The sequence below is a fragment of the Serratia sp. CMO1 genome (genome assembly GCF_015689115.1).
GTDB lineage: Bacteria > Pseudomonadota > Gammaproteobacteria > Enterobacterales > Enterobacteriaceae > Serratia > Serratia marcescens.
On sequence record NZ_CP065032.1, the window covers coordinates 3179642 to 3294984 of the forward strand.

General features: G+C 60.0%; 106 protein-coding genes, 2 tRNA genes and 1 other RNA gene (2 of these 109 running past the window's edge). 56 read left to right on the forward strand and 53 right to left on the reverse strand.

Going from position 1 to position 115343, the window contains the following annotated elements; all coding sequences use genetic code 11:
• The 5 genes from IT763_RS15180 to IT763_RS15200 form a co-directional block, all read right to left on the reverse strand.
• Window positions 1-964, reverse strand: partial view of an MFS transporter gene (locus tag IT763_RS15180; protein ID WP_016927051.1) — the 5' portion only. 647 nt of this gene lie to the left of the window's left edge; only the first 964 of its 1611 coding nucleotides appear in the window; the start codon lies at window positions 962-964; the stop codon falls past the left edge of the window.
• Window positions 957-1382 (reverse strand): DoxX family protein, encoded by a 426-nt coding sequence (locus IT763_RS15185; RefSeq protein WP_016927050.1) that lies wholly within the window; start codon window positions 1380-1382, stop codon window positions 957-959. Before IT763_RS15185 ends, IT763_RS15180 begins: the two co-directional genes overlap by 8 nt.
• A gap of 9 nt (window positions 1383-1391) precedes the next feature.
• Window positions 1392-2222 (reverse strand): alpha/beta fold hydrolase, encoded by an 831-nt coding sequence (locus IT763_RS15190; protein ID WP_016927049.1) that lies wholly within the window; start codon window positions 2220-2222, stop codon window positions 1392-1394.
• A gap of 142 nt (window positions 2223-2364) precedes the next feature.
• Entirely contained in the window at window positions 2365-3759 is a 1395-nt protein-coding gene (locus IT763_RS15195; RefSeq protein WP_028128351.1) for an MFS transporter, read from the reverse strand.
• Between the two features lie 174 nt (window positions 3760-3933).
• Complete coding sequence (locus IT763_RS15200; protein WP_028128352.1) at window positions 3934-5124, reverse strand: sugar transporter; 1191 nt, start codon at window positions 5122-5124, stop codon at window positions 3934-3936.
• A gap of 260 nt (window positions 5125-5384) precedes the next feature.
• Here IT763_RS15200 and IT763_RS15205 point away from each other — a divergent pair, with 260 nt between their 5' ends.
• Window positions 5385-6071: an aspartyl/asparaginyl beta-hydroxylase domain-containing protein gene (locus IT763_RS15205; RefSeq protein WP_028127723.1), complete on the forward strand. Its 687-nt coding sequence runs from the start codon at window positions 5385-5387 to the stop codon at window positions 6069-6071.
• 17 nt (window positions 6072-6088) lie between these two features.
• Here the strand turns inward: IT763_RS15205 and IT763_RS15210 are convergent, their stop codons facing one another.
• The gene (locus IT763_RS15210; protein ID WP_016927045.1) at window positions 6089-7036 is read right to left on the reverse strand and encodes an aromatic alcohol reductase; all 948 of its coding nucleotides are present in this window, start codon (window positions 7034-7036) and stop codon (window positions 6089-6091) included.
• Between the two features lie 86 nt (window positions 7037-7122).
• Between IT763_RS15210 and IT763_RS15215 the strand changes: the two genes are divergently transcribed.
• Entirely contained in the window at window positions 7123-7545 is a 423-nt protein-coding gene (locus tag IT763_RS15215; RefSeq protein WP_016927044.1) for a helix-turn-helix domain-containing protein, read from the forward strand.
• 30 nt (window positions 7546-7575) lie between these two features.
• Here the strand turns inward: IT763_RS15215 and IT763_RS15220 are convergent, their stop codons facing one another.
• The 5 genes from IT763_RS15220 to IT763_RS15240 all read right to left on the reverse strand — a co-directional run bounded on the left by IT763_RS15220 (window position 7576) and on the right by IT763_RS15240 (window position 12614).
• Window positions 7576-8292, reverse strand: coding sequence for an ABC transporter ATP-binding protein (locus IT763_RS15220; RefSeq protein ID WP_151254639.1), 717 nt, complete (start codon window positions 8290-8292; stop codon window positions 7576-7578).
• Window positions 8289-9164, reverse strand: coding sequence for an ABC transporter ATP-binding protein (locus IT763_RS15225; protein WP_016927043.1), 876 nt, complete (start codon window positions 9162-9164; stop codon window positions 8289-8291). Before IT763_RS15225 ends, IT763_RS15220 begins: the two co-directional genes overlap by 4 nt.
• Complete coding sequence (gene livM, locus IT763_RS15230) at window positions 9161-10447, reverse strand: high-affinity branched-chain amino acid ABC transporter permease LivM (RefSeq protein WP_079449934.1); 1287 nt, start codon at window positions 10445-10447, stop codon at window positions 9161-9163. Before livM ends, IT763_RS15225 begins: the two co-directional genes overlap by 4 nt.
• Window positions 10448-10457: 10 nt before the next feature.
• Window positions 10458-11372 (reverse strand): branched-chain amino acid ABC transporter permease, encoded by a 915-nt coding sequence (locus IT763_RS15235; RefSeq protein WP_016927041.1) that lies wholly within the window; start codon window positions 11370-11372, stop codon window positions 10458-10460.
• A 123-nt stretch (window positions 11373-11495) separates the two neighbouring features.
• Window positions 11496-12614: a branched-chain amino acid ABC transporter substrate-binding protein gene (locus tag IT763_RS15240; RefSeq protein ID WP_016927040.1), complete on the reverse strand. Its 1119-nt coding sequence runs from the start codon at window positions 12612-12614 to the stop codon at window positions 11496-11498.
• 455 nt (window positions 12615-13069) lie between these two features.
• Here IT763_RS15240 and IT763_RS15245 point away from each other — a divergent pair.
• A tRNA-Asn gene (locus IT763_RS15245) sits at window positions 13070-13145 on the forward strand.
• A gap of 73 nt (window positions 13146-13218) precedes the next feature.
• Here the strand turns inward: IT763_RS15245 and IT763_RS15250 are convergent.
• The 3 genes from IT763_RS15250 to IT763_RS15260 all read right to left on the reverse strand — a co-directional run bounded on the left by IT763_RS15250 (window position 13219) and on the right by IT763_RS15260 (window position 15513).
• Window positions 13219-14427 (reverse strand): aldose 1-epimerase family protein, encoded by a 1209-nt coding sequence (locus IT763_RS15250; RefSeq protein ID WP_079449935.1) that lies wholly within the window; start codon window positions 14425-14427, stop codon window positions 13219-13221.
• Window positions 14428-14852: 425 nt separating this feature from the next.
• On the reverse strand, window positions 14853-15155 hold the full coding sequence (locus IT763_RS15255; protein ID WP_016927038.1) for an XRE family transcriptional regulator: 303 nt from the start codon (window positions 15153-15155) through the stop codon (window positions 14853-14855).
• Window positions 15156-15159: 4 nt separating this feature from the next.
• Window positions 15160-15513 (reverse strand): type II toxin-antitoxin system RelE/ParE family toxin, encoded by a 354-nt coding sequence (locus IT763_RS15260; RefSeq protein ID WP_206194810.1) that lies wholly within the window; start codon window positions 15511-15513, stop codon window positions 15160-15162.
• 438 nt (window positions 15514-15951) lie between these two features.
• Between IT763_RS15260 and IT763_RS15265 the strand changes: the two genes are divergently transcribed.
• Entirely contained in the window at window positions 15952-17247 is a 1296-nt protein-coding gene (locus IT763_RS15265) for an MFS transporter (RefSeq protein WP_206194811.1), read from the forward strand.
• Between the two features lie 27 nt (window positions 17248-17274).
• Complete coding sequence (locus tag IT763_RS15270; protein ID WP_048796852.1) at window positions 17275-18081, forward strand: substrate-binding domain-containing protein; 807 nt, start codon at window positions 17275-17277, stop codon at window positions 18079-18081.
• On the opposite strand, the gene IT763_RS15275 is transcribed toward IT763_RS15270, so the two are convergent.
• The 3 genes from IT763_RS15275 to IT763_RS15285 all read right to left on the reverse strand — a co-directional run bounded on the left by IT763_RS15275 (window position 18056) and on the right by IT763_RS15285 (window position 20768).
• Window positions 18056-18955, reverse strand: a complete 900-nt coding sequence (locus tag IT763_RS15275; RefSeq protein WP_206194812.1) for a LysR family transcriptional regulator — start codon at window positions 18953-18955, stop codon at window positions 18056-18058. The two genes, IT763_RS15270 and IT763_RS15275, sit on opposite strands and share 26 nt — an antisense overlap.
• 104 nt (window positions 18956-19059) lie before the next feature.
• Complete coding sequence (locus tag IT763_RS15280; RefSeq protein ID WP_004935528.1) at window positions 19060-19425, reverse strand: diacylglycerol kinase; 366 nt, start codon at window positions 19423-19425, stop codon at window positions 19060-19062.
• A gap of 218 nt (window positions 19426-19643) precedes the next feature.
• Window positions 19644-20768, reverse strand: a complete 1125-nt coding sequence (locus IT763_RS15285; protein ID WP_016927031.1) for a hypothetical protein — start codon at window positions 20766-20768, stop codon at window positions 19644-19646.
• A gap of 738 nt (window positions 20769-21506) precedes the next feature.
• Between IT763_RS15285 and IT763_RS15290 the strand changes: the two genes are divergently transcribed.
• From IT763_RS15290 to IT763_RS15305, 4 genes are read left to right on the forward strand one after another with little or no spacing between them, the layout of a single operon-like run.
• Entirely contained in the window at window positions 21507-23246 is a 1740-nt protein-coding gene (locus IT763_RS15290) for a fatty acyl-AMP ligase (protein WP_164053049.1), read from the forward strand.
• Window positions 23243-24157, forward strand: a complete 915-nt coding sequence (locus tag IT763_RS15295; protein WP_206194813.1) for an NAD(P)-dependent oxidoreductase — start codon at window positions 23243-23245, stop codon at window positions 24155-24157. Before IT763_RS15290 ends, IT763_RS15295 begins: the two co-directional genes overlap by 4 nt.
• 31 nt (window positions 24158-24188) lie before the next feature.
• Complete coding sequence (locus IT763_RS15300; RefSeq protein ID WP_004935539.1) at window positions 24189-24449, forward strand: acyl carrier protein; 261 nt, start codon at window positions 24189-24191, stop codon at window positions 24447-24449.
• A complete protein-coding gene (locus IT763_RS15305) occupies window positions 24436-25608 on the forward strand; it encodes an aminotransferase class I/II-fold pyridoxal phosphate-dependent enzyme (protein WP_033639871.1) in 1173 nt (390 codons plus the stop codon). The genes IT763_RS15300 and IT763_RS15305 overlap by 14 nt, the downstream gene beginning before the upstream one ends.
• Window positions 25609-25678: 70 nt before the next feature.
• Here IT763_RS15305 and IT763_RS15310 read toward each other — a convergent pair whose 3' ends face one another.
• Entirely contained in the window at window positions 25679-26410 is a 732-nt protein-coding gene (locus IT763_RS15310) for an ATP-binding protein (RefSeq protein WP_015378484.1), read from the reverse strand.
• A 372-nt stretch (window positions 26411-26782) separates the two neighbouring features.
• Between IT763_RS15310 and IT763_RS15315 the strand changes: the two genes are divergently transcribed.
• From IT763_RS15315 to lptG, 7 genes are all read left to right on the forward strand, one after another.
• The gene (locus IT763_RS15315) at window positions 26783-27508 is read left to right on the forward strand and encodes a lipoprotein (protein WP_033632594.1); all 726 of its coding nucleotides are present in this window, start codon (window positions 26783-26785) and stop codon (window positions 27506-27508) included.
• Window positions 27509-27538: 30 nt separating this feature from the next.
• Window positions 27539-28333 carry a hypothetical protein gene (locus IT763_RS15320; RefSeq protein ID WP_049298861.1) on the forward strand — a complete coding sequence of 265 codons (795 nt, stop codon included), beginning with the start codon at window positions 27539-27541 and terminating at the stop codon, window positions 28331-28333.
• Window positions 28334-28405: 72 nt separating this feature from the next.
• Complete coding sequence (locus tag IT763_RS15325) at window positions 28406-29743, forward strand: lipopolysaccharide biosynthesis protein (protein ID WP_004935553.1); 1338 nt, start codon at window positions 28406-28408, stop codon at window positions 29741-29743.
• The gene (locus IT763_RS15330; protein WP_206194814.1) at window positions 29740-30612 is read left to right on the forward strand and encodes a hypothetical protein; all 873 of its coding nucleotides are present in this window, start codon (window positions 29740-29742) and stop codon (window positions 30610-30612) included. The genes IT763_RS15325 and IT763_RS15330 overlap by 4 nt, the downstream gene beginning before the upstream one ends.
• Window positions 30613-30632: 20 nt before the next feature.
• Complete coding sequence (locus tag IT763_RS15335; RefSeq protein ID WP_176063861.1) at window positions 30633-31199, forward strand: YtfJ family protein; 567 nt, start codon at window positions 30633-30635, stop codon at window positions 31197-31199.
• Window positions 31200-31227: 28 nt separating this feature from the next.
• Window positions 31228-32298, forward strand: coding sequence for an LPS export ABC transporter permease LptF (gene lptF, locus IT763_RS15340; protein ID WP_016927022.1), 1071 nt, complete (start codon window positions 31228-31230; stop codon window positions 32296-32298).
• Window positions 32295-33374 (forward strand): LPS export ABC transporter permease LptG, encoded by a 1080-nt coding sequence (gene lptG / locus IT763_RS15345; protein ID WP_079449942.1) that lies wholly within the window; start codon window positions 32295-32297, stop codon window positions 33372-33374. Before lptF ends, lptG begins: the two co-directional genes overlap by 4 nt.
• Before the next feature lie 62 nt (window positions 33375-33436).
• On the opposite strand, the gene IT763_RS15350 is transcribed toward lptG, so the two are convergent.
• Together IT763_RS15350 and IT763_RS15355 are read right to left on the reverse strand one after the other, a co-directional pair.
• Window positions 33437-33658 (reverse strand): DUF6434 domain-containing protein, encoded by a 222-nt coding sequence (locus IT763_RS15350; protein WP_164053055.1) that lies wholly within the window; start codon window positions 33656-33658, stop codon window positions 33437-33439.
• 210 nt (window positions 33659-33868) lie between these two features.
• Window positions 33869-35176, reverse strand: a complete 1308-nt coding sequence (locus IT763_RS15355) for a serine hydrolase (protein WP_176062913.1) — start codon at window positions 35174-35176, stop codon at window positions 33869-33871.
• A 107-nt stretch (window positions 35177-35283) separates the two neighbouring features.
• Here IT763_RS15355 and IT763_RS15360 point away from each other — a divergent pair, with 107 nt between their 5' ends.
• The 5 genes from IT763_RS15360 (at window position 35284) to IT763_RS15380 (ending at window position 40608) form a co-directional block, all read left to right on the forward strand.
• Window positions 35284-36168 carry a LysR family transcriptional regulator gene (locus IT763_RS15360; RefSeq protein ID WP_176062911.1) on the forward strand — a complete coding sequence of 295 codons (885 nt, stop codon included), beginning with the start codon at window positions 35284-35286 and terminating at the stop codon, window positions 36166-36168.
• 463 nt (window positions 36169-36631) lie between these two features.
• Window positions 36632-37000 (forward strand): hypothetical protein, encoded by a 369-nt coding sequence (locus IT763_RS15365; protein ID WP_176062909.1) that lies wholly within the window; start codon window positions 36632-36634, stop codon window positions 36998-37000.
• Window positions 36997-37719: a hypothetical protein gene (locus IT763_RS15370; protein WP_206194815.1), complete on the forward strand. Its 723-nt coding sequence runs from the start codon at window positions 36997-36999 to the stop codon at window positions 37717-37719. The genes IT763_RS15365 and IT763_RS15370 overlap by 4 nt, the downstream gene beginning before the upstream one ends.
• 235 nt (window positions 37720-37954) lie before the next feature.
• Entirely contained in the window at window positions 37955-38908 is a 954-nt protein-coding gene (locus IT763_RS15375) for a DUF4062 domain-containing protein (RefSeq protein WP_176062905.1), read from the forward strand.
• Between the two features lie 695 nt (window positions 38909-39603).
• The gene (locus IT763_RS15380; protein WP_004935582.1) at window positions 39604-40608 is read left to right on the forward strand and encodes a LacI family DNA-binding transcriptional regulator; all 1005 of its coding nucleotides are present in this window, start codon (window positions 39604-39606) and stop codon (window positions 40606-40608) included.
• A 6-nt stretch (window positions 40609-40614) separates the two neighbouring features.
• Here the strand turns inward: IT763_RS15380 and araD are convergent, their stop codons facing one another.
• The 8 genes from araD to IT763_RS15420 all read right to left on the reverse strand — a co-directional run bounded on the left by araD (window position 40615) and on the right by IT763_RS15420 (window position 49541).
• Complete coding sequence (gene araD / locus IT763_RS15385; protein ID WP_033632583.1) at window positions 40615-41307, reverse strand: L-ribulose-5-phosphate 4-epimerase; 693 nt, start codon at window positions 41305-41307, stop codon at window positions 40615-40617.
• Window positions 41301-42170 (reverse strand): L-ribulose-5-phosphate 3-epimerase, encoded by an 870-nt coding sequence (locus IT763_RS15390; RefSeq protein WP_176062904.1) that lies wholly within the window; start codon window positions 42168-42170, stop codon window positions 41301-41303. The genes araD and IT763_RS15390 overlap by 7 nt, the downstream gene beginning before the upstream one ends.
• Window positions 42157-43644 carry an FGGY-family carbohydrate kinase gene (locus IT763_RS15395; RefSeq protein ID WP_176062902.1) on the reverse strand — a complete coding sequence of 496 codons (1488 nt, stop codon included), beginning with the start codon at window positions 43642-43644 and terminating at the stop codon, window positions 42157-42159. Before IT763_RS15395 ends, IT763_RS15390 begins: the two co-directional genes overlap by 14 nt.
• 8 nt (window positions 43645-43652) lie before the next feature.
• Window positions 43653-44642: an ABC transporter permease gene (locus tag IT763_RS15400; protein ID WP_033632580.1), complete on the reverse strand. Its 990-nt coding sequence runs from the start codon at window positions 44640-44642 to the stop codon at window positions 43653-43655.
• The gene (locus tag IT763_RS15405) at window positions 44639-46129 is read right to left on the reverse strand and encodes a sugar ABC transporter ATP-binding protein (RefSeq protein ID WP_206194816.1); all 1491 of its coding nucleotides are present in this window, start codon (window positions 46127-46129) and stop codon (window positions 44639-44641) included. Before IT763_RS15405 ends, IT763_RS15400 begins: the two co-directional genes overlap by 4 nt.
• Before the next feature lie 53 nt (window positions 46130-46182).
• A complete protein-coding gene (locus IT763_RS15410) occupies window positions 46183-47100 on the reverse strand; it encodes an ABC transporter substrate-binding protein (protein ID WP_016927010.1) in 918 nt (305 codons plus the stop codon).
• Window positions 47101-47235: 135 nt separating this feature from the next.
• Window positions 47236-48303, reverse strand: coding sequence for an erythritol/L-threitol dehydrogenase (locus tag IT763_RS15415; protein WP_016927009.1), 1068 nt, complete (start codon window positions 48301-48303; stop codon window positions 47236-47238).
• A gap of 284 nt (window positions 48304-48587) precedes the next feature.
• On the reverse strand, window positions 48588-49541 hold the full coding sequence (locus IT763_RS15420; protein WP_075686129.1) for a LysR family transcriptional regulator: 954 nt from the start codon (window positions 49539-49541) through the stop codon (window positions 48588-48590).
• A gap of 140 nt (window positions 49542-49681) precedes the next feature.
• On the opposite strand from IT763_RS15420, the gene IT763_RS15425 reads away from it, so the two are divergent.
• Both IT763_RS15425 and IT763_RS15430 read left to right on the forward strand, forming a co-directional pair.
• A complete protein-coding gene (locus tag IT763_RS15425) occupies window positions 49682-50863 on the forward strand; it encodes a M20 aminoacylase family protein (protein ID WP_206194817.1) in 1182 nt (393 codons plus the stop codon).
• Window positions 50864-50885: 22 nt separating this feature from the next.
• On the forward strand, window positions 50886-51674 hold the full coding sequence (locus IT763_RS15430; RefSeq protein WP_021505905.1) for an ABC transporter substrate-binding protein: 789 nt from the start codon (window positions 50886-50888) through the stop codon (window positions 51672-51674).
• A gap of 158 nt (window positions 51675-51832) precedes the next feature.
• On the opposite strand, the gene tmaR is transcribed toward IT763_RS15430, so the two are convergent.
• The 3 genes from tmaR to IT763_RS15445 form a co-directional block, all read right to left on the reverse strand.
• Complete coding sequence (tmaR, locus tag IT763_RS15435) at window positions 51833-52150, reverse strand: PTS system regulator TmaR (protein ID WP_004935612.1); 318 nt, start codon at window positions 52148-52150, stop codon at window positions 51833-51835.
• Between the two features lie 160 nt (window positions 52151-52310).
• The gene (locus IT763_RS15440) at window positions 52311-53378 is read right to left on the reverse strand and encodes an FUSC family protein (RefSeq protein ID WP_016927008.1); all 1068 of its coding nucleotides are present in this window, start codon (window positions 53376-53378) and stop codon (window positions 52311-52313) included.
• 94 nt (window positions 53379-53472) lie between these two features.
• Complete coding sequence (locus IT763_RS15445) at window positions 53473-54240, reverse strand: N-acetylmuramoyl-L-alanine amidase (RefSeq protein WP_048796451.1); 768 nt, start codon at window positions 54238-54240, stop codon at window positions 53473-53475.
• A gap of 175 nt (window positions 54241-54415) precedes the next feature.
• Here IT763_RS15445 and IT763_RS15450 point away from each other — a divergent pair, with 175 nt between their 5' ends.
• A complete protein-coding gene (locus IT763_RS15450) occupies window positions 54416-55162 on the forward strand; it encodes a helix-turn-helix transcriptional regulator (RefSeq protein WP_019453597.1) in 747 nt (248 codons plus the stop codon).
• Between the two features lie 34 nt (window positions 55163-55196).
• Here the strand turns inward: IT763_RS15450 and IT763_RS15455 are convergent, their stop codons facing one another.
• On the reverse strand, window positions 55197-56306 hold the full coding sequence (locus tag IT763_RS15455) for an SDR family oxidoreductase (RefSeq protein ID WP_049298904.1): 1110 nt from the start codon (window positions 56304-56306) through the stop codon (window positions 55197-55199).
• A gap of 258 nt (window positions 56307-56564) precedes the next feature.
• Here IT763_RS15455 and IT763_RS15460 point away from each other — a divergent pair, with 258 nt between their 5' ends.
• From IT763_RS15460 to sbcB, 3 genes are all read left to right on the forward strand, one after another.
• Window positions 56565-56771, forward strand: coding sequence for a hypothetical protein (locus IT763_RS15460; RefSeq protein ID WP_151254226.1), 207 nt, complete (start codon window positions 56565-56567; stop codon window positions 56769-56771).
• A gap of 54 nt (window positions 56772-56825) precedes the next feature.
• Window positions 56826-57014: a DNA polymerase III subunit theta gene (locus IT763_RS15465; RefSeq protein ID WP_016927003.1), complete on the forward strand. Its 189-nt coding sequence runs from the start codon at window positions 56826-56828 to the stop codon at window positions 57012-57014.
• Window positions 57015-57104: 90 nt separating this feature from the next.
• On the forward strand, window positions 57105-58532 hold the full coding sequence (sbcB, locus tag IT763_RS15470; protein WP_016927002.1) for an exodeoxyribonuclease I: 1428 nt from the start codon (window positions 57105-57107) through the stop codon (window positions 58530-58532).
• A 72-nt stretch (window positions 58533-58604) separates the two neighbouring features.
• Here the strand turns inward: sbcB and IT763_RS15475 are convergent, their stop codons facing one another.
• Both IT763_RS15475 and IT763_RS15480 read right to left on the reverse strand, forming a co-directional pair.
• Window positions 58605-59972: an APC family permease gene (locus IT763_RS15475; protein WP_004935642.1), complete on the reverse strand. Its 1368-nt coding sequence runs from the start codon at window positions 59970-59972 to the stop codon at window positions 58605-58607.
• Window positions 59973-60507: 535 nt separating this feature from the next.
• Window positions 60508-61926, reverse strand: a complete 1419-nt coding sequence (locus IT763_RS15480) for a glutamine synthetase family protein (protein ID WP_028127730.1) — start codon at window positions 61924-61926, stop codon at window positions 60508-60510.
• 395 nt (window positions 61927-62321) lie between these two features.
• Between IT763_RS15480 and puuR the strand changes: the two genes are divergently transcribed.
• The 5 genes from puuR to IT763_RS15505 all read left to right on the forward strand — a co-directional run bounded on the left by puuR (window position 62322) and on the right by IT763_RS15505 (window position 68774).
• Window positions 62322-62879 carry an HTH-type transcriptional regulator PuuR gene (puuR, locus tag IT763_RS15485; RefSeq protein ID WP_016927000.1) on the forward strand — a complete coding sequence of 186 codons (558 nt, stop codon included), beginning with the start codon at window positions 62322-62324 and terminating at the stop codon, window positions 62877-62879.
• Window positions 62880-63034: 155 nt separating this feature from the next.
• A complete protein-coding gene (locus IT763_RS15490; RefSeq protein ID WP_206194818.1) occupies window positions 63035-64546 on the forward strand; it encodes a sugar ABC transporter ATP-binding protein in 1512 nt (503 codons plus the stop codon).
• Window positions 64543-65538: an ABC transporter permease gene (locus IT763_RS15495; RefSeq protein WP_164053361.1), complete on the forward strand. Its 996-nt coding sequence runs from the start codon at window positions 64543-64545 to the stop codon at window positions 65536-65538. Before IT763_RS15490 ends, IT763_RS15495 begins: the two co-directional genes overlap by 4 nt.
• 244 nt (window positions 65539-65782) lie before the next feature.
• Complete coding sequence (locus tag IT763_RS15500; RefSeq protein WP_143778322.1) at window positions 65783-67771, forward strand: ligand-gated channel protein; 1989 nt, start codon at window positions 65783-65785, stop codon at window positions 67769-67771.
• 55 nt (window positions 67772-67826) lie between these two features.
• Window positions 67827-68774, forward strand: a complete 948-nt coding sequence (locus IT763_RS15505) for a siderophore ABC transporter substrate-binding protein (RefSeq protein WP_049298891.1) — start codon at window positions 67827-67829, stop codon at window positions 68772-68774.
• A 33-nt stretch (window positions 68775-68807) separates the two neighbouring features.
• Here IT763_RS15505 and IT763_RS15510 read toward each other — a convergent pair whose 3' ends face one another.
• Together IT763_RS15510 and IT763_RS15515 are read right to left on the reverse strand one after the other, a co-directional pair.
• Window positions 68808-69596 carry an ABC transporter ATP-binding protein gene (locus tag IT763_RS15510; RefSeq protein WP_016926995.1) on the reverse strand — a complete coding sequence of 263 codons (789 nt, stop codon included), beginning with the start codon at window positions 69594-69596 and terminating at the stop codon, window positions 68808-68810.
• Complete coding sequence (locus IT763_RS15515; protein WP_004935667.1) at window positions 69593-70675, reverse strand: iron ABC transporter permease; 1083 nt, start codon at window positions 70673-70675, stop codon at window positions 69593-69595. Before IT763_RS15515 ends, IT763_RS15510 begins: the two co-directional genes overlap by 4 nt.
• 364 nt (window positions 70676-71039) lie before the next feature.
• Between IT763_RS15515 and IT763_RS15520 the strand changes: the two genes are divergently transcribed.
• On the forward strand, window positions 71040-72140 hold the full coding sequence (locus IT763_RS15520) for a diguanylate cyclase domain-containing protein (RefSeq protein ID WP_016926993.1): 1101 nt from the start codon (window positions 71040-71042) through the stop codon (window positions 72138-72140).
• Window positions 72141-72185: 45 nt separating this feature from the next.
• Here IT763_RS15520 and IT763_RS15525 read toward each other — a convergent pair whose 3' ends face one another.
• The 3 genes from IT763_RS15525 to IT763_RS15535 all read right to left on the reverse strand — a co-directional run bounded on the left by IT763_RS15525 (window position 72186) and on the right by IT763_RS15535 (window position 75063).
• Window positions 72186-73664 (reverse strand): amino acid permease, encoded by a 1479-nt coding sequence (locus IT763_RS15525; protein WP_028127733.1) that lies wholly within the window; start codon window positions 73662-73664, stop codon window positions 72186-72188.
• A 221-nt stretch (window positions 73665-73885) separates the two neighbouring features.
• Entirely contained in the window at window positions 73886-74758 is an 873-nt protein-coding gene (gene yieE, locus IT763_RS15530; RefSeq protein ID WP_206194819.1) for a DNA-binding transcriptional regulator YeiE, read from the reverse strand.
• Between the two features lie 107 nt (window positions 74759-74865).
• Window positions 74866-75063, reverse strand: coding sequence for a hypothetical protein (locus IT763_RS15535; RefSeq protein WP_016926990.1), 198 nt, complete (start codon window positions 75061-75063; stop codon window positions 74866-74868).
• A gap of 193 nt (window positions 75064-75256) precedes the next feature.
• Between IT763_RS15535 and IT763_RS15540 the strand changes: the two genes are divergently transcribed.
• Both IT763_RS15540 and nfo read left to right on the forward strand, forming a co-directional pair.
• Window positions 75257-76330: a YeiH family putative sulfate export transporter gene (locus IT763_RS15540; protein WP_097101661.1), complete on the forward strand. Its 1074-nt coding sequence runs from the start codon at window positions 75257-75259 to the stop codon at window positions 76328-76330.
• Window positions 76331-76428: 98 nt separating this feature from the next.
• A complete protein-coding gene (nfo, locus tag IT763_RS15545; protein ID WP_049205268.1) occupies window positions 76429-77268 on the forward strand; it encodes a deoxyribonuclease IV in 840 nt (279 codons plus the stop codon).
• Window positions 77269-77329: 61 nt separating this feature from the next.
• On the opposite strand, the gene fruA is transcribed toward nfo, so the two are convergent.
• The 3 genes from fruA to fruB are packed head-to-tail and all read right to left on the reverse strand — an operon-like array spanning window position 77330 to window position 81098.
• The gene (gene fruA / locus IT763_RS15550) at window positions 77330-79015 is read right to left on the reverse strand and encodes a PTS fructose transporter subunit IIBC (RefSeq protein ID WP_049298894.1); all 1686 of its coding nucleotides are present in this window, start codon (window positions 79013-79015) and stop codon (window positions 77330-77332) included.
• A gap of 11 nt (window positions 79016-79026) precedes the next feature.
• Complete coding sequence (gene fruK, locus IT763_RS15555; protein ID WP_015378523.1) at window positions 79027-79968, reverse strand: 1-phosphofructokinase; 942 nt, start codon at window positions 79966-79968, stop codon at window positions 79027-79029.
• On the reverse strand, window positions 79965-81098 hold the full coding sequence (gene fruB / locus IT763_RS15560; protein WP_033639846.1) for a fused PTS fructose transporter subunit IIA/HPr protein: 1134 nt from the start codon (window positions 81096-81098) through the stop codon (window positions 79965-79967). Before fruB ends, fruK begins: the two co-directional genes overlap by 4 nt.
• A 247-nt stretch (window positions 81099-81345) precedes the next feature.
• On the opposite strand from fruB, the gene IT763_RS15565 reads away from it, so the two are divergent.
• The 4 genes from IT763_RS15565 to IT763_RS15580 all read left to right on the forward strand — a co-directional run bounded on the left by IT763_RS15565 (window position 81346) and on the right by IT763_RS15580 (window position 86961).
• Window positions 81346-81768, forward strand: coding sequence for an NUDIX hydrolase (locus IT763_RS15565; RefSeq protein WP_016926985.1), 423 nt, complete (start codon window positions 81346-81348; stop codon window positions 81766-81768).
• A gap of 214 nt (window positions 81769-81982) precedes the next feature.
• On the forward strand, window positions 81983-83143 hold the full coding sequence (locus IT763_RS15570) for a NapC/NirT family cytochrome c (RefSeq protein WP_016926984.1): 1161 nt from the start codon (window positions 81983-81985) through the stop codon (window positions 83141-83143).
• Window positions 83144-83155: 12 nt separating this feature from the next.
• Entirely contained in the window at window positions 83156-85630 is a 2475-nt protein-coding gene (torA, locus tag IT763_RS15575) for a trimethylamine-N-oxide reductase TorA (RefSeq protein ID WP_016926983.1), read from the forward strand.
• Between the two features lie 155 nt (window positions 85631-85785).
• Window positions 85786-86961: a sugar efflux transporter gene (locus IT763_RS15580; protein ID WP_016926982.1), complete on the forward strand. Its 1176-nt coding sequence runs from the start codon at window positions 85786-85788 to the stop codon at window positions 86959-86961.
• Here IT763_RS15580 and IT763_RS15585 read toward each other — a convergent pair.
• The gene (locus IT763_RS15585; RefSeq protein WP_015378527.1) at window positions 86958-87212 is read right to left on the reverse strand and encodes a YkgJ family cysteine cluster protein; all 255 of its coding nucleotides are present in this window, start codon (window positions 87210-87212) and stop codon (window positions 86958-86960) included. The genes IT763_RS15580 and IT763_RS15585 overlap by 4 nt on opposite strands.
• A gap of 271 nt (window positions 87213-87483) precedes the next feature.
• Here IT763_RS15585 and mtr point away from each other — a divergent pair, with 271 nt between their 5' ends.
• Together mtr and yeiP are read left to right on the forward strand one after the other, a co-directional pair.
• Complete coding sequence (mtr, locus tag IT763_RS15590; RefSeq protein ID WP_047025330.1) at window positions 87484-88728, forward strand: tryptophan permease; 1245 nt, start codon at window positions 87484-87486, stop codon at window positions 88726-88728.
• Window positions 88729-88854: 126 nt separating this feature from the next.
• Window positions 88855-89427, forward strand: coding sequence for an elongation factor P-like protein YeiP (yeiP, locus tag IT763_RS15595; RefSeq protein WP_004935725.1), 573 nt, complete (start codon window positions 88855-88857; stop codon window positions 89425-89427).
• A 42-nt stretch (window positions 89428-89469) separates the two neighbouring features.
• Here the strand turns inward: yeiP and uxuA are convergent, their stop codons facing one another.
• A complete protein-coding gene (gene uxuA, locus IT763_RS15600) occupies window positions 89470-90660 on the reverse strand; it encodes a mannonate dehydratase (RefSeq protein ID WP_049300476.1) in 1191 nt (396 codons plus the stop codon).
• A 293-nt stretch (window positions 90661-90953) separates the two neighbouring features.
• On the opposite strand from uxuA, the gene IT763_RS15605 reads away from it, so the two are divergent.
• Window positions 90954-92426 (forward strand): mannitol dehydrogenase family protein, encoded by a 1473-nt coding sequence (locus IT763_RS15605; protein WP_206194820.1) that lies wholly within the window; start codon window positions 90954-90956, stop codon window positions 92424-92426.
• Between the two features lie 62 nt (window positions 92427-92488).
• On the opposite strand, the gene IT763_RS15610 is transcribed toward IT763_RS15605, so the two are convergent.
• Window positions 92489-92797 (reverse strand): type 1 fimbrial protein, encoded by a 309-nt coding sequence (locus IT763_RS15610; protein ID WP_141967690.1) that lies wholly within the window; start codon window positions 92795-92797, stop codon window positions 92489-92491.
• A gap of 318 nt (window positions 92798-93115) precedes the next feature.
• Between IT763_RS15610 and IT763_RS15615 the strand changes: the two genes are divergently transcribed.
• The 8 genes from IT763_RS15615 (at window position 93116) to yejF (ending at window position 103496) form a co-directional block, all read left to right on the forward strand.
• Window positions 93116-94090 (forward strand): GTP-binding protein, encoded by a 975-nt coding sequence (locus IT763_RS15615; protein ID WP_049300474.1) that lies wholly within the window; start codon window positions 93116-93118, stop codon window positions 94088-94090.
• Between the two features lie 77 nt (window positions 94091-94167).
• Window positions 94168-94878: a phosphatase PAP2 family protein gene (locus IT763_RS15620; protein WP_049300473.1), complete on the forward strand. Its 711-nt coding sequence runs from the start codon at window positions 94168-94170 to the stop codon at window positions 94876-94878.
• A 410-nt stretch (window positions 94879-95288) separates the two neighbouring features.
• Window positions 95289-95864 (forward strand): bifunctional murein DD-endopeptidase/murein LD-carboxypeptidase, encoded by a 576-nt coding sequence (gene mepS / locus IT763_RS15625; protein ID WP_025303553.1) that lies wholly within the window; start codon window positions 95289-95291, stop codon window positions 95862-95864.
• Window positions 95865-96277: 413 nt separating this feature from the next.
• Complete coding sequence (locus tag IT763_RS15630; protein ID WP_206194821.1) at window positions 96278-97870, forward strand: cyclic di-GMP phosphodiesterase; 1593 nt, start codon at window positions 96278-96280, stop codon at window positions 97868-97870.
• 82 nt (window positions 97871-97952) lie between these two features.
• Window positions 97953-99761: an extracellular solute-binding protein gene (locus tag IT763_RS15635; protein ID WP_016926974.1), complete on the forward strand. Its 1809-nt coding sequence runs from the start codon at window positions 97953-97955 to the stop codon at window positions 99759-99761.
• Between the two features lie 9 nt (window positions 99762-99770).
• Window positions 99771-100862 carry a microcin C ABC transporter permease YejB gene (locus tag IT763_RS15640; protein ID WP_164053371.1) on the forward strand — a complete coding sequence of 364 codons (1092 nt, stop codon included), beginning with the start codon at window positions 99771-99773 and terminating at the stop codon, window positions 100860-100862.
• Entirely contained in the window at window positions 100859-101884 is a 1026-nt protein-coding gene (locus IT763_RS15645) for an ABC transporter permease (protein WP_016926972.1), read from the forward strand. Before IT763_RS15640 ends, IT763_RS15645 begins: the two co-directional genes overlap by 4 nt.
• A gap of 1 nt (window position 101885) precedes the next feature.
• The gene (gene yejF / locus IT763_RS15650; protein WP_206194822.1) at window positions 101886-103496 is read left to right on the forward strand and encodes a microcin C ABC transporter ATP-binding protein YejF; all 1611 of its coding nucleotides are present in this window, start codon (window positions 101886-101888) and stop codon (window positions 103494-103496) included.
• 8 nt (window positions 103497-103504) lie between these two features.
• Here yejF and IT763_RS15655 read toward each other — a convergent pair whose 3' ends face one another.
• The 3 genes from IT763_RS15655 to rsuA form a co-directional block, all read right to left on the reverse strand.
• On the reverse strand, window positions 103505-103849 hold the full coding sequence (locus tag IT763_RS15655; protein WP_004935763.1) for a YejG family protein: 345 nt from the start codon (window positions 103847-103849) through the stop codon (window positions 103505-103507).
• 594 nt (window positions 103850-104443) lie between these two features.
• Window positions 104444-105640, reverse strand: a complete 1197-nt coding sequence (locus tag IT763_RS15660) for a Bcr/CflA family multidrug efflux MFS transporter (protein WP_206194823.1) — start codon at window positions 105638-105640, stop codon at window positions 104444-104446.
• Window positions 105641-105681: 41 nt separating this feature from the next.
• Window positions 105682-106395 carry a 16S rRNA pseudouridine(516) synthase RsuA gene (rsuA, locus tag IT763_RS15665; protein WP_016926969.1) on the reverse strand — a complete coding sequence of 238 codons (714 nt, stop codon included), beginning with the start codon at window positions 106393-106395 and terminating at the stop codon, window positions 105682-105684.
• 319 nt (window positions 106396-106714) lie between these two features.
• On the opposite strand from rsuA, the gene IT763_RS15670 reads away from it, so the two are divergent.
• Both IT763_RS15670 and rplY read left to right on the forward strand, forming a co-directional pair.
• Window positions 106715-108472 (forward strand): DEAD/DEAH box helicase, encoded by a 1758-nt coding sequence (locus IT763_RS15670; RefSeq protein ID WP_151254223.1) that lies wholly within the window; start codon window positions 106715-106717, stop codon window positions 108470-108472.
• Between the two features lie 162 nt (window positions 108473-108634).
• A complete protein-coding gene (gene rplY / locus IT763_RS15675; RefSeq protein ID WP_004935776.1) occupies window positions 108635-108919 on the forward strand; it encodes a 50S ribosomal protein L25 in 285 nt (94 codons plus the stop codon).
• A gap of 84 nt (window positions 108920-109003) precedes the next feature.
• On the opposite strand, the gene yejK is transcribed toward rplY, so the two are convergent.
• Window positions 109004-110011, reverse strand: coding sequence for a nucleoid-associated protein YejK (yejK, locus tag IT763_RS15680; protein WP_004935779.1), 1008 nt, complete (start codon window positions 110009-110011; stop codon window positions 109004-109006).
• A 211-nt stretch (window positions 110012-110222) separates the two neighbouring features.
• On the opposite strand from yejK, the gene IT763_RS15685 reads away from it, so the two are divergent.
• From IT763_RS15685 to IT763_RS15700, 4 genes are all read left to right on the forward strand, one after another.
• Window positions 110223-110450 carry a YejL family protein gene (locus tag IT763_RS15685; RefSeq protein WP_004935782.1) on the forward strand — a complete coding sequence of 76 codons (228 nt, stop codon included), beginning with the start codon at window positions 110223-110225 and terminating at the stop codon, window positions 110448-110450.
• A 9-nt stretch (window positions 110451-110459) separates the two neighbouring features.
• Window positions 110460-112241, forward strand: a complete 1782-nt coding sequence (gene yejM, locus IT763_RS15690) for an LPS biosynthesis-modulating metalloenzyme YejM (protein ID WP_016926966.1) — start codon at window positions 110460-110462, stop codon at window positions 112239-112241.
• Between the two features lie 78 nt (window positions 112242-112319).
• Window positions 112320-112396: transfer RNA gene (locus IT763_RS15695), tRNA-Pro, on the forward strand.
• A gap of 36 nt (window positions 112397-112432) precedes the next feature.
• Window positions 112433-112561: non-coding RNA, RtT sRNA (locus IT763_RS15700), on the forward strand.
• A gap of 139 nt (window positions 112562-112700) precedes the next feature.
• On the opposite strand, the gene maiA is transcribed toward IT763_RS15700, so the two are convergent.
• The 4 genes in view from maiA to IT763_RS15720 are tightly spaced (at most 20 nt apart) and all read right to left on the reverse strand, a layout consistent with a single transcriptional unit that may run on beyond the window.
• A complete protein-coding gene (gene maiA / locus IT763_RS15705; protein ID WP_197758949.1) occupies window positions 112701-113345 on the reverse strand; it encodes a maleylacetoacetate isomerase in 645 nt (214 codons plus the stop codon).
• A gap of 20 nt (window positions 113346-113365) precedes the next feature.
• On the reverse strand, window positions 113366-114067 hold the full coding sequence (locus IT763_RS15710) for a fumarylacetoacetate hydrolase family protein (protein ID WP_206194824.1): 702 nt from the start codon (window positions 114065-114067) through the stop codon (window positions 113366-113368).
• A 15-nt stretch (window positions 114068-114082) separates the two neighbouring features.
• The gene (gene gtdA, locus IT763_RS15715; RefSeq protein ID WP_206194825.1) at window positions 114083-115120 is read right to left on the reverse strand and encodes a gentisate 1,2-dioxygenase; all 1038 of its coding nucleotides are present in this window, start codon (window positions 115118-115120) and stop codon (window positions 114083-114085) included.
• A gap of 18 nt (window positions 115121-115138) precedes the next feature.
• A protein-coding gene (locus IT763_RS15720) for an aromatic acid/H+ symport family MFS transporter (RefSeq protein WP_033639827.1) crosses the window boundary here: on the reverse strand, window positions 115139-115343 show its 3' end. The gene runs 1145 nt beyond the window's last position; only the last 205 of its 1350 coding nucleotides appear in the window; the start codon falls outside the window, past its right edge; it ends in the stop codon at window positions 115139-115141.

A 115343-nucleotide genomic window follows, 5' to 3' on the forward strand; every position in this document is an offset into this window, starting at 1 on the left:
CTACCGCCAGCCACTGCGGCGGCGCCAGCGACAGGGCCGCCATCACCACGGCGGTGAGCACCGCCGCCAACAGCACCAGCCCATCGGCATTCAGCCGCTGGCGCAGGCGCGGCAGCACAATCGCCCCGAGGATCGCCCCGGCGCCTACCGCTCCCAGCAGAACGCCGTAGAAACCGGCGCTGCCGCCCAGCATGCGGCGCGCCACCAGCGGCAGCAGCGCCCAGACCGAGCTGGAGAAGGCGAAGAACACCGCCGCCCGCAGCAGCACCACGTGCAGCTCGCGGCTGGAACGGGCATAGCGCAGGCCGGCGCGGAAGGCGCCGAAAAAGTGCTCCGACAGGCCGCTGTCCTCGGCCTTCGGCCGCTTCCACCACAGCAGCGCCGCGATCACCAGCACATAGCTCATCACGTCCGCGCCGTAGGCCGCGCCGGCGCCGAAACTGGCCAGCAGCAGACCGCCGGCCGCCGGGCCGATGGAACGGGCGATGTTGATGCCCAGCGAGTTCAGCGCCACGGCGTTTTTCAGCTCGGCGCGCGGCACCAGCTCCGGCACGATCGCCTGCCAGGTCGGCCCCATCAGCGCCGCGCCGATGCCGCCGACGAACGTCAGCGCCAGCAAATATTCCACCGTCAGTGAACCGGTCTGCGACAGCACCAGCAGGCTGCCGCTCACGCAGGCCAGCAGAATTTGCACGAAGATCAGAAAGCGCCGCCGATCGAGAATGTCCGACAGCACCCCGGCCGGGATCGCCAGCAGGAACACCGGCAGCGTAGCGGCGGTTTGCATCAGCGCCACCGCCGAAGGGTTGCTCGACAGGTCAGTGATCAGCCACGAGCTGGCGACGTCGCGCATAAAGCTGCCGACGTTGCCGAGCACCGTGGCGCCCCACAGCACCGCAAATAATGGGATTTTCAGCGGCGCGAAGCCGCCCGCCGCCGCCTTGTTTTCCGTCTGTTCAGCCATCCGTTCGCTCCTTCAAATCGTTAAATGCCACCAGCAACAGCGCGCCGGCCAGCCCGAGGTGTTCAAAAAATCCGTTCATCATCTGGCCGCGCTCCGCCCCGTCGAACTGCCAGAACGGATTGGCCATCAGCGTCGCCATCAGGGTAAAACCGGCCAGCGCCAACGCGCCGAGCCAGCGATAAAAGCCGCTCAGGATCAGCGCCGACGCCGCCAGTTCGAGCAGCGTCACCAGCACGGCGAACAGCGCCGACGGCTGCAGGCCGAAGTGGCTCATCTCGGCGATCGCGCCTTCGACGTTCAGCGCTTTGACCAACCCGCCCTGAATATAGGCGGCGCAAATGGCGAGCAGCAGCAGCCAGCGCACCGCGGGCGCATGCAGCCGCTGTGCGCAGCGGGCGGCGATAGCAGTCAGGTTCATCGCGCCCCCTTAAAACGGCGAATTTTGGATGAAGGCCAGCAGATCGGCGTTGAAGCGATCGGGATCGACCTGCGCCAAACCGTGAGAACCGCCAGCGTAAACATTCAGCTCCGCCTGTTGCATAAGCTTAGCGGCTTTCAGCGCCGAGGCGCCGATCGGCACGATCTGATCGGCGTCGCCGTGCACCAGCAGCGTCGGCTTGTCGATCGCCAGCAGGTCGGCGGTGTAATCCACTTCGGAGAACGCGCGCACACACTCGTACTGCCCTTTCACGCCGCCCTGCATGCCCATCAGCCAGAAGTGGTCGATCAGCCCCGCATTGCTCTCCACCTCGTCGCAGTGGAGGCCATAGAACGGCACCGCCAAATCTTTGAAGAACTGCGAGCGGTTGCCCGCCACGCCGCTGCGAATGCCGTCGAAGGCCGCCATCGGCGTACCCTCTGGGTTGACCGGCGTTTGCAGCATCAGCGGCGGTACGGCGCCGACCAGCACCACCTTCGCCACCCGATCGCTGCCGTGACGGCCGATGTAGCGCGCCACTTCGCCGCCGCCGGTGGAATGGCCGACCAGGATCAGATCGCGCAGATCCAGCGTTTCGATCAGCAGGGCCAGATCGTCAGCGTATTGATTGATGTCGTTGCCGTGCCAGGTTTGATCGGAACGGCCGTGGCCGCGGCGATCGTGGGCGATCACGCGGAATCCGCTCTGGCCGAAAAACAGCAGCTGGTTGTCCCAGGCGTCGGCGGACAGCGGCCAACCGTGGGAGAACAGGATCGGCTGGCCGCGGCCCCAATCCTTATAGAAAATGCGTGCGCCATCGGGCGCGGTAAGGGTGCTCATGACGTGTTCCCCGCTCGGTATCGAATTGGATTTTGTACGGGTTAACAGTACGGCAGGCGTAAAGGCAGTGATAACGGAATAATTTTCGCATGATCGCGAGTTTTTTTGCTGAAGAAGCCGGCGTCGCCGCCGGCGCAAAACGTCAGATGTTTTCCAGATCGATACCGCGCGTTTTTGGGCCGAACAGCCCGATCACCAGCATCACGATCAGCATGCTGGCGACGATAAACGCGATCACCCCCAGCGAACCGCCGTACTGCAAGATAATGCCGATGATGATGCTGCTGAATACCGTCGACAGGCGGCTGAAGGAGTAGCAGAAACCGACGGCGCGGGCGCGGATATGGGTCGGGAAGATCTCGGATTGATACGAGTGGTAGCTGTAGGTCAGCCAGGCGTTGGACCAGGTGATGAAGAAACCGCACAGGATCAGCCACAGTGGATTGTTCTGCAGTGCGAACAGCGAGCCGAAGATCACCGTCACCAGGCAGGACAACACGATCTGCCACTTGTTCTCCATCTTGTCGGCGTAGAAGCTGCACAGCAGCGAGCCAAGCGGGTAGGCCAGCGTGATGAAGAAAGCGTACAGCAGGCTGTGGGTGACCGAAGCGCCCTTGCCCGACAGCAGCGCCGGCAACCAGTTGCCGAAGCCGAAGAAGCCGATGGCCTGAAAGAAATTCATCACTACCAGCATCAGCGTGCGATCGCGATATTGCGGCGCCCAGATGTCGCGAAAGCGGCCGCGCAGCGGCGCCCCCTCGGCATCGTCAACCGGGCGCGACGGGAAGTCTGCGGCCGCCACGCCGCAGCGCCGTTCCATGTCCCGCATCACCTGCCGGGCCTGCGCATAGCGCCGCTGTTGCACCAGCCAGCGCGGCGACTCCGGCAGCCCCTTGCGCACCAGCCAGATCACCAGCGAAGCCAGCGCGCCGGCGATCACCACATAGCGCCAGCCGCTCAGGCCCCAAATCGTCTGCGGCACCAGCCACCAGGACATCAGCGCCACCGCCGGCACCGACAGAAACTGCACGAAGAACGCGAAGGCGAAAGCCCGGGTACGCAGATGCGCGGGCACCCACTCCGTCAGGTAGGTATCGATGGTCACCAACTCGATGCCGAGCCCGACGCCCACCAGAAAACGCAGAAAGATCACCCATTCCGCCTGCTGTTGAAACGCCAACAGCAGCGAGAAGGCGCCATACCAGATCAGGGCGAACATAAAGGTGGCGCGCCGGCCGAAGCGATCGGCGTACGGGCTCAGCAGGCTGGCGCCGACGAACAGGCCGAGAAAGGTGGCGGAGGCGAAGGCCGCCTGATCCGACACGCCGAAGACGCCCTGCGCGCCGGTGTGGAAAATGCCGTCGGCGATAAGGCCGGTGCTGATATAGCCGGTCTGGAACAGATCGTAGAGTTCGAAAAAGCCGCCCAGCGACAGCAGAATGATAAAGCGCCACAGGCCGGCCGACGCGGGCAAGGCGTCGATTCTGGCCGCCAAATCCCGCGCATGGATCGGCGACGCCGCTACAGAGTCACTCACCGTTAACCTCGCATTAACATTTTTAATGACTTTCTATGCTAGCGAAGCGGCGTCGGAGTTAAATTTTTAATTAGCAGACTATGAAAAAAAGTTAAGCATAAAACGCTGCAGCAGCCTGTTTTATAGCAGGAAAATGCAGCGCGGGATGCCGCAGCGGCATCCCGAATCCGCAGGTTAACGGCTGTGGTGCTGCTGCAGCCGTTCGCTGCGGTAGACGCTCAACAGGCACCAGCCGAGGGCGATCAGCGCCAGCGGCGCGGCGACGAAGCCGATGTTGCCCATGCCCAGATGCAGACTCACCTGGTTGCCCAGCAGCGCGCCGCTGCCGATGCCGAAGTTGTACAGGCCGGAGAAAATCGCCATCGCCACGTCGGTAGCGTCCGGCGCCAGGCTCAGCACTTTGGCCTGCATCGACAGGCCGATCGCCATGATCGCCATCCCCCAGAAGATGCACAGCACCGTCAGGTGGCTTTCGCTGCCGGCCGCCGGCAACAGCAGCAGCAGGCTCAAGGCCAGCAGCGTGATGGCGCCGATGAAGAAGCTGGAAGGAAACCGCTCGCTGTAGCGGCTGAACAGCAAGCTGCCGACGATGCCGGCGGCGCCGAACAGCAGCAGCATCAGCGTGGTGAAGTTCTCCGACAGCCCGGCCACGGTCTGGATAAACGGCTCGATGTAGCTGTAGGCGGTGAAGTGCGCCGTCACCACAATGATGGTCAGCATGTACAGCGCCACCAGCGCCGGGCGTTTGAACAGCAGCGGCACGCTGGCCAGCGAACCGGAGTGCTCGCTTTTCAGCACCGGCAGCAGGCGCCACAGCAGCACCAGCGCCAGCGTGGCGCACACCGCGATGCCGATAAAGGTCATGCGCCAGCCGAGCAGTTGCCCGACCACCCGCCCGAGCGGCAACCCGAGCACCATCGCCAGCGCGGTGCCGCCCGCCAGCAGGCTCAGCGCCTGGGCTTTCTTGCCCGGCGGCGCCACGCGGATCGCCAGCGAGGCGGTGATCGACCAGAACACCGAGTGCGCCAGCGCCACGCCGGCGCGCGAGATAACCAGCGTGGTGAAATTCCAGGCCACGGCGGTCAGCACGTGGCTGGCGATAAACAGCATGAACACGCCGATCAACAGTTTGCGGCGCTCAATTTTGCTGGTCAGCAGCATGCACGCCAGCGAGGCGGCGGCGACGATCCAGGCGTAAATGGTGATGATCAGGCCGACCTGTTCGGTTTGCATCGAGAAGCTGGCGGCGATATCGCTCAGCAGACCGACCGGAATAAACTCGGTGGTGTTGAAAATAAAGGCCGAGACGGCGAGGATGACCACGCGCAACCAGGCGGTTGAGCGCGAAACGGGAGCGTGTTCCATGGTAAAAGAAATCCGGACAGGTGCGGGCAAGTCGCGATATTTTAACCAACCGGCCCGCTAAATGCGATACGCGTCACACTTTAATTGTGTGGTTTTTTTCGCCGCATTTCGACACATTCGCAGACACACGGTTGCACAAATGCTGTGCTAATCTATTGAAGCGTACCAATTTTTCCTGCCGTTTCTCCCCGGCCGTCCACGCGCCGCGCCGAAGAAGCGCGCAGTGTCCCTTTGGCGTTTCCTGAGGCGAGGTCATTATGATGTCCGCGATTTATGATTGGTCCGTACTTGCCCTGCGCAATGTTTACGATCGCCGCATCCAGGGCCAGCCGGTGCTCGACAGCGCGGCCCTCTTCCCCGACGCCGAACGCTTCACCGCCCAATGGCGGCAGATCCGCGAAGAGGCGCTGACGGTCGCCCACGATCTGCACAATATCCCGCGCTTTCACGAAATCATGAGCCAGCAGGCGTCCATCTCCGCCAACGACGCGCGCGACTGGCGCATGTTCATCATGAAGGCCTATGGCCAGCCCATCCCCCGCAACCTGGCGCGCTGTCCGACGCTGGCGGCGCTGATCGCCTCCTCGCCGGACGTGCTGTCCGCGTCGCTCTCCTTCCTGGCGCCCGGCAAACAGGTGCCGCCCCATCGCGGTCCGTTCCGCGGCATTCTGCGCGGCTATCTGGTGCTGGACATGCCCAAACGCGCCGACGGCGCGCCGGCGGCGGTGCTGAAGGTGGACGGCCGCGAATACCGGCTGCACGAGGGGGAGTTCATGCTCTGGGACGATACCTTCGAGCACGAGGTATGGAACGACAGCCCGCAGGTGCGCACCGTGCTGCTGCTGGACATTCGCCGCCGCGACATGCCCGGCGGGCTGCGGCTGCTCTCCAGCGCCATCATCGCGCTGGTGCGGCTGAACGTGCGCTGGATGCAGCGCCAGTTCTGACTGCGGCGCTCAGGCGATTAACCGTCCTGAGGGATCGGCCATTGCTGCGCCAGCCACTGTTCGGCGGTGGTGGTGGCTATGCCCTGGCGCGCATTGAAGGTTTTCGCCTTATCCCACGCCACGCCGTCGGGCCGGGCGAAAGCCAACCGGTATTTGGCGCCGACGTCACGCGGATGGTTCCGCACATCTTCCCGCAGCCGCTCTTTGTCCAACAGGATCCTGTTGACCTCCACGCCCCAGCGCGCCTGCATGACATCGGCAAGCTCGCGGTAGGTCAGCGTGTCGCCGGCGATATAGACCACCTGGTTGCGAAACGCGGGCCGATGGAAAAAAATCGCGGCCGTCAGCCGGCCAATGTCCTCGGGGGTGGTCAGCGTCACCGCGTAGCGCCAGTCGCCCAGCGCGCGCACCGTTTTGGTTGCCGCGTCCACCACGCCAAAGCCGGGGTCAAACAGGTAGCTGGTGAAAATGCCCGTGGAAACAATCACCCACTCCGTCGCACGCTGCGCACGCAGCAGGTGACGCACCTCGAGCTGTTCATCCCACACCTGTTGCCCGCTGCCTTTGCCGACAACATCGTAGTCCACGCCGAACTGCCACGGGAAGTAGCGCGCCACGCCCGCTTGCAAGACGGCCTGGGTGATCTTTATCTGCGTGCCCGCCCCGCCGACAAAGCCGCTGCAGTTGATCACCGCGTCGAAGGAACGGAATAGCGCACTCAGCGCCTCCACGCCGTTTTGCTGCAGATCGCCTTCCACCACGGCGATGCCGAGCCGCGCCAGCGCATCCCGCCGCGCCCGGAGCGGGCCGTTGACGGCGCGGGCGGCCTCCGGCCGGAGCAGCACGCTGATTTTTAAAGATGGATATAGCCGAGCCTGCCGGCTCATCGCACGCAATACCGGCAGCCCCAGTTCACCGGCGCCGAGTATGAGCACGGTATTGATGGATGGATTTGTGGATTTCATGCTTGCCTCCTGTCTTGACACTGCGTCATCCTGACAGCTGACAAAAACGGGTTCAATTAGGTACACGCGTGATACCGGAGAGGAATATGACGAGCGATCGGGAAGCGCTGCTGCAATTTTCGCAGGCGTTCTGTGAAGCATTGAGCAACGACGATGAAGGGCTGAAGCGCGAGATCCTCGCACATGCGGGCAACCGTTGGTCGCTGGGGGTATTGCATATCCTGGGCACCCACGGGCCGCTGCGCCACGGCGAAATAAGCCGCCAATTAGCGGGCGTGACGCAGAGAATGCTGACGCGGACACTGCGCCATCTCGAGCGGGATGGGTTGATATCGCGCTGCGATTATCAGGAAAAACTGCCCCGCGTGGTTTACACCATCACCGACGCGGGGGAAGAGATGCTGCTCAACATGCTGCCGCTCTGGTCGTGGATTATCGCCTCCGCCGACGCCTTCAGAGCGGCCCGCTCGCACTACGATGATCAAGAGCGAAACGCCATCGAGGGATGAACGCGGGCATCCCTGCCCGTGAGGCGGCGTTCAGCCGCCGCCCAGATAGGCCTTTCTCACCTCCGGATCGTTCAACAGCTCCTGGCCGCTGCCGGTGAGGCGGATCTGGCCGTTGACCATCACATAGCCGCGATCGGACAGTTTCAACGCGTGGTTGGCGTTCTGCTCCACCAGAAACAGCGTCATGCCGCTGCGGGTCAGCTCGCGTAGCACCCCGAAGATCTGCCGCACCACGATCGGCGCCAGCCCCAGGCTCGGCTCGTCCAACAGCAGCAGCTTCGGCCGGCTCATCAGCGCGCGGGCGATCGCCAGCATCTGCTGCTCGCCGCCGGACATGGTCATCGCCCGCTGGTTGCGCCGCTCCTTGAGGCGCGGAAACAGCTCGAACATGCGCGGCAAATCCTCCTCCAGGTAGCGATTGCCGACGGTGATGGTGCCCATCAACAGGTTCTCCTCCACGCTCATGTCCGGAAAGATGCGCCGCCCCTCCGGCGCCTGCGCGATGCCGCTGCTGGCAACAAAGTGCGTGGAGCGGCGGCTGATGTCCTCGCCGCCAAACAGGATCTGCCCGCCGGCGATGCGCGGCTGGCCGAAGATCGACATCAACAGCGTGGACTTGCCCGCGCCGTTGGCGCCGATCAGCGCCACCGTCTCCCCGGCCTTCACCTGCAGCGACACCTGGCGCAGCGCCTGGATCGGCCCGTAAAACACGTCCACTTCGCGAAATTCCAACATCGCTTCGCTCATCCCGCCAGCTCCTCTTCGTCCGCGCCCAGGTAGGCGGCGATCACCGCCTCGTTGTGCTGGATCTCTTGCGGCGTGCCGCGGGCGATCACATCGCCGTGATCGAGCACGATCACCCGATCGGAGATCTCCATTACCATGCCCATGTCATGCTCGATCAGCAGCACCGTGATGCCGTGATGCTGGCGCAGGAAGCGGATGATGCGGCTCAGCGCGGCCGTCTCCACCGGGTTCAGCCCGGCGGCCGGTTCGTCGAGGCAGATCATCTCCGGCGCGGTGCACATGGCGCGCGCGATCTCCAGCCGCCGCTGCTGGCCGTAGGACATCTCCCCCGCCAGCCGGTTGGCGCAGTCCGCCAGATCCACCACCTCCAACCAATAGAAGGCGTGATCGAGCGCGGCGCTTTCCGCCCGGCGGTAGCCCGGCGTATTCAGCACCCCGGCGATCAGGTTGCGGTTGCTCTGCATGTGCTGCGCCACCAGCAGGTTCTCCACCACCGACATTTCGCGGAACAGGCGGATATTCTGGAAGGTGCGCGCCAGCCCGGCGCGGTTGACCAGGTGGGTGCCGCCGAACATCTTGTAATAGAGGCGCGAACCGAGCCGCTTCGGGCGTATCCAGTCGCCGGCGCGGAACTTCTGCCCCAGCACCTGGATCACGTCGGTCGGCCGCTTGTGGGTATTGAGCAGGATCGCACCGCCGCTGGCGCGGTAAAAGCCGGTCAGGCAATTGAACACCGTGGTCTTGCCGGCGCCGTTGGGGCCGATCAGGGCGGTGATGGAACCGCGCTCCACCTCCAGATTGACGTCGTTCAGCGCCTTGATGCCGCCAAAGCGCATCATCAGGTGTTCCACCCGCAAAATGGCGTCGCTCATGGCGCTACCCCCTTGCGTTCGGCGAAGCTGGATCGGCTGATGCGCACCAGCCCGCGCGGCCGCCAGATCATCATCGCCACCATCAGCACGCCAAACAGCAGCACCCGGTATTCGGCGAAGCTGCGCAGCAGCTCCGGCGCCACCGTCAGCACGAAGGCCGCCAGCACCACGCCGAGGGTGGAGCCCATGCCGCCCAGCACCACGATCGCCAGGATCAGGGCCGACTCGAAGAAGGTGAACGACGTCGGGTTGACGAACCCCTGGTAAGTGGCGAAAAACACCCCCGCCAGCCCGGCGGTGGAGGCGCCGAGCATAAACGCCGACAGCTTCACCAGCACGTGATTCAGCCCCAAAGAACGGCAGGCGATCTCGTCCTCGCGCAGCGCCTCCCAGGCGCGGCCGATCGGCATGCGCGTCAGCCGGTGCTTGATGTACAGCACCAGCAGCACCACCAAAAACAGCATCGCGTAGATGAAGATGAACTTGAGGTTGGGATTGTAATCGATGCCGAGAAACTCGTGGATCGGCACCCCGCCGTCCTTGGCGCGCCGGCCGAACTCCAGACCGAACACCGTCGGCGCCGGCACCGAAATGCCGTTCGGCCCGCCGGTGAGCGACATCCAGTTGTTCAGCACCAGCCGGATGATCTCGCCGAACCCGAGCGTGACGATGGCGAGATAGTCGCCGTGCATACGCAGCACCGGAAAGCCCAGCAGCGCGCCGGCCAGCGCCGCCATCAGCGCCCCGAGCGGCAGCATCGCCCAAAAACCGAGCCCGAGATACTGGTAGCCCAATGCCAGCCCGTAGGCGCCGATGGCGTAAAACGCCACGTACCCCAGATCCAGCAGCCCCGCCAACCCGACCACGATATTCAGCCCCAGCCCGAGCAGCACATAGATCAGGCCGAGGATCGCCACCGTCAGCAGGTACTTGGTGGCGACGAACGGGAACAACAGCGCGATCGCCGCCATCAGCGGCAGGAACCAGCGCAGATTGGATTTATAGCCCAGCGGGCGCACGTAAACGCCGTCGTTGCCGCCGTCGAAGCGCGCCAGCACCTTGCGGCCCGGCGCGGTTTGCAGGAACAGGCTCAGCAGCAGCCGCCCGGCCATCACCGCGACGATGATCCACACCAGCCGGTGCGGCTCGACGTTGAAGCTGTAGCCGTTCAGCACGATGCCGACGATCGGCCCGAACACGATCAGGGCGATCAGCCCGGCCAAAACGGCATCCAGCAGGCTGCGTTTAACGTCCAGCCCGCCGTTGATTACGGATTGCGACATGGCGTTCTCCTTAAACCTTGGCGACCAGCGGCCGGCCGAGCAGGCCCTGCGGGCGGAAGATCAGGATCGCCACCAGCAACCCGAAGGAGAACACGTCCTTGTAATCCGAATTCACCATGCCGGCGAACTGCGCCTCCGCGACCCCGAGCAGCAGCCCGCCGAGCATCGCGCCCGGCAGCGAACCGATGCCGCCCAGCACCGCGGCGGTGAAGGCCTTGATGCCGATGATAAAGCCGACGTAAAAATCGAAGGTGCCGTAGTTCATGGTGATCAGCACCCCGGCCAGCCCGGCCATGGCGGCGCCGATCACGAACACCAGCGAGATCACCCGATCGGTATTGATGCCGAGAATCGAGGCCATTTTGCGATCCTGCTGGGTGGCGCGGCAGATGCGCCCCAGCCGGGTGCGCTGAATGATGTAGGTGAGGATCGCCATGCCGAGCAGCGACGCCACCAGAATGAACACCTTGGTGTAGGTGATCTGCACCACGCCGCCGTCGAACTCCAGGCGGAACACGCCGCTCAGCAGCGTCGGGATGCCCTGCTGGCGCGGCCCCTGGCTGATCTGCGCGTAGTTTTGCAGGATTAACGACATGCCGATGGCGGAGATCAGCGGCGCCAGGCGGGTGGAGTTGCGCAGCGGCCTGTAGGCGATGCGCTCGATCACCCAGCCGTACACCCCGGTGATGACGATGGTGAACACCAGCGTGCCGAGGATCAGCAGCGGGAACGAGTGTAGCCCGAAGAACGACAGCAGCGCCAGACCGATGGCGCACAGGTAGGCGGAGATCATGTACACCTCGCCGTGGGCGAAGTTGATCATGCCGATGATGCCGTAAACCATGGTGTAGCCGATGGCGATCAGGCCATACACCGCGCCGAGGGTCAGGCCGTTGATCAGCTGTTGCAGAAAGAATACATCCATAATGAGCAGTCTCGCCTGGTAAGGCCGCCAACGCAGTCCGACGCGGCCAAAGGTAGTCGCGGAACGGGCGCGCCAGGGCGGCGGCCCGTCGGTCATAGGGTCATAACTTCACGGTTCGGCCGTTTACAGCTGGTGATATTTGCCCTTGTCATCCCATTGATAGACCACGTAGTCCGAGACCTTCAGATCGCCCTTCTGATCCCAGGCTTTTTTGCCCATCACGGTGTCCACGTCGTGCGACTTCAGCCATTCGGCGGCCTTGGCGCTGTCTTTGCCGCCGGTGGCGTTGAAGGCGGCGGCGATCGCCTGGATCGAAGCGTAGGAGTAAAGGGTGTAGCCTTCCGGCTCAAAGCCGCTGGCGCGGAACTTGGCGATCACCGCCTTGCCTTCCGCGATCTGGCGCGGATCGTTGCCGAAGGTCATCAGCACGCCGTTGGTGTACTGCGGCCCGCCGGCGGCGGTCACCAGCTCTTCGGTCACCACGCAGTCGCCGGAGAAGAACTTGGCGGTCACGCCCTGCTCGCGCATCTGGCGCACCAGCGGCCCGGCTTCGGGATGGCAGCCGCCGAAGTAGACCACGTCAGGTTTGACCGAGGCGATCTTGGTCACCAGCGCGTTGAAGTCTTTCTCGCCGCGCGACAGCCCCTCATACAGCACCTCTTTAACCCCGCGCTTGTTCATCGCCGCCTTGGCGGCGTCCGCCAGCCCCTGGCCGTAGGTGTCTTTATCGTGGATCACCGCGATGCGTTTGGCCTTCAGGGTATCCAGCATGTAGTTGGTGGCGATGACGCCCTGCTGATCGTCGCGCCCGCACATGCGGAACATGGTCTTCATGCCGCGCTCGGTGATCTGCGGGTTGGTGGAGCCGGGGGTAATGGCGATGATGCCGGCCTCGTCATACACCTCGGAGGCGGGCATGGTGGATGAGGAACAGAAGTGGCCGACCACCGCCGAGACCTTGTCCTGATCCACCAGCCGGTTGGCGACCGCGACCGCCTGTTTCGGTTCGCAGGCGTCATCCCCCTGCACCAGTTTGATTTTTTCCCCTTTGATGCCGCCGGCGGCGTTGATGTCCGCCGCCGCCTGCGAAGCCCCGCGCCAATACTGATCGCCGTAAGTGGCGTTCGGCCCGGAGAACGGCCCGGCGACGCCGATGACGATATCGGCCTGCGCGGAAAACGCCGTACCTAAACAACCGATGAGCAAAGCAGCGAGCGGACTTTTTATCAATTTCGATGACATTGTTATCTTCCTCAGCACTGTTGTAGCGAAACGCCCTGGGGCGCGGATCAGTCACTTTATGTGTAGACGGGGAAAATAATTTTCTTGAGAGCGCAGTCGCATTCCCCAAAAATGGGTAAGCAAAAATCCAGCCATTGTGACGACGAATACATATTGTTTGCTTATTCATCCTACATATCAGTTGCGGCGCGGCGTGTGGCGGGGATAACAGGGGCTGAGCCGTACGGCCAAGATGGGAAGGTGCAGGATAGCGAGAGTGACCCTGCACCATCGCCGTGCAAAGGCGTGTGCAAGCGGCGTCAAAACGATTTGGGATGCAAAAATCAACGCATCGCGATGGAAAATGCCGAAAAACAGCGCAAGGTGCTCATTCCCTCAGCAAACGCGCTTTTTTTGCAGTTTAGCGCTTTGACAAACCCCAGGCGCCCCGCTATTATTCGCCCCGTTCACACGATTCCTCTGTAGTTCAGTCGGTAGAACGGCGGACTGTTAATCCGTATGTCACTGGTTCGAGTCCAGTCAGAGGAGCCATATTTAGAGAAGCCCGCTTAAGGAAACTTAAGCGGGCTTTTTGCTTTAACGCTAAATGCATCGACAGGCAGCGTTACTCTGTGGCTATCGGCGCGTCATTCTCATCAATTTTTACCTTGCCCTGAATATCCGCAATCTTCTGCGCCAGACCCGCCACCTGCGCTTTGCTGTGCAGCAAGGTATAGGTCAGATCAAACTGCGCACTGGCGCCAGGCTGCAACTGCTTAACGCGTTTTTGTTCGCGCTCGACAGTGACCGGGTAGGCATAGCTGGTGCCCGGCTCAATCCCCGTTACATACCCCTGTTTTAACGTATCGGTATTCTTCCACAGCGTCAGGACGGGCAACTGGCGGGTATCGAACTGAATCGCCACCCCTTTGTCGCCCGCGTTATTGACCAGCGCCGCCAGTGTCTGATGATTCGGATCCGATAATGGCTTAATGTTAAAGACCATTTCATCGAACCCTTTGGTTGGACCGGCATAGGTTCCCCAGGTCTTCAGCCCGGCTTTGGCATAGTCGTTAAACGGACTGATGCTGGCCATCGGCGCCAGGAAGCGAGCGCCATTTTCCAGAATCGGCGCGCCGAAATTGCTGTGATAAATAATCTGGTAGTCATGGGGATAATCCGCCCGGTTGGTTAACACATCATGCAGGCGGAAACTGTTGCTGCCGGGCACATAGCGCAATTCGGTCAGGGTTTGCAGATCGGCTTTTTTGAATGTGCTCTCTTTGATCAGGCCGCGAACACGAATTTCATATGGCGCCGTATCCGCGACCTCAACCTCAACCCGCGAGGCCGGCGTATTGCCCGCTTTGCCGTGCAACGTGTAAATTTGCCCTCCTTCGGTCACTGGATGACCGGTCCACTCATAGCCACAACGCACCATCATCTCATTGAAACCTTCCAGCCAGCCGAGCCCATTGCGGCTTTCCAGGTTGATAAAGGCGGGGTTGACCACCTCTTTGACCGGGGAATCCCATCCCATTTTCGCGCCAAATCCTTCTGCCCGCAGGAGGTTCATGCCGCGGGTGGGACTCAGCGTGATGGTCAGGCCATCCTCGCTGCGGATAATCACGACTTTGCTGCCTTCTTGCTTACCGCCGTGCAATACCTTCTGCTCAATGCTGAACGTTTTATCCTTAATCTTCAGCGCCTCGCTCGAAATCTTCCAGTTTCCTTTCTCCACGCCATCTTCAGCGCTGGTCAGCACCCAACTCTGCGCCGCCGCCTGTCCTGAAATCAGGGCCGAAAACACCGCCATCACCCATGTCTTTTTCATTTCCCTTCCCCTTTAGCTGAATCGATTTTTTATAAACAAGGGAAAATCTACTGTTAAGCAGGTTAAAGAAATGTGATGAGCTTCACCGGGTGAGTATTTGAAGAAATAGTGCGATAGAAATACGAATTTCATCCCAGTTCTAATGAAATATATTGAGTTCTTGCATGAGAAATGAGCTATTTATCAACATAATTTGTATCGTTTCAGCTAAAAGGCAAGGAGACGGCTCCGGGCAAGCAAGACATCGCGAAGGGAGTGCGGGTGGCTTGTTTAACGCTATCCGGCCCAAACGAAAGCGCTCAGACAGCCTGCCCGTCTTGCGCCTCGTTGCTTTTACGGCCGCCTGGTTGTTTCAAAGCATCCCAGGTGCGCAAAGCCCGCTCGGGGAAACCTGAGCGGGCTTTGTGCCTTTCTGCCGTTAGCGCTTACAGCACAAACTCGTAGTGAGAGCCGTCCGGCAGTTCAATGTCCAGGCGCAGTTTGCCGCCGGCCGCCTCAACATAGCGTTTAAGCGAAGACAGTTTCAGATCGCGGCCCGGTTTTTCCATCACGGCAACGGTCGGCTGCCTGATCCCCAGCGCCTGCGCCATTTCAACCTGCGTTTTCTGTACTTTTTCACGCAGCTCGGCAAGGTGAATGTTCAGCATGATGTCCGCCGCCAGCGCCTGCGCTTTGGCCACGACCTCGGGCTTTTCATCCGCAATAAGCTGTTCCAACGTTCTGCCCATCGCGTCACTCCTTCTCGTTTAATGTGTTCAGCCAGTTCGTGAATTCCCGATCGGCAACCTGGATCATCCCATCGTAAAAACGCCTTTCATTACCGGCTTTATTGCCCGCGCAAAGCACAATGCCAATACGGTACGGATCGAAAGCGAAGAATGCCCGCAACGGTTCGCCTCGGCACTGAATGCGCAACTCTTTCATATTGCTGTAACGTGAGCCTTTAACCGTATCGGCATAGGGTCTGGGCAACCCCGGCCCCTTTTCCCGCAGGACCATCAATGCGGCAAGTACGCCGGCCCGATCGGCATCGCTGAGTGATCTGAACCAATGATCAAATGCATCCGTTGTTTTAATTTCCCACACGGGACCTCCCTAAAATATAGATCAGTAACTATATAGATGTAAAGCTATATCAGAGAGGCGCTGGGATAGCATGCAAAGGCATGCGTGGATACTGCAAGGCTGAACGTACATCCACGCATTTTGCAAACGCAGTGCGAGGCATTCAGCTTTTTACGCGCGGTATCGAACAATCGTTCAGAGGCACGGAACGTTTCCCCGCCGCCCCTTTATGAACCCTGTCACAAAAAGCGCATAACGTTTTCGACGCTCTACGCAGCGGGCGGTGAGCGGCAAACTTGTTAACGCCACGTTACATCGGGTTAGGCAACATTGTTAACGCCGATTGATGCGCCAAACGCATCGCGCCATGCGTTTATTGCGCTTATTTACTTTATTTTCCTGAGCGAGTCTTCAGCAACAGGCGCGGCGTCAGGCGCCAATAACAAACTGGAGATAAAGATGCATTCCTCTACCTCACCCATGACTCCCCGGGCCAGAGCCGGCGCGATATTGCGCGTCACCTCCGGCAACTTTTTAGAGCAGTTCGATTTTTTCCTGTTCGGCTTTTACGCCACCTACATCGCACACACCTTTTTTCCGGCCAGCAGCGAGTTCGCCTCACTGATGATGACCTTTGCGGTGTTCGGCGCGGGCTTTTTGATGCGCCCGATCGGCGCCATCGTGCTGGGCGCTTACATCGATAAAGTCGGCCGCCGCAAAGGGCTGATCGTGACCCTGTCGATCATGGCCGCGGGCACCTTCCTGATTGTGCTGATCCCCTCTTACCACAGCATCGGGCTTTGGGCGCCGCTGCTGGTGCTGTGCGGGCGCCTGTTGCAAGGCTTCTCGGCGGGTGCGGAGCTGGGCGGCGTGTCCGTCTATCTGGCCGAAATCGCCACGCCGGGCCGTAAAGGCTTCTACACCAGTTGGCAGTCCGGCAGCCAGCAGGTGGCGATTATGGTGGCGGCGGCCATGGGCTTCGCGCTCAATGCGGCGTTGGAAGAAAGCGCCATTCGCGAATGGGGTTGGCGCATTCCTTTCCTGTTCGGCTGCCTGATCGTTCCCTTCATCTTCCTCCTGCGCCGCAAGCTGGAAGAAACGCAGGAGTTTACCGCCCGCCGTCACCACCTGGCGATGCGCGACGTGTTTAAAACCCTGCTGAAAAATTGGCCGGTGGTGATCGCCGGCATGCTGATGGTCGCCATGACCACCACCGCGTTTTATCTGATCACCGTCTATGCGCCGACCTTCGGCAAAAAGGTGCTGCTGCTCAGCGCTTCCGACAGCTTGCTGGTCACCCTGCTGGTGGCGATCTCCAACTTCATCTGGCTGCCCATCGGCGGCGCGCTGTCGGACCGCTTCGGCCGCAAACCGGTGCTGGTCGCCATGACGCTGCTGACGCTGGCCACCGCCTACCCGGCGCTGAGCCTGCTCGCCGCCGCCCCCAGCTTCGGCATGATGCTGGCCGTGCTGCTGTGGCTGTCCTTCATTTACGGCCTCTATAACGGCGCCATGATCCCGGCCCTGACGGAGATCATGCCAACGGAAGTGCGGGTGGCCGGGTTCTCGCTGGCCTACAGCCTGGCGACGGCGGTGTTCGGCGGCTTTACGCCGGTGGTCTCCACCGCGTTGATCGAATACACCGGCGATAAGGCTTCACCGGGCTATTGGATGAGCTTCGCCGCGCTGTGCGCCTTGCTGGCGACGCTGTATCTGTATCGCCGCATCGCCATGCCGCTGCAAACCGCACGCTAACCCGCAATCGCAACAGGGAATCATGTCATGCAGAAACTCACTCGTTCGATCCTCGCCGCGCTGGTGTGCGCCTCCTGCAGTACGGCGGCGCTGGCCAAAGACGTGACCGTGATGATCTCCGGCGGCTTCAAAGCCGCGCTGGAAAAACTGGCTCCGGAATATGAAGCCCAAAGCGGCGACAAAATCATTCTGGTGTCCGGCCCCTCGATGGGTAAAACGCCGCAGGCGATCCCCGCGCGGCTGGCGCGTGGAGAGCAAGCCGATGTGGTAATCATGGTGGGCGACGCGCTGGCCCAACTGGACAAAGGCGGCTGGATCCAGCCGGGTTCGCGCGTGGAGCTGGCCGACTCGCCGATCGGCATGGTAGTGAAACAGGGCGCGCCCAAACCGGCGATAAAAACGGATGCCGAGCTGCGCAATGTCTTGCTGCAAGCTGACTCTTTCGCCTATTCCGACAGCGCCAGCGGCCGCTACGTCAGCGGCCAACTGTTCAAAAAGCTCGGCATCGAGGAACAGGTGAAAGGAAAGGCGCATAAGGTTGAGCGCATCCCGGTGGCCTCTGAAGTGGCGCAAGGGAAATACGCGCTGGGCTTCCAGCAGGTCAGCGAATTGCTGCCCGTGGCGGGCGTCACCTTTATCGGCGAGCTGCCGGAAAACGTGCAGTACATCACCCGCTTCGCCGGCGCGGTGACCGCTAAGGCGGAGCACCGCCGCGAAGGCAAAGCGCTGCTGAACTTCCTCGCCTCCTCTCAGGCGCAGCCGACCATTCGCGCGACCGGCATGCGAACCGTGCCGGCGCAGCAGCCGGTCAGGCAGAGTGATACTGTTCAGTAATCAGCTTTTCCAGCTCGGCGGCGACAAAAGACTGCATGCGGCCGCCGCGTCTGATGAGACCCACGGTACGTTTCACCACCGGATCGACCAGCGGCACCGACGTCAACACCGAGTGCTCTGAAGCGGGCATCGACATGGCGGGCACGGCGGCAATGCCGATGCCCGCCTCAACCATGCCCAGCATGGTCGTCACATGGCGAGTTTCACACACGCTGGGGCGTTCCGGCACGAGGTGTTCCAGGCGCTGATCGAGCAGATTGCGATTGCCGGAGGTTTTATCCAGCGAGACGTAATCCTGCTGATAGAACTCTTGCCAGGTGAGGCTCTTTTTACCGGCGAGCGGATGGTCGCGCCGGCAGGCGGCCACGTAGACGTCCCCCACCAACGGCACAAATTCAAGATTAGGCTGCAGCCGCCCGGCGAAGCAGATGCCGAAATCGGCCTGGCCGCCGGTGACCGCCTCGATGACATTACCTGCGCTGCCGTCGATCAGCTTGACGCGCACGCGCGGATAGCGCAGCCGGAAACGGCGTATCACGTCGGGCATGAAATAGTAGGCCGCCGAGGGCACCGTGGCGACGGTAACCAGCCCCACCCGCTCCTGGCTGACCTTGTCGATATCGGCCAACACCGCTTCGACGTTCATCAGCAGCTGATCCGAACGCTCGGCAAAAGCCTGCCCGTACAGCGTCAAGGTCACGCGCCGGGTGGTGCGATCGAACAGTTTGCTGCCCAGCGCGTTTTCCAGCTTCTCAATCCTGCGGCTCAGCGCCGACTGCGACAGGCAGATGGACTCTGCGGCCAGCCGAAAATTGCCGTACTCCACCAGCGCGCGAAACGCATAGAGATCGTTGAGATCAAAATTCACGGGCATAACGACCAACTCTCCTTGCTGAAAATGGCAGAAGACGCAAAACAGCGATGATAACCGCTTATATCGCCACGTTCACCGACTGGGTGGTTGAACCACCAAAGCCCCTATCGCCCCAGCAGCACCATTCCCCATATAATGATAGTCATCACCACGGCTACCAGCTGCGCTGCGCCGCCCAAATCTTTGGCGCGTTTGGATAACGGATGCAATTCCAGCGAAATGCGATCGACCACGGTTTCAATCGCCGTATTAAGCAGCTCAACCACCAATAGCAGAAAACTGCAGGTGATTAATAACAGCCTTTCTATATTTGTAATATCTAAACCAAATGTAACAACCAGTAAGATAGCATTAATGACCAATAATTGGCGGAACGCATCTTCGGTAAGCACGGCGTCAATAAACCCGGCCCAGGAATTCCTAATGCTGTAGGTTAATCGGCTTATTCCTTTTTTCTTTTCCACAGGCATACAATCAGCTCTCGTCAAAACTGCGACAGTCACTCGCAAATAAATCACGCAGCGTGAATTTATCTTGAGTTTATTAATTAAAAACCTTAACCGTTCTCTTTCCGGAGACGATGCATTCGCTCACTCGCCGTCACCCTGCTCCTGAAACGGCACCGCCCAAAATGCCCTGGCGCGGTTATTATTCTGGGAGCGTAAAAAGAGGACGCGATATCAGCCGCTTAAAGCGTTTTCTCGTACAAGCGATAGCGCTTGTACGGCACCGCGCCGATGCGTTCTAAAATCGTCCGCATGCCGGTATTGGTTTCCAGGATCCACGACATTTCCAGCGCGTCGATATTGCGCTTCGCGAAAGGCTCGCGCAGCGCCTCAATCAGCAGCAGCGCAATAATGGGCCCGATGCGGCTGAATTGATATTCCTGGCGTACGCCCATCAACGGCACGCGCGCGGTGCGCACGCCGCTGACTTTCAGGCGCCATAATAGCTTCGCCCAGCCGAATGGCAATAAGCGCCCCTGCAGATCGGCAATCGCTTCGTTAATGTTCGGCAGACCGACGATAAAGGCGCAGGGCGCGCCATCCACCTCGGCGATATGGATCATATCGTCGGGCACCAGGAACTTCAGCTGATCCCCCATGGTGGCGAACTCGTGCTCGGTGAACGGGACAAACCCCCAGTTATGTTGCCATCCGGAGTTGAACACCTCGCGCAGCACCTGCATCTCCTCGCGAAAGCGCTTGCGATTGAGACGGCGGACGGTCACCTTTTTACGCACCTGATCCATCATCCGGGTTAATGACGGCGAAAAATGCAGGTCGGTTCTTTTCATCCAATAGGCCAGCAAATCAATCCCCTCGCTGTAGCCCTGCTGCGCTATCTGGGCCGCGTAGTAGGGTTTCGCGTGCGTCATCAGGGCGGAAGGCGGGGTATCGAACCCTTCGACCAACAGGCCGCTTTCCTGATTGATATTGAGGCTGAATGGCCCGGTGATTTTACGCGCGCCTTTCGACCTCAGCCACTCCTCCGCTACCGTGAATAAGGTGCTGAACACGGCGGGATCGTCAACGGCGTCAATCATGCCGAAGTGGCCGGTATCCTCGCCATGCAGCTCCCGGTGCAGAGAATCGATTTGCGCCGTGATGCGCCCAACGACTTTGCCCTGTTTTTTGGCCACCCATGCCTGCCATTCAATATGGTCGGTTCCGGGGTTTTTCTTTGACAAGTGCTCTTCGCGCTCTACATGCAGCGGCTCAATCCAGTTCGGATCATCGCGAAACAGTTGCGAGGGGAAAGCAATAAATTCTTTAAGTTCGCGTTTATCCAGAACTTTCTCAATACGGATCATAAATAGCCTTACGTTTTAATAAAATAATTAAATAAGCACGCGACAACGCCTTTAGCATTTTTTATGCTGTTGCCTTTTATTGAATTGTGTATTGCCTCCGGCTCACTGATAAGAAAAACCGAATATTCCCCCTCGGCGAATCAGCAACGTGTTGCCTGACATTCACCCTGTGATGTCCATAATTGATAAAAAAAGGAAACAGAAAGCGGCGCAGCCAGGCTACGCTAATAGTGCTCTTTTATTATTTCGTGCTGTTATGGTAAAAGAAACTCGCCGCTTTTAGTGTACCGACTTTAATCAGGAGGTGCGCCGCCATTTTTACCACTTAATGCTATTTTTAAGATTAGCCTTAAATGAATCGTTCACTTTTGAATTTCTTGCGGCATACTGTTTAGGAAGTGTTTAAGTTCCAAGATAGCCATGCATGAGGTCATAACCTATGAGCCGACAGTTATTTCCTGCCCGACAGATGCAGACTAAAGAACGGCGAAGTCCGGATATTACAATAGTCTCTCATATCTCGCCAGGGTGCCGCTCAAGGCTGATGACTCGGGCTACTTACGCTCTGCCCGGTTAATAACCGGCATGCCGCTCGAGCACGGCAATATACGCTGTTCGCGGAATGAAGATGGTTGAATAACAAACTTATTCAAAACCTATTCATAGTAAAACATCAATTACCTCGCCAAGAGTGATTTCTCTCTTTTGGTGATTTTTAATCTATGGCTAAGTTTGTCTATGTCTGAAACAAGTTCCGTTCATTCTCTTCCCATGCGCTATGCGGACTTCCCCACGTTAGTGGACGCGTTGGATTACGCGGCACTCGGTAATACGGGAATGAATTTTTACGACCGTCGCAATCAACTCGTGACCGTTCTCGACTATCGCACGCTGCAGCAAAAAGCGATCGCGGGCGCGCGGCGTTTATTGTCCCTGAAGCTCAAGAAAGGCGATCGCGTGGCGCTTATCGCCGAAACCAGCCCGGGCTTCGTCGAAGCCTTTTTCGCTTGCCAATATGCCGGCCTGGTGGCGGTGCCGTTGGCGATCCCGATGGGCGTTGGCCAGCGCGACTCCTACACCGCCAAACTGAAAGGGCTGATCGCCAGCTGCAACCCCGCGGCGATCATCAGCAGCGAAGAGTGGACACCGCTCATCGCGTCGGCCACGGAAAACACGTCGGCGATGCACATCCTCAGCGACGCGGACTTTAACGCCTTGCCAGAACCGGAGATTGCGTTGCCGGCGCCTTCGCCCGACGATATCGCCTATCTCCAATACACCTCGGGCAGCACCCGCTTTCCGCGCGGCGTGATCATTACCCAGCGGGCGGCCATGGCGAACCTGAACGCGATCAGTCGCGACGGGATCAAGTTGCGCGCCGGCGACCGCTGCGTTTCGTGGCTGCCCTTCTATCACGATATGGGCCTGGTCGGTTTCCTGCTTACGCCGGTGGCGACCCAGCTGTCCGTCGACTACCTGCGCACGCAAGATTTCGCCATGCGCCCGATGCAGTGGCTGAAACTGATCGCCAAGAATCGCGGCACGGTGTCCGTCGCCCCGCCGTTCGGCTACGATCTGTGTCTGCGCCGCAGCAACGCCAAAGAGCTGGCCGATCTGGATCTTTCCAGCTGGCGGGTTGCGGGCGTGGGCGCCGAGCCGATCCCGGCCGAGCTGCTCGCCCAGTTTGGCGAACACTTCAGCAGCATCAACTTCGACAGCAAAGCCTTCATGCCGTGCTACGGCCTGGCCGAGAACACCCTGGCGGTGAGTTTTTCCGACCCCTGCTCCGGCCCGCAAACCAACGCGGTCGACCGCGATATTTTGGAGTACGAGGGTAAAGCGGTCGCGCCGGGCAAGAAAACCCGCGCCGTCTCGACCTTCGTCAACTGCGGCCGTGCGCTGCCCGGCCATCGCATCGAGATCCGCAGCGAAACCGGGCAACCGCTGCCGGAGCGCCAGGTCGGCCATATCACGATATCCGGCCCCAGCCTGATGAACGGCTATTTCTGCGACGATGAATCCCAGCAGCAGATCCAGGTGACCGGCTGGATGGACACCGGCGATCTCGGCTATCTGCTGGACGGCTATCTGTACGTCACCGGCCGCAAGAAGGATTTGATCATCATTCGCGGCCGTAATATCTGGCCGCAGGATATTGAGTACGTCGCGGAATCCGAACCGGAAATCCGTTCCGGCGATGCGATTGCCTTCGTGACCGAAGAACACGACGAAGCGGCCAGGATCATTTTGCAGATCCAGTGCCGAGTCAGTTCGGAAGAGCGCCGTGAACAAATCGTGCATTCGCTGAGCGCGCGCATTCAAAGCGAGTTCGGCATCGCGGTGGACATCGAGCTGCTGCCGCCGCACAGCATTCCCCGCACGTCGTCGGGCAAACCCGCGCGCGCGGAGGCCAAGAAACGCTGGCTGAGCGCTTCGCTCTACCCGCAAATGCCGCAGCTGGCCGGTTTCGCGCAATGAGCGGCACCGTGGCAGTGACGGGCGCGACCGGCTTTATCGGCCGGCATATCGTCCAGGAACTGCTGGCGCAAGGGTTTAGCGTGCGCGCCCTGACGCGGCAAGCCGGAAAAGCCGCCGTAGACAACCTGCAGTGGATCCCCGGCGCGCTGGAAGATCGGCCCTCGCTCACCGAACTGGTGCGCGGCGCGGAGTGCGTCGTGCATTGTGCGGGCCAGGTGCGCGGGCATGCGGAAGCGGTGTTCACCCGCTGCAACGTCACCGGCAGCCTGAATTTGATGCAGGCGGCCAAACAGAACGGCCGCTGCAATCGCTTCTTGTTCATGTCGTCGCTGGCGGCCCGCCATCCGGCGCTGTCCTGGTACGCCCATTCAAAACAGGCCGCCGAGCAGCAACTCATCGCCGCCACGGGCGATATCGCGCTGGGGATTTTCCGCCCGACGGCGGTTTACGGGCCCGGCGATAAAGAGCTGAAACCGCTGTTCAACGGCCTGCTGCGCGGCGTGCTGCCCCGGCTGGGCGCGCCTGACGCCAGGCTCTCTTTTCTGCACGTGAGCGATTTGGCAAAGGCGGTCAGCCAATGGGTGCAAACCGAACCCGCGCAGCCGAATATTTACGAACTGTGCGACGGCGTAGCCGAAGGCTATAACTGGCTGCGCCTGCGGGACATCGGCGCCGCCGTGCGTCACGGGCCGGTGCGTCTGGTGGGCATTCCGCTGCCGCTGCTGAAAGCCCTGGCGGATATCAGCGTGGTGTGGAACCGCCTGGTAAAAAAAGAGCCGATGCTGACGCGCAGCAAAATACGCGAATTAACGCATCGCGACTGGTCCGCCAATAATCAGGCGCTGTCGCAACAGATTAATTGGTTTCCACAGGTGAGTTTGGAACGCGCGCTGCGTGAAGGGCTGTTTTAATTATTCCAAGTAGAGGTGTGTCAACGTTCTTATGCTAAATCGCGATGCTGTAATGGATTATATCCTGACGTGTTTGCAAGGTATCGTCGAAGGCGGAGTGGAAATAAAACCTGATAGCGATCTCGTCAATGATCTTGGCCTGGAATCCATCAGAGTCTTGGATCTGCTGATGATGCTGGAAGATGAATTAGATATCTCCATTCCTATCAATATATTGCTTGATGTCAGAACGCCTGAGCAACTGCTTGACGCGCTGCGCCCTTATCTGGAGAAACACCATGGGACTGTATGATAAGTTTGCGCGGCTCGCCAATGACCGTGAACAATTTCAAACGTCCGGTCTGAATCCGTTCGGCACCTGTATCGACGAAGTGTATTCCGCCACCCAGGGGCGCATCGGCGATCAAAAGATTGTCCTCGCCGGCACCAATAATTACCTTGGCCTGACGTTCGATGCGCAGGCGATCGCCGCCGGCCAGGCGGCTCTGGCCGCGCTCGGCACCGGCACCACCGGCTCGCGCATGGCGAACGGCAGTTACGGATCGCACCTGACGCTGGAACGGGAGCTGGCGGAATTCTTCGATCGCCCGAGCGCCATCGTGTTCTCCACCGGCTATACCGCCAACCTGGGTGTCATCAGCACGCTGGCGGGGCCGGGTGCCGTGGTGCTGATCGACGCGGACAGCCACGCGAGCATTTACGACGCCTGCGCCCTCGGCGGCGCGGAAATTATTCGCTTCCGCCACAATGACGCCGCCGATCTGGAGCGCCGCATGGTGCGCCTGGGCGAACGCGCCCGCGAGGCGATCATTATCGTGGAAGGCATCTACAGCATGCTGGGCGACGTCGCCCCGCTGGTGGAAATCGTCGACATCAAACGGCGATTGGGCGGGTATCTGCTGGTGGACGAAGCGCACTCCTTCGGCGTAATGGGCGAGCGCGGCCGCGGCCTGGCCGAAGCGCTGGGCGTCGAGCAAGATGTGGATATCATCCTGGGCACCTTCAGCAAAAGCCTGGCTTCGATAGGCGGTTTCGCCGTCGGCGGCAAGGGGATGGACGTGCTGCGCTACAGCAGCCGGCCGTATATTTTTACCGCTTCGCCGTCGCCGTCCAGCATCGCTTCGGTGCGCACGGCGCTGCAAAAAATCGCCCGCCATCCCGAGCTGCGGGAAAAACTGTGGAGCAATGCGCACCGTCTGTACCACGGCCTCGCCGAGCTGGGCTATACCCTGGGGCCGCGCATCAGCCCGGTGGTGCCGGTCATGATCGGTTCAAAGGAAGAAGGGTTGCGTTTCTGGCGCGAGCTGATCGCCCACGGCGTCTATGTGAACCTGGTGCTGCCACCGGCCGCGCCGGCGGGCGTGACCCTGCTGCGCTGCAGCGTCAATGCCGCGCACAGTGATGAAGAAATCGACGCCATCGTGCGCGCCTTTGCGGCGCTGAAAAAATAAAGCCTTTCCCTCTCGGCCGCGGCGGCGGTGCCGAAAATGGCCTCGCCGCCCTGCCGAACAGATGCGCGCCTCAGTGCGCAGCCGTTGATACCCCATCAGCCGAATAGCGATACCCCTGCGCCGCCATAAATTCCGCGATGGCTTTTTCCGCCGCCGAAAGCACCTCCTCGATCGGCCGATCGGCATCGAGATCCACGATGTCGGCGCCTTCGAACGTCAATAAAGGCGTGACGGCGATCTTCTTCTCCAGCGCCGCTTTGCGGTGATCGGGTTTGCGCGCACAGGCCACGTCCAGACTGACATTCAGCTTGAGCACCAGATCCGGTTTTTGCCCCGCCATCCATTGAAACGCCGCCCGTTCACGCGCCGCCAGCCAACGGACGAAACGGCTGCCTTCAACGTCGACGGGAAAAACCGTGCCATCGTAAGCGCCAGGGATCTGCGCCTGCGGAAAACGGTCGGTCAACACGATGAACCCTTGCCGGCGATACGCCAGCATGCGGCGAAAACGCAGCAGCCGCCGCCCCACGAAAGCGATGATCACCGCCGACGGCAACAGGCCAATCCGGGATTTTTTCGTTTTGACTTTTTTGGTATTGCTCTCGATAGCCTTGCCCACCGAGCGCCCGAGCAGCGGCAATTTCGCTGCCGCGCGCCCGACGTTGCCTGCCTGTTTGCCCAGATGCACCTGCACCGCCGGGCCATAATGTTTCACATACTCGATCAGATGTTCACAAACGGTGGACTTACCCGATCCGTCGCTGCCGATAACCGCAATCAGCGGCGGAAATTTTGCACTCATAATAAGACTCTCTTTCAATACACCAGAAACGGCGTGCCATATTTGAAGCGAACGTTCGCTTATCATTGCCGCGGCGGCTGCGTGAAAAAAAATTTGCCATACGCAGCGCCAAAAAGCACAAAATATTAAGCGAAAATTGAAAACCTCTGCTCTTTTTTCGCCGTGAGCCATGCCGAAAATTAACATAAAAAGCGAAACCGGCCCACGCACGAACAATTAGCACAAAATAACAAGAACAAACGCCATGAATATCAATTCAAATAACGAAGAAGAATGCCGATCTCATTATTTTATCGCAGCAAAGCACAATAAATATCTTGAACCCAAGGCGTATTGGAATACAATAGTTTTTTTCGCATTGGATCAATTATTGTGAGTCAGCAGATAAGACCTTCATCTGATCGCTCGCCCGTGCGCGTAATAGCGATAACCGGCTGTGACGGCTCGGGAAAATCCACATTAGCCGCCAGCCTGGTCAACGCGTTATCGGCACAAGAACCTGCCGAACTGCTGTATCTCGGCCAGTCTTCCGGGCGCATCGGCGAATGGATCAGTTCGCTGCCGATTATTGGCGCGCCCTTCGGGCGTTATTTGCTGAAGAAATCGGAACGCGTGCATGAGCGCCCTTCCACACCGCCGGATAATGCCACGGCGCTGGTGATATTTTTACTCTCCTATTGGCGCGTTTATAAATTCCGTCGCATGCTGAAGAAAAGCCGCAGCGGCGCATTACTGATCACCGATCGTTATCCGCAGGCCGAAGTGGCGGGGTTTCGTTTCGATGGCCCGCAGTTGGCGAAAACCGCCGGCGGCAATCGCTGGATCCGCTGGTTGAGAAAGCGCGAACAAAACCTGTACCAATGGATGGCGTCTTATCAGCCCTTATTATTAATTCGGCTGGATATTGACGAACAAACGGCCTATTCACGCAAACCCGATCACTCGCTGGCGGCGTTGCGTGAAAAGATCGCCGTCATCCCGCACCTGACGTTTAACGGCGCTAACATATTGGATTTAGACGGCCGCGAACCCGCCGACCGTATTTTCGACGCATCGCTGCGCGCCGTTAAAATATCGCTGAGGGCCGCCAATGCCTAGCCGACAAATAACCTTTTCGTACCGAAACAGATGAAAAAAAATAAACTCACCGCCGAACAGGATACCTCTCCCGCCTGCATCACCGGGCTGATTGCCGTGGTGGGCAGCGACGGCACGGGCAAGTCCACGCTGACCGCCGACCTGGTGAAAAACCTGCAGCAACATCGCCCCACGGAGCGGCGCTATTTGGGGCTGATCTCCGGCGAAGACGGCGACAAAATCAAAAAGTTGCCGTTCATCGGCGTGTGGCTGGAACGGCGCCTGGCGGCGAAATCCGACAAAACCCAGCGCATGAGCAACAGGCCGCCGGCGCTGTGGGCGGCGCTGATCATGTACGGTTTTTCGCTGTGGCGCGCATCCAACCTGCGCAAGGTGCGGCGGCTGGCGCAGAGCGGCGTTCTGGTGATAAGCGATCGCTACCCGCAGGCGGAAATCTCAGGCTTTTACTACGATGGGCCCGGCATCGGCGTGGAGCGCGCAAAAGGGTGGCTATTGAGCCGCCTGGCGGCGCGCGAACGCCGTTTATATCAACGCATGGCCGTCTATCGGCCGGCGCTGATCATTCGCCTTGATATCGACGTCGATACGGCCTTTTCCCGCAAGCCCGATCACAGTTACGAAGAGCTGAAAGACAAGATCGCCGCCATGGTGCGCCTGCAATACAACGGCTCGCGCATCATCGAGCTGGACGCCAGAGCCCCTTACGACGAGGTGCTGAGCAATGCGCTCAACGCCATTTCCGCCGTGGTGAACCCCGCGAAGCGCCCGCAGAGCGATCTCGGGCAACCCGGCGAGAACGCCGGTAAAGAAACTCAGGTTTATTAAACGAATACAGGGCAAGCGCATGACTGCGGAACACAAAATGCAGCAAAACAACGATAACGGCTGGTTTGGGCTATGAAACGGTGGTTTTCCGACGGCGCGTTTCGTTCCATTTTACGTAATGCCGCCTACCTGGGCTCCGGCAGCGTCGCCAGCGCGCTGCTCGGCCTGCTGGCGCTCTCCTGCGCCGGTAAAGGCATGTCGCCTGAAATGTTCGGCGTGCTGGTGGTGATCCAGGCCTATACCAAAGCGGTCAGCGATTTCATCAAATTCCAGACCTGGCAGTTTGTTGTGCAATTCGGCACTCCGGCGCTGGAGCATCAAAATACCGGGCGCTTCCGCGACGTCGTCGCCTTCTCCTTCGGCCTGGATATCGCCAGCGGCGTCATCGCCGTGCTGGGCGGCATGATCATGCTGCCATTCTTGTCTCACGCCCTGGGGCTGGACAGCGAAAGCTTCTGGCTCGCCATGCTGTACTGCACCCTGATCCCATCGATGACCTCGTCCACGCCGACCGGCGTGCTGCGCGCCTTCAACCGCTTCGATCTCATCGCCATCCAGCAGGCGATCAAGCCGTTCCTGCAGGCGGTGGGCAGCGTCATCTCCTATTATTTCGATCTGGGGTTCCCCGGCTTTATCGTCACCTGGTACGCCTCGAACCTGATCGGCGGCACGCTGTTTTGGTGGTTCACTGCGCGCGAACTGCGCCGCCGCGATATCCACGGCGCGCTGAGGCCGCGCCTGTTCAACGTCGCGCGCCGCATCGAGGGCGCCTGGAACTTCGTCTGGACCACCAACATCGCCCATACCATCTGGGCCGCGCGCAACTCCTGCACCACCGTGCTGGTGGGCGTGGTGCTCGGGCCGGCCGCCGCCGGGCTGTTCAAGATCGCCATGACCTTCTTCGATGCGACGGGCACCCCGGCCAAGCTGCTGGAGAAAAGCTTCTATCCCGAGATCATGCGCCTGGATCCGCGCACCAAGACCCCGTGGCTGCTCGGCCTGCGCTCCTCGCTGCTGGCCGGCGGCATCGGCCTGGCCGTCGCGGTGTTGATGTTGCTGGTGGGCAAGCCGCTTATTTCCGCGGTCTTCGGGCAGCAATACCTGGAAGCCTATGACCTGATTCAAATCATGCTGGGCGCGATCATCGTCTCCATGATGGGCTTCCCGCAGGAATCCTTACTGTTTATGGCGGGCAAGCAGCGCGCTTTCCTGATCGCGCAGGCGACGGCCTCGGCGGCCTACATTGCGCTGCTGGTGTCGATGGCGTATGCCTTCGGCGTGCAGGGCGCCGCCTTCGCTTATTTACTTGGGCAATGTTTAGACGTTCTGTTATCCCTGATACCGACGATCGGCGCCTACCGCAATCGCTTTATGTTGGGGCTGAATGTGCCCAAAGAGAGTAATCAATGACCGCTAGCAATAATTGGAAAAAGTTCTCCGCCGAAACCACCCAGGCGCTGTTTGTCGCGGTGGAAGAGGACGACCTGGTTGAGGCGAATATCAGCCTGCCGCAGCAGATCGATCTGGAATGCTCCCCCGAGAGCATTCGGGACAACTACGCGCTGTGCCTGCAGTTTTGGGAAGACGGCTTTTCCCGCCGCGAGCTGCTGCAATTGGTGAACGGTTTCCTGCAAGATCCGCAGTTGGCGGCGGCGACCCGCATGCGCTACAAATATATCCGCGCCCGCTATAAGCACCTGCGCTTCGCCCAGCAGCTGTACGGCGCCCCCCACCGCGCCAACCGCCTGTTCCACACCACCACCGTGGTGCTCGGCCATTTTCAGGACGCGTTTCGCAACGGCAACCAGAAGAACCTGACGCTGTACGGCAACCTGCTGCGGCTGCTGCTCAGCAAGCCTGTGTGGTCTTACGTGCGCTATGCGCTGCGCCACACCCGGCTGGAAAGTGCACAGGGCTTTATTCACACCTACCGCCAGGAGCAAATGCGCCAGCTGCAAACGCTGATCGCCGGCCCGGCGCTGACCGGGCATCAGTTCCATGACGTGCGCAAAATCGTCAGCCGCCAGGTCTCGTTCTACGACACGCTGAGATCGATCGATCCCGACAACCGCGAGGCCCGGCAGATCTCGCGCTTCCTGGCGGCGATTAACGGCCTGATGGGCGACCGGCATGACGTGATGGTGGCGGACAAGCTGGCCGGCGGCGATATCTATGATCGGCCGGCGATCCTGGATATCGACATCCGCCAGCGCCTGGAGCTGCTGCTGGCGCGTTTTCCGCTGTCGTTTTCCCAGCCGGCCATCGCGGCGGGCAGATAAGCGGGTTGCACGGAGCCATGATGACGTTACCTCGCTTGCTGACCCTTGCGCTGCTGCTGTCGCCGCTGACGGCATCTGCGCATAACTTCGTGCATGGCCGGCCGGTGGCGCCGATCGCCATCGCCGATCGCGGCGAGCTGCTGCTGCGCAACGGCGATTTCAGCTACCGGCCGTGGAACAGCGCAAAACTGGCGGGCAAGGTGCGGGTGATCCAGTACATCGCCGGGCGCACCTCCGCCAAAAAGAAGAATTCGCTGCTGATCAACGCCGTTAAGGACGCGAACCTGCCGGGCGATCGCTTCCAGCCGACCACCATCGTCAACACCGACGATGCGATTCCGGGCTCCGGCTTCTTCGTGCGCGGCAAGATCGAGAAAAACAAGCGGCATTATCCCTGGGCGCAATTCATCGTCGACAGCGACGGGCTGGGGCGCATGGCCTGGCGGCTGCCGGAGGAAAGCTCCACCATCGTAGTGCTGGACAAGGCCGGGCGCGTGCAGTGGGCGAAGGACGGCGCACTCACCCCGCAGGAAGTTGACCAGGTGATCGCCCTGCTGCGCGCGCTGATCGCGCAGGAGACGCCATGAAGCGCACGCCGCCGGGAACTGATAACGCATGTCTTTGATTGAACGCTATATCACGGTTGAGATCCGCCGTCTGGTGATGATGATCGCCGGGTTTCTGATCTTCATGTTCGCCAGCTACTCCGCCCAGCGCTACCTGACCGACGCCGCCAACGGCACGCTGGCGCTGCGGGTGGTGGCCGACGTGGTTTTCTATAAATCGCTGATCGCGCTGGAGATGATATTGCCCGTCGCGCTGTATGTCTCGGTAGCGGTCGCGCTGAGCCAGATGTACAGCGATGCGGAGATCACCGCCATGCTGGCCGCCGGCGCCAGCCCGCTGCGGCTGTACAAGGCGGTGCTGCTGCTCGCCGTGCCGCTGGCGATCGCGGTCACGCTGCTGTCGCTGTATGGCAGGCCCTGGGCGTACGCCAATATTTATCAGCTGCAGCAACAGTCGCAATCGGTGCTGGACGTGAGCCACCTGCAGGCCGACAAATTCAACGTCAGCGGCAACGGCCGCATGATCCTCGCCAATCACGTCGACAAAACGGCCAACCACCTGACGGACGCCCTGATTTATGTGCGCGGCGGCCATCACACCAACCTGTACCGCGCGCAGTCGGTGGAAGTGCTCGACGCCTCTCCCGCCAGCCCCGCCGTGCGGCTGAAAACCGGCACCGCCTATGTGCTGGATCGCCAGGGCGCCGACGACAACGGCCAGAATTACGACAACTTTGACATCGCGCTCAAACCGTTCGTGCCCAGCGCCGAGAGCCGGCACAAGTCGGCCTCGCCGGCGGAACTGGCGCGCTCCGCCGATCCAGGCGACGCCGCCGAACTGCAATGGCGCGAGAGCCGTGGGCTGACCACCGTGCTGATGGTGCTGCTGGCGATCCCCTTTAGCCGCATCAAGCCGCGGCAGGGGCGCTACGCCGCGCTGCTGCCCCTGACGGTGCTGTTTACCGTGATTTTCTATGGCGGCAACATTTGCCGCACGCTGGTGGCCAACGGCTCTCTGCCGACGATCCCCGGCGTTTGGCTGGTGCCGCTGGCGATGGCTGTCGGCATCGCCCTGCTGCTGGCGCGCGACTTATCCCTGCTGCGGAAACCCTCCCGATGACTATTTTTAGCCGTTACCTGATCCGCAACGTGTTCATCGGCTTCGCCGCCGCGGCCGGGCTGCTCATCCCGCTGTTCACCACCTTTACGCTGATCAACGAGCTGGAGGACGTCACTCCGGGCGGCTACCGCTGGCAGCAGGCGCTGCTAGTGACCGTGATGACGCTGCCGCGCAGCCTGGTCGATCTGGGGCCGTTTATCGCGCTGCTCGGCGGCATCGTCGGGCTGGGGCAGCTGTCTAAAAGCCTGGAGCTGACGGCGATCCGTTCCGCCGGGATGTCGATATTCCGCATCGCGCTGGTGATGCTCGCCGCCGGGCTGCTGATGAACCTCTCGCTCGGCGCCCTCGATGAATGGGCCGCCTCGCCGCTGCAACAACGCGCGCTGCAGATGAAAAACAACGCGCTGGCGCAGTCGAACAGTAACGACGTCACCGTTAACCCGCTGTGGGCGCGGCGCGGCAACGAGTTTGTGACGGTAAAAACCGTCGATGAGAACGACCAGCCCCACGGCATTGAGATCTTCCGTTATCAGGCCAACCGCGCGCTGGAGTCTTACATTTACGCCGACAGCGCCAGCACCGCCGCCGACGGCAACTGGCTGCTGCACAACGTGATGCAGAAAAGCTGGCAAGGCAGAAAGGAGACGATTGCGCGGCAAGACAGCCTGCTCTGGCGCTCGCTGTTCGCGGTGCCGAGCCTGAAAGAGCTGACCCTGCCGGCGGGCAGTTTCTCGCTCCAACAGCTGGATCGCTATATCGATTATCTGCAGGGCTCTGGGCAACCCAGCACCGAATACCGCCTGGCGCTGTGGAAAAAACTCGGCCAGCCTCTGCTGGTGCTGGCGATGATTTTGCTGGCCATCCCGTTTACCTTCACCGCCCCACGTGCGCCCGGCATGGGCAGCCGATTAGCGCTCGGCGTCATCATTGGGCTGCTGACCTACATCGCTTACCAAATCGTCCTCAATCTGGGGTTGCTGTTCGCCCTCAACGCGCCCTTCACCGCCCTCGCTCCGCCCCTGTTGCTCCTGGCGTTGGCGCTGGCGCTGGTTTATCGGTTTGATCGGCGGGGTTAGGAGTGAGAACCGTGGAATGATGGGAAGGGCTGCAGGTGATTTACTCGTCCGCAGGTTGCACCCTATCCGCTAAGGTTGAGGGAGTACCTGCGCCGCCACTCATCGACGACATCACCTAACGTCTTTGGCATGTCATTGCGTATCCATGCCATAAACTCACGATCGAAGCGAAAATCTTCTCCGCACGCCTCAACCATGAAACGACGAACGTTTTGCGTATTTTTGTAGCTTTTATCCACGATCGTGGCGCGTGTTAGCAATGCGCTATGCCAATCGATTTTCAATTTAACCACTCCTGTGAAGAGCCGTTCGATAAAGAGCTTCAACCTGGTCTGACAAGTCGCACTTTTGTCACGCCCATTTCGGCGCAAAGTGGATGTGGAGAAAAGCATAGTCCAGATCGCCATTTACGCGCTGTTATATGTACGAGCGCATTTTTGCCATCGCCTTCAAACAGGGGCGGAGTGGCAACCGCCCCTGTTCGTTCAGTGGGATTAACGCAGTTCCTTGGCTATCGCACTAAACATCAGCGATGCCTCCAGCGGTTGGGCGCTGAAGGAAGGCTCCGCCTGCGGCCAGGTGGACCACTGGACGATCACCAGATTCTCCGCCTGATTGACCATGATCATCTGGCCGAAGATCCCCAGCGCCCACAGAGAATGCTTGAGGGACGCCTGCGGAGTGGGTTCTACGTTAGCCGCATTCGCCGGCACTTCATTGTTCCACCACTGGTAGCCGTAGATGCCGTCAGGATGCGCCGCCGACACCGAGCCCGCCGCCCGCGTCCAGTTGGCCGACTGGGCTACCCAATCAGCCGGCAAGATCTGTTTGCCGTTCGGCAGCGTCCCGTTATGCAGAATGAACTCACCGAAACGCCCCCAGTCTTCCAGCGTGGCGTTAAAGCCGTGCGCACCCACGTCGTGCTGGCCTTTGGCGTAGGCATGCCACACGCCGTCGCTCGCCATGCCGTAGGGCTGCCAGATGCTTTGCTCAAGATAGGCCGCCAGCGGCATGCCGGTGGCGCGTTCCAGCACGTCGCCCAGCAGCCACGCGCCGCCGGAGGAGTAAGACCAGTTCTGCCCGGCCGGATGCGCACGCTGCAAACCGGCCACCAGCTTGCGCACGCAGGCATAGGCGCCGGGCCTGGCCTCACACTCGGTCAGCTGCGCGAAGTCCGATTTCGGGTTGGTGTAATCCTCATTCCACGCCACGCCGGAGGTGTGGGTGATCAGCTGCCTGAGGGTCACGCCGTCCCACGCGGTGCCTTTCAGATCGGGTTCGTATTGCGTGATGAGATCGTCGAGCGAGCGGATCTTGCCCTGTTTAATCGCCACACCCACCAGCGTGGCGACCACGGATTTGCCCACCGAGCGCGACGTCCACAGCGTGGCGTCGGTATTGCCCTGCCCCAGATATTTCCAGGCGATTTTGCCGTTCTTCAATACCAGCATGCCGCTGACATTCTGGCGCTGCAGGTAATCCTGCAGGTGGTAGGTTTTGCCATTCACCCGATAGCTGGCGTCGGTTAGCTGTTTAGCGGCAGCCGGCAGCGGCGCAGCGTTACCGTGGTGAAATACATCCCCGGCATAGTTACGGTAGTCGTTACGAAAACCGATCACCCGGTCGCTCTGGCTCCAGGTGAGCATCTTGTGCGTATCCGGCAATTGCGCATCGAAAGGCGCGGGACAGGCGCTGAGTTCGGTGCCCGCACAGGCGGCCAGGGCGGCGGGCGCCAACAGGCCGCTGCAGAGACTGATGACAACGCCCGCCAGCAGGCTGCGGTTAAACACTTTGCTTTTCATATTTTTTCTCGCTTAGCTCAGGAAGGCGTTCAGCTTAAAAAAACGCGGCCTATAATAAAAAACGCCTAATGGGGGAAAATCCCCCGCAAAATCGACGGGAGAACCGCGTGCCGAGCCTGATTTATTCCTTTGCCCAACTGGAAGCCTTCACCGCCGTGGCCGAGCACGGCAGCCTGGCGAAAGCCGCGCTCAAGCTGGGCAAAGACCGCACGACGCTGCGCGATTTGATTGATTTTCTCGAGGATGGCTTGGGCTATGCGCTGTTCCTGCGCGAGGGGCGCAGCCTGCACCTGACGCCGGAAGGCGAACAGCTGCAGCGCCAGGCGCACCTGCTGATGCGCCAGGTGAAAGCGTTTGAGGCGTTTGCCAAAGACGTGCCGAAGAGCGCGGCGCAGGAAATCTCGCTGGTCTACGATCCCTTTACGCCCCGCGCGCTACTGCAGGCGCTGATTGCCGCGATGGCCCAACGCAACACGCGCTTGAGCCTGATTAACGCCTCGCGCGAAGAAGCGGAAAGGTTGCTGGCAAACGGCCAGGCCGATCTGGGGATCTGCCAGGCGCGCCATCGCAGCGTGGGCGACGCCATGGAGTGGCGCGCCTTAGGGGCGATAGAGATGGACTTTTACGCCGCAAAAGCGCTTTTCCCCGGCGCGGAACAGCCGCTCTCGCTGCTGGAACTCTCCCTGACTCCGCAGGTAATTATGCACCCGGATTCTGACGAGCCCGTGGCGCGCCGCCTGCAAATTTCCGGGCACACTATCTTCACCAACGAGCTGGAGATGCTGCGCGCCCTGCTCGAACAGGGCTGCGGCTGGGGATTCCTGCCGACGCATATGCATGCCGAACGGTGGAAAAACGTCAACACGCTGCGCACCGAAGTGGGCAGCCAGGGGATCAGCCAAACCATGGTGACCATCTGGAAGCCGGGCAATGACCGGCGAACGCTGATTGATGAGACGTTGGGGCTGTTGCCGGGGTTATGGCGGGAGTAATCGGTTTGACTTTACGGGATTAATGGTTTTTATTACCAAATTTTCGGACAGCAACCTGCTAAACTGGGGTCACTTGGCCCTTTCGCTAGCAATTCTAAGAAAGTGGTTACTTTGAAAATGGCGCCGAGTAGGAATGATGATAGTTATTTTTTCCGTACAAGAAATCGGCATCCAGTCATTATATCCTGCAGACTTATCTTCATTTTTTTGTCTAAGATTGCTATGATAAAGCAATGGTGACCGGCCAATGTAAATATAAATTAAACACATCTTAAATGATTACATTTGCCAATTAATAGCTTTTTAATTATTTTGTTGGTTAGCCTTTGCGTTAAAGAAGCAACAATAGAGCTTTTCACCGCCGGCAAAGAAATAACCACACAGGCTTTCATCTAAAAATTATCATTCTTATATAAAGAGCGTAAAAAGGAATGTAACATTGTATATAACAAGGGTAAAATAAGTGAACATATTCATACTACCTGCATGCTTGGTATTACTAAGCGCCATGTTGCGTAGCTTTATCGTGAATAAAAACAGAACTCCCTCGATAATTAGTGAGATCCTTTTAGGGTTACCGGTTGATTTAACATTTGTGGCACTCTCAATCGCAATCTCTTCGGCTGCATTTAATCCGCATTGGCTAGAAAATCGTGCAACGTTAATCGTTGGCATACTATTAGTGGCAGTTTTTCAATTGGGAGCATTATATAGGCCTTGCAAGGAATATATAGATGAAGATAAGAACTGGCACTCTTTCGGCATGTGGTTTTTAAACACAGTTATTACTGTTTTTGTTTTTTCATTCTTGGTTTTTAAGGTGGTGACATGATGAAAGAAATGAATCCTTTTGAATTTATAGTTGCATTTTCACTATTAATGCTTATAGTTACAATTATGATGGCTTTCATGTTTCATACTATGCAAAAAAAAAGAGAGTCTCGCTACAATGAAGAGAAAAATAGAATTGAATTAGATCTTCTTCGTCATAATCTGGAGTCGCAAATATACTCTTTAAATAAAAGACTTAGTAAAACATCATCCAGATTTGAAGATGCCTATCACTTGCAACTATATGGGAATTCTGATATTGATGACTTTGATAAACGCAAAGTGGTTATTAATGGTTTTTTAAAAAATGCAGGAATAAAGGACACTGATTTAGTAGAAAAAAACCACGTATTTGTTCTTACGCCTTTTCATAGTGAGTTTGATGGGGTATATGACGTAATCAAATCTACATGTGAAAAAGCTGATATTAGATGTTTTCGAGGTGATGAACAAAATTTCAAAGGAGATATATTTCCTCATGTACTGAAAAATATCTTACAAGCCAAGGTAGTCATTGCTAACTTGGGGGGGAGAAATCCAAACGTACTTTACGAGTTAGGTTTATCACATGCATTGGATAAAACAACAATTTTGGTATCACAACTACTCGATGACTTACCTGTAGACATCAAGTCAAAAAGAATAGTAACTTACAAAGATCTTAATGAATTAGAAATTGCTCTACCTGTGGAACTATTAAAAGCCATGAAACAATCATAACTTTAACCATTAAACCTCATGAAAAACTAGTAAATTAGACTATGAAAAATCTCTTTATCATTCTTGAGCTAGTGAAAATCAAGGTTATTTAAACAATAAAAAATATATAAATCACAGCATTAATTTAATATGATAATACATGTAATATTTCAATATTTTCAGCTATAGATATTTGAAAGAAAATATATTCTTAGCTTAAATAAAGTAATTAAACAGAAAAATAGTGAGTTCTATCATGGCAAAACCGCGCATTTTCATTAGTTCAACTTTTTTTGACTTACGCTCTATGAGGGCAAGTCTTGAGCGTTTTGTAAAAGAAATAGGATATGACCCTGTTCTTTTTGAACGGGGCCATATCCCATGGGGAAAAGAAGAGTCTTTAGAAAACTATTGCTATAGGGAAATTCACACTTGTGATATATTAATTGCAGTAATAGGTGGCAAGTTCGGCTCGACATCGAAAAATAATGACTCATCAATTACTCAGAATGAAATAAATGAAGCCTTCGAGAAAGGTAAGCAGGTATATATTTTTGTCGACAAAGCAGTCTATTCTGAGTATTACACATATCAAAAAAACAAACATTTGGACGGATTTACACCAATATCAGTAGACAACATAAAAGTTTTCGATTTCCTTCAAACAATTTTCAATTTAAACGTTGGTAATCCTGTTGAACCTTTTGAGACGGTAGAAGATATAATTCGTTTTCTTAAAGAGCAATGGGCAGGCCTTTTTCAAAGGCTGCTTGCAACAAGAACCAGAGAGTTTGAAAGCGAATTAATCAGCGACCTCAAAACAAGTAGTGAAACATTAAGAAGCTTAGTCGATATGCTGGTTAAGGATAAAAACCCAAATCAAGTCAATGATATACTAATGCTTCACCACCCTGCATTTGATGCAATAAAAAAAGTTGCGTCTATAACATATAGAGTTGTTTTCTATAACCTTGAAGAGCTCACCCAACTTCTGAGTGCAAGAACATATGTTTTTGATGAGGATAACTCACCAGAAGGATACTATGATTTCGACAATCAGAAAATACAAAAATGCATTCGCGTAAATAAAGATATTTTTGACAATAAAGATAAGTTAAGAGTGATGACCCCTGCAGATTGGCGGAGTGAGTTTGTAAAAATTGTAAAAATAACCGGACCATCAGATGACGACGATGACATCCCATTCTGATGTCAATTTCCGTCCGGAGTCTGGAATTGTTTTTTCATCAAATGGATAACTTATAAGTCCGTCACTGTGCGGATTTATAAGTTGGCTAGAGTACAAACTTAGTTATTTAACAAAAAAAATGAACTATAAGTTCATTTTATCTGCTTTTCAAATTCACTACACCCAAAACAATTTAAATGTAAGAAAAACGCCACCATTTATTTTATATGAAAATAAATTTATTGGATTTTAGTTTGAGAAAGTAATTACTTTGTCATTCAGAAACCCAGCGCAGAATTATAACTTACAAGCCAATTATATTAATAATTAAAAGCTGATGCATAATAAAAAATGAGGCACGTAAAATATCCTCGCGGAAACAATTTGAAACATTAAATATAAATAACTGAAATCAAATAATCACCATTACGTTATCATAAAAATTAAAAACCATTTTAATTGCTTTAAAATTAATTCACTACCCATTTATTAAGTGTGAATACTCACGGCACTCTGCTACCTTATGTAAATTAGATTTACTTGACTATTATAACACTAATATAACCATTAAATAAAAACCAATCTAATATATTTGGTTTTTCCCAAAGACAAGCTTAACACCCATAAAAAAACACTCAGCCCAACTCCCCCCTAGCACCGCCCCCGCCCTTTCCCTACAATAAGGGATCTGTTGAGGCATAACGCAAGGAAAGACGGTGTCGAAAGCCAATCCCAATGCCACTATCGTGGATATCGCCCGCCGCGCCAGGGTGACCAATATCACCGTTTCCCGCGCCTTCAATAAGCCCGAGCTGGTCAAGCCGGAAACCCGCGAGCGCATTCACGCCATCGCCAAAGAGCTGAACTATGTGCCCAACGCGTTCGCACAGGGGCTGAAAAGCAGCAGCAGCCAGATTATCGGCATCGTCACCAGCAGCATGTACAACCCGTTCTATTCCGGCCTGATCAAGACCGTGTCGCGCATTGCGCGCCAGCAGGGCTACCAGATCATGCTGTTCGACACCGACGGCAGCGAAGAGGCGGAAATGCGCGCCATTCAGGCGCTGTTCGGCTACAAGGCGCGCGGTATCCTGCTGTCGGCGGTGCGCGACGACAAGCGCTACCGCCCCGCCTATCTCGAGCTGGCCGAGGTGTACGGCGTGCCGCTGATCCTGATCGACCGCGATCTCTACGATCAGCAGCTGAGCGGCGTGTTCCTCGATAACCGCGAGATCGGCGTGCTGGCCGGGCGCTATCTGGCGGAGCAGCCGGAGCAGAAGCTTTTGATTATCGGCGGCCCGGCGGATTCGGAGATTACCTTAACGCGCACCGCCGGCATCGTTGCGGCCTTGCAGGGCAGCGGGCGTGAGATTCATATCATCAACGGCGACTACGATTTTACCTCGCAAGAGAGCGAGGTGCGCGCCTATCTGGCGCAGCCGGAGAACCGCCCGGATTACATCATCGGCCTGAACGGCATCATCACGCTGGGCGCCATCGCCATCTGCCACGAGATGGGGCTTTATCAGCAGGTGAAGTTCTTCTCAATAGACGAGCCGCCGCGCGCCGGCGCTTACGGCCTGCACATTCCGGGGGTGTATCACGATACGCAGAAACTGGGGGAGATCGCCGCGGAGCTGTTGTTCAGCGCCATTAACAGCCCGCGCGGCGAGTTGCCGGTGCGCAGAGAATTCTTCACCGGCTCGCTGTTGAATCGCTGACGGGCGCTATTGCCCGTAGTAGGCGTGTTTGCCGTGCTTGCGCAGGAAATGTTTGTCCAGCAGCTCCGGCTGCATCGGGGCGATGGCCGGCGCCAGCTGGCGCGTCGCCATCGCCATGATCGCTACCTCTTCCAGCACCACCGCGTTGTGCACCGCATCCGCCGCGTCCTTGCCCCAGGCAAACGGGCCGTGGGAGTAAACCAGCACCCCCGGCACCTGCTGCGGATCGCGCCCCGCCTGATTGAAGGTCTCGATAATCACCTTGCCGGTTTCCCCCTCGTAATCCCCGGCGATCTCCGCCTCGCTCATCGGCCGGGTGCAGGGAATGTCGCCGTAAAAGTAGTCGGCGTGGGTGGTGCCCAGCGCCGGGATCGGCTGCCCGGCCTGCGCCCAGATGGTGGCGTTGCGGCTGTGGGTGTGCACCACGCCGCCGATATCGGCGAAGGCGCGGTACAGCGCCAGGTGGGTGGCGGTGTCGGATGAGGGCTTGCGGTGCCCTTCGCGCACCTTACCCTCCAGATCCACCACCACCAAATCCTCCAGCGTCATCGCCTCGTAGGCGATGCCCGAAGGCTTGATCACCACCAGCCCGCTTTGGCGATCGATCGCCGAGACGTTGCCCCAGGTAAAGGTCACCAGCCCGTATGCCGGCAGGCTGAGGTTGGCGGCCAGCACCTGCCGCTTGAGTTCGTTCAGCATGCGATGCCTCCCTCATTCATCTGTTGTTCGAGCCAGGCCTTGGCCTGGGCGATGCGTTGCTTATCCTGCCCGTCTTCGCGCGCCCACATCTCCAGCAGGTAGGGGCCGCGATAACCGAGCGCATTGAGCACGGAAAAGGCGTGGGCGAAATCCACGCAGCCCTCGCCGAACGGCACGTCGCGGAACTGCCCGGCGCTGCCCGGCCCCACCGCCACGGTGTCTTTGAGGTGCACGGCGGTGATGCTGCCGATGCCCAGCGCCAGCTCGGCGGCGACGTCGTTGCCCCAGGCGCTGAGGTTGCCAAGATCGGGATACACCGTGAACCACGGGCTGTTGACGTGGTGGGCGATGTCGCGCCATTTGCTGATGCTGTTGATGAACGGCGTGTCCATCACCTCCACCGACAGCATCACCTGCGCCCTGGCGGCCTGCGCCGCCGCCCACTGCATGCCCTCGATAAAGCGCTCGCGGCTGTGGCGATCGGCGGGTTCGTAATAGACGTCGTAGCCCGCCAGCTGGATGTTGCGGATGCCGAGATCCGTCGCCAGTTCCAGCGCCTTGCTCATCAGCACACGCGCCCGTTCGCGGGTGGCGGCGTCATGGCTGCCAAACGGATCGCGCCGGTGCGCCGACAGGCACAGGCTCGGCACCGTCACCCCGCTGTCGAGCCGCGCCTGGATAAACGCCAGCCGCTGGCGGCGATCCCAGTCCAGCCGCTGCTGGCGCGCCGGCTGTTCGTCTATCGACATCTCCACAAATTCAAAGCCCAGCTCGGCGGCGGTGGCCAGCCGCTGCGGCCAGCTCAGTTCGGCGGGCAGCGCCTTTTCATACAGCCCCAGACAGGCGGCGTTAGTCGTTTGCATCAGTCACCTCACTCAAAGCCTGGGCGACCGCCAGATAGCGCGCCTGCTGGGCGCGCAGGCGCCGGTGGGCGGCGGTCGCGGGATAATAACAGCGCAATTTGGGCGGCGCGGCGGCGATCGCTTCGGCGAACCCGGCATACTCCCCGGCGCCGACGGCGGCGCACAGGGCGGCGGCGCGGCAGCCGCTTTGGCGGGTTTCCACCACCTCAAGCGGCAGGTTGCCGGCGTCGGCGTACATCTGCATCCAGACCTCAGACTGCGTCGGCCCGCCGGTCATGCGCACCCGTACGATGCGCGGGTTCAGCTGCACCATGCGCTCCTGATGGATCAGGTGCGAAAACACGATGCCCTGGTAGATCGCCTGCACCACGTCCGCCATCTCGTGGTGAGCGCTCAGGCCGATCAGCCCGCCCGGCGTGTTGCCGCCGAGGTTGGAGCCGTACAGATAAGGCAGGAACAGCAGCCCGCTCGGCTGCTCGCGGCGCTCGGCCACCCAGGCGTTGAACTGGGCGTAGCGCTGCCGGTCGTCGGCGCAGAACTGGCGCAGAAACCAGGCCAAATTGCCGGCCGAGGTCGGGCTGCCTTCGTGCACGAAATAGCGGCCGTCGATGCAGTAGCGCCCCCAGGCGTAGGGGTAATCGGCGGGAATGATGCGCTCGGTCACGCAGGTGGCGATCGACCAGGTGCCCGCCACCGCGCTGAGCGTGCGATCGTCGGCCACGCCGGAGCTGAGCGCCGCGCCCACCACGTCGAACAGGCCGCCGTACACCGCGGTGCCCGCTCGCAGGCCGCACTGCGCCGCCGCCGCGGCCGTCACCCGCCCGGCCAGCTGCGCCGAGCCGATCACCGGCGCGGTCTTCTCCTGCGCCTCTTCGATGCCGAAGGCCGCCATCAGCGCCGGATCGTAAGCGCCGCTGCGCTGGTTAAACAGGTTGCTGCCGGAGATGTTGGTCACTTCGGCCGCCGCCTCGCCGGTGAGGCGAAAGCGCAGGTAGTCGTGCGCCATCAGGATGCGATCGACGGCGGCGTATTGCGCCGGCTGCCGCTGCTTCAGCCAGCGCAGCAGCAGCGCCGGGTGGCTGGGCCACAGCGGCTGCAGGCTGCGCGGGTAGCTCTGCGCATCCACGCCGGCGCGGCGCAGCTCAGCCGCCGTGGCCGCCGCGCGGTTGTCCGAGGAGAGGATGCCGTTACCGACCGGTTTGCCGTGGCGGTCGATGGCGTACAGCCCTTTGCCGTGCGCCGAGAAGCTGACGCCGCGCACCTGCCCGGCCTCCAGCCCCGCCGCGTGCAGCGTCTGGCGGATCGCCGCGCAAACGTCATCCCACAGCGCGTCCATATTGCGTTCGCTAAAGCCCGGCTGGGCGGCGATCGCCGCGCCGTCGCGCTCGGCGATCGCCAGCTCTTCGCCGCTTGCCCGGTACAGCCCGGCCTTGATCACCGTGCCGCCGACGTCTATGCCAAGAAAGACTGACATCGCGCCTCCTATTTGCGCCGCACGGAGCTGAGGTAGATGGCGGCCAGGATGATGCCGCCCTTCACCACGTTCTGGATATACGGCGATACGTTCATCAGATTGAGGCCGTTGTTGAGCACCCCGAGCATCATCGCCCCCACCAGCGTGCCGACGATGGCGCCGCGCCCGCCGGAGATCGCCGCCCCGCCCAGCACTACGGCGGCGATGGCGTCCAGCTCGAAGCCTTCGCCGGCGTTGGGCTGCCCGCTCATCAGGCGCGAGGTCAGCACCAGCCCGGCCAGCGCGGCGGTCAGGCCGCTGATCACGTACACCAGCATCTTGTAGCGCGGCACGCGGATGCCGCTCAGGCGCGCCGCCTCTTCATTGCCGCCCATCGCGTAGACGTAGCGGCCGAACGGCAGCTGGTTGAGCATCAGCCAGGCCAGCACATACACGCCGAGCATGATCAGGATCGGCACCTGGATGCCCAGCACCGTGCCGCGGCCGAAGAAGGAGAAGACGTCGGGCAGGCCGGAGATCGGGTAGCCGCCGGTATAAAGCAGCGCCAGGCCGCGGGCGATGCCCATCGAGGCCAGAGTGACGATGATCGGCGGCATGCGCAGGTAGGCGATGCAGGCGCCGTTGGCCAGGCCGAACAGCGCGCCGAGCGCCAACGCCGCTACCATCGCCAGTGGAATGGGCACCGCCGCCAGCATCAGCCCGGCGGCGACCGAACCGGCCAGCGCCATCACCGGCCCCACCGAGAGATCGATGCCGCCGGTCAGGATGGCGCAGGTCATGCCCACCGCGATGATGGCGTTGATCGACACCTGGCGCGCTACGTTGGTCAGGTTGTTGACGCTGAGGAAGCTGTCGTTCAGCAGACTCATCAGCACGAACAGGACAGCGAAGCCGATAAACGGCAGGACCGCCGGGTGATGCAGCAGTTTTTCCCAGCGCTTGCCGAGGCTGAGGCCGGCGGCGCGGCGCGCCACGGCGGGTTGTTCAATTCCGATCATAAGGCACTCCCGGTCGCATTAAGCATGATGTGGTTGGATTCGATGTCGTCGCCGGTCAGCTCGGCGACGATATGGCCGCCGCGAAACACCAGCACGCGGTCGCACACGCCGATGATCTCCGGCAGTTCGGAAGAAATCATGATGATGGAGATGCCCTGCTGGGTCAGTTGCTGCATCAGCTGGTAGATCTCGGCCTTGGCGCCCACGTCTATGCCGCGCGTCGGCTCGTCGAAGATCAGGATGTTGCAGTCATTGTTGAGCCAGCGGGCGATCACCACCTTCTGCTGGTTGCCGCCGCTCAGGGTGCTGACGGCGGTCTCGGCGTCCGGGGTTTTCACCCCCACGGCGCGGATCAGCCGCTGCACCACGTCGCGATCCTTACGGGCGCTGACGAAGATCTTGCCGCGCCGGTGGTGCCGGTTGAGGGTGATGTTCTGCGCCACCGAGAACGGCAGCACCAGGCCCTCGGTTTTGCGGCTCTCCGGCAGCAAGCCGATGCCCTGCGCCAGCGCCTGCGCCGGGGAGCGCAGCGCCGCCGGTTGGCCGCCGAGGCTGACGCGTTTGCGGTGGCAGCGGCTGGCGCCGATCAGCGCCGAGACGGTCTCGGTGCGCCCGGAGCCCACCAGCCCGGCGAAGCCGAGGATCTCGCCCTTGTGCAGGTGGAAGCGGTCGGTCGCGCCGTGCTTCTCGCGCTGGATCTCCGCCTCCAGCAGCACCGTCGCGGTATCGACCGGGTGCTGTTTCGCCGGGAAGGCGTTCTCGATTTTGCGCCCGACCATCAGCCGCACCAGTTCTTCCACGTTGGTGTCGCCGGTGGCCAGCGTTTCGATGTAGGCGCCGTCGCGCAGCACGGTGATGCGATCGCAGATGGTGAAGATCTCGTCCAGGTGGTGCGAGATAAACACCATGCCGACGCCCAGCAGCCGCAGATCGTTCATCACGCTGAACAGGTGCTCGGCCTCGCCCGGCGTCAGCGTGGCGGTCGGTTCATCCAGCACCAGCACCCGCGCCTCCAGCGACAGCGCCTTGGCGATCTCAACGAACTGCTGCTGCGCCACGCTCAACTGCTCCACCGGGCAATCGAGATCGATAGCCACCGTCAGCCGCTTGAAGATCGCCTCGGCCTTGCGCCGCATCGCCCGCCGATCCAGCAGGCCCCAGCGGTTCCTGATCTCCCGGTTGAGGAAGATGTTGTCGATGGCGCTCATATAGGGAATCAACGAGAATTCCTGAAAAATAATGCCGACCCCGGCCTCGATCGCCTGGCGATAGTTGTTAAAGCGGCGCTGCTCGCCGTCGATAAAAATATCGCCCTCGTCCGGCTGATAGATGCCGCACATGATTTTCACCAGCGTCGATTTGCCGGCGCCGTTTTCGCCCAGCAGGGCGTGCACCTCGCCGCGTTGAATGGCCAGATCGATGCCGTCCAGCGCCTTCACGCCGGGAAAGCTTTTCTTGATTCGCTTCAGTTCCAGTAAAGGTGTCACCGCATTGCCCTCCGCGCCGAATGCCCCGCCGCAGCGGGGCGAACCGGCCGCTGTTACCAGCTAAAGCCGGCCGCATTGCTGCGGTCGATCAGCTTCACTTTGACCGGCACGGTTTTCGGCACCGTGGCGCCCCAGTAGCGGGCCAGCGCAATGCCGAGCGCAATGCGCAGCTGGTCGCGCGGGAACTGCGCCGAAGTGGCGATAAACGGCGAGTTCGGCTTGAGGATCTCTTTGATGGCTTCCGGCTGGCCATCGACGCTCACCAGCTTGACCTTGGCGCCGTTGCTTTCGATCGCCGCCAGGGCGCCGAGCGCGCCGACGTCGTTGACGCTGAAGATGCCCGCCAGATCCGGCGCCGACTGCAGCATGTTTTCGGTCACGGTCAGCGCGGTGTCGCGCTCCTGCTTACCGTTTTGCTTGGTGACGATCTTGATGTCGGGGTATTTTTTCATCGCCGCTTCAAAGCCGCGCACGCGCTCCAGGATCGGCACCACCGGGATACCGTCGAGGATCGCCACCTTGCCTTTGCCGCCCAGCGCTTTCGCCAGGTACTCGCCCGCCTGGAAGCCGGCGTCGTAATTTTCCGAGCCGACGAATGAATCCAGCGGCCCTTCCGCCTGGGCGTCGATCGCCACCACCACCGCGCCGGCCTTATGGGCGGAGATCACCGCCGACTGCACCCCCACCGAATCGGTCGGGTTGATCAGCAGGATATCCACCTTCTTCTGCAGCATGTCTTCCACGTCGCCGATCTGTTTGGCAACGTCATGGCGCGCATCGGCCACGTACACCTTGGCGCCGATATCCGCCGCCGCCTGATCCAACGCCTGCTTCATGGTGACGAAGTAGTCGTTGTTCATTTCCTGGAACGACATACCGATCGTGATTTGCTTGGCCAGCGCCACCTGGCTGGCCGCCAACATTCCACCGGCGACGATAAAAGGCAGGGTCTTTTTGAATAATGAAAACATAGCCAATTCTCCTGTAGGGAAGCTTCTTGTTGTGGTTATCAGAGCAACAGCATGTCTTTACGTTTGGCCGACCGGCCGGCCCCCCATTGCGGATGGGCCGGCGGTCGTGACTGCAACAGCGGTACGGCGGGAAAATCAGGGAACCAGGATCACCTTGATGGAATCGGTCGAGTCCGCCAGGGCGAAGGCTTCGTCCCAGTCGTTCAATGAATAGCTGTGGGTGACCACGCCGTTTGAGGTCACCAGCCCGCGCTCGAACAGATCGATGGCGATTTCATAGCTGTAGGGCGCCAGGTGCGCGCCGCGAATGTCCAGCTCCTTGCGATCGCCGATGATGGACCAGTCGACGGTGGTTTCCTTGCCAAATACGCTGAACTCCACGAAGCGGCCCAGCTTGCGGATCATCTGCAGCCCCTGGGTGACGCCGATCGGCGCGCCGGTGGCCTCGATATACACGTCGCAGCCGTAGCCGCCGGTCAGCGATTTGACAATCTGGTCGGCGTCTTCCTTCAGCGGGTTGATCACCACGTCGGCGCCGAATTCCTTCGCCAGCGCCAGCCGCTCGTCGATGGCGTCGATCACGATCAGTTTCTTCGGCGTCTTCAGGCGCGCCACCTGCACCATGCACAGCCCGAGCGGCCCGGCGCCGGCCAGTACCACCACGTCGTCCAGCTGGATGTCGCCGCGCGCCACGGTGTGGATGGCGCAGGCCATCGGTTCGATCAGCACCGCGTCTTCATGGCTCAGGCTTTCCGGGATCTTGTGGACGATGGCGTTCTCGGAAAAGCGCATGTATTCCGCCATGCCGCCCTCCGCCACGTCTTTCTGGAAGCCGTAAATGTTATGCGTCTCACACATCCAGTAACTGCCGGATTTGCAGTAACGGCACTCCCAGCACGGCACGATCTGCTCGGCGATCACCCGCTCACCGATCCGGTATTTGCCTTCCGCGCCCTCGCCCAGCGCGGCGATGCGGCCGTAGAACTCATGTCCCGGCACCACCGGCGGTTTGACCCACGGGTTCTCCCCCCAAAACATCTGCGCGCCGTTCTTGCACTTGCAGTCGCCGGCGCAGATGCCGCAGCCTTCCACCTTGATCACCAGCTCGCGCGCTTTCGGCAGCGGCGTGGGCACCTGTTCGAAACGGTAGTCCTGCGGGCCGTGGCAAACGACCGCGCGCATTTTTTCCGGCAACTGGCTCATCTATCCCTCCAATATTCTCGTTAAACGCTTGAAAATTATAAATGTTGACGTTGTCATTTTTATCAAACAAAAAACAAACTGAGTTATAAAATTATAAATTTCAACAAATTAACCATTACACATCCCGATAACTAAAAATGACAACGTGAACATAGAGCGACATATAACCAAAGCTGCAAAAATAATTATTTGAGCAAAATCACAGTTCGTTAACATTGCGGCTAAAAATGCTACAAATGCGGATCGCGATCCCATTTACGGGATCGGCGATCCGGGCAGATCCGCTAAATCAGCAGGCGCACGCGATCGTAGATCTGGCGATCCTCCGGCCGCGACGATCGCACCTGCTGGCGCAGGGTGCGCACCAGCGTGTCGATAAACGCATGGGCGGCGGCGCTCAGAATGCTGTTGCGCCGGGTGACGATATTCAACTGCGCCGGTTGGCAGCTCTCCCGCAGCGCCAGCGGCTGCACGCGGGAGGCAAACTGCGGCAGCGCGGCGATCGGCCGCGGGCACCAGGTACACATCTCGGCGGACTCCACCAGCGCCTGCAGCATACCGAACGAATGCGCCTGGATAATGCGCTGGCGCGGCAGGCGCACGCCGTGGCGGTGGAACACCTCGTCGAGCAGCGCATCGAAACTTTCCTGGGTATAGCTCATCACCCAATCCTGCTCCAGCAGCTGATGCAGCGAGGTGCTGTGCGCCAGCGGGTGGCCGCGCCGCACCATGTACGCCGTTTCATACTCCAGCAGCGGCTCGCAGTGAAACTCCTGCGGCGCCGACGACGCCGGCAGCGGCGTGATGGCGAAATCCATCGTGCCCTCGCGCAGCTGCGACTGGGCGTTGGCCATCAGGCTTTCCGACAGTTCCAGCCGCACCGCCGGCACCTTGCTGCGAAACGCCATCACCGCCGGCGGCAGCACCGTCAGCATCAGCCAGGGAGTGATCGCCGCCTTGACCAGATCCGCCGCACTCCCGCGCAGCGCCGCCATTTCGCCCTGCGCCTGCTCCAACTGGTTCAGCACCAGCCGGGCGTGCGCCAGCAGGGTTTTGCCGTAGGGGGTAAAACCCAGACCGGTCGGCGTGCGGATCAGCAGCGGCAGCGCCTGTTCTTGCTCCAGTTCGCGCAGTGCGCGGGTCACCGCCGCCTGCGACAGCCCCAGATGCCGCGCCGCCGCGCGAATGCTGCCGCTGTCGGCGCTGGCCACCAGCGCCTGCAGTTGGTGCAGTTTCATGTCCACCTCCTGACAATCATAGGTTGTCAGCATAACCGAACGGCGGCTACCCGGCAAAAATGGAGTTTGCTAGTCTCGATGCCTATCCCCTCTGCCCCGTTCCCCGCCCACTGGCCGGGACCCTTTTGCCGGAGACCGTGATGATGCATTCACTGCTACTGCCTGAGATCGCCGCCGTTCATGATGAGATGGTCGCCCTTCGCCGCCATATTCACGCCCACCCGGAATTGGGATTCCAGGAGTTCGCCACTTCGGATCTGGTGGCGCGGCGGCTGGAGGAATGGGGTTACCGCGTCACGCGCGGCGTAGGACAAACCGGCGTTGTCGCCACACTGCAGCGCGGGTCGGGAAAATCGCTCGGCATCCGCGCCGACATGGACGCCCTGCCGATTGCCGAAACCACCGAACTGCCTTACGCCAGCACCCATTCCGGGGTGATGCATGCCTGCGGCCACGACGGGCACACCGCCATGCTGCTGGCGGCGGCGCGCTATCTGGCGCGGCAGCCGAACTTTTGCGACACGCTGCACCTGATCTTTCAGCCGGCGGAAGAAGGCGGCGGCGGCGCCAAAGTGATGATCGAAGACGGCCTGTTTGAGCGCTTCCCCTGCGACGCGGTGTTCGCCATGCACAACGTGCCCGGCTTACCCACCGGCCACCTGGGCTTCGCCGGCGGCCCCTTCATGTGCTCGGCCGATACGGTGCACATCACCCTGCACGGCCACGGCGGCCACGGCGCGGTGCCGCAGAGCACCGTCGATCCGGTGGTGGCCTGCGCAGCCATCGTTATGAGCCTGCAAACCATCGTGGCGCGCAATATCGATCCGCAGGAAACGGCGATCGTCACCGTGGGGGCGATGCAGGCCGGCCAGGCCGCCAACGTGATCCCGGCGACCGCCACCCTGACGCTCAGCGTGCGCGCGCTGACGGCGGCGGTGCGTGCGCGGCTGGAACAGCGCATCACCGAGCTGGTCACGGCGCAGGCCGCCAGCTTCGGCGCCCGCGCGGAGATCGACTATCAGCACGGCTACCCGGTGCTGGTGAACCACCCGGCAGAAACCGAACTGGCGCGCGCGGTGGCGCTGGAATGGGCCGGAGAGAGCCGGGTGATCCCCACGCTGCGGCCGTTCACCGCCAGCGAAGATTTTGCCTTTATGCTGGAGAAGTGCCCGGGCAGCTACATCTCTATCGGCAACGGCCCCGCCACGCCGGACAATTCTCTGCACAACCCCGGTTATGACTTCAACGACGACAGTCTGTCGTTGGGCGCCACTTACTGGGTCAAATTGGTCGAGCGCTTTTTGGCTCGCCCTGCGGTTTAATCGCCAACACAGAGGAAATGACATGAAAATCATCAAAGGGCTGTTGTTGCTGCTGCCGCTGGCCGCGAGTTTTCCCGCGCTGAGCGGTGAATTCAGCGGCAAAGTGATCAAGCTGGGCATCGATCCCACCTTTCCGCCGCTGGAGTATAAAAATCCGCAGGGCAAGCTGACCGGCTTCGGCGTCGATATCGCCCAGGCGCTGTGCGACCAGATGCAGGCCAAATGCGTGTGGGTGGAAAGCAGCTGGGACGGCATGATCCCCGGCCTGCAGGCGAAGAAGTTCGACGCCATCGCCTCGTCGATGACCATTACGCCGCAGCGCCGGCAGCAGATCGCTTTCTCCAGCAAAGTCTCCAACGCCCCGGCGCGGCTGGTGGCGCATAAAGGCAGCAATCTGCAGCCTACCGCCGCCTCGCTGAAGGGCAAATCGGTCGGCGTGCAGCAAGGTTCCAGCCAGGAGACCTACGCCAACGCGCTTTGGCGGCCGGCCGGCGTCAACGTGGTCGCCTACCAAAGCCAGCAGGAGGTGAACGAAGATCTGGCCAACGGCCGCCTGGATGCGTCGCTGCTGGCCAGCGTCAGCGCCAGCGAATTCTTCAAAACGCCCGGCGGCAAAGACTTTGCCTTTATCGGCGCCGAATTGAGCGACAGCAAATACTTCGGCGTCGGCGACGGCATCGGGGTGCGCAAAGAGGATACCGCGCTGCTTAACGCCTTCAACGCCGCGCTGCAGGCGATCCGCGCCAACGGCACTTACAAGAAAATCAACGACAAGTATTTCGATTTCGACATGTACGGCGCGGAGCAGTAACACGCGTTCCCCGGCGGTCACCTGCAGGTCCTGCAGGATGGGGAGGCGCCTTCGGCCGCCGGGGAACGCCCCAACGGAAACGGCAGTGTCGGCAAGAACGGAAAATCAGGCGGGACAAGGATGCGGGCCAGGCAGGACGCCCGGCCCGATAAAGCGGGTTACTTCACTTCACCCATCGCTTTCAGCTTTTTGGACAGCTCGCGGCGCTCTTTGGACAGATCGGCATTTTTGATGATGTAGTCATCAACGCGATCTTCGTAGTCGCTGCGCATGTTGGCGATGATGCCCTGAATGTCTTCAATGCTCATGCCGGGCTTGATGTACTCGCTCAGGTTGTCGAGCAGCAGCACGCGCTTCTGGTTATCACGAATTTTCTTTTCGTTGTCGACGATCTCGCGTTGCAGTTTGTTTTTGCGGCGGAACATACGCACAAACTCCAGCACGTCCTGGAAACTCGGCTTATTTGCATTATCCATCTTTATACCCTTGCTTTAGTAATACACAGATTCATTTGCTTACGGCCACATGGCACCAAGATACAGGTTTGTGGCGGTCCGGCACAACAGTGATTGCCTTATCTTACCCACTTTGCCCCGGCGGCCAAAACCCAAAGCGCCGCCTTCATGATCTGACCCCTTATTCACGCCCGGCGGCGGTGCAGACCTGGAGCAGATCCCCCAACTCTTCCAGCTGCTGCGCCAGCTCCATGCTGAGCCAGACATAGCCGTAAATCGGCGCTTCGCCGTGCTGACCGAGGCTGACCTCCTGCATCAGCGTTTTCAGCTCGCCGGCGATCTCCGCCAGCTGCCCCGCCGCCGCCTGCCGCTGCGCCTGTGGCCCTTCGCGCATCAGCAGCGCCAGCGATTCCAGCGAGCTCAGCGTCAGCAGTTGGGTGCTGCGCAGCGTGCGGGCGTTTAGCATGATGAAGTGCGTTTCGCGCGAAGCCCAGTAGGCGTCGGCCATCAGTTCCAGCGTGCACACCAGATTGCGGCTGAGGGTTTGCACCGCCTCGAACACCGCTTTGGGGATGCGGGTTTCCTTGCTGGCGGGCACGATCAGGCTGCGCAGCTTCACCACCTGATTCAACAGATCCTTGAGCTGCGGCTCCAGCCGCGGCCGCTCAATGACGTTCGGCGAAAAGTAGGCGCCGTAAATTCGGGCGGCGGTTTGCAGGCAGTCCGCCATTTGCATGCGCCACAGAATGTAGGCGCGCTGCGGGTAGATGCTGGTGAACAGCAGCGCCAGCAGCGAGCCGAAGATCACGTCGCCGCTGCGCCAAAGCGCGGTGTGCATGTCGCCGGCGCCCGCGCCGCACACCACCGCCAGCGTGATCCCCACCAGCAGCGCCATATACGGCCGTTTGCCGAGCGTCAGGTAACCGCAGACGAACATCACCACGCCGCACCAGACCAGCATCAGCGGCAGCGAATAGAGTTCCAGATACAGGGCGATCAGGCCGGACGCGGCGCCGAACACCGTGCCGGCAATGCGTTGCAGCGCCCGCTGCAGCACGTTGCCCCAAAACGAGATCGGCCCCATCACCACCACCAGGGTGATCAGCGGCCAGGTGCCTTCGGGCACCGCCAGCAGGCGGATCAGCAGAAAGGTCAGGATAAACGCCAGCCCGATGCGCACGCCGTGAACAACGCGATAGTGGCGATAGGTCAGCAGTTCAAGGGGAGAGATTTTTCGATCGAGGCGCACGATGCCTCCGATAAAGACCAGCCAGGCCGCTATTTTAGCGGAGGAAGCCCGGCGAGGAAAAGGCGAATGAGGCGTCCCCCATTCGCGGTCAGGCTCAGGCGGCGTACTTGTCGACCAGCGCGCGCAGAACGGCGGCGGTTTCGACATCCATCACGCCGTCATACTTCTGCGGACGGAAGTGCAGCTGGAACGCGCGCACCAGCTGGCGATAGCCTTCTGCGGTGTTCGCCGCCGAGGTGTCATAGCCGTATTGGGCGAACAGTTTCAGCAGATCGGCCTGCGCCGGCAGGCCCTGGCTGCAGTATTCCTGCTGGCGCTGCTGCTTGGTCGCTTCGTCATACCAGGCGCCGACGCCGGCCTGATACAGCTGCTGCCACGGGAACTGCGGGCCCGGATCGCTCTTGCGGCCCGGCGCGATGTCGGAGTGCGCCACCACGTTCACCGGCGAGATGTCCGGATAACGCTGCAGGATGTTCTGCGCCAGCTGGGTGACCGCCTCAATCTGCTGCGGATTGAACGGCGGGAAGGTGATGTTTTCACCGTCGCCGCTCGCCAGATTGACGATCTCGATGCCGATCGAGGTGTCGTTGATATTGCTGCGGGTGCCCCACTGGCTGGTGCCGGCATGCCAGGCGCGCTCGTTCTCGTCCACCAGGTTGAAGATGCGCACGCCGCTGAAGCCGGCCGCCTGATAGGTCGCCTCGGTCGGATCCGGCACCAGGTAGTGCGCGCTGACCGATTTTCCGGTCAACGACGTCACCGAGTCGGCGAAGTTTTGCGCCGTGTAGTGCAGCACCAGAAAACGCACGCGGTGGCCGAAGCTGGCGACCGATCGGTAGCTATTGTAATCAATCTTGTACATCGTAAAGTCCCTCTCTCGTTTGATTTCACTGAGCGGCTCCTCATCATGACAGGCCGCCCCGCACGGGTGAACCCTTGGCTCACCCTTTTGTTTTAGCTAATTGCTAAATTATGCGCAAGTGTTTTTTAGCAAAATCGTTATTTACCTTTTTGCTAAAGAGTGCGATCATTGCACGATGGAAACTAAAGAAATCAGGCGCAACAATCTGCGCGAATTGATGGCCCGCTACGCCCGGCAAGGCGTCAACCAGAATGAGTTCGCCACGCTGGTTGAGTCTTCCGCGCCGACGCTGAGCCAAATCATCGGGGAAAAATCCTCCCGCAATCTTGGCGACAATCTGGCCAGGCGGATCGAGGCCAGGCTGAATTTGCCCAAGGGCTGGTTCGACGTGTTTCACGAAAAGCAGCTGGTGCGCCCGTTTGACAACGTGGCGGCGGAGTCGGACTTCCAGCCCGCCCGTTTGAAACCGGTGGTATGGGAAGATACCGAACAAGACAAGGAAGAGTTTGTGGAGATCCCGCTGCTGGATATTGATTTTTCCGCCGGCGACGGCTGCTACGAAATCGTCGATCGCGAGGAGTTTTCGCTGATCTTCCGCCGTTACTATCTGCACAAGATGGGGGTGGCGGTCAACGCCGCGCGCATTATCCGCATCTCCGGCTCCAGCATGGAACCGCGCCTGCAGGACGGCGACGTGGTCGGCATCAACACCGACGACACGCGCATCCGCGAGGGCAAGACCTACGCCATCCGCCACGGCAATTTGCTGCGGGTGAAGGTGCTGATCGAGCAGCCGGACGGCGGCGTCATCATCCGCTCCCTCAACCGGGAAGAGTACCAGGACGAGCATCTCAGCTATCAGCAGCGCAAGGAGCAACTGGTGGTGCTCGGCCGCGTCTTCTGGTCGTCTTCGTCCTGGTAGCAGAGCAACCTCGGGCGCCCGTTGCGCCCGGCGGTTATTTGAAGTCCACCACCATCTGCTGCTGGATAGACAGCCCGCGCGTCGACTGCACGCAGCCGGCGATGTAGTCGGTGAAACGCGGCGGTTTCGGCATGCCCAGCTTGAGGATCTTCTCGTTGCTGAAACGCACGTTGAGCATGGCGAACGAGCCGTACAGGCGCATCGCTTTGAGCATCAGCCGCTCGTTGCACGGGCCGAAAATGTCTTTCAGCTGACGGCGCATTTTCACCAGCGCGTCATAGGTCACCTGCGCATACTCATCGCCCACTGGCGCTTTTTCCAGGGCCGCCGCCATGGCGTTGTCAATTTCAGCAAAGCTGACGCTGCTCTCCTCACCGGCGGAGATGTGATAAACGTCGTTCTCCAGCGTTTCGCTGTTCATCAGCATCACCAGCGCATCCGCGCAGTAATCCGCCGGGATCACGTCGATATTGTCCTGCAGCGAGCACATGAACTTGCGCAGCATCAGCGCCATGCCAAACACCCAGAAAATGCTGCTGGAAGGCTGGCAGCCCAGGCGGGTGTGCCCCACCACAATCGACGGACGAGCGATGGTCAACGGCATTTGCGGGCAACGCTGGCGCATCAGCTGTTCGATGGTGGATTTGGAACGGGTATATTCCACCAGGTGCTCGGCGTCCTCCTCAAACTCGCCGCTCTCCGCCACCAGCGAACCCGGCTCCGGCGAACAGGACATGGCGGTGCCAACGTGCAGGAAGCGTTTTAATCCCGGCACCTGCGCCATTCTTTCAGCAAAAGTCAGAGTGCCTTCTACGTTTACCTTCCAAATGAGCGGGTTATTACCAAATGAAGCAACGGCCGCGCAGTTAATAACGTGCGTGACATTGTTAATACGTGCGTCAGTTAAAAAGTCGGCCGGCTCGGAAAGATCGCCCAACAATATATTTTCCATCGTAATTTTAGACAGCAGATTCGCGTCGATATTAAACTTTTCCATATTCGCGCGAATACGGGCCAGCCCTTGCTGCGCATCATCGGCGCGCACCAGCAAAAGATAATTAATAGACTGATTTTCAATCAATAATTTTTCAAGAACTGCACCACCGAGAAAGCCGGTAGCGCCGGTCAACAGTAGCGTTTTCATCATTGTCACCCACATTGGCATTGAATGTGGGAGATTGTATCTGCGGATATTTAAACAAATATTAAATAGAATTACGGCGCCCAGACTCACTTTTCTTAATATTATCTTAAGGAATCTTTTGAAACATCCACCCTGGGTTTAGTAACAAAAGAACCGCGTAGATTCCATGATTAATCTCCGCCGTTTAAATACCATTGATGTAGTGCCTGATTTAATTTAACGGTCAATGTTATTTCTCTTTTCGTCCGTGGAGGACTTATGACCTATAACCAAAAAATCTGGTTGGGGGTTTTACTGCTGTGCACCCTGTTTTGGGGGGCGGTGATAAGCGGCGCCTGTTCGCTGTATAACCGGGCGGATCGCCTCAATGCGCACCAGGCGCAGAGCGAGTTCGCCGCGCGTCACAGTCTGACTTCCAGCTCACAGCAAAGCGCTCAGGCGTCCACCGCCCCTCGGAATGGGTAGGGACAAGACCCGCTAACGATCCTATTATACCCTAAGGTTAACAGGGAGATAACGATGGTTCGAAAGCTGGATAGCTTACCGCAGGCGCAACGCGAGAAAATAGAAACCGATTTGCTGGCCATCAGCGTGATCTACAACGAGCGCTACGGCATCGCCTCGACCCAGGCGGAAACAGAACGACAGATCCCCGACCACCTGCTCCCCTACTTTCATCAGCGGCTGGATTTCTATCGCCGTGCGTAATTGCGCGCATTTCGCTAACCGCCGCTTGGCATCGCTCCCCACGCCGTTACAATAGGGGCATATTGTATCCGCCACTGAAGAGACGCGATTTTGAGCAGCAAGGCAACGGCCACATTTTACATTCACGACTATGAGACCTTCGGCAAGAGCCCGTCGCTGGACCGCCCGGCGCAGTTCGCCGGCGTGCGCACCGATATGGATTTCAACATTATCGAAGAGCCGCTGGTCATCTACTGCGCCCCGGCCGACGACTACCTGCCGGAACCCGAGGCGGTGATGATCACCGGCATCACGCCGCAGGTGGCACGAGCCAAAGGCGTTAACGAGGCCGAGTTCACCCGCCAAATCCATCAGGCCTTCAGCGTGGCCGGCACCTGCATTCTCGGTTACAACAACATCCGTTTCGATGACGAAGTGAGCCGCAATATCTTCTATCGCAACTTCTACGATCCCTATGCCTACAGCTGGCAAAACGGCAACTCGCGTTGGGATCTGCTGGATGTGATGCGCGCCTGCTACGCTCTGCGTCCGGACGGCATCGTCTGGCCGGAAAACGAAGACGGTTTCCCCAGCTTCCGCCTCGAACACCTCACGCGCGCCAACGGCGTCGAACACACGCAGGCTCACGATGCGATGTCGGACGTTTACGCCACCATCGCGATGGCCAAGCTGGTCAAGCAGGCGCAGCCGCGGCTGTTCGATTTCCTGCTGCAGCACCGCAACAAGCACAAGCTGAACGCCCTGATCGACGTCGCCGACATGACGCCGCTGGTGCACGTCTCCGGCATGTTCGGCGCGGCGCGCGGCAACACCAGTTGGGTGTCGCCGTTGGCCTGGCACCCGGACAACAAGAACGCGGTGATCATGTGCGATCTGGCCGGCGACATGACGCCGCTGTTGACGCTGAGCGCCGAGCAACTGCGTGAACGGCTGTACACCCGCCGCGACGATCTGGCGCCGGATCAGGCGCCGGTGCCGATCAAGCTGGTGCACATCAACAAATGTCCGGTGCTGGCGCCGGCCAAAACCTTGCTGCCGGAGAACGCCGAGCGGCTGGGCATCGATCGTCAGGCGTGTCTGCAAAATCTGCAGCTGCTGAAACAGCATCCGGAAGTGCGCGAGAAAGTGGTCGCGCTGTTCGCCGAAGCCGAGCCGTTCAAAGGCGCCGACGACGTCGACGCCCGCTTGTACGACGGTTTCTTCAGCGACGCCGACAAGGCGGCGATGAGGATTATCCAGCAGACCAAGCCGCAGAACCTGCCGGCGCTGGATCTGGCCTTCAGCGACGGCCGCATGAAAGAGCTGCTGTTCCGCTTCCGCGCGCGCAACTACCCGAATACGCTGGACGACGCCGAGCAGCGCCGCTGGCTGCAACACCGTCAGGAAGCCTTGAGCGCGGAGCGCGTGCAGAGCTATCTGCTGCAGCTCGAATCGCTGTATAACCTGCACGAAGGCGACAAAGAGAAAACCGCCCTGCTGAAAGCGCTGTTCGATTACGGCAAAGAGTTGGTGGGATAAAAACCCGCAGCAAGCAGAAAAGGAAAAGGCCGCGAAAGCGGCCTTTTTTGTGGCTGAGGAGACGGCTCGCGCTTAGGCGGCGTCTTCGCTCGCTTGCGGCACCGGCAGACGGAAGCTGCGGGTGACGAAGGCCAGGTAGATCAGGCCGATGGCCGCCCAGACCAGGCCCAGCGTCATCGAGCTGGCTTCCAGGTTGATCCACAGCGCGCCGACGGTCAGTGCGCCCATCACCGGCAAGATCAGGTAGTTGAACGTGTCCTTCACGGTGCGGTTCATCTTGTCGCGAATATAGAACTGCGAGATCACCGACAGGTTGACGAAGGTGAAGGCCACCAGCGCACCGAAGTTGATCAGCGCAGTCGCGGTCACCAGGTCAAACGACACTGCGGACAGCGCGATGGCGCCAACCAGCAGCACGTTCAGCGCCGGGGTACGCCACTTCGGATGCACATAGCCGAAGAAGCGAGTCGGGAACACACCATCGCGGCCCATTACATACATCAGACGCGAAACGCCCGCGTGCGCCGCCATGCCTGACGCCAATACCGTCACGCAGGAGAACACCAGGATCACCGACTGGAAGAACTTGCCCGCCACGTACAGCATGATTTCAGGCTGCGACGCGTCAGGATCCTTGAAGCGCGAGATGTCCGGGAAATACAGCTGCACGAAGTAAGACACCACGATAAAGATGATGCCGCCGATCAGCGCCGTCAGGAAGATGGCTTTCGGGATCACTTTCTCTGCGTCTTTGGTTTCTTCGGACAGCGAGCTGATGCCGTCGAAGCCCAGGAACGAGAAGCACAGGATGGTCGCGCCGGTAATCATCGGCACCACGTGAGCGTTATCGGACCAGAACGGGCGGCTGCTGACCAGCGTACCGGCGCCTTCGCCGTGGTAAACGCCGTTGATCACCAGGCCCAGGAATACGATCATGATCGCCACCTGCACCACCACGATGATGGAGTTCAGGTTAGCCACCAGCTTGATGCCGCGCAGGTTGAAAATCGTCATCAACCCGACCAGCACCGCCACGAAGATCCAGGACGGGACGCCCGGGAAGATCGCTTCCAGGTAAATCTTGGCCAGCAAAATGTTGATCATCGGCATGAACAGGTAGTCCAGCAGCGATGACCAGCCCACCATAAAGCCGACGTGCGGACTGATGGCTTTCTGGGCGTAGGTGTAGGCGGAACCGGCGGAAGGGAACTTCTTCACCAGCTTGCCGTAGCTCAGGGCGGTAAACAGGATCGCCAGCAGAGCGAAGGCGTACGCGGTCGCGACGTGACCATCGGTCAGGCCGGATACGATGCCGAAGGTATCGAAGATGGTCATTGGCTGCAGATAAGCCAGACCCATCATCACTACCGGAACCAATGTCAGGGTTTTACGCAGCTGAGTGCGCTGAGCCGGAGCGGCGTTAAGGGTGTTATCGGACATTGTTCAGCCCCCCCTTACCTTGAGCCTTGCGGATGGCGGACACGCCAAGACTTAAGGTTGCGGGGAAACTTCGCAACGAGCGACTTAATTCTAAAAGAAGGGGATTGTAAGCTGGATAACGGGTCGAGGTAACCTCGGCTGCTCCATAGTCGCTGCGGCCACAGCGGAAACCGGCGGGCACCGGCGCTAAAGTGAAAAATTGCCCCATCTTTCTAATCCTCATGAGTCACGACCATAAAGTTTTGTTTGATCGTGCACGAAACTATTTATCTATCCGGATCGGTGTCCGGCCTCGCTTGGTGTATGAAACGCTACGTTGGTAAAACTAAATGCAAAAAAAATAACCGACGCTTTCAAAACGTCGGCTATCTGCATTTGAGATATTTTGCACCAGAATGCCTCCGGATGACAAGATCCGGAAGCCCTCAAATACAAATTCTTTTTTTCGATCGAACGGAAAACCAGCCCGGCAGGCGAATTAATCCGCTACCGGCAGGCCGGTCGCCCGCACATACTTCTTACTTTATACGCCCATTCAGGCATTTTTCAACATCCAGTCGATCTCGGTTTCCGTCACCCGCCGTTCAAACTGCAGCAATTCGTCCGTCTTGCAGGCGTGATAAACCTGGGTGAAACGCTCGCCCAGATAGTGGGTCAACGCGTGCTGATGTTCAAACTCGTACAGCGCATCGCTCTGGCGGATCGGCAGCGGCAGCCCCTCCTGCTCCAGCCCGTTGCCGGTCACCGGCTCAGGCAACGGCAGCGCGTTGTCCAACCCGTACAGCATGCCGGCCAGGATCGCCGCCATCACCAGATACGGATTGGCGTCGGCGCCGGCCACGCGGTACTCCACCCGATGATTCTCCGGTTCGCCGCAGGGGATGCGCAGCGCCACGGTGCGATTGTTGTGACCCCAGGCGGCCTGGATCGGCACATACATCCCCGGCTGGAAACGCCGATAGGCATTGACGTTCGGCGCCAGCAGCGCCATCGACGCCGGCATCAGGGTGATCATTCCGGCCAGCGCCTGTTTCAGCAACGGTGAATCCTCGCCTTCGCCGTCGGCGAACAGGTTGTTGCCCGCCCCGTCCTGCATGCTGACATGCACGTGCATGCCGCTGCCGGCGTAATCCTCATAGGGTTTGGCCATAAAGGTGGCGTGCATACCGTGGTTCTCGGCCACCAGCCGCACCAGCCGCTTCAGCGCCAGCGCGTGATCGCAGGCCAGCAAAATATCGTCGGTATGACGCAGGTTGACCTCGAACTGCCCCGGCGACGCCTCCGCCACCGCGCCGTCCGCCGGCAGCCCCTGCAGCTTCGCCAGCGCGTCGATATCGTTCAGCACCTCAGCGAAATGGTTCAGGTTATCGACGGAATACACCTGGCTTTGGGTGTTGCGCTCCTGGGTGCCGGGCGCACACGGCGGCTGCAAATCGCCTTCCGCGTCGCGCAGCCTATCAATGAGATAAAACTCCAGCTCTACCGCTGCCACCGGGAACAAGCCGCGCTGTCGCAGCGCCTGCCACACGCGGTTCAGCACATTACGGGGTTCAACGTCAAAGGGAGTGCCATCTTCATCCAGCATGGTCAGCAACACCTGGCCGATATGCTCCGGATCGGCGGCCGACGGCGTCAGCGAGCCGGGCACCGGCAGGCAAATGCGATCAGGCTCGCCGAGCTCCTGCCCAAGGCCGGTCTCCTCCACCACGTTGCCGAGGATGTCCATGGCGAACACCGACGCGGGAAAGTAGCTGCCTTTTTCCAGTTTTTTCAACCCTGAGACGGGTATGCGCTTGCCGCGGAAGGAACCATTGAGATCGGTGAGAAGGATATCGACATACTGCGTGGCGGGATGGCGTTCCAAATAATGAGCAACCTCATTTTGGAACGCGCTACTTCGCCTCTCTTCATGATGCTGTGCAAAATGTTCAACTGCTGCGCTATTGGTTTGCATACGTCACCCGCCATTATGCTCTTAAGGCGCGTTAGCGCCCGTCCGCCGTTCGATTCAACACATGATTGGATTTCTCGCCAGGTCGCGCCGCTGCCGGGCGCTCAAAATAACATCCACAATATGAAACATAGTATTAACAGAATGGGTTTGCAAATGTTACAATCCTGTTTGATTATTCATCACCGACTGCTAAATTGATAAAATATTGACCGAAAAGGCCTTGCAGCCATTTTTACGTCAACTATTTCGTCCAACGCACCGAGAGTGAATATGGGCAATATATTTTCCAAACCCACCCTAACTACCGATATCATGCAGCATCGTTATCGACCAGACAGGCACCCGATAGCGATCTTCATTTCTACCTGTCGCCCTTACCAGAAGGAAGTACCGCTATGAGCGAAGCCAGCTTGGCACCGGGCAAACGCCTGTCACAGATCCGTCAGCAATTGGGTTTGTCGCAGCGCCGGGTCGCCGAACTGTCCGGGTTAACCCACAGTGCGATCAGCACCATCGAACAGGACAAGGTCAGCCCGGCCATCAGCACGCTGCAAAAGCTGCTGAAGGTGTATGGCCTGTCGCTGTCTGAATTCTTTGCCGAACCGGAGGCCGTCGACGAACCGCGCGTGGTGATCGACGCCGAAGATCTGATTGAAATCGGCAGCCAGGGGGTGTCGATGAAGCTGGTACACAACGGCAGCCCGACGCGCAACCTGGCGATGATGCTGGAAACCTACCAGCCCGGCACCACCACCGGCGAAAAGATCAAGCATCAGGGCGAAGAGATCGGCACCCTGCTGGAGGGCGAGATCGTGCTGACCATCAACGGCCAGAGCTATTGCCTGACCGCCGGTCAGAGTTACGCCATCAACACCGGCATTCCGCACAGCTTCAGCAATACGTCGGCGCGCATTTGCCGCATCGTCAGCGCACACACCCCTACCACCTTCTGACCGCTTCTCGCACCGGCGCAGCCTGACGCGGGTTGCGCCCCTGCCTCTCCACGTTTTTCATCGCCGTTATGCCATTTTGTTGGTTGCCAACGGCGCAATCTGTGTTACAACAGAGCAAAACAGCCATCTAAACATCTAAACGGCCTTACTACCCTATGTCAACCGCAACGCCTTCACGCCTCGAGATGCGCAATATCTCGATCGCCTTCGCCGGCTTCAACGCGCTGCAGGACGTGGACTTCACGCTGCAGGGCGGATCAATCCATGCGCTGGTCGGCGCCAACGGCGCGGGTAAGTCGACGTTGATGGCGATCCTCTCCGGCGCCCACGATCATTATCGCGGCGAGATCCTGATCGACGGCCAGCCGGTGGCGATCCACTCCCCGCTGCAGGCGCGCCGTCACGGTATTCACGTGGTGCAGCAAGAGGTCGACGTCGCGCTGATCCCCACGCTGTCGGTAGCGGAAAACATCATGCTTGACTGGCTGAACGAGCCGGGCCACTGGCTGAACTGGGCGGAACTGCACCGCCGCGCCGCGCAGCTGCTGCAGCAATGGGCGCTGCCGCTCAACCCGCGCAGACGCCTGGCGGACTGCACGCTGGCGGAAAAACAGCAGGTGCTGCTGGCGCGCGCGCTGTCGCACCGCTGCCGTTTTCTGGTGCTCGACGAGCCGACCGCGCCGCTCGATCGCGCCGAGAGCGAGCGCCTGTTTAACGTGGTGCGCCGCCTGCAATCCGAAGGCATCGGCATCGTGTTTATTTCCCACCGCATCCATGAACTGAGCGACATTTGCGATCGGCTGACGGTGCTGCGCGACGGCCGGCGCGTCAGCGAAGACGCCATGCGCGGGCTGAGCGGCGAACAGGTCGTTGAGAAGATGCTCGGCCATCGGCTGGACGACATTTTCCCGCCGCCGCGCCCGCCGCACCCAGAGCGAACGCTGCTGCAGGTGGAGGGCTTGCGCGATCGCCATAAGCTGCGCGACGTTTCGCTGCGGTTGCATGAGGGCGAGATCCTCGGCATCGCCGGGCTGGCCGGGGCGGGCAAAACCGAACTGTGCAAGGCATTGTTCGGCGCCGGCGCCGTGCAGCTTGAGCGCGGCGAACTGCGCGGGCAGCCCTGGGCGCCACGCGCGCCGCACCTGTCGGTCGAACAAGGATTGGCGCTGGTGCCGGAAGAACGCCGCAAAGAAGGCATTTTCATCGACGAGGCGATCCCGATGAACCTGAGCGTCAGCGCCGACGACAGCTTCTCGCGCCGGAGCCTGTTCAACCGGCGGCAAGAACTGCGCTGGGCGCGCGAGATCATGCAGCGTCTGAACATTCGCGCCTCCGGCCCGCAACAGCGGCTGGCGCGCTTGTCAGGCGGCAATCAGCAAAAAGTGGCGATCGGCAAATGGCTGCGCGGCGACGCCGAGGTGCTGATCTTCGATGAGCCGACCAAGGGCGTGGACATCAAGGCCAAACAGGAGCTGTTCAGCCTGATCGACGGCCTGGCCCGCGCCGGCAAAGGCGTGATTTACGCCTCCGGCGAGTTCGCCGAGCTGATTGGCCTGTGCGATCGCATCTGCGTGCTGTGGGACGGCCGCATCGTGGCGGAGTTGAACGCCGCCGACATCGACGAAGAAACCTTATTACTCTATTCCACCGGAGGAACCCCTGCGTGAGTAAAGAATTTGCCTTGCGGCCGGCGCTGCCCTGGCGCCAACAGCTGTTCGATTTCCTCTACAAGTGGGGCATGCTGCTGACCGTGGCGGCGCTGATCGCCCTGTTTGGCCTGGCGTCGGACAATTTTCTCGATGCCAACAACATCATCAATATCCTGCGTTCGATCGCCATCGTGACAGTGATCGCCATCGGCGTCTCTATCTCGCTGTCGGTCGGCGGTTTCGATCTGTCAGTCGGCTCAACCGCCTCACTGGCCAACGCGCTGGTGATTTCGCTGTTCGTCTGGCACGGGTTCGGCACCACCGGCGCCATCGTGGTGACGCTGCTGCTGTGCACGCTGGTCGGCCTGTTCAACGCCCTGCTGATCGTGGTGTTCAGAATTCCCGATATGCTGGCGACGCTGGCCAGCCTGTTCGTGATCCAGGGCGTGGCGATGACCTACAGCTACGGCGGTTCCATCACCCAAAACATGGTGCTGCCGAATGGCGACATGGCGGAAGGCCTGATCCCGGAGGTGTTTTCCGCCCTCGGCCAGGTGCCGGTGATCGTGCTGATCATGCTGGCGGTCACCGTGGCGGTGCAGCTGTTCCTGTCGTTGACCAAGCACGGCCGCCGCATGTACGCCATCGGCGGCAACCCCGAGGCTGCGCGTCTGTCGGGCATCCGCACCGTGCGTTACAGGGTTGCCGCTTACGTCATTTCCTCCTGGCTGGCGGCGCTTGGCGGCATCTTACTGGCGTCACGTATTGGCTCTTCGCAGGTCAATGCCGGCGGCGGTTATCTGATGGACGCGGTGGCGGCGGCCTATATCGGCTTCTCGCTGGCCGGCGCCGGTAAACCCAATGCGCTCGGCACCCTGATCGGCGCGGTGATCCTCGGCGTGCTGCAAAACGGCCTGGTGATGCTGTCGGTGCCCTACTACGCCATGGACATTATCAAAGGCCTGGTGCTGGCGCTGGCGCTGGCCATCACCTACATCCAGAAACGCTGATCCTTCCCGGCGCACGCCCGCTGCGCCGCTTTTCCCTTTAATTCATCCGGTTACCCTTTTCCGTCAGCAGAACAAGCATACAAATGATATGAATTATCATTAGCGTTTACATTAAGAAAAAAATCCTTACAATACCCTCACGCAACGCTGACGAAGCGAAGTATTTCTCAGCGAACGATGAATAATTTCATTAGAAATTCAATTGGTTAATTACTTTCACTTCAATCCAGGAAAGGTTTACCTCATGGAAACGCCACGTTACAGCAAGCTCGCCGCTCTGGTGATCGCCTCACTCAGCGCCACCGCCGCACTGGCCGCGCCGCAGGACGACACCCAGGACACCATGGTCGTCACCGCCTCCGGCTTTCAGCAAAAAATTCAGGACTCTGCCGCTTCCATCTCGGTGATCCCGCGCCAGCAGATCGAAGATAAAGCCTATCGCGACGTGACCGATGCACTGAAAGACGTACCGGGCGTAGTGGTCACCGGCGGCGCCAGCAGCAGCGACATCAGCATTCGCGGCATGTCTTCCAAGTACACGCTGATCCTGGTGGACGGCAAGCGCGTCGACACCCGCGGCACCCGGCCGAACAGCGATAACGCCGGCATCGAACAGGGCTGGCTGCCGCCGATGGAAGCCATCGAACGTATCGAAGTGGTGCGCGGGCCGATGTCTTCGCTGTACGGTTCCGACGCCATGGGCGGCGTGATCAACGTCATCACCCGCAAAACCTCGCGCACCGAGTGGAAAGGCTCGCTGCACGGCGACGCCACCCTTCAGGAAAACCGCGATTCCGGCGATCTGTTCCAGACCAACGCCTACGCCTCCGGCCCGCTGGTTGAAGGCCTGCTCGGCCTGCGGGTCAACGGCCTGCTGTCGCGCCGCGCGGAAGATAAAATCACCAACGGTTACAACGAGCAGCGCATGCGCAGCGGCACCGCGGTGTTCACCCTGACCCCGGACGAGAAAAACGAATTCGACTTTGAAATCGGCCGCTCGCTGCAGGATCGCAACAGCACGCCGGGCAAATCGGTGGTAGCGGAACGCTGCAGCAAAGGCAAATGCACGCCGACATCGCGCAGCGAAAGCCTGTATACGCGCACCAACTACGCGCTGACCCACAACGGCTATTACGACTTCGGCAACTCCACCAGCTACGTTCAGCGGGAAGAGACCAACAACCCGGGCCGCAAAATGAAGATGTACAACACCATCTTCAACACCCAGAACCAGTTCGAGCTGGGTTCACACATGCTGAACCTCGGCGGTCAGTATCGCTATGAAAAACTGAGCGACAGCGGCAACCAGCTTGAATCGGCACAAGGTCTCAGCAAGCTGACGCGCTGGAGCTGGGCGCTGTTCGCCGAAGATGAGTGGGCATTGACCAACGACTTCAGTCTGACGACCGGCATCCGCATGGATCAGGACGAAAACTTCGGCAGCCACTGGACGCCGCGCATGTACGGGGTCTGGCACCTGACCGAACAGTGGACGCTGAAAGGCGGCGTTTCCGCCGGCTACAAATCGCCGGATCTGCGCCAATCCTCCGCCAACTGGGGCCAGGTCACCGGCGGCGGCGTGCGTAAAGGCATCATCGTCGGCAACCCGGATCTGCAGCCGGAGAAGAGCCTGAGCGAAGAGATCGGCCTGATGTGGGATAGCCTGAAAGGCGTCAACGCCGGGGTGACCGTCTTCAACACCGACTTCAAGAACAAGATCACCGAAGTGCGCCGCTGCGAAGACACGCCGGACTGTAAGATCGGCAATGACGTCTACGACTTTATCAGCGATCGCGTCAACGTCGACAAAGCCAATATGCGCGGCGTAGAAGCCACCTTCGGCTGGCAGATCAACAAAGACTGGAAGTGGAACACCAACTACACCTACACCGCTTCCGAGCAGAAGAGCGGCGAGTTCCAGGGCAAGGCGCTCAACCAGATGCCGAAGCACATGGTTAACACCGTGCTGGATTGGCGCGCCACGCAGGACCTCAGCCTGTGGTCGCGCGTTAATTTCCGCAGCAAAACGTCTGAGTATCTGAGCCGTACCTCGATGGCCAAGAGCACGCCGTCCTACACCTTCGTCGATGCGGGCCTGAGCTACCAGGCGGCGAAAAACCTGCAGCTGACCGGCGGGGTCTACAACATCCTCGACAAGACCGTGGATTACGATCACTACAACACCACGCTGGACGGCCGCCGTTACACCGTCGGCATGACCTACAACTTCTGATGCCCCCGGGCGCGCGCTGCGCGCCCTTTTCATTCCATCACCGTGAGGAAGCCCCATGAAATTACGCCGCTCCCCCCTGATGATCGCCCTGCTGACCGCGATGGCGCTGGCGGGTTGCCACAGCAAAACCGACGCGCCGGCGGCCCCGGCCACCGTCAACGTCCAGCACCTGAACGGCAGCACCGAGGTGAAGAAACACCCGCAGCGCATCGTGGTGCTGGATTACGCCTCGCTGGAAACGCTGCAGCTGCTGGGCGTCGAACCGCTGGCGCTGCCCGGCAACCGTAAGAATTTGCCGGATAGCCTGAAGCGCTATCAGGACGACAAATACCTCAATGCCGGCACCCTGTTCGAGCCGGATATGGCAGTGCTGCGCGCCGCCAAACCGGATCTGATCCTGATCGCCGGCCGGGCGTCCAAAGCCTATGACGAGCTGAACACGCTGGCGCCGACGCTGAATATGTCCGTCGATCAGCAGGATCAGTTGGGCAGCCTGAAACAGCGCACGCTACAGCTGGGTGAGCTGTTCGATAAGCAGCAACAGGCGCAGGCGGCGATCGATAAGCTGGATGCGCAGATCGCGGCGGTCAAACCGCAGGCCGCCCAGGCCGGACGCGGGCTGGTGGTGCTGTTCTCCGGCGGCAAGATCAGCGCTTACGCCCCCAAGAGCCGTTTCAGCTTCGTCTATGACGCCCTCGGCTTCGCGTCCGCGTTGCAGTCCGATGAAAAAGACGTGCGCGGCAACAAGCTGACGCCTGAGCAGGTGGCCAAACTGAATCCGGACTGGCTGTTCATCATCGACAGGGACGCCGCGACCGGGCGGCCGAACGCGGTGGCGCCGCAGAAAATCCTTACCACCACCGCGCTGAAGAAAACCGCGGCGGTGAAGAAAGGCCAGGTGGTTTACCTGCCGGCGGCCGAGGTTTATCTGTCCGGCGGCATCGTCACCGCTCAGCACGTCGTCGAACGCGTGAGCGAGGCGCTAACCCACGCTGCGCGATAAAAAAAGCCCGGCGATGCCGGGCTTTTTCCTGGATTAAATCGTCGGCTGGTTTACCAGGCCGTCTATCAGCACCTGCGGCGTGCCCTGCGAACAGCGCTCGATGCGCCCGCGCACGCCGTAGACCCGCGCCAGGCTCTGCGGCGTAATCACCTGATCCGGCGCGCCGTCGGCGATCAGATCGCCATCCTGCAGCATCAGCACGTGGTCGCCGTGACGCAGCGCGATGTTGATGTCATGCACCACCACCACCGTCACGATATTGCGCTTGCGGGTTTCACGGCGCACCAAATCCATCACGTGGAACTGGTAGTTGAGATCGAGCGCGCTCAGCGGCTCATCCAGCAGCAGCAGCGACGGCTGACGGATCAGCGACTGCGCCAACCCCACCAGCTGTTTCTGGCCGCCGGACAGCTGATCGAGGTAGCTCAGCGCCAGGTGGGCGATGCCCAGCTGTTCCAGCAAAGCCATCACTTCCGCTTCGCTGCCGGCGTTGCTGCGGCCGCCCGAGGCGCGCTGCGCCACGATGATCGACTCCAGCACGTGCAGATGCACCCCGGCGGGCAGCGACTGCGGCAGGTACACCACTTTCTCCGCCCGACGGGCGAACGGCATCTGCATCAGATCGCCGTCGTCCAGCCACAGCTTGCCCTGCGCCGGGTTCAGCCCGGCCAGCGAGCGCAGCAGCGTCGATTTGCCGCTGCCGTTCGGCCCCAGCAGCACGGTGATTTGCCCGCGCGGCAGCATCGGCACCGAGAGATCGTCGATCACCTGACGTTTCGGGTAGCCCGCCGAGAAGTGTTCTATGCGCAAGCCCTGGTTCATACGTTCCCCCGATGGCGCAGAATAATGCTCAGGAAGAACGGCACCCCGACCAGCGAGGTGACGATGCCCACCGGAATGATCACGCCGGGCACCAGATTTTTCGACGCCACCGAGGCCATCGACAGCACCAGCGCGCCAATCAGCGCGCTGGCCGGCAGGTAGAAACGGTGATCTTCGCCGAAGATCATGCGGGCGATGTGCGGCGCCACCAGGCCGATAAAGCCGATCGGCCCGACGAAAGCCACCGCCAGCGCCGAGAGCATGCTGATGCGCAGCAGCGTGGTCAGCCGCAGACGACGCACGTCGATGCCGAAGCTCACCGCCCGGTCTTCGCCCAGACGCAGCGCGGTCAGTTTCCACGAGCTCATCATCGACAGCGGCAGCAGCACGGCGAACACCCCGAACAGAATGCCCAGCTTGTCCCACGAGGCGCGCGCCAGGCTGCCCATGGTCCAGAACACCAGCCCCTGCAGCGTGTCCTCGCTGGCGATGAATTGCATCATCGAGACCAGCGCGTTGAAGGTAAACACCAGCGCGATGCCGAACAGCACTACGCCGGAGGTGGCGACCCGCGTCCAGCGCGTGATGCCGTCGAGCATCAGCGCGGCGAACAGCGCGAAGATAAAAGCGTTGGCGGAGATGAACCACTGATCGGGAATGCCCGGAATGCCGATGCCGAGCACGATCGCCAGCGCGGCGCCAAAGGCCGCGGCAGAAGACACCCCGAGGGTGAAGGGACTGGCCAGCGGGTTATTCAGGATGGTCTGCATTTCCGCCCCGGCCAGGCCGAGCGCAAAGCCCACCACCACCGCCATCAGCGCATAGGGCAAGCGGATGTCCCAGACGATCACCCGCGTGCCGGCATCGGCCGCGGCGGGGTCAAGCAGCGTTTGCCATAAGGAGGATAGCGACAGGCCGGACGGCCCCATGGTGAAATCCAGCAGCAGCGAGCCCAGGATCGCCAGTGCCAACACGCCCATCATCAACAGGCGATGGCGAAGAATATGCTGATAACGCCCCATCACGCCGGCGTTGGGTTGCCCCTTGGCGTCAGTCATGGGATCGGTGGATACGCTCATTCGTTAAGATACCTGTTACAACCATCATGACAGCGGCGCGAAGGCGTCCGCCGTAAACCGGAAAGCGCGCGGCGACCGCCTGCGCGCAGCCGCCCACAATAAAGCAAACGATAATACTTATCAATCATATCAATAGGTGAAAACAGCGTTGTCGAAATGTAATAATTTGTTTTTTCTCGCCATTTTTCAAACCACCACGCTTTCCCCCGCCAACGGCCAGTAGGTTAATTATTCTGAAAATTATTCCTGATCCGACCAGACTCTGACAAATAGCGGCAAAACCACATAGAATCCAAAACCACAGCACCGCGCGTGCAAAAAACTTTCAGGCCGCCGCAAGAGCGGCCTTATTGACGAGGCTGTAATGAGAAGTCCATCTCCGGCGGTAACGCCCAAACGCCCGGCGCTGCTGAACTGGCTGTTGCACAGCCCGCTGCACGCCGATGACGAACCGTTTCAACGCCAGCTGCGTCTCACGCTGACGCCCTCACCTCTCACCCCCTGGCTGAATGCCGTGGGGCCGGCCGCGCTGTTGGCGGGGTACGCCTGGCTGAACCAACCGCTGGTCGGTATCGGCCTGTTGCTGCTGTTGCTGCTGTTGACCGCCGGGCGCGCCAGGTTGGCGCAAAGGCGCCAACCCGCCTGGCCGAACGCCATGCTGGTGACAGTGTTGTTGTGGGCGCTGCTGGTTGGCGCCAGCGCCGCGCTGGCGATGCTGTCGGGCCGCTTCGTGCTGATCCTGTTCGCCGGCCTGACCATTACCGCCCTGGCCTGCTGGCTGATGCAGCGCCATGCCGCCGCGCCGCGCTTCGCGCTGCTTGAGGTGATCGCGCTGACGCTGCCCTACCTGCTGGCGGCGCCGCTGTCGCGCGTGCAAAATCTGTTTGTCCTGGCGGATCTCGCGCCGCTGTGGCTGGTGCTGGCCCATGGCATGATCGCGCGCTACCATCGCCAATTGGTGCAGCACGTCACGCTGGCCTGGGAGAAGCAGCAGGCATCGCACCGCGATCGCCTGACCGGCTTTCTCAACCGCGCGGGCGGCGAGGTGGTGATGCGCAGCATCTGCCGCCCCGCAGCGGCGCAGCCGATCTCCCACCTGTTCATTCTCGAATTCGGCCCGCTGGCGGCGCTCTACCAAAGTCACGGCGTCCAGATCGGCGACGACGTGCTGCGCACCGTCGGCGAGCGCCTCAAGACACTGATCCGCCCGAGCGACTACGTCTGCCGCTATACCGGCGGTCTGTTTCTGATTCTGGTGCACGATCTGCCCTACGGCGCGGAAAGCGAGTTTCTGGCGCGCATTGTGCCGCCGCTGGAGGCGCCCTACGATTTTGGCGCGTTCGGCGAGGTGAACATGCGGCTTAACGCCGGCATTTTGGCGCTGACGCAGAATTACGCGACGGTAGAGAGTTTGATGAGCTCGGCGCAGCAGGCGCTGGCGGAAGCCAAAGGCGGGAAAAAGTAAACCCAAACGCGGCGGGAACTCCCGCCGCGTGTCACTCACCGAAGATTACTTCACGTCCATCTTCGGGAATTCCATTTCGCTGTACTTCACGACACGGGTGCCTTGCGACAGCTTGTAACCGAACCAAATCAGCAGGAACAGCGGAATGCCGATGTAGGTCGCGGTCACGCCGTACCAGTCAATCTTGTCTTGCAGGAAAGCCTGGTAATTCTGGCCCAGGGTAATGATCAGGCACAGCACGAAGGCGAAGATCGGCCCCAGCGGGAAGAACCCGGAACGGTACGGTAAGTCGTTGAGATCGCGCCCCTGCAGCATGTAACCGCGACGGAAACGGTAGTGGCTGATGGCGATGCCCAACCAGGCGATGAAGCCGGTCATGCCCGAGGTATTCAGCAGCCACAGGTAAACCGACTGGTTGCCGAACATCGAGGTCAGGAAGCACAGCCCGGCCACCACGCAGGTCGCGTACAGCGCGTTGCGCGGCACGCCGCCTTTCGACAGCTTGGCGAAGATGCGCGGCGCTTTGCCTTCGGACGCCAGGGTGAACAGCATGCGGGTCGATGCGTACATGCCCGAGTTACCGGCGGACAACACCGCCGTCAGGATCACCGCGTTCATCACCGCCGCCGCCGACAGCAGGCCGGCATGCTGGAACACCAGGGTGAACGGGCTGACGCTGATGTCTTTCACATCATTGCGCAGCAGGCTCGGATCGGTATACGGAATGATCAGGCTGATGATCAGAATGGCGAAGATATAGAACAGCAGGATACGCCAAAACACCTGACGCACCGCGCGCGGGATGTTTTTACCCGGATTTTCCGATTCGCCGGCCGCGATGCCGATAAGTTCTGTGCCCTGGAACGAGAAGCCGACGATCATGGCCACGCCGATCATCGCCGAGAAGCCGCCGGCGAACGGCGCATCCCCAATGGTCCAGTTCTGCCAGCCGGCATGCTCGCCGCCTTTCAGAATGCCGACAATCATCAGCACGCCGACGGCGATGAAAATAATCACGGTGCTGACCTTGATCAGCGCGAACCAGTATTCCGCCTCGCCGAACCCTTTCACCGAAATGTAGTTCAGCAGGAACATCAGGCCGAGGAACAGCGCGCTCCAAACCCAGCCGGGAGTGTCCGGGAACCAGTAGCTCATCACCAATTGCGAAGCCACCAGGTCAACGGCGATGGTCACCGCCCAGTTGTACCAGTAGTTCCAGCCCAGTGCGAAGCCAAAGCCTTCTTCCACGTATTTGGCGCCGTAGGTGGAGAATGAACCGGAGACCGGCATAAAGGCCGCCAGTTCGCCCAGACTGGTCATCAGGAAGTACACCATCAAACCGATCAGAGCGTAAGACAGCAGCGCCCCGCCGGGGCCGGCCTGAGAAACCGTGGCGCCCGAGGCGACGAACAGGCCGGTGCCGATGGAGCCGCCGATGGCGATCATGGTCAAATGCCGGGCTTTCAGCTCGCGGCGCAATCCGGGAGCTTGCTGCCCCGATGTTTTTATATCCTGCTGAGCCATTCGTTCCCTATCTATCTGCTCTTCGAAAAATGAGGGCGGATTGTAACAAATACCCGCCGGTGAACTAGCAACATTGCACCGATATAAGATAGCTTCATAATTCAGAGGCAATTATTAGCCGCGGCCCTTATGGCCTTACTTACGCTCATTAATGTGAGCGCGCGCAGGTTTTTATGCTTTCTTTTGCCTGCGTGGCGATAGAAGACGTGACGCGCTGTCGATTACAACGCGCAATAGCTGAGAAAACGCTGCAAGGCGTTGGAAATGTGCTTTTGCCGATGGCGGATCAGGTACAGAGTGCGCCGCAGCGGCGGCAGCGGCACCGGCACCGGCAGTTCCACCAGCGAGCCGCTGGCCAACTGCTCCGCCACCACGCGCCGTGACAGGCAACTGATGCCGATACCGTGCCGCACCGCATGCTTGATCGCCTCCGAGTTGCCGAGCTCCATCACCAGCTGGAAGTGCGGCAGGTGCGCCAGCAGCAGATGATCCAGCACCTCGCGGGTGCCCGAACCGCGCTCGCGCAGGATCCAAGGCGCATTCGCCAGCGCCTCCAGCGTCGGCGGCTGGCGGGTCAAGGGATTGTCCGGCGCGGCGAACACCACCAGCTCATCCTCCAGCCACGGCTGCGTCACCAGCTCCGGCATATGGCAAGGCCCTTCGATCAGCCCCAGATCGACGCGGAAATCCGCCACCGCCACGATCACGTCCTGGCTGTTGCCAACGTTCAGCTCCAGCGGCGTGGCCGGAAAGTCCCGGCGGTAACGGGCGATCATCTCCGGCAGCATGTAGTTGCCGATGGTGCTGCTGGCGGCGATGCGCAACGCCCCCCCGTCATGGCGAAACAGCTGCTCGATCTCCCCCGCCTGCTCCAGCAGCGCCAGCGCCTTGGGATACAGCAACCGGCCGTGTTCGTTGATCACCAGCCGTTTGCCGACGCGATCGAACAGCTGCACGCCCAGTTGCCCCTCCAGATCCGCCAGCGCCGCGCTGACCGCCGACTGCGACAGCGCCAGCACCACCGAGGCCTGAGTGGTCGAACCGCTTTTCAGCACTTCGGTGAAGACTTCCAGTTGACGCAACGTGATATGCATAGCCGTCCCGGTATTGAAAAAGGGTTCTGCCAGAGAACCGCAAAATTAATGTCAACATGATGTGGGTAGCCCGGCCAGGCTACCCCGTTTGCGGCCAGTTCGGCGCGCTACTTGCCCAAGGCGACCAGCTGCGCCGCCGCGGCCAGCGCCGCCTCGCGCGGCGTGCCGGCTTCGTCCCGCTGTATCAATTGCAGCATCGCCACGAGATGGTCGCGGTCGATCGCCTTGTTTTCTTCAATCAACCGCCGCACCGCGCGCCCCACTTCCTGATCTACCTGCTCTCTGCGTTGATCGTCGGTATCCATCGCCTGCTCCTGTTCAGTTGGAAAGTTGACGGCGGCTTGCCGCTCCACCTCACCCTAGCCGCAATGCGACTTTATGCCAATGCCTGACGCAATACCACTTATTCAGATAGGTTATAAATATATAATCAATTTCTCTTTTATTCAGCCCAAACGTACTCTTAGCAGCAAGAAACAGACTGAAGGACTGACTTTTATGGCGACTGATACCACTCACACTTACCCCGAGCGACGCTTTCCGCTGTTCGGCCTGCCGCGGCTGGTGCCGGGGCTGGCGCTGACCGGCGCGCTCACCGCGCTGGCCGTCTGGGCCGGCGATATTCCCTGGGTGGCGGAGCTGGGGCTGGGGGCGTTGACGCTGGCGATCCTGATCGGCATTCTGGTGGGCAACACGCTGTACCCCCGCTGGCAAACCGTTTGTCACGGCGGCGTGCAGCTGGCCAAACAGCGCCTGCTGCGTTTGGGGATTATTCTTTACGGCTTCCGGCTGACCTTTCAGCAGATCGCCGACGTGGGCGCCAGCGGCATTATCATCGACGCGCTGACCCTGATCACCACCTTCCTGCTGGCCTGTTGGCTCGGCAAGAAAGTGTTCGGCATCGACAGCCAGACCGCGATACTGATCGGCGCCGGCAGCAGCATTTGCGGCGCGGCGGCGGTGATGGCCACCGAGCCGGTGCTGAAGGCCGACTCCAGCAAAGTGGCGGTGGCGGTTTCGACCGTGGTGGTGTTCGGCACCCTGGCTATCTTCGTCTATCCGTGGCTGTATCAGTTGAATGAACACTTCCAGTGGCTGCCGTTCAGCCAGGAAACCTTCGGCATCTACGCCGGCTCCACCATTCACGAAGTGGCTCAGGTGGTCGCCGCCGGGCACGCCATCGGGCCGGACGCCGAAAATGCGGCGGTGATCGCCAAGATGATCCGCGTGATGATGCTGGCGCCGTTCCTGCTGCTGCTGTCGGGCTACATCAGCCGCGGCAGCGCAGGCAAGGCGGAAAAATCCGCCATCACCATTCCGTGGTTCGCCGTGCTGTTTATCGCCGTCGCCGGGCTGAACTCCTTCAACCTGCTGCCGGCCACGCTGGTGCGCCATCTGATCACCGCCGACACCTGGATGCTGGCGATGGCGATGGCGGCGCTGGGGTTGACCACCCACATCAGCGCCGTGCGCCAGGCCGGGGTGAAACCGATTCTGTTGGCGACGCTGCTGTTCGTCTGGCTGCTGGTCGGCGGCGGCGCGATAAACCAACTGGTGCAACACCTGCTGTAATCGCCCTCGGCGGCCCGCTTCGGCGGGCCGCCGCTTTTCGCCATTCAATCCGCCCGCCATCAATGCCATAATGTCACCGATAACACAGGAGAATGAAGATGAAGTTTGTCGGTGCACATGTCAGCGCGTCAGGCGGCGTGGATCAGGCGGTTATCCGCGCGCACGAATTGGAGGCGACCGCGTTCGCCCTGTTCACCAAAAATCAGCGTCAATGGAAGGCCGCGCCGCTGGCCGCCGACGTTATCGATAAGTTCAAGAGCGCCTGCGCCCAGTACGGCTTCGGGCCGGGGCAGATCCTGCCGCACGACAGCTACCTGATCAACCTGGGCCACCCGGTGGCCGAGGCGTTGGAAAAATCGCGCGAGGCGTTTATCGACGAGCTGCAGCGCTGCGAACAGCTGGGGCTGACGCTGCTGAACTTCCACCCCGGCAGCCACCTGCTGCAAATCGATGAAGACAAGTGCCTGGCGCGCATCGCCGAATCGATCAATATCGCGCTGGATAAAACCGCCGGCGTGACGGCGGTGATCGAGAACACCGCCGGCCAGGGCAGCAACCTGGGCTTCAAATTCGAACACCTGGCGGCGATCATCGACGGCGTGGAAGACAAAAGCCGCGTCGGCGTCTGCATCGACACCTGCCACGCCTTCGCCGCCGGGTACGATCTGCGTACCGAAGAAGACTGCGAGCATACCTTCAAGCAGTTGGGCGACATCGTCGGCTTCAATTACCTGCGCGGCATGCACCTGAACGATGCCAAGAGCGAGTTCAACAGCCGCGTCGACCGCCACCACAGCCTGGGGGAAGGCAACATCGGCAAAACGGTGTTCAGCTACATCATGCGCGATCCGCGTTTCGACAATATCCCGCTGATTCTGGAAACGGTAAACCCGGACATCTGGGCGGAAGAGATCGCCTGGCTGAAAGCGCAGCAGTAACGCGGCGCCCAAACGACAAAACCGGAGCCTGGGCTCCGGTTTTTTTATGGCTGGATCGCCGTTACGCCACGCTGGCCGCCGGTACTTCAGCACGTTTCAGCAGGGCATAAGCCACCCCGGCCAACAGCGTGCCGGCGGCGATCGCTACCAGGTACAGCAGCACCGGCGAAATCGCGCCCGGGATCAGCAGCACGAACAGCCCGCCGTGCGGCGCCATCAGTTTGGCGCCGAACGCCATCGACAGCGCGCCGGTCAGCGCCCCGCCGGCGATGCAGCACGGCAGCACGCGCATCGGATCGCGGGCGGCGAACGGAATCGCCCCTTCGGTGATGAAGCACAGCCCCAGCACCAACGCCGCCTTGCCGCCTTCCTGTTCGGATTTCGGGAACTTGCGGCGCGCCAGCAGCGTCGCCAGACCCATCGCCAGCGGTGGCACCATGCCCGCCGCCATGATTGCCGCCATCGGCGCATACACCGAGGAACTGAGCAGCGCCACGCCGAATGCATAGGCCGCTTTGTTCACCGGGCCGCCCATGTCGGTGCACATCATGCCGCCGAGGATTGCCCCCAGCAGTACGGCGTTGGCGGTGCCCAGCGATTGCAGCCAATGGGTCAGGCCTTCCATGATTTTCGCCACCGGCGTGCCGACCACGTAAATCATGATGAGACCGGTGATCAGGCTGGCCACCAGCGGAATGATCAAGATAGGTTTCAGCGCTTCCATACTCTGCGGCAGACGCAGCTTGCTGCTGATCGCCTTGGCGACGTAACCCGCCAGGAAACCGGCGATGATGCCACCGAGGAACCCGGCGCCGGTGCTCACCGCCAGCATGCCGCCGATCAGGCCCGGCGTCAGGCCCGGACGATCCGCGATGGAAAAGGCGATGAAACCGGCCAATACCGGCACCATCAGCGCGAAGGCGGAGCCGCCGCCGATCTGCATCAGCGCCGCCGCCAACGTGCCTTTGACTTCAAACGCCTTGATGCCGAACACGAAAGACAGCGCGATACACAGGCCGCCGGCCACCACCATCGGCAGCATGTAGGACACGCCGGTCAGCAGGTGACGATACGGGCCGTTGCCCTCTTTCTTCTTCGCCGCCGGCGCCGCGCCGCCGCGCTGCTGCGGCTGGAACACTTCAGCTTCGGCCAGCGCCTTGTCCAGTTCCTGCGCGGTTTTCTTCAGCGCCAGACCGGTGGAAGTACGATACATCGGTTTACCGGCAAACTTGTCCAGATCCACCTCGATGTCCGCCGCGACGATCACCAGATCCGCCGCCGCCACTTCTTCCGGGGTGATGGCGTTACCGGCGCCCACGGAGCCGCGCGTTTCCACTTTCACCCACCAGCCGCGTTTCTTCGCTTCACTTTCAATGGCTTCGGCCGCCATAAAGGTGTGCGCCACGCCGGTTGGGCAAGCGGTGATCGCCACGATGCGTTTTTGCCCATCGGCTTTCACCGGCGGCGCCGCCTGCCGTGCCTGATAGGTTTCAGCTTCGGCCCTGGCGCGCGCCAGAAAAGCGTCCGGTTCACGCACCGCCTGTTCTACATCGCCCACATACACCAATTTGCCGTTCAGCCCGGCGTCAGCAGGGGCAGCCTGCCCCGCCACCGCCACCAGTTCGGCGTCCTGCAGCGACTCGACCAGCGTCAGGCCGGTTTTGGCCGCGGCGGCCTCCAGCATGCGTTTCGCCAGGTGGCCACGGGCCTGCCCCAGCGAACTGTCTACCATCAGCAGCGTTTTCATTCTGCCTCCTGCTATTGATTGAAAGGTTTCAGATCGACGCGCGCCATCATCGCGGCCAACTGGGGACGATCGGTCACGCCGACGTTGCTCTGGCTGACCGCCAGCGCCGCTACCGCCGTGGCCAGACGCAGAGTGTGTTCGCTGGATTCGCGCATCAGCAGGCCGTAAATCAGACCGCCTACCATCGAATCGCCGGCGCCCACGGTGCTGACCACCTCACAGGACGGCGGTTTGGCGATCCAGGCGCCGGATGCGTTAACCCACAGCGCGCCTTCCGCGCCAAGGGAGATAACCACGTGGGCGATGCCCTGCTCGCGCAGCGCATGCGCGGCCTCGACCACGTCCGCCAGCGTCGGCAGCGGGCGACCGGCCCAGATTTCCAGCTCGCGGCGGTTCGGTTTGACCAGCCACGGCGAGGCCTTCAGCCCGGCGACCAGCGCTTCGCGGCTGCTGTCGAAAATGATGCACGGGCACTTGGCGCGCAGCTGGGTCATCCAGTCGGTAAAGGCGTCGGGATCGACGCCGGCCGGCAGGCTGCCGCTCACCGCCACCATGTCAAATTGGCCCAGCCAGCTCAGCGAGTCGCTGACGAAGCGATCCCAGTCCTGCGGCGTCACTTCGAAGCCGGAGAAATTGAAATCGGTCACTTCGCCGTCTTTTTCCGTCAGCTTGACGTTGATGCGGGTGCGCCCCGGCACCACCTGAAAGCGGTTGGCGATCCCCAGATCGCTGAACAGCAGCTGGAAACCGTCCTGATTGTCTTTGCCCAGGAAGCCGCCGACGGTGACGTCGATGCCCAAATCCTTCAACACCTTGGCGACGTTGATGCCCTTACCGGCGGCGTGCAGGCCGGCGGTTTTTACCCGGTTGACTTCCCCGCGCTCGATCTGCGGGCAGAAACCCACCAGATCGTACGCCGGGTTCAGGGTGATCGTTGCTACTCTTCTGCTCATGCTGCGCCCTCGCCCAGTCCTTCATTAATCGCTTCGCCTATCGCCTTCAGCGCGGCTTCAGCATCTTCTCCATTGGCGGTAAAGCGCAGGTGATGCCCTTTCTTCACGCCCAGCGCCACCACCTTCATCAGACTGCGCCCGTTGGCCGGCTTGCCGCTGCCGTCCAGGTTGGTGACGGTGATGTCACTGTTGAAACTTTTGATCACGTTGACCAGCGCCGTGCCCGGCCGCGCGTGCAGACCATGCTCGTTGCGGATCACGAATTCGGCGCTCAGCACGCTGCTTTCCTCAGCCACTTCACTGGTCAGCAGCGCCAGCACCCCGGCGGCATCCGCCTTCAGCAAACGTTCAGCTTTACTGGCCAGCAGCAGATCGCTGAGGTAGTTGAGCACCGCCAGCGGCTGCGCGTCGGCGACCGACACCGTCAGCAGCAGCGCCACCGGCTCGCCGTCTTCCACAAAAGCCTGCGCCGGGCGGCTGACGGTGGCCGCGCTGGCCAGGTTGCCTTCGACGCTGTCGCTCAGCCAGATGCCCTGCCCCAGGTTCAGCGGCTTGCGGGTGATGACATCACTGACGAACTGCGCGTTGACCGCGCCGGCCTTTTGCAGCCGGCCGGCGTTCAGCGCCTGCAGCGTCATCAGGCTGTCGGCGGCGACGTCGAGCGCAATCAGCGAGACGTCGAACTGGAATTCGGCGCTCTGCTGTTCGCCCATCAGCAGGCTGCGCAGTTCCTCCGCAGAGGTGGTTTGCGCCAGCCGCTCCGCCACGCTGTCATCGCTCAGGACGTGAGTGAGCTGGCGCAGCAGCGCCAAATGCTCGTCGGAGCGGGCGGCGATGCCGATCGCCACATAGGCGGTCTGGCCTTCGCCCCACGCAATGCCCTGCGGGAACTGGAACACCTGCACGCCGGTTTTCAACACCAGATCGCGAGTATCGGTGGTGCCGTGCGGAATGGCGATGCCGTTACCCAGATAGGTGGACGTCTGCAGTTCGCGCTGCAGCATGCCGTCCACGTAACCGGCGCTGACGCAGCCGGCGTCGGTCAGGGCGGCGGCCACCAGGCGGATGGCCTCTTGCTTACCGTCGGCAACGGCGCCCAGATGAATGTCTTGCGGTGACAACTGGAACATGATTCTCCTCTCCTGCTGAATTGAATCGTTTCAGCTTTATTGAGAAAAAGGAGCGTTACCCGTTCGCCACAAGCGGCCGGACAACGCTGAAACGTTTCAAGGAGTGTGTGAGCTGCACAAGACGAAAGCAAGCTTTCTCCCTTTCGCCATTGCAGATTTTTGAGCTTACGCACACTTTCATCGGCTCATTGGTCAGCGCCGGAGCAAAATGACATACTGTGCTGAAACTTTGCTGACGGAGAAAAGCATGAACGTAGTGACGGGCGTCGGGGTGATCATCGTCAACCCTCAAGGCGAGATTTTGTTGGGTAAACGCTGCGGCTCCCACGCGCCCTTTTGGTCGATCCCCGGCGGGCATCTGGATGCCGGTGAAACCTTCGAGCAGTGCGCCCAGCGCGAAATCGCCGAAGAAACCGGGTTGCTTATCGATCCGCCGCGCTTCGTTGGCGTCAGCAACAATCTGCAAACCTGGCGCGCCGAAGGCAAACACACCGTGTCTATCTGCCTGCAGGTGGATCACCCCGGCGGCAACGCCGAGCTGAAAGAGCCCGAGAAATGCGCCGAATGGCGCTGGTGCGCGCCGGACGCCCTGCCGGAACCCCATTTCGAAGCCAGCCGCACGGCGATCCGCCTGTGGCTGAGCGGCCAGGCCTATCTGCCCACGGCCTGACCCATCGCGAGCGCGCGCTGCGCCGCCCACCGCTATATAAAATAGAATATAACGCTATTTTTTGCGATATATGCCATTTTTTTGACTACGGATAACCCTATAGGGTTAACCCTCTTCTATCATTACCCCTGCAATCGACGTGGCATTCTGACCTCCGGTCGGTGGCCTTTTGGCAAGATTTTATTTTAAATTCATAATTATAAGCGGGTTTACCATGAGCAAAAAACTGACTGGCTTTGAAAAAAAGCGCCGGTGGGGATGGCTATGGCTTTTGCTGCTGGGGATTATCCTCGGCGCGGCGCTGTTGGCCGGGACCGCCACCGTCTTCCATAAAACCAGCGATACCACCTTCTGCGTTTCCTGCCACACCATGCAACAGCCGCTGGCCGAATATCAGGGCAGCGTCCACTTCCAAAACACCAAGGGCATCCGCGCCGAGTGCGCCGACTGCCACGTGCCGCACCAGCCGATCGACTACCTGTGGACCAAGATCCGCGCGGTGAAAGACATTTACGGCGAGATGGTCGGCACCATCGATACGCCGGAAAAATACGAAGCGCACAAGCTGGCGATGGCGCAGTCGGTCTGGAAAACGCTGAAAGAGAACGACTCGGCCACCTGCCGTTCCTGCCACAGCTACGACGCCATGGACATCACCGCCCAGCGCCCTGAGGCGCGCCTGCAACACCCGGTGGCGATCAAACAGGGCGAAACCTGCATCGACTGCCACAAGGGCGTGGCCCACATCCTGCCGGACATGAGCGGCGAAACCCAGGCCGGCGCCGCCGAGCTGGCGAAGGCCGCGGCGTTGACCGCCCCGGGCGCCACCACCCTCTACACCATCGCCACCGAACCGTTCTTCCTCGGCGCGGACGACAGCCATAACGCCGGCAACCTGATGCCGTCCACCGAAGTGCAGGTGGTGAAACAGGAGGGCGACAAGGTGCTGGCCACCGTGAGCGGCTGGCAGCAAGACGGCGTCAGCGAAGTGTTTTACGCCGCGCAGGGCAAGCGCATCCTCAGCGTGCTGCTGGGTGAGGACGCGCGCCAACAGCTGAAGACCGCGTCGACTCAGACCGATGCGGAAACCGGCCTGGTCTGGCATCAGGTTTCTTTGCAGGTGTGGCTGCCGCGCAAGCAGCTGATCGACGATCAGCAAAAAATCTGGCGTTACGCCGCGGACATGATGTCGGCCAACTGCACCGGCTGCCACGGGCTGACCGCGCTCGATCGCTTCAACGCCAACCAATGGATCGGCGTCATCAAAGGCATGGCGCCGCGCACCTCGCTGACGCAGGAACAGCTGCGCGTGCTGACGCAATACGTACAAAAACACGCCAGCGACATGCCACCTGCCGCACCGGCCAAGCTTTAAGGGAGAAGCGCAATGAGCAACCAACAACCGTTAAAAATGAGCCGCCGCCGCTTCCTGACCGGCGCCGCCGCGCTGACCGCCGCCCCGCTGCTGGCGGGCTTATGGCCCAAAGCGGCACTGGCGCAGGCCATCAGCGAAGCGCTGCCGCAGTTCATCGTCTTGCGTCAGGCGCAAAAAGGCATCCTGACCGGCGCCCACTGGGGCGCGTTTGAGGCCATCGTGCAGGACGGCAAGATGGTCGGCGTGCAGCCGGTGCAGGACGATCCGTATCCCAATGAGCTGATCACCATGGCGCCTTATCAGGTGCACGCCGAGAACCGCATCAAATACCCGATGGTGCGCAAAAGCTGGCTGGAAGGCGGCCCCGGCAGCCGCACCGAGCTGCGCGGCCGCGATGAGTGGGTGCGCGTCAGCTGGGACAAAGCGACCGAGCTGGTGTGCAATGAGATCGTTCGCCTGCAGAAAGATCACGGCCCGCAGTCGATCTACGCCGGTTCCTACGGCTGGAAAAGCGTCGGCATGCTGCACAACAGCCGCACGCTGCTGCAGCGCCTGATGAACCTGACCGGTGGTTTCCTCGGCTACGCCGGCGACTACTCCACCGGCGCGGCGCAGGTGATCATGTCGCACGTGGTCGGTTCGATGGAGGTCTACGAACAGCAGACCGCCTGGCCGAACGTGATCGAGAACAGCGAGTTGGTGATCCTGTGGGGCTGCAACCCGATGGTCACGCTGAAGAACAGTTGGAACGTGCCGGATCACGTCGGCCAGACCGGCTTCGAAGCGCTGAAGAAGAAAGGCACCCGAGTGATCAGCATCGATCCAGTGCACAATGACAGCGCCAAGTTCGTCAATGCGCAGTGGATCGCCCCGCGCCCTTACACCGACGGCGCCATGCTGATCGGCATCGCCCACACGCTGCTGACCGAGAAGCTGCATAACCCGGACTTCCTGAAAACCTATACCGTCGGCTTCGACAAGTTCCAGGCCTACCTGCTGGGCGAGAACGACGGCGTGGCGAAAACCGCCGAATGGGCGGCCGACATCAGCGGCGTCGATGCCGACACGCTGCGCGCGTTGGCGCGCGAGATGGCGAAGAGCCGCACCATGATCATGGGCGGCTGGGGCATTCAGCGTCAGCACCACGGCGAACAGCAGCACTGGCTGTTGGTGACGGTGGCGGCGATGCTCGGCCAAATCGGCCTGCCGGGCGGCGGCTTCGGCTTCAGCTACCACTATTCGTCCGGCGGCAGCCCGACCGCCAAGGGCGGCATCATCGCCGGCATCTCCGCCGGCAATGCGCCGAAGAACTCGCCGGCGCCGATCCCGGTGGCGCGCATCGCCGAATGCCTGAGCAATCCGGGCAAAACCATCGACTTCAACGGCGCCAAGGTCACCTACCCCGAGGTGAAAATGGTGTATGTGGCGGGCGGCAACACCTTCCACCAGCATCAGGACACCAATAACCTGGTCAAAGCCTGGCAGCGGCCGGACACCATCGTGGTCAACGAGCCTTACTGGACCGCCACCGCCAAGCATGCCGATATCGTGCTGCCGGCCACCACCAGCTACGAGCGCAACGATCTGGAAATGGGCGGCGACTATTCGCAGCTCTACGTGTTCCCGATGCATCAATGCGTGCCGCCGCAGCACGAATCGCGCAGCGACTTCGACATCTTCTCGGCGATGGCGGCCAGGCTGGGCGTGCAGGAAGCCTTTACCGAAGGCAAGGACGAAACCCAGTGGCTGAAAGGCATGTACGACGACATGAAAAACCAGGCGCGCGCCGCGCGGGTGGCGCTGCCGCCGTTCGACATGTTCTGGCAATCCAACAACTACGTGCGTTTCCCGGTGCCGGAGGCCAATAAGCAGTGGGTGCGCTTTGCCGACTATCGCGACAACCCGCTGCTTAACCCGCTGGGCACGCCGTCGGGCAAGATCGAAATCTACTCCGACGCCATCGCCAAAATGCATTATGCGGATTGCCCCGGCATCCCGACCTGGATGCCGCCGCACGAGTGGTATCGCGGGCCGGAAGCGGCCAAGTATCCGCTGTCGCTCAATACCGCGCACCCGACCAATCGGCTGCATTCCCAGCTCGACAATACGCCGCTGCGCAAGAAATACGCGGTGGCGGATCGTGAGGCGATCCTGATCCACCCGCAGGACGCGCAGCCGCGCGGCATCACCGGCGGCGATCTGGTGCGGGCGTTTAACGATCGCGGCCAGATCCTGGTGGGGGCGGTGGTCAGCGAAGACGTGCGGCCCGGCGTGGTGCGCATCAGCGAAGGCGCCTGGTTCGATCCGGCCGATCCGGCGCAGCCCGGCTCGCTGTGCAAGAACGGCAACGTCAACTGCCTGACCTTCGACATCGGCTCTTCCAGCCTGGCGCAGGGCAACTGCGGGCAGATGGCGCAGCTGCAGATCGAGAAATATCAGGGGCCGGCGCTGAAAAATACCGCACACGCGGTGCCGCAAGGCGCCTGATTTACCGGCAAGCAAGGGGGCGCGGCGCGCCCCTGTTTTCCTCGTCGCCGCGCGACAGAGTCGCTGACTCTGCGCCGAGGGATAGCGGTTTGCGTTTCTTTTCAACGGGCGTATGATGCGCGCGACCTCCCTTTTTCGACGAATTATCAACCGCCATGCCGACTTCATCCGCAGTAACGCGACGCACGCCCGATCTCACTTCGCTGGCCTTTTTGGCGGTGGCCTTCCTGACCGGTATCGCCGGCGCGTTGCAAACCCCGACGCTGAGCCTGTTTCTGGAAACCGAAGTCAAGGTGCGGCCGGCGCTGGTTGGGTTGTTCTTTACCGGCAGCGCGGTGATCGGCATTCTGGTCAGCCAGTTTCTCGCCGGCCGTTCGGATAAAAAAGGCGACCGCAAATCACTGATCTTCCTCTGCTGCATGCTGGGCGCGTTGGGGTTCACCCTGTTCGCCTGGAGCCGCAACTATTACCTGCTGCTGCTCGTCGGCGTGCTGCTCACCAGCTTCGGCTCCACCGCTAACCCGCAAATGTTCGCGCTGGCGCGCGAACACGCCGATCGCACCGGGCGCGAGGCGGTGATGTTCACCTCTATCATGCGCGCCCAGGTCTCGCTCGCCTGGGTAATCGGCCCGCCGATCGCCTTCGCGCTGGCGCTGGGATTCGGCTTCAAGACCCTGTATCTGGCGGGCGCGGCGGCCTTTGTGTTGTGCGGCCTGCTGGTGTGGCAGCGGTTGCCTTCGATGCCGAAAGCCGTGGCGACGGGCGCCCCGCTGGCCGCGCCGCGGCAGCATCGCCGCGATGCGCTGCTGCTGTTCGCCGCCTGCACCCTGATGTGGACCGCCAACAGCATGTACCTGATCACTATGCCGCTGTATGTAGTGCACGAACTGCGGCTGCCGGAGCGGCTGGCCGGGATATTGATGGGCGCCGCCGCCGGGCTGGAGATCCCCATCATGCTGCTCGCCGGGCTGGCGGCGAAACGCTGCGGCAAGCGTTTCCTGATGCGCGTGGCGGCGGCCGCCGGCGTGCTGTTCTACGCTGGTCTGCTGCTTATCACCGGCAGTGGGCAACTCATCGCTCTGCAGCTGCTGAATGCGGCGTTTATCGGCGTGCTGGCGGGGATAGGCATGCTCTATTTCCAGGATTTGATGCCCGGTCAGGCCGGCACGGCCACCACGCTGTTCACCAATACCATTCGGGTGGGTTGGATCATCGCCGGCGCCCTCGCCGGCGCGGTGGCGGAAATCTGGAGCTACCATGCGGTGTTTTACGCCGCGCTGGCGATGGCGGCAGGCGCGACGCTGTGTCTGTGGCGGTTGAAAGACGCTTAAGGCGCGGTGTCCGCTTCCAGCCTGGCGAGATAAATCAGCGCCTGATCGCGGTGATCGTGGCACATGTCGCGGCTCGGCTGCAGGCTGCCGCACACCTTCGGCCGCAACGGCGAATGAAACAGGCCGCAGCGCAGCCGTTCATCCAGATGAATGCAGCGGGTATTGGCGGGCTTGCCGTTCGGCATGCCGGGGATCGGGCTGGATATTGACGGCGCGATACAGCAGGCGCCGCAGTCGCTGCGACAGTCCATCAGCGCTACTCCTGGCGGGCTGGGGAAAAGAAGCGCGACAATAGCAGCCGCGCGCGGTGGCCGCCAGCAGAATCCCTGCGCCTTGGCGATCTTTACACTCGTCCCGCAACCCTCTTACCCCGGCCGATTCACCGCATGGCGAATAAACGCCCAAAAAGCCGCAATTTAAAGACAAAAACGCGTGAAGCGTGCAATTCCCACGCTTTACATGCGCCATACACACATGTACCATTGAGCTAGTACAAAAGAACCTCTTCCCTCAGGAGCACGCATGTCTACGGACACCATCCAGAAGCTGGCCCGCCCTTCCGTCCTCGGCGGCGCGATGATCATTGCCGGAACCGCCGTTGGCGCCGGCATGTTTTCCATTCCGATCGTCACTTCCGGTGTCTGGTTCAGCGGCTCCGTCGCGCTGCTGGTGTATACCTGGGCCTGCATGCTGCTTTCCGGCCTGATGATCCTCGAAGCCACGCTGCACTACCCGAGCGGCGCCAGCTTCAACACCATGGTCAAGGATCTGCTGGGCAAAGGCTGGAACGCCGTGAACGGCCTGTCGGTGGCGTTCGTGCTGTACATCCTGACCTACGCCTATATCTCCGCCGGCGGCTCGATCATCGCGCACACGCTGGAGGGCATCGTCGGCGTCGGCCAGACCACCGCCGGCCTGGTGTTCGCGCTGGTCGTGGCGTTTATCGTCTGGCTCTCCACCCGCGCGGTCGACCGCCTGAGCACCATTCTGATCGGCGGTATGGTGATCACCTTCGTGATGTCGGTGGGCGACATGTTTACCCACGTGCAGCCCGCGGTGCTGTTCAACACCGGCGATGACCAGGCCAGCTATCTGCCTTACGCCCTGGCGGCGTTGCCTTACCTGCTGACCTCGTTCGGCTACCACGGCAACATTCCCGGGCTGGTGAAGTACTACCACAAGGACAGCGGCTCCGTGGTGCGCAGCCTGGTGTACGGCACCCTGCTGGCATTGGCTATCTACATCCTGTGGCAGTATGTGATTCAGGGCAATATCGCGCGCGACGCCTTTAAGCAGGTGATCGCCGAGGGCGGCAATATCGGCAGCCTGCTCAAGCAAATGGGCAACGTCTCCAGCAGCCAGACCGTCAGCCAACTGCTGAACGCCTTCTCTTATATGGCGCTGGCCAGCTCGTTCCTCGGCGTGTCGCTGGGCCTGTTCGACTACCTGGCGGACTTCTGCAAGTTCAAGGACGACGCCGTCGGGCGCAGCAAGACCGCGCTGGTGACCTTTGTGCCGCCGACCCTGGCCGCGCTGCTGTTCCCGAACGGTTTCCTGTACGCCATCGGCTTCGCCGGGCTGGCGGCCACCATCTGGGCGGTGATCGTGCCGGCGCTGATGGCGCGCGCCAGCCGCCGCCGCTATCCGCAGGCCGGTTACCGCGCACCGGGCGGCAACGGCGTGATCCTGTTCGTCATCCTGTTCGGCTTGATCAACGCCGCCGCACATATTCTGTCGCTGTTCGGCCTGCTGCCGGTCTTCCGGTAATCCTCGAAGGGAGAGCGCCTGCTCTCCCTTTCCCGCACTGTTTTTACGCCGGGCTATTGCCTGAAATCGGCGGCGCGAGTACCTTGTCGCAACTTCTCTAATACTCTTCATTGCGGATGAATTGAAATGGCAAGAGCTAACGAAATTAAGCGCGGCATGGCGATCAGCTACAACGGCAAGCTGCTGCTGGTAAAAGATATCGACGTGCAGAGCCCGAGCGCCCGCGGCGCCAGCACCCTGTACAAAATGCGCTTCTCCGACGTGCGCACCGGCCTGAAAGTGGAAGAACGCTTCAAGGGCGACGATATCCTGGACACCATTTCCCTGTCGCGCCGCAAGGTGAACTTCTCCTATATCGACGGCGAAGAATACGTGTTCATGGATGACGAAGATTACACGCCGTACATCTTCAAGAAAGACCAGATCGAAGACGAGCTGCTGTTCATTCCGGAAGGCGGCCTGCCGGGCATGCAGGTGCTGACGCTGGATGGCCAGGTGCTGGCGCTGGAGCTGCCGCAGACCGTGGATATGGAAATCGTCGAGACCGCGCCGGGCATCAAAGGCGCTTCCGCCAGCGCCCGCAACAAACCGGCCACCATGGCGACCGGTCTGGTGATCCATGTGCCGGAATACCTCAGCGCCGGCGACAAGATCCGCATTCATATCGCCGAACGCCGCTACATGAGCCGCGCCGACTAGTCGCGCCAGCGGGGCCGATGCTCGGCCCCGTTTCATTTTCCGCTACGGCAATTCCGGGAAAAAGCGCCGCTTGAGCGCCAGCTCGACGCCGCGCAGCTCCGCCAGCCCTTTCAACCGCCCGATGGCCGAATAGCCCGGATTGGTTTTCTTTTTCAAATCGTCCAGCATCTGATGCCCATGATCGGGGCGCATCGGGATCGGCCGCCGATCGCCCGCCCGCTGCCGACGCAGTTCTTCGGTCAGGATCGCTTCGATCACCGCCACCATGTCCACATCGCCCTGCAGATGCGCCCCCTCGTGGAAGCTTTTCGGGTTCTCCTCGCGGCAGGTGGCGCGCAGGTGGGTAAAGTGAATGCGATCGCCGAAGGTTTCAATCATCCGCACCAGATCGTTGTCGGCGCGCACGCCGTAGGAACCGGTGCACAGGGTGAAGCCGTTATGAATGCTGTCGACGGTCTGCTTCAGCCACTGCATGTCTTCAATCGTGGAGACGATGCGCGGCAGGCCGAGGATCGGCCGCGGCGGATCGTCGGGATGCACCGCCAGCCGGATGCCGGCCTCTTCCGCCACCGGCACGATGGCGCGCAGAAAGGCCGCCATGTTTTCGCGCAGCTGCGCCTTGTCGATGCCGTCGTATTCCGCCAGGCGGCGGCGGAACTGCTCCAGCGTATAACCTTCTTCCGCCCCAGGCAGCCCGGCGATGATATTGCCCGTCAGCGTGGCTTTCTCCTCCTCGCTCATGGCGGCGAAATAGGCTGCCGCCTGACTGCGCTCTTGCGGCGTATAGTCGGCCTCGGCGCCGGCGCGCTGCAGGATATGCAGCTCGAACGCGGCGAAGGCGATCTGATCGAAACGCAGCGCTTTGGCGCCGTCCGGCAGCGAATAGGCCAGATCGGTGCGCGTCCAGTCGAGGATCGGCATGAAGTTGTAGCAGACGGTATCGATGCCGCAGGCCGCCAGGTTGCGCAGCGTCTGCTGGTAATGGGCGATATGCCGCTGCCAGTCACCGCTGTGAGTTTTGATTTCCTCATGTACCGGCACGCTCTCGACCACCGACCACACCAGTCCTTTTTCCGCCAGTAACGTCTGGCGCGCGCGGATCTCATCGATCGGCCAGACTTCGCCGTTCGCGATATGATGCAGCGCCGTCACCACCCCGGTCGCCCCGGCCTGACGCACGTCGTCCAAAGAAACCGGATCGTTCGGGCCATACCAACGCCATGTTTGTTCCATGTATTGTCCTTATGCCTGTCTCGCACCGCAATGCTGTTATACCAGTTTAATTTAGATGTCAGTTATCTTTAACTTACTCTTTCGCCACGCGCTGTCAAAACCGAACCCCTCATTGGTTGATCCACTTCACGCTTCTGGCTTATTTTGGACTGACCAATTCCTTTAACCGGCCGACATCCTTACACTGGTCGCAGTTTTTTATCGCCGGCGCCACCCTGTCTATGTAGCAGAAAACTGGTCTGCTAACTTGGCGCAAGTGGCCCGCCAGCTGTCTTACACGCTTTGGAGATGAGATGAAAACGATCGCCAACACCCCGCTGCCCGGCGCCGCCCGGCAGCCGGGCTATGACCGCCGGGCCCTGCGCAGCCGCATCGTGCACCTTGGCTTCGGCGCGTTCCACCGCGCGCATCAGGCGCTGCTGACCGATCGGGTGCTGAACGCCCACGGCGGCGACTGGGGCATTTGCGAGATCAGTCTTTCCGGCGGCGTGCCGCTGTTTGAGGCGCTGCGGCAACAGGATCATCTGTACAGCGTGCTGGAGAAAGGCGCGGACGGCCATCAGGCCATCGTGGTCGGCGCGGTGCATGAGAGCCTGCACCGCAAGCTGGAGGGCATCGCCGCGGTGCTGGAGAAGCTGGCCGAACCGCAGGTGGCGATCGTCTCGATGACCATCACCGAAAAAGGCTACTGCATCGAACCCGGCAGCGGACGGTTGGATCGACAGCATTCGGGGATCGTCGCCGATCTGGCGTGGCCGCATCAGCCGCAGACCGCGCCCGGCATTTTGGTGGAAGCGCTGCGGTTGCGGCGCGAACGCGGCCTGCCCGCCTTCTCCCTGCTTTCCTGCGACAATATTCCGGAGAACGGCCACGTGTTGCGCCGGGCGGTGCTCGATCTGGCGCAGGCGCGGGATCCGTCGCTCGCCGACTGGATCGCCACCGCCGCCACCTTCCCCTGCACCATGGTGGATCGCATCGTGCCGGCCGCCACGCCGGCCACGCTGGATGAGATCGCCGCCGCGCTGGGCGGCGTGCGCGACGAATGCGCCATCGCCTGTGAGCCCTTCATTCAATGGGTAGTGGAAGACAACTTCACCGCCGGACGCCCGGCGTGGGAGCTGGCCGGCGCCCAGTTGGTCAGCGATGTGCTGCCGTTTGAACACATGAAACTGCGCATGCTGAACGGCAGCCACTCGTTCCTGGCTTACTTAGGCTACCTGGGCGGCTACCGCTATATCAACGAGTGCATGGCGGATGAGCACTACCGCCGCGCCGCCCTGCGGTTGATGCTGGACGAACAGGCGCCGACGCTGAGCGTCACCGGCATCAGCCTGCCCGACTACGCCGCGCAGCTCATCGCGCGCTTCAGCAATCCGGCGCTGCAACACCTCACCTGGCAGATCGCCATGGACGGCACGCAAAAGCTGCCGCAGCGCCTGCTGGACGCCGTGCGCTGGCATCTGCGGCACGGTGGCGACTATAGCGGGCTGGCGCTGGGCGTGGCGGGCTGGATGCGTTACGTCGGCGGCGTCGATGACGCCGGTGAGCCGATCGACATTCGCGATCCGCTGGCAGACGTGCTGAAGCAGACGATCGCCGCAACGCCGGACGATCGGCGGCGCGTAGCGGCGCTGTTGGCGTTGAAATCGGTATTCGGCGAAGCGCTGGCGGCGCATGCGGCATTTACCGACGCGGTGACGCAAGCCTATTTATCGCTGCGCGATCGCGGCGCGCGTGAAACGGTGAAGGAGTGGGTGATGCGGTGAGGAGCCTGCAGGGCCGAGAATAACCATGCCGGCGTAACGTTACGCCGGCATGGCGGAACGACTTAACGATAAACGACCGTCATAACAGCGAGTTTCTTCTGTTGGTCCACCCACTTCATTTCGGTTGTGCCTAGATTTAGCGGAAGTTCTTTGCGTGTAGCATCAAAACCTGACAACGCTTGCTGGGCCTGATAACGCTGGCCGTTGCGGTAACATTGCGTATTCGCCTTAGAATCTGCAATCTTGACCGTGCAAGGACTTTCAACGATAGAACCGACGAAGCGAATTACCCCACCGGCCACGCCTGCATGACTCACTGCCGTCCATGAAAACAACATTCCTACGATCAAAAATAACCGAAAGGTATTCATGGCAACCTCATTTTTAGTTAAGCCAATTTAACCATAGAGGATCTTGTTAGGAATAATCGCAAGGAAAGGGACAGGATTTGATCGTTAATCGCGTCATTAACAATGTAAAAACAAGCTACTAACAAAAGTTAACCGTATCTAATACAGGGTTTTATCTAAGAATTTTCTTGCAAAGAAAGGTGGATTTTATCGGTTGAAAAGCGCAGGGTGACGTGCAAAATTTGCGAGATAGAGCACAAATTAAATCGCGGTCGTTTCACCGATACGGCTGCGTAACTCATTTATTAAGCAGGTTAATTTTTGCGCCAGGAATGATTAATGACCAAAACCAATTTGATTACCGGTTTCCTCGGCAGCGGTAAAACCACCACTATCCGCCATTTGCTGGCTCATAAACCCGAACATGAACGCTGGGCGGTATTGGTCAATGAATTCGGCGAGATTGGCATCGACGGCGCGCTGCTGGCGGACAGCGGCGCGGTGCTCAAAGAGATCCCCGGTGGCTGCATGTGCTGCGTCAACGGCCTGCCGATGCAGGTGGGCTTGAATATGCTGTTGCAGCAGGCCAAACCGGACCGGCTGCTGATCGAGCCGACCGGGCTCGGGCATCCGAAACAAATCCTGTCGCTGCTGACCCAGGAGAGTTATGCCGGCTGGATCGATCTGCAGGCCACCCTGTGCCTGCTGGATGCCCGCCAGCTCAGCCAGCCCCGCTACCGCGACAACGAAAACTTCCGCGATCAGCTGGCCGCGGCCGACGTTATTTTGGCCAGCAAAAGCGACACCTATCAGCCGGAAGACAGGCGGGCGCTGGAGGCCTGGAGGGCGCAAGACCCGCTGCAGCGGCCCTGCTACGCCATCGCGCAAGGCGAAACGGATGTCGCGCTGTTGTCACTTCCGCGCACGAATCGTACAGAATTGCCGGACGCACAGCATCATCATGGTCAGGCGAAAAAGCAGGGGCTGGCGGCGCTGCGGCTGCCGGAGCACGCCCGCTGGCGGCGAGCGTTGAATGAAGGGCAAGGCTTCACCAGCTGCGGCTGGATTTTTGACGGCGATACCCGGTTCGACACCGTCGGTTTCATGGAATGGGTGCGACTCGCGCCGGTCGAACGCGCCAAAGGCGTGGTGCGCATCCCCGAAGGCACATTGCTGATCAATCGTCAGGGGCAGGATCTCAACATCGAAACCCGCCCGGTCGCGCCGCTCGACAGCCGAATTGAGCTTATCCACAGCGAAAATGCCGATTGGAATGCCCTGCAATCCGCCTTGTTTAAGATTCGTTTAAGTTAGACCCCGTACCGTTGCCCCCCGGTTGCCGCAGGGTAGCCGGGTTTTATTTCGTTTTCATTTTTCCAACAGGTTATGTCATGACACGCCGCAATTTACCCTTCATTCTCTTCTTCAATTTACTGGGCGTTGCGCTGTTTCTGTCCTGGTTCCTGCCGGCCAATCACGGCGGCTGGTTTACCCTGGATTCGGCGATCTTCTTCTTCTTTAACCGCCATCTGGCCACCGACCCGGCGTTTTTGCATCTGGTCGCCATCACCAACAACCGCGCGTTCGACGCGATCTCGCTGCTCGCCATGGGGCTGCTGTATCTGTACTTTTATCTGAAGCAGGACGCCGCCGGCCGCCGCCGCCTGGTGATCACCGGCGTGGTGATGCTGCTGACCGCCGTGGTGCTGAACCAGCTTGGCCACCTGCTGCCGGTGAAACATCCAAGCCCCACCCTGACCTTTGACAATATCCATCGCGTCAGCGAGCTGACCGGCATCCCCACCAAGGACGCTTCTGGCGACAGCTTCCCCGGCGACCACGGCATGATGCTGATTATTTTTTCCTGCTTTATGCTGCGCTATTTCGGCCGCGGCGCCTTCGCCGTCGCCCTGCTGATTACGGTGGTCTTCTCATTGCCGCGCGTGATGATTGGCGCCCACTGGTTTACCGATATCGCCGTCGGCTCATTGTCCGTAGTGCTGGTTGGCGCCAGCTGGGTGCTGATGACGCCTTGCAGCGACTGGATCGTCGATCGGTTGAATCGCCTGTTGCCCGGCAAGCACCGCCCCGGCCAACCATAATTTGTGTCTATGACTCATTCCGGGAGGCGCCCGCCTCCCGTCCTCTCCCCCTCGCCGCGCGCAAAAATTTCCCCGCCGTTCGTTAACGCTTTTGCAACCTGATTTCACGCCAGATTCATACATCGGACAATTGGCGTTTTTTATATGAAGATTTACATTATGTTACATCACAAATTCATATAAAAAAGACGGGAAAAAGGCTCGCAATCCCCTATTGGTTCCGGTAATCTCAGATGCGTTTGTGCCTGGTTTAAGTCGAATCAGTATGAAATCCGATAAAAATGTGCGTTCTCGCACGTTTTCAACGGTAACTGGTTGTCGATGCAACAGGTGCGGACTAGGCTCGTTTCGTTTGGCATTTTTCAGGTAGCGACTTTCGTCGTTAAGGACTTCAAGGGAAAACAACAACAATGGTCAAATCTCAACCGTTTCTGAGATATTTTTTGCGGGTAGTCCCTGCAATTGCCGCTGCGGTTATGCTGTCAGCGTGCAGCTCGACTCACACTTCGAACTTGAATAACGCACAAACTGAGATGCGTGCAGTTAATGACAAAGACGGTCTTTTACTGCAAGCCTCTCAGGATGAATTCGAAGCGATGGTCCGCAACGTTGACGTCAAGTCAAAGATTATGGATCAGTACGCGGACTGGAAAGGCGTTCGCTACCGCTTAGGCGGTGACACCAAGCGCGGCATCGATTGCTCGGCGTTTGTGCAGCGCACCTTCCGCGAACAGTTCGGCATGGATTTACCGCGTTCAACCTATGAACAGGAAGATCTCGGCAAGAAAATCCAGCGCACCAAGCTGCGCGCCGGCGATTTGGTGCTGTTCCGCGCCGGTTCTACCGGGCGCCATGTCGGCATCTATTTAGGCAACGATCAGTTCGTTCACGCCTCCACCAGCAGTGGGGTCATGATTTCCAAGCTGACCGATAACTATTGGAATAAACGTTATCGAGAAGCGCGCCGGGTGCTGACCAACGGCTGACGGCGCAACGCCCTGAAGATCCTGAATACCAAACGAGCGATAAGCGCCGCCCACGGGCGGCGTTTTTTTTGGGCTGTCGAACGGGTATCATCAAGATTGATCCCTGCCTTATCGTCACCGTTCCCCACTTAACACTGCCGCACGTCGTTATTTTGATAAACTGTTGGCAGGAAATCGCGCCGTCGAGGAAAAACTCGCCTATTATCGTCAGATGACGGCAACGGCGCCCCGGCGTTATTTAAAACGTTTCCGCTGATATTATGCGCATGATATTTCTGTCGGCGACGCCGCATATTTAAACGGCGCCGCCGGTTGGTACGGGATAAAAAGGCAAAAATGAAAAAAAAGCCGCTGGCACAATCCATTAACTGGCTGCGTGACACGCCTGACGCCCTGTTGCAGAGGGCTCGGTTATGGGCTTGAAAAGAGCTTTCGCCCGCAGCGTGTCTCACCGACAACGCAGCCTGGCCAAAAGCGGTGTCGCCGCCCTGGTATTTTTTACGCTATTCACCGCGGTCACGCTTTCTTTGATCAATCACCAGCGCACGCAATATCAACATAAGGTCGAAGCGCGCACGCAAAAGTTCACGCTGGGTTATATCTCGCATCTGACGGCGGTGATGCGGCAAATGATGCCGCTGCTGGACAAGCCTTGCCTCTCCAGCCAGTCGGACATTACCTACCAGGCGGCCTTTACCAGCGGCGTGCGCACCTTCCTGTTGGTGAAGGACGGTTACGCCTATTGCTCCTCCGCCACGGGCGACATGATGTTGCCGATGAAAAATATCTACCAGGATATCGACTGGGATCTGCCTCTGGATCTCAAGCTGCAGCAGGGTACGCCGATGGTGCCAAACAAACCGGCGGTTGCGGTTTGGCTGCGGCATCCCGGCGAAAAGGCCACCGGCATCCTCGCTACGCTGGACATCGATCTGATGCCCTACCTGCTGTTCACCTCGCACGACGAACAGGCGCCGGGCATCGCCATCGTGATGGGCAACCGCGCGCTGACCACTTTCAGCCCGAACCTGATGCCGGTCAATCAGCTGCCGAAGGGCAAGGCGGATAACCTGACGCTGCCCAATCTGCCGCTGACCATCCTGTTCTACAACGAGAAACTGACCCCCAACGACATTCGCCTGACGCTGCTGGGCAGCTTGGTGCTGTCATTGATGACCGGCGTACTCTGCTACTACATGCTGCTGCTGCGGCAAAGCCCGGAACGCGCGCTGCTGCGTGGCATCAAGCGCAACGAGTTCTTTATCGAATACCAGCCGGTGTTCCACACCGACAGCAACAGCATCGGCGGGCTGGAAGCGCTGATCCGCTGGCAGCATCCGATCGAGGGCCGTATTCCGCCCGATGTCTTTATCCCCTACGCCGAAAGCAACGGGCTGATCGTGCCGCTTACCCGCCACCTGTTCAGGCTGATCGCCGAAGATGTGCCACAGCTCGCCAAAGCGCTGCCACGGGGAGGTAAAGTTGGCCTCAACATTTCCCCCGCCCACCTCAGCGCGCCGTCGTTCCACCAGGACGTGTATGAACTGTTGACGCAGCTGCCGGGCGATTACTTTACGCTGGTGTTTGAAATCACCGAACGCGGCATGGTGGAAGAAGAGAGCGCGCTGGCGGAGTTTGACTGGCTGCACAAACAGGGCATCGAGATCGCAGTGGACGATTTTGGCACCGGGCACAGCGCGTTGATCTATCTTGAGCGCTTCACCATGGATTATCTGAAGATTGACCGTGGCTTCGTCAACACCATCGGCCAGGATACGGTCACCGCGCCGGTGCTGGATGCGGTGATCTCGCTGGCGAAAAAGCTGAAAATGCTGACAGTGGCCGAGGGCGTGGAAACCGCCGAGCAGATGCAGTTCCTGCAAGAGCACGGCGTCAACTTCATGCAGGGGTACTACTTCAGCAAGCCGCTGAGCATCGATGATTTCGTCGCTTACTGCAATGCTCATCAGGTCTTTGATTATCAGGAAAAAATAGTTAATCTTTAAGCATCTTTACCCTGCGCCCGCCCGAAGAATGTTATGCTGGGCGCAGGCTGTACTTTATTCCACAGCAGGAGCTTACCGTCTGATGTCCGTGCGCATTTTCGCTGCTCTGGTGCTCTCGGCACTGAGCTTCGGTCTGCGGGCCGAAGCCCTCAACGAAAGCTACGCTTTCGCCCTTCTCGGTGAACCGAAATACGCCACCGACTTCAGCCATTTCGACTACGTCAACCCGGCGGCGCCCAAGGGCGGCGACGTGCGGCTGGCGGCCATCGGCACCTACGACAACTTCAACCGCTTCGCTACCCGCGGCGTGCCCGGCGAGCGCACGATGGAGCTGTACGATACGCTGTTCACCAACTCCGACGACGAACCCGGCAGCTATTACCCGCTGATTGCCGAATCGGCCCGTTTCCCGGCCGACATGCGCTGGATGGAATTGGATATCAACGCCCGCGCCCGCTTCCAGGACGGCAGCCCGATCACCGCCGCCGACGTGGCCTTTACCTTCAATAAATTCATGGCCGAAGGCGTGCCGCAGTTTCGCTCCTATTACAAAGGCGTCACGGTCAAGGCCATTTCCCGGCTGACGGTGCGCATCGAGCTGCCTAAGGCGAACCGTGAGCAAATCCTCAGTCTGCTCAGCCTGCGCGTATTGCCGGAAAGCTTCTGGAAAAACCATAAGCTCAACGAACCGCTCAGCACCCCGCCGCTCGCCAGCGGCCCGTATAAAATCGGCGATTACCGCCTCGGCCAGTACATCATCTATCAGCGGGTGCGCGACTACTGGGCCGCCAATCTGCCGGTGAACCGCGGCCGCTACAACTTCGACAGCATTCGTTACGATTATTACCTGGACGATAAGGTATCGCTGGAAGCCTTCAAGGCCGGCGCTTACGATTTCCGCATCGAGCCGTCGCCCAAAAGCTGGGCCACCCAATATCAGGGCGGCAACTTCGCGCGCAACTACATCATCAAGCAAGACGAGACCAACCAGGCGGCGCAGAATACCCGCTGGCTGGCGTTCAATCTGCAAAAACCGCTGTTCGCCGATCGTCGGATACGGGAAGCGATCGGCCTGGCTTTCGATTTTAACTGGATGAACAAGGCGCTGTATTACAACGCCTATCAGCGCGCCGACAGCTATTTCCAAAACACCGCCTACGCCGCCCGCGGCTACCCGGACGCCGCTGAACTGGCCTTGCTGGCACCGCTCAAGGGCCAGATACCGCCGGAGGTATTTACCAGCATCTACCAACCGCCCTCCTCCGACGGTAGCGGCAACGATCGACAAAACCTGCTGAAGGCGACCCAACTGCTGAAAGAAGCCGGTTGGGTGGTCAAAAATCAAAAGCTGGTCAACGCCAAAACCGGCCAGCCGTTCACCTTTGAACTGATGTTGCTGAGCGGCAGCAACTTCCAGTACGTGCTGCCGTTCCGCCACAACCTGCAACGGTTGGGCATCGATATGCAAATCCGCGAGATTGACGCCTCTCAGTACACCCGCCGCATGCGCGAGCGCGATTTCGACATGATGTCGACGGTGTATATGGCGATGCCGTTCCCCAGCGCCGATCTGCAAATTCTGTGGGATTCGCAGTACATTGATTCCAGCTATAACACCCCCGGCGTCAAAGATCCGGCGGTCGACAGCCTGGTCAGGCAAATCGCCGCCCATCAGGGCGACGAAAAAGCCCTCTTGCCGCTCGGCCGCGCGCTGGACCGGGTGCTGACCTGGAACAACTACATGCTGCCGATGTGGTACTCCAACCACGACCGCTACGCCTATTGGGACAAATTCTCCACGCCGTCGATTCGCCCGGCCTATGCGATCGGCTTCGACAACTGGTGGTACGACGTCAACAAGGCGGCGCGCTTACCGGCTCAGCGGCAATAAGGAGTCGGAATGGCGGCCTATCTGATACGCAGACTGTTATTGGTGATCCCCACGCTGTGGGCGATCATCACCATCAACTTTTTTATCGTGCAAATCGCCCCCGGCGGTCCGGTCGATCAGGCCATCGCCGCCATCGAGCTCGGGCACGGCAGCGGGTTTGGCAGCGGCGGTGTCGGCGAAGGCCTGGGCCACGCCCGGACGGGCATCGCGGCTGGCGACGGCCAATATCGCGGTTCGCGCGGCCTGGATCCGGAGGTGATCGCCGAGATCACCCAACGTTACGGTTTCGACAAACCGCTGCACGAGCGCTACTTCACCATGCTGTGGAACTATATGCGCTTCGACTTCGGCGACAGCCTGTTTCGCGGCGCTTCGGTGATGCAGCTGATCGGCCAGAGCCTGCCGGTCTCCATCACGTTGGGCCTCTGGAGCACGCTGATCATCTATCTGGTGTCGATCCCGCTCGGCATCCGCAAGGCCGTCCACAACGGCAGCGCGTTCGATACCTGGAGCAGCACGCTGATTATCATCGGCTACGCCATTCCGGCTTTTCTGTTCGCCATTCTGATGATCGTGCTGTTCGCCGGCGGCAGCTACCTGGACTGGTTCCCGCTGCGCGGCCTGGTATCGAGCAACTTCGACACCCTCTCATGGCCGGCGAAGATCGCCGACTATCTGTGGCATATCACCCTGCCGGTGCTGGCGACGGTGATCGGCGGCTTCGCCACCCTGACCATGCTGACCAAAAACGCGTTCCTCGACGAGATCCGCAAACAGTACGTCATCACCGCCCGTGCCAAAGGGCTGGACGAGAAAAAAATCTTGTACCGCCACGTGTTCCGCAACGCCATGCTGCTGGTGATCGCCGGTTTTCCAGCCACCTTTATCAGCATGTTCTTCACCGGCTCACTGCTGATTGAGGTGATGTTCTCGCTCAACGGCCTGGGGCTGCTGGGTTACGACGCCACGCTGCAGCGCGACTACCCGGTGATGTTCGGCACGCTGTATATCTTCACCCTGATCGGCCTGCTGTTGAATATCCTCAGCGATATCACCTACACCCTGGTCGATCCGCGCATTGACTTCGAGGCCCGCCAATGAGCCGCCTTAGCCCGATCAACCAGGCGCGCTGGGCGCGTTTTCGCCGCAACCGCCGCGGCTACTGGTCGCTGTGGATCTTTTTGGTGCTATTCACCCTGAGCCTGGCCGCCGATCTGATCGCCAACGACAAACCGCTGTTGGTGCGTTATGAAGGCCGGTTGTACCTGCCGTTTATGATTAGCTACAGCGAAACCACCTTCGGCGGCGAACTGAATACCGAAGCCGACTATCAGGATCCGTTCGTGCAGCGGCAGATCGAACGGCACGGCTGGGCGGTCTGGGCACCGATCCGCTTCAGTTACGACACCATCAACTTCGCCACCGAGGTGCCCTTCCCTTCGCCGCCTTCGCGGCACAACCTGCTGGGCACCGACAGCAACGGCGGCGACGTGCTGGCCCGGGTGCTGTACGGTTTTCGCATTTCGATGCTTTTCGGCCTGGCGCTGACGCTGTTTTCCAGCCTGATCGGCGTGTGCGTCGGCGCGACGCAGGGGTATTACGGCGGGCGTTTCGATCTGTGGGGGCAACGCTTTATCGAAGTGTGGTCGGGCATGCCGACGCTGTTTCTGATCATTCTGCTGTCGAGCATCGTCCAGCCCAATTTCTGGTGGCTGCTCGGCATCACCATCCTGTTCGGCTGGATGAGCCTGGTGGGCGTGGTGCGCGCCGAATTCCTGCGCACCCGCAATTTTGACTATATCCGCGCCGCGCGCGCCATGGGCGTGCCGGATCGGGTAATCATGTCCCGCCATATGCTGCCCAACGCCATGGTGGCGACGCTGACCTTCCTGCCGTTTATCCTCTGCGGCTCGATCACCACCCTGACGTCGCTCGATTTCCTCGGTTTCGGTCTGCCGATAGGCTCGCCGTCGCTCGGCGAATTGCTGCTGCAAGGCAAAAACAATCTGCAGGCGCCGTGGCTCGGCATCACCGCCTTCCTGGTATTGGCAGTGCTGCTGTCGTTATTAATCTTTATCGGCGAAGCGGTGCGCGACGCCTTTGACCCCAGCAAGGCGCATTGATATGGCCACTCCTTTGCTCGCTATTCAGGATCTCAGCATCGCCTTCCGCCAGGGCGACACCGTCACGCCGGTGGTCAACGAACTCTCGCTGCAAATAGCGCCGGCGGAAACGCTGGCGCTGGTAGGGGAATCCGGCTCCGGCAAAAGCGTCACCGCCCTGTCGATACTGCGTCTGCTGCCCGCGCCGCCGGTGGTTTACCCTGCCGGCGATATTCTGTTCAACGGCGAGTCGTTGTTGCATGCGCCGGAAGCGGCACTGCGCAAGGTGCGCGGCAATCAGATCGCGATGATCTTTCAGGAACCGATGGTGTCGCTCAATCCGCTGCACACCATCGAGAAGCAACTGGCGGAAGTGCTGATGCTGCACCGCGGCCTGCGGCGCGAAGCCGCGCGCGCAGAGATCGTCGAATGCCTGGAGCGCGTCGGCATCCGTCAGGCCAAGAGCCGGCTGCAGGATTACCCGCATCAGCTGTCCGGCGGCGAACGCCAGCGGGTGATGATCGCCATGGCGGTGTTGACCCGCCCGAAACTGCTGATCGCCGACGAGCCCACCACCGCGCTCGACGTGACTATCCAGGCGCAGATCCTGACGCTGCTGCAAGAGCTGAAGCAAGAGATGGGCATGGGGTTGCTGTTCATCACCCATAATCTGAATATCGTGCGCCGCCTGGCGGACAACGTGGCGGTGATGCGCCAGGGGCGCTGCGTAGAGCAAAACGGCCGCGCGCAGCTGTTCAGCCGGCCGCAGCATCCCTACACGCAGCAGCTGCTGGCCGCCGAAGACGTCGGTGAGCCGCTGCCGTTGTCTGCCGCGGCCAACGCGCGCTCCGGTGACGAGCGGCCGCTGCTCAAGGTGGAAGATCTGCAGGTGCGCTTCCCCATTCGGCGTGGCCTGCTGCGCCGCACGGTGGATTATCATTATGCATTGAAATCATTGAGTTTCGAGCTGCGCGCCGGGGAAAGCGTCGGGCTGGTAGGAGAATCCGGCTCGGGTAAAAGCACCACCGGGCTTGCGCTATTGCGTCTGCTGGCCTCGCAGGGCGCCATCTGGTTCGACGGCGAACCGCTGCACCCGCTCACGATGAAACAGATGCTGCCCTACCGCAGCCGAATGCAAATCGTCTTCCAGGATCCTTATTCCGCACTGAATCCGCGCCTGAGCGTGCAGCAGATCATCGCCGAGGGGCTGGAGGTGCACCAGCGACTTAGCCCCGAGCAGCGGGAACAACGCGTGATCGAGGTGTTGCGGGAAGTCGGCCTGGATCCGCAGCTTCGCCACCGCTATCCCACCGAGTTCTCCGGCGGCCAACGCCAGCGCATCGCCATCGCGCGCGCGCTGATCCTGCAGCCGCAGCTGCTGATCCTCGACGAGCCGACCTCTTCACTGGATAAATCGGTGCAGGCGCAGATCCTGACGCTGCTGAAATCGCTGCAGCAACGCCATCGGTTGGCATATCTGTTCATCAGCCATGACCTGCAGGTGGTGCGTTCGCTATGTCACCAGGTCATCGTACTGCGACAGGGGGAAGTGGTTGAACAGGGAGACTGCCGGGCGATTTTCGCGGCGCCCGCGGCCGACTATACCCGTCAACTGCTGCAGTTGGCGGATTAGCGGCGAATTCAGAAGGGGTATTGCGCGCTGAGCGGTTCGGCGATCGCGGCACCGACGTTTTTCAGGCGGCACATGGTGGCGCTCTCGTCGCTGCGCTGCACGAACAGGCAAGGTTCCCCTTCCCATTCGACGATCGCACAGTCGACCTGAATCTCCTGCAACGACAGATTGAGCTGTTGCATGACCTGCCAGGCCTCGGCTCCTTCATGGCTGAGCAACTTCAGCCCAATCAGGTTGTTATCTTCGTCTATTCCGTTAAACGGAATCGGTTCGACCTTCACGCCGGTGAAACCGGATAGCCAACGATAACTTTGCGGCAAGCGATGCACTACCGAAAGTTGGATACTCTCCACATGAAATCCCTAGTTTGAAAAGGTGAAACACTTTTACCTGACAGGGTTACTAAGTTATAGCCGTTGACTCCCGACTCTGCTGCGCACAAATGTTATTTAAATGTAAATTTTGCCGCAAGCCATTAACCTGACCCCGTGCTTGCCGATGCCGTGCCACTTTTTGGCGCGCCGTGCGGTGTTATTTCACGGCATTTTGCGACTCAGCTCGCATTTTTGCGTTATATGTAACCCTTTCCCGCAGCGATCTCAACTCTTTTTTCTTGCAATGCGACTACTTTTTCGTCGCCATATTTTTACAATGAAGAAACATCTTACCCGTCACGTTAGCGCAGGCACTGTTGCTAATACCTTGATTTACATCAACCCTAATACAAACCCCCCGCGCGGCTCAGCCAACAGCGCGCCGCGCTACTCGGGGAATATTGGGCGGCACGCTGGCGGATTTTTTTAACAAAAAGCACACAGATGGGAAAACGGCCAATTAATTAGCTTGCGTATATTTAGCAACAGATTTTTCATTGCCGGTTGCCCCCTGAAATGGCAGGGCGCAACCCCGTGACGATGCGGAGCGACACGCCCCGCATCGGGAGAACATCAGGCTGCGCGATCGCGCGGCCGGCTGGCGTAAACATAGAACAGCACCGCCACGATGCTGCACAGCGCCATCGAGGTGACCATTGGCCAAGCGCTTTTGCCCGGCGCCATCGACAGCACCGCCCCCACCAGCGCACCGATGCTGAAGCGCAACGTGCCGGCCAGGGAAGAAGCGGTGCCCGCCATATGCGGAAAATCATCCAGGATCACCGCCATGGCGTTGGAGGAGATCATCGCGATGCACCCCAGATAGACCGCAACGCCGATCACCAGCGCCCAGAATCCCAGGCCCACGGTGCTCACCGCCATCAGCCACAGCCCCATCGCCAGCTGTACCAGCAGCCCCAGCTTGAACATCTTGACCGCACCGAAGCGCCGCACGTTGCGGCTGTTGATCAGCGTCGTCAGGAACAGGAAGACGATGTTCAGCGCAAAATAGTAACCGAAATGCTGCGGCGAAACGTGGTTCAGTTCGATGTAGACGAACGGCCCGGCACTGAGGAACGAGAACATGCCCGCAAACGAGAAGGCGCTGGCCAACATATAACTCAGCACCCGCTTATGGCGGAACAGCGAACCGAAGTTGCCCAGCGTGGTGCGCAGGTGGAACCGTTGTCGCCGCTCTTTCGGCAACGTCTCCTTGATGAACAAGGCTACCAGCAGCGAACCGATCAGCGCCGCGGCGCCCATGGTCCAGAAGATGGCGTGCCAGCTGAACCACAGCAACAGCGCACCGCCGATCATCGGCGCCAGCAGCGGCGCAATGGTCATCACCAGAATGACGAACGACATCATGCGCGAGAACTCATCCTTGGTGAACATATCGCGCATCAGGGCGTTGATCACCACGCTGGCGGCCGCCGCCGCCAAACCGTGCAGGAAACGCAGCCCGATCAACTGATCGATAGACTGCGCCATGGAACAGGCGCAGCCGGCGATGGCGAAGATCAGCGTTCCCCACAGGATCACCGGCTTGCGGCCGATGCTGTCCGACATCGGCCCATAGAACAGCTGCCCGAAGGCGAAGCCGAGCATATAGGCGCTGAGCGTCATCTGCACGCTGCCGGACTCGACGCCAAACTGGGCGGCGATCACCGGCATGCTGGGCAGGTACATGTCGATGGCCAACGGCATCAACATGGACAACAGGCCCAGAATGAAAATCAAACCGAGATGAGAGGTTCGGTTCTGTTGCACGTTCCACGACTCCTTAATCGGCCGCAATCAATGATCGGTTATCAGTCCTGCAGGTGCGGCGCGCCCACGCTGGCGATCTCTTCTTCCGTCAATGGGCGGTATTCGCCCGGCGCCAGATCGTCATCCAGCGCGATGGCGCCGATGCGCTCGCGGTGCAACGCGATCACCCGGTTGCCGACGGCGGCGAACATCCGCTTCACCTGGTGATAGCGCCCTTCGCTGATGGTCAGGCGCACCACGTGCTCGTCGACCTGCTCCAGCGTCGCCGGCCGCGTCAGATCTTTCTCGTTGTGCAGTTGCACCCCTTCAGCGAAACGCTGCGCAGTGTCTTCCGCCAACGGGTGCTCCAGCGTGACCAAATAGGTTTTCTCGCAGTGGTGGCGCGGCGACGTGACGCGGTGCGACCATTGACCGTCGTCGGTCATCAGCACCAGCCCGGTGGTGTCGATATCCAGCCGCCCGGCGGCGTGCAGCTTGTACGCGACCGGCTCATCGAGGAAATACAGCACCGTCGGATGATCGGGATCGTCGGTAGAGCAGACGTAGCCCTGCGGTTTGTTGAGCATGAAATAGCGCGGGCCGTTCTGCTGCTGCAGCGGATTGCCGTCGAACGCCACTTCTTGCTCCGGGGTCAGTTTAATCGCCCCGCTCTTCACCACCTCACCGTCCACGGTGACGCGTTTAGCCCGAAGTTCGCGCGCGACCAGCGCACGGCTGATGCCTAACTGCTGAGATAAAAACTTGTCCAATCGCATGGGATCTGCTTTGCCTGTCGTTGTTATGATCGCATTGATCGTATTGCCAAAATATGACGCCCGCCGTTGCACCGGGTGCAAATAGCAGGTTCAGGGGGGAAATCGCGTGGGGGAACAGCGATTGCTGTCACACAAGTATAGCGACACTACGCGTTGCCCGACAGAGGTAATTTTCACGCTTCTCGCACCGCGCGTGCGCAGAAGGCATAATAGTAGAAATTTTTCGGCCGCCCGGGGCGTAAAATGTCGCTATTTCTGTGGGAACGGAGGCGACAAGATCTGTACCCGGCGGCCCATTCCACTCTACGGCGTTCATTTTATGGCCTTTACCCTACGCCCCTACCAACTGGAAGCGGTCGAAGCCACCATCAACCATTTCCGGCAGCGTCCCGAACCGGCGCTGATCGTGCTGCCGACCGGCGCCGGCAAAAGCCTGGTGATCGCCGAACTGGCGAAGCGCGCCCGTGGGCGGGTGCTGGTGTTGGCGCACGTCAAGGAACTGGTGGCGCAAAACCACGCCAAATACTGCGCCTACGGCCTGGAGGCGGACATCTTCGCCGCCGGCCTGCAACAAAAAGAGAGCGCCGGCAAAGTGGTGTTCGGCAGCGTGCAGTCGGTGGCGCGCAACCTGCCGCTGTTCGACGGCGCCTTTTCGCTGCTGATCGTCGATGAATGCCACCGCATCAGCGATGACGACGGCAGCCAGTACCAACAAATCATCCAGCATTTGCAGAAAACCAACCCGCAGCTGCGGCTGCTGGGGTTGACCGCCACGCCCTATCGTCTGGGCAAGGGCTGGATTTACCAGTATCACTACCACGGTTTCACCCGTGGCGACGGCGCCAGCCTGTTTCGCGACTGCATCTATGAGCTGCCGCTGCGCTATATGATTAAGAACGGCTTCCTGGTGCCGCCTGAGCGGCTGGACATGCCGATTGTGCAGTACGATTTCAGCCGGCTGGAGGCCAGAAGCAACGGCCTGTTCAGCGAAACGGATCTGAACCGCGAGCTGAAGCGGCAAAACCGCGTCACGCCGCACATCATCAGCCAGATTGTGGAATACGCAGAGGATCGCAAAGGCGTGATGATCTTCGCCGCCACCGTCGAACACGCCCACGAGATCCACGGCCTGCTGCCGAACGGCGAAGCCGCGCTGGTCAGCGCCGAAACGCCACCCGCCGAGCGCGATGCGCTGATCGAGGCGTTCAAACAGCAGCGGCTGCGCTATCTGGTCAACGTCGCGGTATTGACCACCGGTTTCGACGCGCCGCACGTCGATCTGATCGCGATCCTCCGCCCGACCGAGTCCGTCAGTCTGTATCAGCAGATCGTCGGCCGCGGGCTGCGGCTGGCGCCCGGCAAGGAAGATTGTCTGATCCTCGACTACGCCGGCAACCCGCACGATCTGTTTACGCCGGAGGTCGGCGTCAGCAAGCCGCACGGCGACAGCCAGCCGGTGCAGGTGTTCTGCCCGGCCTGCGGCTTCGCCAATCTGTTCTGGGGCAAGTGCACCGAGAACGGCGACATTATCGAGCACTACGGCCGCCGCTGCCAGGGGTGGCTGGAAGACGACGACGGCCACCGCGAACAGTGCGATTACCGCTTCCGGTTCAAGAGCTGCCCGCACTGCGGCGCGGAGAACGACATCGCCGCACGCCGCTGCCATCAGTGTCAGGAGGTGCTGGTCGATCCCGACGACATGCTGAAGGCGGCGCTGAAACTGAAAGACGCGCTGGTGCTGCGCTGCGGCGGCATGGAGCTGCAGAGCGGCCGCGATGACAAGGGCGAATGGCTGAAGGCCACCTATTACGACGAGGACGGCACCAGCACCAGCGAGCGTTTCCGCCTGCAGACGCCGGCGCAGCGCAAAGCGTTCGAGATGCTGTTCCTGCGCCCGCACCAGCGCGCGCCGGGCGTGCCGTTCGCCTGGCACACCGCCGCCGACGTGCTGGCGCAACAGCAGGCGCTGCGCCATCCGGATTTCGTGGTGGCGCGCAAACGCGGCCAGTTTTGGCAGGTGCGCGAGAAAGTGTTCGATTATCAAGGCCGTTTCCGCCGCGCCAATCAGTTGGCCTGAGCGAACGGCCCTCAATCTGGGCAGGTTTTCGTTGCCCTGCGGGCGGCTTTCCGTTAAAATGCCGCGCGCTTTACCTGGGCCTGCCCAGCGTTAAAGCGGAATTCCGAACTTGCTACTTGGGTCGCCTGTAGCAGGGTAAATTTTCTTTTAAGAGAAAAAACAATGTTCACTATCAATGCAGAAGTACGTAAAGACCAGGGTAAAGGTGCGAGCCGCCGCCTGCGTGCAGCAAACAAATTCCCAGCTATCGTTTACGGTGGCAAAGAAGCTGCAGTTTCCATCGAATTGGACCATGATTCTGTTAAGAACATGGAAGCTAAACCAGAATTCTACAGCGAAGCAGTAACTCTGGTTATCGACGGTAAAGAAACCAAAGTTAAGGTTCAGGCTGTACAGCGTCACCCGTTCAAGCCAAAACTGGCTCACATCGACTTCGTTCGCGTTTAATCGCTACGTTTTCGAACCTTTCGGGACGCCGAAATAAAGAACGCCGCAATTGCGGCGTTTTTTATTGTCTGCGATTCGGCACGCTTACTTGCCGCTGCCGGTCCGGCGTTGCAGCTGATCGCGCAGGTTCGGCGGCGTGCCTCTGATGGTCAGCGTGTCGGTGGCCGCATCCCAGAAAATGCGCTCGCCCAGCAGCATGGCGTCGAAATTCAGGCTGATGCCGCCGCCGCTGCCGGCAAATTTGGTCAGCTGGCGCAGCGTGCCGCGATCCGCCGGGAAGCTTTCCTCCAACTCATACCCTTGCTCGCTGGAGAACTGCATGAAGTCTTTCTCGCCGACCGGCGACAGCTCCTGCGACAGGGCCTGCAGTTCAATCTCTTCGCCCGCCTGCAGCTGTTCGTTGCAGTAGCTGTACACCTGTTGGCGCACCGACTGGCGCTCGTTCTTGTCCAACTGCGCATCGGCGCAGTAGTCGTCCACCGCCTGAAGCAGCCCACGGTTTTGCGCCTTGGTGTCCAACCCTTCGGACGCCGCCAGGAAATCCATGAAGAAGTCGGCGACCTTGCGGCCTACGCGCCCGCGCAGGAAGGTCAGATAGCGGGTCGATTCCGGGTTGGTTTCCCATTCGGTCAGATCGATGCGCGCGACGATATCGGCGTTGTTGATGTCCAGATAGTGCGTGGTGTTGATATCCAGCTCTTCGTTGACGCGCATGCTGTTACGGCTGTTCAGCACCGCGATCAGCAAGTACTCCACCGCCAGATAACGGTATTGGCCGAACAGCACCACGCCGCCTTCGGCAAACGGATACTTCGCCAGTTCGTCGCGCAGGCGGCCGGTCGCCGCGCGGCTGAAGGCCAGAAAGTCCTTATCGTCCTTGCGGCAAGTGCGCAGCGCTTCCGCCAGCTCGCTGCCTTCGTTGAACAGGCCCAAGGCCTTGCTCTTGGCGCTGTAGACGCGATGCAGTTCCGTCATCATTTCTTCCACCGCCGCGTTGGTGGGAAGCAAGGTATCGCGCAACACCACGTCCAGCGTTTGCTCGTCGCGTTTCACCAATTGGTGCAGAGCGATCTGGTCGATATCCAGACTCATGATAAATCCTCCTGTTCTTTAGGCGCGTATTCAAACACTGAAGACCCCGCCCTGCAATACTAAAAAGCCGCGGCAAACCGGAAAGGCGCTGCGAGGAGCAGCCCCGCCACGGGCGCCCCCTTCCCCAAATGACAGGAAGTGATAAAAGAGCGGAAAATCACTGCCCTATACGGTAAGATAGGGCACTTTGCAGATTACTAAGCGCAATTTTATGCCACAATCATCCCGTTACAGTGACGAACACGTTGAACAACTGCTCTCAGAGCTGGTCAATGTTCTGGAAAAACACCATACCCCCACCGATCTTTCCCTGATGGTGCTGGGCAACATGGTCACTAATTTGATCAACACCAGCGTTGCCCCCGCGCAGCGGAAAACCCTGGCAAGATCGTTCGCGGAAGCCCTGCAGGCTTCTGTCCGTGAAGATAAAGCACATTAATATTGACTTATGGTGACAAACCGTCAGCGTTATCGTGAAAAAGTCTCCCAGATGATCAGCTGGGGGCACTGGTTCGCCTTATTCAACATCCTGCTCGCCCTTGGGCTGGGCAGCCGCTACCTGTTTGTCACCGACTGGCCCGCATCCCTGCTGGGCCGGGTCTACGCCTTTGTCAGCCTGCTGGGGCATTTCAGCTTTATCGTGTTCGCCGGCTATTTGCTGGTGATCTTCCCGCTCACCTTCGTGGTGATGTCGCAGCGGCTGCTGCGATTTATTTCCGCCGCGCTGGCCACCATCGGGCTCACGCTGTTGCTGGTCGACAGCGAAGTGTTCTCCCATTTCCACCTGCACCTCAATCCGGTGGTGTGGGATCTGGTGGTCAACCCGGATCAAAGCGAACTGTCGCGTGACTGGCAGCTGATGTTTATCTGCGTGCCGGTGATCTTCCTGGTGGAGATGCTGTTCGGCACCTGGAGCTGGCAGAAGCTGCGCAGCCTGAACCGCCGCCGCTTCGGCAAGCCGCTGGCGGCGCTGTTTATCAGCGCCTTTTTCGCGTCGCACCTGATTTATATCTGGGCCGACGCCAACTTCTATCGCCCGATCACCATGCAGCGGGCCAACCTGCCGCTCTCGTACCCGATGACCGCGCGCAAGTTCCTCGAAAAACACGGCCTGCTCGACCAGCAAGAGTATGAGCGCCGTCTGGTGCAACAGGGCAACCCGGAAGCGGTGTCGGTGGAGTATCCGCTCAGCGATCTCAGCTACGGCGATAAAGGCAGCGGCTATAACCTGCTGATGATCGTAGTGGACGGCATTCGCGCCAAAGACGTGGCGCAGGACATGCCAACCCTGACCCGCTTCGCCCAGGAAAACGTGCGTTTCAGCGATCATTACAGTTCGGGCAACCATGCCGATACCGGGCTGTTCGGCCTGTTCTACGGTATTTCCCCGACCTATCTGGACAGCGTGCTCGCCGGCCGCAAGCCGTCAGCACTGATCAATGCGCTCGGCGATCGGGGCTACCAGCTGGGGCTGTTCTCCTCCGATGGCTTCAATGCCAGCCTGTACCGCCAGGCCCTGTTGACCGACTTCTCGCTGCCGACGCCGGCGCCGCAAAGCGACGCCCAGACCACCCAGCAATGGCAGCGTTGGCTGGCAGACCAGGGTAGCAAAGAGCCGTGGTTCTCCTATATCAACTTCAGCGGCGCCGAGCCGACCGAAGGCGACAAAAAACCGGTCCCGGCCGACTTTATTCGGCGCTATCGCGCCGGCGCACAAGATGTGGATACCCAGATAGCCCAGGTGCTGGACACGCTGAAACAGCGCGGCCTGCTGGATAAAACCGTGGTGGTAATCACCGCCGAGCACGGCGTCGAGTTCAACGACAGCGGCAAAGGCCAATGGGGCGCCGGCACCGCCTTCAACCAGGCGCAGCTACAGGTGCCGTTGGTGATCCACTGGCCGGGCACCCCGGCGCAGACCATCAGCAAGCTGACCGGCCATAACGACGTCATGCGCACCTTGATGCAACGCCTGTTGCACGTGAAAACCGCGCCGAAAGACTATTCGCAAGGCGAGGATCTGTTCACCGCCCAGCGCCGCAACAACTGGATCGCCACCGGCGATGGCAACCAGCTGGTGATAACCACGCCGACACAAACGCTGATGCTGGACAACAGCGGTAACTATCGCGTCTACGATCAGAACGGCGAAGAGATAAAGGACGAGAAACCGCAGCTTGCTCTGCTGTTGCAGGTGTTGACCGATGTAAAACGCTTTATCGCCAACTAACTGCTTAAAACTAAAGCAATCAAGTGGCGAGGCGCTTGCATTAACATCGGGAATCGGTAGTATGATTTTTCATAGCGTCGGCATGTAGCGCAGCCTGGTAGCGCACCGTCATGGGGTGTCGGGGGTCGGAGGTTCGAATCCTCTCATGCCGACCAAATTTAAGAAAACCTGCTGTAACAGCAGGTTTTTTTTTCGTCTGCACGTCGAGAGGATGAGAATCTCCGAAGGAGGTTTGAGCCGAACGTAGTGAGACCACGTTGCTTTAGCAACGGCCCGCAGGGCAAGCATCGAAGATGCGCATAATCCTCTCATGCCGACCAAATTTAAGAAAACCTGCTGTAACAGCAGGTTTTTTTTCGTCTGCACGTCGAGAGGATGAGGGCGCAGCCGGTGCGCCACTGTCTCCCCCAACGATCATTGCGCGCCTCGCTTTCGCGACGGCCTTTCGCCTTATCAAGCTCAGGTTGAAATTTTGTCTTGTTGGTTTTCGGGCGCCGCGGCGATGAACGCCGGGAGCTGAGTACAGGCGTCGTAAACCGCCTTACAGCGCGGATACCCGCTCAGATCGCACCCCATCCGCAGGGCATTCGCCCACTGAGGGATCAGGCAGCAATCCGCCAACGTCGGGGTATCGCCAACGCAGAAGGGTCCTGGCGGCCTCTGGAGCAACAGCTGTTCTACGGCGCTCAGCCCTTGGCGGATCCAGTGCGCATACCAGCGTTTTTTCTCTTCATCGCCCACCTTCAGCTCTTCACTCAGGTAGCGTAACACCCGTAAGTTATTGACCGGGTGAATATCACAGGCAATGACATAGACGATTTCCAGTACCCGGCTGCGCGCCGGATCGGCCGCCGGCAACAGCGGCGACTGAGGGAAATGGCGATCCAGCCAGTCGGTAATCGCCAGCGACTGGCTGAGAGACTCGCCGTCGTCCGTGAGCAGCGTCGGCACCAGCCCGACCGGGTTCATGCGCCGATAAGCCAGCTCATTCTGCTGCCCGATGCGAATATTGACCCCCACCGTCTGGTAATGGAGGCCTTTCAGCGCCAGCGCAATGCGCACGCGATAGGAGGCTGAGCTATTAAAAAAACTGTACAGCTTCATCATTCACCTCTGAATCGGCCTCAGACAATCTTCACGGCGATAGGGGTTAGCCCCTCTACATTGCCGGTAATCACATCGCCTTTCACCACCGCGCCTACCCCTTCCGGCGTGCCGGTAAAAATCAGATCGCCGGGCTGCAGCTCAAAAAAGCCGGACAGATAGCTGATGGTTTCATTCACCGACCAGATCAGATGGCGGATATCGCTGCGCTGGCGATCGCTGCCGTTGACCTGCAGCCAGATAGGCGCGTTGTTCACGTCTGCGCTGTCGCCGGCTTTATGCAATGGCGCGATGGGCGCAGAAAGATCGAACGACTTGCCGATTTCCCATGGGCGCCCCATCTGACGCATGTCCATCTGCCGATCGCGGCGGGTCATGTCCAGGCCTGGGGCATATCCCCAAATGTATTCATGCGCCTTTTCCAGCGGAATATCGCTCCCCCTTTTACCAATCGCCACCACCAGTTCGATTTCGTAGTGATAGTTGTCGGTTTGCGACGGATACGGCAACGCCAGCGTTTCGCCGGCCGCCACCGGTACCACCGCATCGGCAGGCTTGCAGAAGAAAAACGGCGGCTCACGATCCGGGTCAAAGCCCATTTCGCGGGCATGCGCGGCATAGTTGCGCCCGACGCAGTAGACACGGCGCACGGGAAACTGTTTATCACTCCCCACGACAGGAACCGTCACGGGGGCTTGCGGTGCAAATACGTATTGCGTCATTTTGTCTCTCCCAAATTAATAACGTGCTTCACGGAACAGTCCCAGGGCTTCCTGAACCGACCGGTCCGAAAAACTGAATAACACGGTGTCTTCGTCCGCCAGGAACGACACGTCGAACCAGGTCGGCGCCACGAAGATATCTTTTGCCGAAAAGTGAAGGGTTTCGCTGCCGATGCTGACCTGACCGCGCCCTTCCACCACGTGATAAATGGTGCTGTCCGTGGTTCGCGCTTTCCGTGAGGAAAAGCCTTTCGGCAGCAGCTGCAGGAAGGCGCCCATCGAGGGCATGGGGTAGCCGCCGGTCACCGGGTTGGCGTAGCGCATCTTGTACCCTTCCCATTCGTCGGCGTCCCCCATGCGGGTGAGGTCATGCAGCGCTTCCCGGCTGCGATCGTAGCGGTAGTTGAAAATGGGCGATGAGTTGCCTTTCTGGTGGCGCAGCGGCAGCATATTGGCCGCATAGCGCGGTAAATAATCCCCCTCCTGGCGCGTCACGGGCTGCTGCTCTTGCAGATAGTCTTCCGCGAAACCGCAACCCAGCAGGTTCACCAGCGGCAAATCCAGCCCGTCCAGCCATACCACCGGCTCCTCGCCGGGATTACCGTGATCGTGCCAGCGCCACTGCGGCGTCAAAATGAAGTCGCCTTCATGCATTTGCGTACGTTCACCGTCAACGGCGGTAAATGCCCCTTTCCCTTCGACGATAAACCGCAATGCCGACTGATTATGGCGATGGCTCAGCGCGACTTCGCCCGGCATGATCAACTGCAATCCGGCATACAGCGTCGGGGTAATGGAGGACTGTCCGCGCAGCATCGGGTTTTCCAGCACCAGCACGCGGCGAACCGCCTCTTTGGCGCCAATCAACTCGCCGCTGGCCAGCAGATGCGGGCGAATCGCCTGATAGTTCCAGTAAGCCGGGGCGCAGTTTGCATTCGGCGTCGGCGGCACCAAATGGTGCAGCGACTCCCACAATGGGGTCAGGTTCTGCCCTGAAATATGCCGGTAGAACTGCTGGCGGCTGGGATTAACATCCTGATTGCGTTCAGGCATAGGGATTCTCCTTTTCATTCACGACGCTGCGCGAGGCAACGTATCAGGGGCTGGGGCAGACTGGCGAACGACAGCCGTCAGCAGCATTAACATCACCGTACTGATCGCCGCCGGCACGGCAATAATGAAAAATAGCGTATCGAATGAGAAATTCATCGCCATCATCACGCCGCCGGCAAGCGAGCCGACAATCGCGCCGCAGCGGCCAATGGCATTGGACCAG

Bases quoted from the DNA above. Each gene is read 5' to 3' on its own strand.
- IT763_RS15565 (WP_016926985.1), top strand. From the start codon at position 81,346: ATGAACGTAGTGACGGGCGTCGGGGTGATCATCGTCAACCCTCAAGGC.
- IT763_RS15410 (WP_016927010.1), bottom strand. From the start codon at position 47,100: ATGTTTTCATTATTCAAAAAGACCCTGCCTTTTATCGTCGCCGGTGGA.
- yejF (WP_206194822.1), top strand. From the start codon at position 101,886: ATGGCCACTCCTTTGCTCGCTATTCAGGATCTCAGCATCGCCTTCCGC.
- IT763_RS15400 (WP_033632580.1), bottom strand. From the start codon at position 44,642: ATGATCGGAATTGAACAACCCGCCGTGGCGCGCCGCGCCGCCGGCCTC.
- mtr (WP_047025330.1), top strand. From the start codon at position 87,484: ATGTCTACGGACACCATCCAGAAGCTGGCCCGCCCTTCCGTCCTCGGC.
- IT763_RS15570 (WP_016926984.1), top strand. From the start codon at position 81,983: ATGAGCAAAAAACTGACTGGCTTTGAAAAAAAGCGCCGGTGGGGATGG.
- IT763_RS15445 (WP_048796451.1), bottom strand. From the start codon at position 54,240: ATGTACAAGATTGATTACAATAGCTACCGATCGGTCGCCAGCTTCGGC.
- fruA (WP_049298894.1), bottom strand. From the start codon at position 79,015: ATGAAAACGCTGCTGATGGTAGACAGTTCGCTGGGGCAGGCCCGTGGC.
- fruB (WP_033639846.1), bottom strand. From the start codon at position 81,098: ATGTTCCAGTTGTCACCGCAAGACATTCATCTGGGCGCCGTTGCCGAC.
- IT763_RS15515 (WP_004935667.1), bottom strand. From the start codon at position 70,675: ATGAGCGTATCCACCGATCCCATGACTGACGCCAAGGGGCAACCCAAC.
- uxuA (WP_049300476.1), bottom strand. From the start codon at position 90,660: ATGGAACAAACATGGCGTTGGTATGGCCCGAACGATCCGGTTTCTTTG.
- IT763_RS15190 (WP_016927049.1), bottom strand. From the start codon at position 2,222: ATGAGCACCCTTACCGCGCCCGATGGCGCACGCATTTTCTATAAGGAT.
- IT763_RS15335 (WP_176063861.1), top strand. From the start codon at position 30,633: ATGACGTTACCTCGCTTGCTGACCCTTGCGCTGCTGCTGTCGCCGCTG.
- IT763_RS15220 (WP_151254639.1), bottom strand. From the start codon at position 8,292: ATGAGCGAAGCGATGTTGGAATTTCGCGAAGTGGACGTGTTTTACGGG.
- maiA (WP_197758949.1), bottom strand. From the start codon at position 113,345: ATGAAGCTGTACAGTTTTTTTAATAGCTCAGCCTCCTATCGCGTGCGC.
- IT763_RS15610 (WP_141967690.1), bottom strand. From the start codon at position 92,797: ATGAATACCTTTCGGTTATTTTTGATCGTAGGAATGTTGTTTTCATGG.
- rsuA (WP_016926969.1), bottom strand. From the start codon at position 106,395: ATGCGATTGGACAAGTTTTTATCTCAGCAGTTAGGCATCAGCCGTGCG.
- puuR (WP_016927000.1), top strand. From the start codon at position 62,322: ATGAGCGAAGCCAGCTTGGCACCGGGCAAACGCCTGTCACAGATCCGT.
- IT763_RS15200 (WP_028128352.1), bottom strand. From the start codon at position 5,124: ATGGAACACGCTCCCGTTTCGCGCTCAACCGCCTGGTTGCGCGTGGTC.
- IT763_RS15325 (WP_004935553.1), top strand. From the start codon at position 28,406: ATGAAACGGTGGTTTTCCGACGGCGCGTTTCGTTCCATTTTACGTAAT.
- yejM (WP_016926966.1), top strand. From the start codon at position 110,460: ATGGTGACAAACCGTCAGCGTTATCGTGAAAAAGTCTCCCAGATGATC.
- IT763_RS15270 (WP_048796852.1), top strand. From the start codon at position 17,275: ATGCAGAAACTCACTCGTTCGATCCTCGCCGCGCTGGTGTGCGCCTCC.
- IT763_RS15185 (WP_016927050.1), bottom strand. From the start codon at position 1,382: ATGAACCTGACTGCTATCGCCGCCCGCTGCGCACAGCGGCTGCATGCG.
- IT763_RS15535 (WP_016926990.1), bottom strand. From the start codon at position 75,063: ATGGATACCGACGATCAACGCAGAGAGCAGGTAGATCAGGAAGTGGGG.
- lptG (WP_079449942.1), top strand. From the start codon at position 32,295: ATGACTATTTTTAGCCGTTACCTGATCCGCAACGTGTTCATCGGCTTC.
- IT763_RS15250 (WP_079449935.1), bottom strand. From the start codon at position 14,427: ATGAAAAAGACATGGGTGATGGCGGTGTTTTCGGCCCTGATTTCAGGA.
- IT763_RS15505 (WP_049298891.1), top strand. From the start codon at position 67,827: ATGAAATTACGCCGCTCCCCCCTGATGATCGCCCTGCTGACCGCGATG.
- mepS (WP_025303553.1), top strand. From the start codon at position 95,289: ATGGTCAAATCTCAACCGTTTCTGAGATATTTTTTGCGGGTAGTCCCT.
- IT763_RS15355 (WP_176062913.1), bottom strand. From the start codon at position 35,176: ATGAAAAGCAAAGTGTTTAACCGCAGCCTGCTGGCGGGCGTTGTCATC.
- IT763_RS15320 (WP_049298861.1), top strand. From the start codon at position 27,539: ATGAAAAAAAATAAACTCACCGCCGAACAGGATACCTCTCCCGCCTGC.
- IT763_RS15280 (WP_004935528.1), bottom strand. From the start codon at position 19,425: ATGCCTGTGGAAAAGAAAAAAGGAATAAGCCGATTAACCTACAGCATT.
- IT763_RS15615 (WP_049300474.1), top strand. From the start codon at position 93,116: ATGACCAAAACCAATTTGATTACCGGTTTCCTCGGCAGCGGTAAAACC.
- IT763_RS15630 (WP_206194821.1), top strand. From the start codon at position 96,278: ATGGGCTTGAAAAGAGCTTTCGCCCGCAGCGTGTCTCACCGACAACGC.
- IT763_RS15540 (WP_097101661.1), top strand. From the start codon at position 75,257: ATGGCGACTGATACCACTCACACTTACCCCGAGCGACGCTTTCCGCTG.
- IT763_RS15585 (WP_015378527.1), bottom strand. From the start codon at position 87,212: ATGGACTGTCGCAGCGACTGCGGCGCCTGCTGTATCGCGCCGTCAATA.
- IT763_RS15605 (WP_206194820.1), top strand. From the start codon at position 90,954: ATGAAAACGATCGCCAACACCCCGCTGCCCGGCGCCGCCCGGCAGCCG.
- IT763_RS15285 (WP_016927031.1), bottom strand. From the start codon at position 20,768: ATGATCCGTATTGAGAAAGTTCTGGATAAACGCGAACTTAAAGAATTT.
- IT763_RS15475 (WP_004935642.1), bottom strand. From the start codon at position 59,972: ATGTCCGATAACACCCTTAACGCCGCTCCGGCTCAGCGCACTCAGCTG.
- IT763_RS15480 (WP_028127730.1), bottom strand. From the start codon at position 61,926: ATGCAAACCAATAGCGCAGCAGTTGAACATTTTGCACAGCATCATGAA.
- IT763_RS15240 (WP_016927040.1), bottom strand. From the start codon at position 12,614: ATGTCATCGAAATTGATAAAAAGTCCGCTCGCTGCTTTGCTCATCGGT.
- IT763_RS15205 (WP_028127723.1), top strand. From the start codon at position 5,385: ATGTCCGCGATTTATGATTGGTCCGTACTTGCCCTGCGCAATGTTTAC.
- IT763_RS15635 (WP_016926974.1), top strand. From the start codon at position 97,953: ATGTCCGTGCGCATTTTCGCTGCTCTGGTGCTCTCGGCACTGAGCTTC.
- IT763_RS15235 (WP_016927041.1), bottom strand. From the start codon at position 11,372: ATGGATGTATTCTTTCTGCAACAGCTGATCAACGGCCTGACCCTCGGC.
- IT763_RS15465 (WP_016927003.1), top strand. From the start codon at position 56,826: ATGGTTCGAAAGCTGGATAGCTTACCGCAGGCGCAACGCGAGAAAATA.
- IT763_RS15510 (WP_016926995.1), bottom strand. From the start codon at position 69,596: ATGAACCAGGGCTTGCGCATAGAACACTTCTCGGCGGGCTACCCGAAA.
- IT763_RS15455 (WP_049298904.1), bottom strand. From the start codon at position 56,306: ATGAAAACGCTACTGTTGACCGGCGCTACCGGCTTTCTCGGTGGTGCA.
- IT763_RS15685 (WP_004935782.1), top strand. From the start codon at position 110,223: ATGCCACAATCATCCCGTTACAGTGACGAACACGTTGAACAACTGCTC.
- IT763_RS15305 (WP_033639871.1), top strand. From the start codon at position 24,436: ATGGGACTGTATGATAAGTTTGCGCGGCTCGCCAATGACCGTGAACAA.
- yejK (WP_004935779.1), bottom strand. From the start codon at position 110,011: ATGAGTCTGGATATCGACCAGATCGCTCTGCACCAATTGGTGAAACGC.
- torA (WP_016926983.1), top strand. From the start codon at position 83,156: ATGAGCAACCAACAACCGTTAAAAATGAGCCGCCGCCGCTTCCTGACC.
- nfo (WP_049205268.1), top strand. From the start codon at position 76,429: ATGAAGTTTGTCGGTGCACATGTCAGCGCGTCAGGCGGCGTGGATCAG.
- gtdA (WP_206194825.1), bottom strand. From the start codon at position 115,120: ATGCCTGAACGCAATCAGGATGTTAATCCCAGCCGCCAGCAGTTCTAC.
- IT763_RS15265 (WP_206194811.1), top strand. From the start codon at position 15,952: ATGCATTCCTCTACCTCACCCATGACTCCCCGGGCCAGAGCCGGCGCG.
- rplY (WP_004935776.1), top strand. From the start codon at position 108,635: ATGTTCACTATCAATGCAGAAGTACGTAAAGACCAGGGTAAAGGTGCG.
- IT763_RS15295 (WP_206194813.1), top strand. From the start codon at position 23,243: ATGAGCGGCACCGTGGCAGTGACGGGCGCGACCGGCTTTATCGGCCGG.
- IT763_RS15375 (WP_176062905.1), top strand. From the start codon at position 37,955: ATGGCAAAACCGCGCATTTTCATTAGTTCAACTTTTTTTGACTTACGC.
- IT763_RS15460 (WP_151254226.1), top strand. From the start codon at position 56,565: ATGACCTATAACCAAAAAATCTGGTTGGGGGTTTTACTGCTGTGCACC.
- IT763_RS15670 (WP_151254223.1), top strand. From the start codon at position 106,715: ATGGCCTTTACCCTACGCCCCTACCAACTGGAAGCGGTCGAAGCCACC.
- IT763_RS15710 (WP_206194824.1), bottom strand. From the start codon at position 114,067: ATGACGCAATACGTATTTGCACCGCAAGCCCCCGTGACGGTTCCTGTC.
- IT763_RS15300 (WP_004935539.1), top strand. From the start codon at position 24,189: ATGCTAAATCGCGATGCTGTAATGGATTATATCCTGACGTGTTTGCAA.
- fruK (WP_015378523.1), bottom strand. From the start codon at position 79,968: ATGAGCAGAAGAGTAGCAACGATCACCCTGAACCCGGCGTACGATCTG.
- IT763_RS15290 (WP_164053049.1), top strand. From the start codon at position 21,507: ATGTCTGAAACAAGTTCCGTTCATTCTCTTCCCATGCGCTATGCGGAC.
- IT763_RS15580 (WP_016926982.1), top strand. From the start codon at position 85,786: ATGCCGACTTCATCCGCAGTAACGCGACGCACGCCCGATCTCACTTCG.
- IT763_RS15490 (WP_206194818.1), top strand. From the start codon at position 63,035: ATGTCAACCGCAACGCCTTCACGCCTCGAGATGCGCAATATCTCGATC.
- araD (WP_033632583.1), bottom strand. From the start codon at position 41,307: ATGCTGAACGAACTCAAGCGGCAGGTGCTGGCCGCCAACCTCAGCCTG.
- livM (WP_079449934.1), bottom strand. From the start codon at position 10,447: ATGTCGCAATCCGTAATCAACGGCGGGCTGGACGTTAAACGCAGCCTG.
- IT763_RS15330 (WP_206194814.1), top strand. From the start codon at position 29,740: ATGACCGCTAGCAATAATTGGAAAAAGTTCTCCGCCGAAACCACCCAG.
- IT763_RS15620 (WP_049300473.1), top strand. From the start codon at position 94,168: ATGACACGCCGCAATTTACCCTTCATTCTCTTCTTCAATTTACTGGGC.
- IT763_RS15415 (WP_016927009.1), bottom strand. From the start codon at position 48,303: ATGAGCCAGTTGCCGGAAAAAATGCGCGCGGTCGTTTGCCACGGCCCG.
- tmaR (WP_004935612.1), bottom strand. From the start codon at position 52,150: ATGGATAATGCAAATAAGCCGAGTTTCCAGGACGTGCTGGAGTTTGTG.
- IT763_RS15225 (WP_016927043.1), bottom strand. From the start codon at position 9,164: ATGAGCGACGCCATTTTGCGGGTGGAACACCTGATGATGCGCTTTGGC.
- IT763_RS15525 (WP_028127733.1), bottom strand. From the start codon at position 73,664: ATGGCTCAGCAGGATATAAAAACATCGGGGCAGCAAGCTCCCGGATTG.
- IT763_RS15210 (WP_016927045.1), bottom strand. From the start codon at position 7,036: ATGAAATCCACAAATCCATCCATCAATACCGTGCTCATACTCGGCGCC.
- IT763_RS15645 (WP_016926972.1), top strand. From the start codon at position 100,859: ATGAGCCGCCTTAGCCCGATCAACCAGGCGCGCTGGGCGCGTTTTCGC.
- IT763_RS15500 (WP_143778322.1), top strand. From the start codon at position 65,783: ATGGAAACGCCACGTTACAGCAAGCTCGCCGCTCTGGTGATCGCCTCA.
- IT763_RS15395 (WP_176062902.1), bottom strand. From the start codon at position 43,644: ATGTCAGTCTTTCTTGGCATAGACGTCGGCGGCACGGTGATCAAGGCC.
- IT763_RS15640 (WP_164053371.1), top strand. From the start codon at position 99,771: ATGGCGGCCTATCTGATACGCAGACTGTTATTGGTGATCCCCACGCTG.
- IT763_RS15370 (WP_206194815.1), top strand. From the start codon at position 36,997: ATGATGAAAGAAATGAATCCTTTTGAATTTATAGTTGCATTTTCACTA.
- lptF (WP_016927022.1), top strand. From the start codon at position 31,228: ATGTCTTTGATTGAACGCTATATCACGGTTGAGATCCGCCGTCTGGTG.
- IT763_RS15275 (WP_206194812.1), bottom strand. From the start codon at position 18,955: ATGCCCGTGAATTTTGATCTCAACGATCTCTATGCGTTTCGCGCGCTG.
- IT763_RS15255 (WP_016927038.1), bottom strand. From the start codon at position 15,155: ATGGGCAGAACGTTGGAACAGCTTATTGCGGATGAAAAGCCCGAGGTC.
- IT763_RS15390 (WP_176062904.1), bottom strand. From the start codon at position 42,170: ATGCAAACGACTAACGCCGCCTGTCTGGGGCTGTATGAAAAGGCGCTG.
- yeiP (WP_004935725.1), top strand. From the start codon at position 88,855: ATGGCAAGAGCTAACGAAATTAAGCGCGGCATGGCGATCAGCTACAAC.
- IT763_RS15450 (WP_019453597.1), top strand. From the start codon at position 54,416: ATGGAAACTAAAGAAATCAGGCGCAACAATCTGCGCGAATTGATGGCC.
- IT763_RS15520 (WP_016926993.1), top strand. From the start codon at position 71,040: ATGAGAAGTCCATCTCCGGCGGTAACGCCCAAACGCCCGGCGCTGCTG.
- IT763_RS15430 (WP_021505905.1), top strand. From the start codon at position 50,886: ATGAAAATCATCAAAGGGCTGTTGTTGCTGCTGCCGCTGGCCGCGAGT.
- IT763_RS15310 (WP_015378484.1), bottom strand. From the start codon at position 26,410: ATGAGTGCAAAATTTCCGCCGCTGATTGCGGTTATCGGCAGCGACGGA.
- IT763_RS15215 (WP_016927044.1), top strand. From the start codon at position 7,123: ATGACGAGCGATCGGGAAGCGCTGCTGCAATTTTCGCAGGCGTTCTGT.
- IT763_RS15420 (WP_075686129.1), bottom strand. From the start codon at position 49,541: ATGAAACTGCACCAACTGCAGGCGCTGGTGGCCAGCGCCGACAGCGGC.
- yieE (WP_206194819.1), bottom strand. From the start codon at position 74,758: ATGCATATCACGTTGCGTCAACTGGAAGTCTTCACCGAAGTGCTGAAA.
- IT763_RS15425 (WP_206194817.1), top strand. From the start codon at position 49,682: ATGATGCATTCACTGCTACTGCCTGAGATCGCCGCCGTTCATGATGAG.